Below are 115,343 nucleotides of genomic sequence, written 5' to 3' on the forward strand. Positions count from 1 at the left end.
ACTCGAATTTCATGTTTAGCCTTGAGCTTATTGCCTTGCACGCGTGATACAAAAGAGTGGAGACCAAGTGCATGGTTGATGACGTGTATCTTTTTGTCGTAGATCACTTTGCTGACAGGTGCCGATTTTTTTAGGTATTGGGATTTTATCTCCTGCACAAAGTCATATAGTGCTTTTTCTGTTTTGATATCATGGCAATGGGGATACTTTTTTAGCAAAAAAGCTTCAAGTTTCTGTGAACGGATCAATGACTGTACCTGATCGGTTAATGATGCTGGGTAACCTTGAAGGTATTTAAGCTCTTGCATGATTGGTATATTCAGTAATATCGATGGTGCAGTTAATAAGTAGTGGGATTCTATAGAGCTTATAGTGGGTTGGCAAATTATTACACTGGCTGAGTTATTATTTTTAAATATCAATATTTTAACTTTCATTTTAGTTGTATAAAAAGGATATTGGCTGGAAGGATGTTCATTTCGTTGCTATTAACTGTCTATGGCTATTATACAATGAGTAACAATAAGTTTGTTTAGCGGAGGGAAGTGCAATATGTACCTGAAATTACCACCACCTGTATTGTTGCTGTTGACACTTGGCGGTATGTATTTGTTTTCAATTCACTGGCCGGTATGGCACTTTTCATTTTGGGGCCAGCCAATGGTGGCATTGCTTTTTTGTTTGTTTGGTACGCTGGTCGGCCTTGCCGGGATAGTGTCTTTTGCCAAAGCCCGGACAACGGTTAACCCGCATAATCCACATAAAGCTTCTTGTTTGGTGACCTCAGGCGTATATCGCTTCTCGCGAAACCCAATGTATTTGGGATTAGTGATGTTGTTGATAGCGGCTTTTATCTACTTATCAGCACTCTCTAGCTTGATCATGATCCCGCTGTTTATCTTCTACATGAACAACTTCCAAATTGGCCCCGAGGAAGATGTGCTCGAAGCTCTATTCGGCGAGGAGTATCGCCAGTATTGCGATCAAGTCCGTCGTTGGTGTTAAGTTATTATTTTGAGGCGGGAATATAGCCTAGAGGCTGCTGCCAATGATTGCCAGGCCAATGGGAGAAAGGTTTTCTCCCAATGACCTGTTTTATAGCAAATTAAGTAAAAACATTCCCCTCAGACAGGTGTAAATTAACCTTATAAGCAAAAGGGAAATAATCCCAGTATCCTGCACTCCACCTGTTTTCTGAAGGTAATAACAATGAAAAAGCACCTCTGGTCTGGTTTTATTGATACGGTTAAAAAAGAAGTTGTTCCGGCATTAGGGTGTACTGAGCCCGTTTCTGTTGCGCTAGCTGCGGCAATTGCGACACGCCACCTGAAAGGCAAACCAAGTCGGATTGATGCATTTGTTTCACCTAACCTGATGAAGAACGGGATGGGGGTCGGCGTACCTGGCACTGGGATGGTTGGCTTGCCGATTGCTGCTGCAGTAGGCGCTCTGGCAGGTGTACCTGACGCAGGACTTGAAGTATTAAAAGGTATTACCCCGGCAGATGTTGAGAAAGCGAAGTTGATGTTGGATCAGCAGCAGGTGAATGTAGGTGTTGCCCAAGTGTCAAATATCCTGTTTGCTAAGGTCACAGTCAGTGATGAAACTGATGAGGTAACAGTCATTATTGCTGATGGCCATACCAATGTGGTTTCTATCGATGTTAATGGCAAGGCGGTTTTTATCATTGACCCGCAGCCGGCAACAGATGTTGTTGATAACCAGCCTGAGAATATTTTCACAGAGGCCACTGCACAGGATATTTACCAGTTTGCGTTGCATGTTCCCATTGAGGATATCGAGTTTATTGTTGAGTCACTAGAGCTTAATGATGCTCTGTCGCAAGAGGGCTTGACGGGTCAGTATGGTTTGCAAATCGGAGCGACATTCCAGCGTAATGTTGAGCGAGGTCTACTGTCCGAAGGGTTACTGACTAATATTCTTTGCCGTACGTCTGCAGCTTCAGATGCCCGAATGGACGGGGCAATGAAACCTGCGATGAGTAATTCAGGTTCTGGAAACCAAGGGATAGCTGCTACGATGCCGGTAGTGGTGGTTGCTGAACATGTAAAAGCCGATGCTGAAACAACGGCACGTGCTTTGATGATGTCCCACTTGATGGCTATTTATATTAAGAGTTACCAGAATAAACTGTCGGCACTTTGCGGAGCGACAACGGCTTCCATGGGCGCCGTGGCGGGAATGACCTGGTTGCTTGGTGGCCGTTTTGATCAGATCAGTGCGGCGATTTGCAGTATGATCGGCGATATTACCGGCATCATCTGTGATGGTGCAAAAACCAGCTGTGCGATGAAAGTCTCGTCATCGGCCAGTGCCGCGGTGAAGGCCGCTCTGATGGCGCTCGATGGTATTCGGGTAACAGGCAATGAAGGCATTGTGGCAGATGATGTCGATACATCCATTCGCAACATGTCGGCATTGGCCAATGGTGCGATGACCCAGACTGATGTACAGATCCTGGATATCATGGTTCACAAGTGATCCCTTGACTTGCTGTGAGCAAAGAGCGCCTATTGGCGCTCTTTGTGGATCAGAAACGGGATGACTCTACTGCGGCAGGAAATTATCAGGTTAGTGCGTTGCTGCCGATCAGCAGTTAATGACCGAAAAGCGTGCATCGGGTGTGAGCGCAGACATACGTTCGATAAAATCCAGGCGAATCTTCGTGTACTGATATTCCGTTTTGAATACCAGCCATTCGGATTTATCCGGGTGGGTTTCAGTGGTTATGCATTTGCCTTCGACTGAACTCTCATCACGTAAATCAAGCTTTACCTGATAGTGGTAAATACAAGCCATTTCAAAACAGTCATGAAGGGCACAGTCGATAGGTTGATAACGATGGCTCATCGTCAGATCCTCCTAGCAACGTGTTCATAATAGAATAGACAACATTAAGACTGTTGTCTTAGTAATGAGCAACGTCGCAGTATTGAGATATGAATGATAAGGCCGGAAACCGGCCTTGTCGGTGCTAGCGTGTCGCTATGTGTTAGCTTGCGAGGGCCTCTGGCTGTAGATATTGCTGCCAAGCTTCTTGGTAGAGGTTTTTAGATACGGCGCGTAGTTGGGCAATTTGAGCCTGTTCAAACTCAGAGAGGGAGCGGTTTTCTTGCAAGCCTACTCGTTCGATAGTTTGAATTTGTTCATAAATTTTATGCTCTTCACCATTTTTCACGGTAGATATCGCATCCAGATGGAGCTGGACTTCAGCAATCAGCTGGCTTTCAGGTAACCGGACAAGCATTTTTAAATCACGGTAGCCTGAGTCGGTCGGTGACTTAAATCGGTTTTTGACCGCCACTACAGTGACTTCCTTATTGAGCAGCTCAAAGGCCTGAACCAGGCTAGGTATATCAGCGGCAACCAGAGAACCTCGCGCTAAATCGGTAATTTGGCGGGTGTTGCCCTGCAGCTCTGTTTCTACTTTGGCTTTCGCACGTTGTTCTGATTTAACGCCGGGCAAAATTGCCTGCGTGCTGGTGATCAGGCTTATTTCACGAATAACGGTATCTAGTTCTTGCTGCGCAAATGATGCCGCAAGATATAGCTGATCAAAGTCTGAATAGGGCTGAGCAATACCAGTATCTTTCCAGCTATCAATGCTATAGAGGCCACTCAGGCTACGCTGGAAGGATTTTTTACTGGCTTCTGAGCGATTGGAAGGTATCTCGTAGTCTGATTCTGAATAGCTTGCAATAGGGGCAGCCATAGCAGGGCCGCGACCAAGTACAAATAGAAGAACAAAGCAGGTACGAAGTACAGATTTAAGATCCATTAAACAACTCCTGTGATGCTGATTGGTACTGCCTTTCGGCTTCAGCAATATACGTAAAACGGTAATTTTCAAACCAGTGGTTTGGTAAAAGTGACGTATCAGGTTGTTGAGAGCTTCTCTTTCAGGACTGTAGAATAACAAAGTAATCTGAACTGAAGATGAACTTACTGGGAGATGGTTTTTTTATGGTTCCAGCCCGACAATAATACTGTTCGGGCTGGGTTTATTGGTTGGATTAGCTGGCAATAGCCTCTGGCTGCAGGTATTGATGCCATGCAGACTGATACATTGCAAGAGATTGGTGTCTTAGCGATCTGAGTTGGGCGACTTCGATATCATTTAATTTACGCTGCTCAGCGCTTGCCTGACGTTCTATCGTTTGAATTTGTTCATATATATCGTGCTCAGCACCATTTTTGATATCAGAAATGACCTCTAGATGTAATTGGATCTCAGCAATGTGCTGGGTTTCAGGTAGGCGTACTAGCAGCTTGAGATCACGGTAGCCTGAAGGGGCAGGGTGTTTGAAGCGGTTTTTTACTTCTAAAATGGTGACATCTTTATTCAATAGTTCAAAGGATTGCACTAGGCTTCCGATGTCACTGGAAACGAGGGAGCCGCGTGCTAAGTCTGTGAGAAGCTCTGTTTGGCCCTCAAGTTCAGTTGATATTTTATGTTGAGCCCTGGCTTTTGATTTTAGCCCGGGTAATACCGGTCGTGCCGCTGATAGCAGGCTGACTTGGTTGATCACATCTTCAAGCTCACTTTGGGCAGAGGCTGCCTGGTTGTAGAGTGTATCGAAGTCAGCATGGGGCTGGGTCAGGGTTGGAGAACGGTAACTTGGGATTGAATAAAGGCCACTAAGAGAACGCTGGAATGTTTCTTTGGAGCCCTGGGTGGGGGAGGGGTTTTCAATATCAGAATTGTTGTATTCAGTTAACGAGGCTGAAGCAACAGGGCTTCGGCCAAGCACAAACATCAGAACAAAACATGTTCTCAATAAGGATTTTGCAACCATTAAAACTCCTTGTATCACCACTATGGGAAAGTGGTTACGGCATCTTCTTATCCGCTCAGTTAAGATATCTGTCCAGGGGGCGGGTTTTCAAGGACAGTGACCGCAAAATTGATGCTTCACTTTTTCAGGTTGTGATTGGCTTCCCAAACTGGGTTAAATTCTGGTTTGGCGTCAGGCTGAGCATGTTCGATTTGTAACAAAAGAGGGTGGCATTGGCTGATACGGTACCGGAAGTGATAGACTGATGGCGTATCACGTATTAATGAGTGGGTGTTTATTGTGCAACAAGAGTTATTAATTACATTTGCCATTGTTTGGCTGGGACTGTCCGTAGGTAGTTTTATGCTCTTTCAGCGAGGTTCTGATGTTGAACGTAAGCGTAAATTGTGGCCGGTGTATACCATTTCCAGTAATGTTGTCATTGGTGCTGTGATTGTCTATATGCAACCGCCTATGCCAATGATGCTGGGTTTGCTAGCTTTTATGGTCCCTTTGACCTGGTTTACTATCCGTTCAACTAAATTCTGCGCAGCTTGCGGTAAAGCAACCCGAGCCCCATTTTTCATGAAGCCGTCAGAAAAATGCTCACATTGCCAGAAGCCACTTTAAGATTCAGCGCTGATAGCATGAGGGGCATTAGCCCTTCATGCTATGAAGCCAGCACTACTTTTCAGATAAAACCTTGCCTGTAAACTGAATACCCTGCCATCCGTACTTCATAAAATTCCGGATATTTTTGTGATCGTCACCGTCAGGATTCTGCAACACCTCCTCTCGATAGAAGCGGCCAAAACACGCTAACGTCTCAGCTTCAGAGAGTTGGTGTAACTGAGCAAAGGCGAAGATCCGGCACGATCCCTCGTTGCTACCAGCAGTATTGGCGAGAGTTTCATTTCCCAGCCCGTTGGTGAAGGCGGTAGGTGTGTAGCGATAGTGTCGATTGATAGTGTCGATCACAGCGTCAAAGCCAACTTGTTCAGGGAACTGCTTGAGGTTGTTCAGTAGCGCTTCCATGGCGGTGCATCTCCATCTAGTGATAAAGGCTGAATAATTGAGAATAGACGACAAATGACTATGTGGCAGATCCTATTCCTATGGTAAGTGAAAGGGCCGATGCAGCCCTTCCTACTATATAGCTGGTACGAGATGAACTAGCGTTGGTTTTACTTACGAGCTTGCTGCTTAAGTTCAAAATCCAGTTCATCAGGAAAAACAACTAAACCATCTTCATCCTGATTAGGGAAAATAACCACCGCCAGCTCATCATCTTCAAGGCCATGAGTCCAACGGCTGTGCCATTTGTTCAGCGAAATAGCCTCTGCTTTACACGATTCCCATTCACCAGTAGCCCATGATTCAGCAAATTCTTTGTTGGGCCATACCGGGACACAATCCTCGTCGTCTGTGTTTAACATGACGCAGCCATGTTCATCCGTCAGAATCCAGATTTGACGGTTAGAAACAACTTCTTTAACTAAGTACTTATATCGCTTTTCAGCATCATAGCCTTGAATCGTCTCAATCTGGGATGAGTCTAATGGGTTGGACATGTATTTATTCCTGTTACTGCTTATTTTAAGCGTTATAGCATAGAGGAAAATTAGACTTTAGTCATTGAAACTGAATCCCCGTATCATATGAACCGGGGATTTAGTGTGGCAAGGGCTATTTAAGCGTGTATGGTATGCGGACTGATAGCTGAAAATCAGGTGCGTCAGCGGTAATACCTGCAGTAGCACCGACGTTAATTGTCGTATCTCTGTCAATGGCATAGTTGGCACCAAATGATAGCGAGTCGAGCTGCAACAGCTTAGCATCGTTGGCCGTTGAGCCGTTGATCTTGGACTTTAGGATTGTTTTATGGCTCAAGCCGATACTGAACGAAAACTTTGGGTTCACAGCAAAACCCATCCCGGCACTAAACCCAATGGTATCGCCTAAGTCTATCGTATCGACACGGATGTTTTCGCCCTCATCGTCATCTGGTATGGTAATGTCAACTTCAACATCATCCTTAATATTCCAAATATAGCTAAAATTCATAAATATGACGGCGGGATCGATTGGCATGATCATGGTGATACCGGGTTCGATACTGGGAAAGCCCGACCCCGTCGGTAATTCTTCAAAGTCATTCAAGCTATTGATCGGTACATCATATGGCGACTTGCCCGTGGTACTCTTAAAGCGTAGGCTACCGATCCAGTACGGTGCATCTTTCATATTTATCTGATACTTGAAAGCAGCTTCTATATCGCCGATATCATTGCCATCGACAGTACGTAGCGTCGCCTGGTTTGAGCCACTGTTTAAGTCACGTTCTGAGATAGAATCAGTCCGGTATACCCATGGAATACGCGCTTCGACTTCTAATCTGTTGGTGATCCCGTAACGGCCAGTAAGTCCAAAGGTTATAGTGGTACGATCAATATCACTAGCACGGATCAACCCTACGATGAGAGAGGGCAAAACGGTGTAGCCAACCACCGAGACCGAGTTTGATGAGTTTTGAGTATAAGAAAGAGAGGTATCCAGAACGAAGGAGCCTTTAGGTGTGAGTACACCGGGTTGTTCTAGAATATCTGCAACGGTTTGGACACGTTTCGGTTTTTCACTCTTGTTCGGTGCTGCTGACTCTTCCGCTGCGACTGTTACTGAAAATAAAGCAAGAAGCGCAATGAAGCGTTTATGATTGAAAATACTCACGATTTCCTCACTTACTTAACGTATGTATGCCCCTAAGAGTTCTTTATATAGTCGTATGTTTATCCTCATACGAGCTAATAAGAAAAGCGTAGTATAGGTGAGAATGGCGTGTCACCTGAGATTCTCAAATAAGTGTCTTAGCCATGAGATAGTAGTGAGACGTTATTATTAAAAAGAACAGTGAGAATTTATCTCAAAAATAAAAATATCACATTCTAAATATGAGATTTTATATTAACTATAAGGCAATATAATTTAAAGGGATTAAAGCTGAAATCTTATTTGTAAATAGCGTTTAATTTATCAAAAATAATACAATAGTGCTAGTGGCGAAAACTATGATTAAGTTATCTCGCGAAAGCATGCGAGTGATTATAAAAAATAACAACTCAATATATTTGGAGTAGGATCATGCGTAAAACACATATCGCACTATTAGTAGCAGTTGTTAGTTCTCCAGTAGCATTAGCAAATGACCCATATGATTATAATTATGACCCGTACTATCAAGATACCAGTCCAAGCGATGAGGCTGGTAATAGCAAGACTATTACAGATTCATTTAATAAAGATATCGATAAAACGCTAACAGTAGACGTTGATAAAAATGTTCAGATCAAAGAAACATATAACGATGATAGCGACTTCATGTTACTGCATGATGTAAATAATAAGGATATTTACAAACACACCGATAACAGCACATATAGCAACAGCGAAGAAATCACTATCGATATTGAAGAGAACTACTATATGGCAACCTCTTACTTAGATGGTTCAGTAACATATAGTGAAGTTACCTACGGTGGTGCATGCTGTGATCATGGTTACGGTTACCACAACGGCTATGGCAACCCACAGATGACATTGAATGTAACTCAAAGCAATACAATGCAAGATGCCTTTACAGGTGCTTCAGGTATCAATATCGCTGGTCAAAACGCGGGTAACAACTCGTTGGTTCAGCAAAGTGCTAGTACTAATGCAATGTTAACCGGTCAATAACACATAACTGAGGGTTGTATGACAGCCCTCAGGAGGAAGTCATGAAATATTTAACACTGATAGCAGTTGCTCTTATCTCCAGTGGAGTTGTTGCAGATGAGTTGGATATTCTAGCAAACTCTGATGCTTTAAGTGATGATATGATGACTCAGTCTCGTGGTGGTCAATATGAGCTGAAGATTGATAACATTCAAGCAAATTCAGATATGTATGGCGATGTTGCAGGTAATGGGGCTTATAATAACACAACAGGTGATAATATTATTGATGCTGGTTCATTTAGTAATGCATCTGGTGTGTTAAATGTAGTCCAAAACACTGGTAACAATGTGTTAATTCAGAATGCGACCGTGGTTAACCTGACATTGAAGTAGATTGTTAGTCTATCTATGCTGACATATGAAATATATGTCAGCGACCAATAAAATCTAAATTAGAATAACATTGGGTTTCGCAGGACACAGTAACAATACTTCTTTTGTTATATGGTTATATTATTGCAAGTAGTACTACTTTATGAGCAATAACGAATATGACATAAATGCACGGATATTAAAATAAAAACTTATATTTTTGGAGTAATATCATGCGTAAAACAAATATTATGCTGATTGCAGCACTAGTGGCTTCACCATTAGCACTTGCTGATGGTTATGACAGCGGCTATGGATACGGATACGGTCATGATGGTGATATTACCATCGAAGGTAGCGGTAATTTAGATGTTACCAAAGATAAATCATTCACCTATGAAAAAGATCTTTATGTCAACAAAGAAGTTAATAAAGACAACGATGTCTTAATACTTAAAGATGTTGGGAATGTGTATAAGAATATCGAAGAATATAATCAAGTATATGAGAATTCATATGAGAAAGAACTCGATTTTGAGCTCAATAAATACCTTGCTGAATCCAAGCTATACGGTCATGTGATGGATGCTGAGGTAACGTATGGCGGAGCGTGCTGTAAAAGGAATCCTACTGATATAACAGTGGTGCAAACCAACGATATGAACCGATCATTTGGTGGTGCTTCCGGTATTAATGTTGCAGGTCAGAACGTAGGTAATAACTCGCTAGTACAACAAACATCAAGCACAAATGCAGCGCTTGTTGGCTCAGGTGGGGGCGTTGTTAGCCCTGGTGGTGATTATTAAGCTAGATAAAAGGGCCTTCATGGCCCTTTCATTAAATTTTTTTAACAACTATTTAGTTAATATTTTTGTGTTTGGCAATGATGCTATGTTTTATTTGTCTGAGAACAGACTTATAGTCGTAATACGGCCACAAAATCAAAGCGGTATAGATTATGAAAATATCGATATTGTTTACTATCGGCCTGATAGCAAGTAGTAATATTTATGCACTTGACTACTTTCCAACTAGAGGTGCATATAATGTTGAGGTAAAAACTTACCAAGAGCAGTTATTTGGTGATGTTTATCGACAGCAATACGACTTTAGTTGTGGTTCTGCTGCGGTCGCTTCTTTGATTACTTATCATTACGGCGTTGAAACATCAGAAGATACTGTTTTTAAGTATATGTTCAAGCATGGCAATAAAGAGAAAATTGAAAAGCAGGGTTTTTCAATGTTGGATATGAAAAACTACCTAATTTCTATTGGGTTAGATGCCAACGGCTATAATCTCCCACTTGAAAAATTCAGTAAGATACGAATACCTGCGATTACTATTGTCAACTTTGATGGTTATATGCACTTCGTTGTAATAAAGGGGATAAATAGTAGTCAAGTTATTCTAGGCGATCCTTCCCGCGGTACAGTCGTGATGCCAATAGAAGACTTTAAAAGCTATTATAAGGGATCTGTTTTATTGGTTAAAAATTATGCAGGAAAAGGCCGTGAGAGCTTTATAACTGCTGAAAACTATAATGTCTATATGCCATCGCCATCATCAGAAGCGATAGCAAGAGATTCACTTGCAACGTTTAGTATCACACTTCCGGGTGCAAATGATTATTAGAGGCTAGTATGAAAACATTAACTCGTATATTCGTCGCTACGACGATAGGAGGTGTCGCTATTATAGCTAATGCTTCCATTAACTTTCCTGCTATAGATGAACTTGGTTTAACGTCATTATCTGATAGCGAGATGTCTTCCATACGAGGTGGTTTTGTCTCGATAAATGATAGTATTATTAATATTGGATTGAGCGTAAGTACAGCTATTAATGGTGAGACGGTTTTCTCTACTCAAATTGCGGATCTTACTATTAATAATGGTCAGTTGGTTAGTCAGGTTGATGGGACGACAGTAGAATATGGAGATCCTCTAAAGTTTATCTCCATAGGTGATAACAATACTAATAATTTAGTTCGGAATGGGGATAGTGTAGGCTTTGTTATCCAGAACTCAGAGGATGGTACGACGATCAACACCCTGACAACGATGGATATTGAGGCAGATGTCAAGGGATATATTCAAGAGTCTATATATCGCAATCGTTTAGATAACTCTATTCTATACAATGGGTATTAGTAGGTATTAAACTGTGTTCATAGTAAAATTTTGTCATTCCAGCAGGTACAGCATAAATGCTGTACCTTTTTTGTTGTTCATAACTTTATCTATCCTAATAAGCATACTTTTTACTGTTGTTTTTGATTCTAATAAATTATTGATTAATATTGACAATTTTTGATGTTTTTTATTAGTAATATCTTTCCAAGACTATTCTTACATCTGATACCCTGCAAATCTGCCGTTTATTGCCTATATTTTTAAGACATCAATAATAATATGTACATTGAAAGAAGGTGACTTCGATGGTGGCTCAATGTCAAAATAAATCAATTAATGGTCGACTTGTTGCAATTGGATGTAACTACGAACCTTGGATTGCGCTTCTTGAACAATCTGGTTGGAAAACCCACTGCTGCTATGACCTACGGACGGCTGACTCAATCCTGGAGGAGTTCAGCCCTTGTATCTGTATTGTTGATTTAAGCAATAATGACTTTAGCTTAAATAGCATTTCTTTAAGGGCAAATAAAACCAAGCAAGTAAAATGGATTGCGATAATTAAGAAAGAGCAGTTGAAGACGGATGCTATCTGCCAGTTTATTAATAACTTCTGTGTTGACTATTTTTCTGTTCCTATTCCAGGTAGCCATCTACTTGATACGGTTGGGCACCAGTTGGGTATGCTCGATATTGAGGCAACGTCATGGGTTGAGATCACTTCGCAGCATGATATGGGGCTATTTGGGGAATCTAAGTCAGTCAAACAGCTACGAGATATGGTTCGTCGAGTTGCTTTAACTGAAGTGAATGTTTTTTTGACTGGTGAAAATGGCACAGGTAAAGAGCTGATTGCCAAATCAATTCATAATTTATCTAAACGTAAGAATGCTCCTTTCGTTACGGTGAACTGTGGCTCTCTCGCTAGAGATGATGAAAAAATATCATTTTTAGACGGTACTTATACCCAGGAAGATGGCTCCCAGTTTAATGGAACTGTTTTATTGGATAATGTTGAAGAATTATCCAAAGAACTTCAGGATGAGCTTCTGTCTTACTTACAGATCCCTGCGGGAGATTCGCTTGATGATGATCTATCGTCAGATGTGCGTATTATCGCGTCATCAAGTGCCGATCTTGAAGTGGCTGTAGCGAATGGGGAGTTTAGCAAGGAACTGTTCTATCGGTTAAATGTGTTCCATATTAAAGTGCCAACGTTGAGAGAGCGTGGCTCGGATATCTTCTTGTTGGCTGAAACTTTTTTGACCAAGTTTGCCAGAGAGTACAGCACAATGGCTGCAACATTCTCGGAAGATTCTAAGCAATTGTTGCTACGTTATAGTTGGCCTGGAAATGTCAGGGAGTTGATTAATCAAGTTAAACGCGCAGCGTTACTTGCAGAAGGTAATGAGGTACGCGCCGAACATTTTGACCTACCAAGCAAGGCAAATCTTAAACAAAGTCTGAGGAACATTAAAGACGAGGCTGAAAAGGATGTATTGGTGGCTGTACTTGAAACACATCGAGGCCAGGTGGCATCTGCAGCTAAAGACCTTGGCGTTTCACGGGCGACCATGTACCGTTTGCTGAATAAGCACAATATAGTGCCTGATGTCAGGCATTACAATAACGGCTACATACGTGAATGAGAATAAATTGTACTAAAAAAGCCCGATAAGTCGGGCTTTTTTTTGTCAATTGAGGCTAAATCTCACGATAGTAAGTAGTACTAGCTTAGTACAATGATGTCATTAGCAAGCTCGTCGTCACAATCAACAGAGAGATAAAGCGTATCAGGCTGCTCAACCATGAGCTCATCTTCGGTTGGCGCAACAAACGTATACTGGTTTAAAGCGTCCATATTCATCCTATTTTACTGCACACTATATGTGCTCTTGGTCTTTATCTATAGTGCGAACAGTACAAACATTAAATGACATTAGTATGAAAGGGAGATCAAGATCCCATCAGCAAAACTGTGTTGGCGAATATTTCACCAATTAAGTGTGGGGGGATGTGAAGCACCAGCGGGCAGATGAGTACAGTGTATTGTCTAACATTCAGTTGCATAAGAACCGAACAAGTGACTGTTGAGTGTATTATCACTTCTAGGCTAAAGGGGATCTTGTATATCGAATTTGATGAAAAAAGATGCCGTTGATTGTTCAATTTGCAAGGAGTATTTTTCTAAAAAAGTGCTCTGGAAGACAATAAATTTGTTGACAAAAAGGCTCAGAAAAAAGCTTACATTTAATTTTTTGTACTAGCTCAAATTCATCGGTTGTTCCCTGTACTGTCCTTGATAAAAACTGATTTAGATCAATGTTTGTTTTGCGGAATTCTCGCCTAATACACCACATCTTGTATTCCCTAGATCACTAAGCACTATATTTTGTGTTTATGTGACAGTGTCATTTTCGTAGGAGCCCCGTGTGAAACCTGTTGTGATTAAGCGTGATGGATGCCGATTACCGTTTAATACTAAGCGTATTAAAGAAGCGGTACTTAGCGCTGCAGAGTCAGTTGAAGCTATGGATGAAGCGTACGCAGCATCAGTAGCTGACGGTGTGCTTTCTCAGTTTATGTCTGCAGAGGAAGTGGACATTCACGCTATTCAGGACGCGGTTGAAAATCACCTGATGGTAGGTCCGCATAAGAATGTTGCTCGTGCTTATATTGAGTATCGTCATGACCGTGATATCGAGCGTGAAAAGAAAAGCGCATTGAGTGCGGAAATTTCAGGGTTGGTTGAGCAGAGCAATGCTGATCTCCTCAATGAAAATGCGAACAAAGATTCGAAAGTGATCCCGACTCAACGTGATTTGCTGGCAGGTATTGTTTCGAAGCATTATGCGAAAAACCATATGTTGCCTCGCGATATTGTTCATGCACACGAGACGGGTCAAATTCACTACCATGACTTGGACTATTCTCCATTTTTTCCAATGTTCAATTGTATGATTGTTGATTTGGAGAATATGCTTACCAAAGGTTTTCGTATGGGCAATGCGGAAATTGACACTCCTAAATCCATTCAAACCGCGACAGCCGTAACTGCACAGATTGTTGCTCAAGTGGCTAGCCACACTTACGGCGGAACAACACTAAACCGCCTAGACGAGGTGCTGGCTCCATATGTGACTGCAAGCTTTAAGAAGCACTTGAAAACAGGCATGCTTTGGGAGGTGCCTAATGCGGAAGATTACGCGAAGAAACTGACCGAGAAAGAAGTTTTTGATGCGTTCCAGTCACTTGAATACGAGATTAATACGCTATTTTCAAGCAACGGCCATTATGTAGTAAAGAACTTTATTAAACTTCTATGTGTGTGTGCGTACTACCTCTCTCAAGAAAACTTTTCACTTGCACTACAAGCCTCTAAACTAGCGGGTTCAATGACACTACAGAATTCATTTCACCTAGCTGAACTGGCTGTTTTTTCACGAGAGCACTCTCGTGAGGTTGCGAAAAAGCAAAACCTTCAAAAACAAGCCTTTCAAATTGCAGCTTAAAAACTATAACTATAAGGAGAAATGAACATGATTATGAAGCAACACGAATCAGCAGTTGTGGTTAAACGTGACGGTGCAAAAGCAACCTTTAACGCACAACTAATTAAGAATGCTGTTCAATCAGCAGCAGAAAGCATCAACTGCCCTAAGCGCGAACTTGGCGATATTGTTGCCGCTAACGTATGCGAGAAGATGAATGGCAGAGCCGAGATTGAGATTTGTGAGATCCAGTCTCTAGTAGAAAAAGAACTAATGCATGTCGATGAAGATGTAGCTCGTGCTTACATTGAGTATCGTCATGACCGTGATATACAACGTGAAAAAGCAAGTGCATTAAGTGCTGAAATTTCTGGCTTGGTAGATCAAAGCAACGCTGACCTACTGAATGAAAATGCAAATAAGGATGGCAAGGTAATTCCTACACAGCGCGATCTTCTTGCAGGTATTATCTCTAAGCACTATGCAAAGCACCACATGCTACCGCGTGACATTGTTCAAGCACATGAGAATGGTGAGATCCATTACCATGATCTGGATTACTCTCCATTCTTCCCGATGTTCAACTGCATGATTGTAGATCTAGAGAACATGCTGAAGAACGGTTTCCGCATGGGTAATGCAGAAATCGACACACCTAAGTCAATCCAAACAGCAACAGCTGTTACTGCCCAAATAGTAGCGCAAGTAGCTAGCCATACTTATGGTGGCACTACATTGAACCGTCTAGATGAGGTACTAGCACCTTACGTTACAGTAAGTCATGAGAAGCACCTTGCTACGGCAAAAGAGTGGGATGTACCAAATCCTGAGGCTTATGCACGTAAACTTACAGAAAAGGAAGTTTACGATGCATTCCAATCTCTTGAGTACGAGATCAATACGCTTTTCAGTTCCAATGGGCAAACTCCATTTTTGAGCGTAAACCTTGGTCTAGGCACTAGCTGGGAGTCTAAACTCATTCAAAAGTCTATTTTTCAGAATAGAATCAAAGGTTTGGGTAAGAACAAGAAGACAGCTGTTTTCCCTAAGCTGCTGTTCACAATCAAAGATGGTATCAACCTTAAGAAAGAAGATCCAAACTACGATATTAAGGAACTTGCCCTTGAATGTGCTTCAAAGCGCATGTACCCAGACATTCTAAACTACGACAAAGTAGTGGAAGTTACTGGTTCATTTAAGGCTCCAATGGGCTGCCGTAGCTTCCTAGGTCGCTATGTGGATGAAAATGGTAATGAGGTACATGAAGGGCGTAACAACCTAGGCGTAGTTAGCCTTAACCTACCACGTATCGCTATCGAGGCTAATGGTGACGAGGCTAAGTTCTACGAAATCTTGGAAGAGCGTTCTGAACTTGTTCGTCGCGCACTTGAGACTCGTATTGATCGCCTTCGTGGTGTCAAAGCTCGTGTTGCACCAATCCTATATACAGAAGGTGCTCTGGGTGTTCGTCTGAACCCTGATGATGAAGTTCTAGACATCTTCAAGAATGGTCGTGCCTCAATCTCGATGGGCTACATTGGTATTCACGAGACTATCAACGCACTATATGCCAAAGATGGTGAGCATATTTTCGATAACGAAGTTCTGCGCCAGAAAGGTATCGAGATCGTTAAGTTCCTGAAGAACAAAGTTGATGGCTGGAAAGAGCATAGTGGCTGGGGCTACAGCTTATACAGCACGCCTTCTGAAAACTTGTGTACTCGATTCTGCTCACTAGATACTAAAGAGTTCGGTGTACTAGATAGCGTTACGGATAAAGGTTACTACACGAACAGTTTCCACCTTGATGTGCAGAAGAAAGTTAATCCATACGACAAGATCGACTTCGAGATGCCATACCCTGAACTAGCGAGTGGTGGCTTCATCTGTTACGGCGAGTTCCCTAACATGCAGCGCAATATCGAAGCTCTAGAGAATGTATGGGACTACAGCTACGACCGAGTTCCTTATTACGGCACAAACACTCCAATTGATGAGTGTTACGAGTGTGGCTTCTCAGGTGAGTTCGAGTGTACGAGCAAAGGCTTCACTTGTCCGAAATGTGGAAACCATGATCCTAAAAAGGTATCAGTTACACGCCGTGTTTGTGGATACTTGGGTTCTCCTGACGCTCGACCATTTAACTCTGGTAAGCAAGAAGAAGTTATTCGACGTGTTAAACACATGTAGAGACTAATGAATTACCATAAATATCAGCAAGTTGATGTTGTTAATGGTGAAGGTACACGTTGCACCCTGTTTGTCGCAGGGTGCGAACATAACTGCCGAGGCTGCTACAACAAATCAACGTTAAATCCTAATTCTGGTCACCTATTTACCCAAGAGATGGAAGACCAGATAATCAAAGACCTTAAAGATACGCGCATTAAGAGGCGCGGATTATCACTATCAGGTGGTGACCCTCTACACCCTGCAAACACCGCGAGCATATATAAACTGGTGGTTAGAGTGAAAGAGGAATGTCCTGATAAAGATATTTGGATGTGGACTGGTTATATCATCGATGAACTGTCTTCAGAGCAAAGATCCATAGTAGAGCATATAGATGTTCTAATTGATGGTAAGTTTGAGCAAGATAAGTACGATCCTGAATTACTATGGCGTGGAAGCTCTAATCAGATCATACATAGGTTCAGTATATAGAGTCCCGAGTACGTAATAGGACACAAATGTGCTTGGACTTACCGTGTAGGCAGGTCTCTGAACATTTGCGCGTTTGATATATATATAATTCCGTTCCCTAAGTTCTACAGGCAATGCTAATTTCAGTTCGTCCATAGTTCGCTGAAGGGTGTAGTGTTTTTCGTGAACGTAGGTAAGATCGTACATGGATTACATCATTGCAGAACTGACAGCAACTAATCAAAACGTTAAAAACATTGTCTGATAGTCTCGAAAATACAAAAGCGCAGCGAGACAAAGCTCAATGAATCACTTGTAGCTGCGGCAAAAAATGTTACTTCGAAAGAAGGTAAAGAAAAAGAAGAAGCACTTGATAGGTAAGAAAAATATACCTAATATTAAAGGGCTACAATAACCTTGTCACTAACCCCAAAGATGTTGCAGCATCGCTGGGGGCTGAGCTGGGAGTTTGGCGACTCCCAGCATTCGGCACTTTATTTTTTGCTCACCTGTTAACACAAGTACTCTAAACGTGTGTCAACAAGCCTTAGTAGCAATTATCTGTGATATCAGCTCATCACTGACACCTTTATCAAACTGACTCACTAGATAACGATTCGGAAATGACTTAAAGCGTTCATCGGATGCAATATCTCCGCATACAAACCACTCAGCTTCCAGTGCATTAGCGTGGGCGAACATGCGCCTGACTGGATCATGATCATCCGGCCTCACCTTCGACGTTACATCCACATATGGTGCTAATTGGAGATCAGGGAATACATTGTGCCTAACAAGCAAATCTCTAGTGTAATTATTGCCAGTTGGATATAGAAGAAGGCCAGCTTCGAATGCGGCGGCGGCTAGTTTTTGCGCACCTAACCTATCGGGTTCAACATTTAGTAGAAAGGTGTCTGTGGAGCAAAATGGCTTTTGCGACTTAAACGAATCAAACACATCCTCGTGTTTGTTCAAGTAGTCAATTGAATACAGTAGCGCATGTAGATCGAGATATAGAATTCTCAATGGTATCTCCTTAAGTCAAGGTAATAAGATAATTGCTTAAAGGATTTGATTTAAGATGTAGTGGCTCATACACGCTCTGACACTTCCGAGAAGACGACTTACAGATCGTACAATATGACATAACCTGTAATTGGACACAAACGAGCAGATTCTATTCGAGCTAGTAAAGCATTGGACATTTATGCGTTTGATATATAAATCTAATTCCATTCCCTCAATTCGACAAGTAATGCAAATCCCGATCTGAATGCTACTTTAATGCTAATTTCAGTTCATCTATGGTTCGCTGAACGGTGTAGTGCTTTTCGGGAACGTAGGAAAGATCGTACATGGATTACATCATTGATATGGACATATCGTTGTAGAGATTGACCTTTAGAGTGTTTTTTGTGAGCGTAGGTGCTAAGTGATTGTATTAAATGCTTTTATGTAACCACTAAGGCTGCCGCCAACTCAGGGATGGACATTTGCACGTCTGAAATATAACTCTAATTCCACTCCCTCAATTCGACAAGTAATGCAAATCCCGATCTGGATACTACTTTAATGCTAATTCCGATCATCAAGTGATAGTGCATGCTAATTCCGATCATCAAGTGATAGTGCATGCTAATTCCGATCATCAAGTGATAGTGATGCTAATTCCGATCATCAAGTGATAGTGCATGCTAATTTCAGTTCATCTATGGTTCGCTGAACGGTGTGGTGCTTTTCGGGAACATAGGAAAGATCGTACATGGATTACATCATTGATATGGACATATCGTTGTAGAGGTTGATCTTTAGAGTGTTTTTTGTGAACTTAGGTGCTAAGTGATTGTATTAAATGCTTTTATGTAACCACTAAGGCTGCCGCCAACTTAGAAATGGACATGAATAATTCAGAGGCTACGGTCTGTAGTCAATTTCTCAGATAACTTTAGCTATCCCAAAATACAGTAGCCACCATTTTTTTTGGTGGAGGGGGAGATTTCGATAAAAGAGATCACTTCAAATTCATCTATTTTTGAAATAGCTACGTAGACTTTCATTTTTGAGCCTAGTTACATAGACGTACTTATAACTAATGTTACATCACATCAAGTGGACATTAAGGTATTAAGAAGAATACCTTAATGTCCACTTAGTTAGTAATGACTAGCCAAATGCTTGGCCTTGTTAGCACTTCTTCTAGTAACGGATAGGGGTAGTTACGCATTTCACATAGTTACGTATTTCAGCTGTAACACGTCTCTGGACAGAAATGTGCCAGTGAGTTTGCTAATTTAGCAAATCATCAATAACTAAAGGTATGGAAAGCCGCTTAGCTTAGTGTTCAGTATTGATGGTTCAGATCATAATCTAGTTATTTATTTAGAAACGTCAGAAAGGGATCTCTTCTGGGTCAAATACTACTTCTCTCAGGATTTCAATTGTTTCTTTATAAACTTCTTCAGGACTTCTTTCGTCATCGTAGCCCGAACCAGCGTTCATAGCTGGCTTCTCTAATGATTCGACAGCTCTATTAATAGCATCCTCTAACTTTTGTCTATCTGAATCAATCTCTAGCCTTGCTGATTCTAAGGATTCCTTCATTTCTTGAGTTGAATGAAGTTGAGCCAACACCTTAGCCATACCATTTTGTACTTTCTCAACTTCATCATTTAGTTCTTTTCTTTCCTGATCCCAGCTCTCTAACTCTTTATCACGTAACTTAATCTGGTGTTCCTGTGTAGATTCAAGTTTATTCCTAGCATCTTTAACATCATGCTTCTTACGTGATTCACCAAGAGTATTAAGAACTAACCAATCTAAACCTAGTTGTAAGGCAGGTATAAGGAGTATGTAACCAAGAGATACAATTGCAGGTAGGAACAGCCCATACCACCAACCAACTTGTAGACTTTTAGCTAGTGCAACCTTATTGGGTAAGGTTTCAAATGTGAATTGAAGTACAACTGAGTGATTGACCACTAACCAAGAGAAGATGAAAGTAGCTATCAAAGGTGTTTTTAGTCGTTCAACAACTGTATCACTAATCGCTTTACCTACTGCTTTATGCACACTACTTTCCTAATCCAAACCAACAAGCAGCATACAATAGCATATCAAATCCCAAAATTCGCACACATAAACGCTACCATTATTTCATCGAGTTTAGTGAAACAACCTGAACGTCTCCCTCCTCTTTAACCATCAGCTAAACAACAGCTAAATAGTGTAGTGGCAGGCTGAATTTGGTCATTTAGATAGAGGCGTAATCTGACTTTACTTCCGTATTTTTGGAATCACTAAATGTAGGTCAAATTATACTTCAGTGAACTGAGTTGCTAATCGGTAATAGCTCATAATGGGGCAGAGGTGTGTTACATCACCCGTCAACACACCTCTGGACAAAAGTGAGTTAGCTTTTGGATGTCGATTACATCTTTAACAGCAGAAACCACTATGATTTTACAGTTACTCACATCTTTTCATATAAACATGAACTAGTAGCTTAACCAAACCTCTTGTCTAGTGTTAGTATATGATTACATTGGATTTAAGAGGTTGAATTGATGAACTCACTTGATGACTTTCCGGAGTCAACAACAGCTGATAAAAGTAGCGCTGGATTTGATTATCAGTACTACTATTTTCTCTGGAAGGTATTATCACTAAAGCATGGTCAAAGTGTAGGATTAGAGTGTAAAGATGATGTACACACAGATCTAGATAATGACATTCAAGTACTCTATCAATTGAAGCATACCGTAAAAACCTCCAATGTTACCAATAAACCAGCGAACTTAACCGACTTAGATTCAGATTTATGGAAAACACTATCTAACTGGGTTGATGTAATCAAATATGCCAAAGCAGGTCGAACTCACCCATCTATCCAATTAAAGTTTTTAAAAATCACGAATTTCGTTCTTGCCTCAAATAAATCAAATAGTGGGAGTAACAGCTTTATTAAGTTAGTTGAAAAAGCTAAAAATGGAGAATTAACACTATCTGAAGTAGCTAATGAAGTAAAAAACCTGACTAGTGAATCGAAGTCTGATGATATAAAAAATTACACCGACAACATTATTTCATTAGACTCTAGCGTATTGTTAGATTTTCTAAAGAAAATTGAGTTCGAACTAGAAGAAAACGATATAATACGTAGATGTCATGAAGCAATTTTATCATGTATGATAGATAAACGGCACGTTGAAAACGTGTTCAAACTCGTTGACTCATCAATTAGGGAAGATAATTTCATTAATATCAAAAAGGGAATTAAGTGCGTAGTTTCCTTTGATGATTTCTACCGAAAATATAGAAAACACTTTCAAAACCATCAAAATGAAGGTTTGGTATTATATGATTTTAATGAAGTAATACCTGACAGAATAGAAGATTTCACATTCATAAAACAATTGATTGATATTGGTGATATAAGCGAGTCTGATACTGACGAAATTGTAGAGTTTGCTACATATATGATATCTGCTAAGAAAAACCTTAACTCTTGGTTAGAAAATGGTGAGTTAACAAACATACAATTGAATAAAGAAAGGTCACAATCTGTATTAGAATGGAAAAACAAATGGCGGAAGACATACCGCCCACAACTCAATGAAGAAGAACATTCAAAGTTAGCTATCGAATTGGTAGATAAGTTAAGAGAGTCACCACTAAATTTCAACTCACTACCTAAAGACCTAACTTTCTCTAATGGATTTTTATACTACTTATCTGACCTACCAGAAATAGGTTGGAGAAAAGATTGGAGCAAGTATAAAAAATGAACAACCAAATAAACCTTGGGAACTGTGTATTAGCTATTCAATCGGTTCTACAAGAAACCAAAAGTGTTAGTCTAGATAAAGTGCTTTTGATATATCCTATGGTATATCAAAAATCTCTTTTGAATATTATTTCTAGGAAATCCAACACTTCTAAATCATTTGAGCAGTTAATAATTAACCATCCAGATTTATTCTCAGATTTCGATAGTATCTATTACAGCAATCTTTCACTATCAATAAATTCAATTCAGTATTTACATGAAATGGAATACATCAATATCAATGAAGGCGTAATTACAGTAAATAAGGAAATTGAATTTAACAAAAAAATGGGGTCTGTTGTCGAGAAATACTACAAGTCAGCTAACTGTATAGCTAAAATTTTAAGTATGCCATCTGAATATTTATACTTAAACCTAAGGATTAATCTATGAACTACTACATTAAAAAGCTAATCATTTGGTTTAAAAATGGCACTACTAGAGAGCTGACCTTTCAACCAAACAAAGTCAACATTATCACAGGAACCAGTAATACTGGTAAAACTGCAATTATAGATATTATTGATTATTGCTTTTTCGCATCGGAAAGCAAAATATCACAAGATATAATTAATGATAACGTATCTTGGTACGGATTAGTTCTAAGTCATAATGGTTCAGATTTTACATTTGCCAGAAAGTCACCATACTTTTCAAAAGTTTCAAATGAGTTTTACTTTACCGAACTAGACTCAAATGACATTACTCCCTACCAGAATTCAAATGAAGGTACTCTAAAGAAGTACTTTAATTCGATTTTCAACATAACAGAAAACACCAAAGTAGAATATGGAGGAAAATATCACAGTAAAGACTCAAAGATATCTATCAGGTATTTTCAGATGTTTAATACAATATCTGGTAATATCATAGAAAATGACTCAGGTGTATTCTTTGATAAACAGAACAAAGAAAGATACAGAGAAGCGCTACCTAGAATATTTGATCTGTCTGTTGGCATTGAAACAGTCGAGAATATTTTAAAAAGGGAAACTATTGATGCACTTGAGAGTAGAATCAAACGATTAGAACGAAAAAATAACCGTTTAAGTAACCAGTCTAAAGATTTTATCGAAGAGCAATCAAAATTAATTTCTCTTTCTAAAGAGTACTCTCTTATAGATCCAAGTCTTGACCCTAAAGAGTCTTGGAATCAAATAATAAACTTAGATATTAATACCATTCTTTCCGAAGGTAATGATGGGGAAAGAGACAAAATCGAGAAAGATTACTTTTCTACAATAAAAAAAATAAAAAACCTGAAAAGGTTTAGTAGTCAGTACTCACAATACAAAGAATCACTAAAAAAATTAGAAAGCAATATAAAACCAATAGAGTATCTTAAAGGTATTGATAGCGAATTAATTAAAACATCTATTTATGGTGACATAATCTCTCATTTATCGGATCAAGTAACTAAGATAAAACAAGAAAGAAAAGGTAAAACACCACTATCAATACAAGTCGACGAACAAATTTCAAAACTTGAAAAGAAAGAAAAAACTTTTAGTGAGCAACTTAATCACTACAAGAAAAATCACGACCATGAGTATACTTCATCAAAAGAGAAGTACTATTATCTTGGCCAAATAACTACTAAAGCAAAAATCTATAAAGACAAACCTCAAGATGAAAATTTAGTTGATATTTCAAATATACAAAATGAAATTGAATCTATTTCTATAGAGGATACAACAGAACGCAAGCAGCTTACATGTAAAGCTATCGAGGATATCATTTCTGACTATATGACAATTGTAGGTGACTCTCTTGTTAACTATAGCAACTATAAACCATCATTTGACTATAAAAATAAACAACTTTCATTAAGAAAACCGAAATCAACGTATATTGAGAATGTCGGGAGTAGCTCTAATCATATGTTTCTACAACTGTTCTTCTCGCTTTCGTTACATGAAACAATCATGCAGAATGAAGTAAAGTTTGTAGCACCATATTTAATAATTGATCAACCTAGCAGACCATATTATGGTGACGAAAAAGAGAAGGAAAAAAGCCTCAGTAGTAGTGATCAGTCTAAGATAAAAAGTGCATTTAAGCTACTAGATAGCTTTGTAGGCGATGCGATCGATAATGGTAAAAACTTCCAGATGATAGTATTAGAGCATACTCCTAAAGAACTGACTTCAGAATTCAAAAATACTCATATTGTGGAAGAATTCAGAAACGGGAATGCTCTAGTAAACAAGGAGAATATAATTTCCACATCTAATTAAAATTGTGTGCAAGTATCTATCTCTGGTATTCTTGTGGGATATTAGAACTTACACACGTAGATTAGGGGTACAGATATCTAGTACCCCTCTACACTAGATTTATTTCTAATTTATCGGACATACTTTATGTAGTGATAATTAAAGGTAAAGATAACCTCCCTTCTTCCTGTTTTTTGTTGCATAGTAAATGTAATGGATTAATAAATTTATCCATTTAATTAGAATTAAAGGCATTATAGAAAGTAAGGCTAAATTTCCGTTGGCGTTGTTCGTACTTTATTGCGCAAGCTCATAATGGGGCATAACTCAGTTAGAACATTCTGTCAGATCTGATTAAACCTTGATTTGCAAAGTGTCAGACTGCCCCCTGACTAATCTAGATGATGGTAGAACTGTAAGCCGCAGAGGCGCCCTTTTTGTGAAGATACGTTTTAGGGCGTAATAGCCGACTACCAATTCAGTGGGCCGTAGTAGCTAAAACGTCGCCACATAACTAGCGTATTAACAGTAGTGTGCGCTTCTAGATATGTTAGGGTCTAGCAGGAGGCGCAAGCGCGTATCACTGCCAGTTATACTCTGTAACCAGCTTCGCTGGGTCTCGGGCGGATTTCAGGGGTGCGCAACCCCGTGATTTTCTTTCCGCCCTTATCCCTGCGGGGCTGTCATCACATGTGTCTAGCTATGCGGCTGACGAAACATACTGTGATAGCTCAGCGTCAAGGTTGAACCCCGAACAAATTCTCATGTATGCGGGTTTGCTGTTGATTGCCTTTGTTAATGTTCTCATATCTCCAATAAAAATGGAGGCAGTTTTTGAGCGTGTTAGTGCAGTATAAATCATGCTGTTCTCCACAAATGATGTGGAGGTAGACCTAGGCAAGAGAACGATAGTGTAGGCAAACTCTGAGCCTTGAGTTTTATGAATTGTGATACCGTAAGAATGTACTAACCCAGTATCAAAACATGCACTTTCATCGATATAGACTGTCTTTTCAGCAAACTTGCAGACTAACTTTTTTTGTATGTCTTCACCTGCCTCTTCTTGCTCGTAGACAATATCAGTGACAGTTGCCATATCACCGTTGTACAGGTCAAGTGGTGCGAAGTTCTTTGTGACAATAACACGATCACCCTTGGTAAACCCCCATAAAGGTTCTGAAACACCACAGTCTCGTTCATTTGTTATGAAGTGGTCGTTAATGCTGATGGTAGATAGGGGGTTATCTGCATTGGAATAAGGTGTAATTACCTGAGACCTATCTAATCCCAATTTTTTGGATAGTGAATATGCATTTGAAATTATTTGAGAATCATTAACTTGTAGGTAGTACACGCCAGCTTGACCCGAAAATGAACTTAGGTCGGTTAGGGCACTCAGTGGATCGATTGAAAACCCACATGTTCTGTCATCCCACTCAGCTTTCATACTGTGGCCGATAGTTCGTACTAGCGTCGCCACATCTCTAATCGGATTGCCAGCTCCCTGTCTGTGGACACTTCTAAGTTCGCTGTACGGCACTGTATCAGGTTTTAATGCCCCTAGGCTCACAAGGTGCTGCCAAACCACGCCAAACCCCACAGGAGCGATTTGAGCAATGTCTCCTACCATTGAAATGCTGTATTTCATCGAATGGTTATCAAAAAGGGATATGAACTCTACTACCAGTGATAGATCTAGCATTGAGGATTCGTCAAATACAATCAGTGGATTGTCGTTTAGTTGTATCGCATCCTTGATATTGGGGTTTTCAATAGTTAGCTCGACTTGACGAATTAATCCTCGGACAGTGTAACAACAGACCTCGTCCTCTCCATTACCGAATAGGCTAGTGTTTGACTTTCGGATGACACACATTCGCTCCAGTTCATCATGGACGCGTTTTTTGGCTATCCCCGCAACCGCTACAAAATATGTTGGTCGGCCTAGGCGGTTACAGACGTATTTAACACATGCCATGGCCGTACTTTTACCAGTACCTCCTTCCCCTTGAGCGATTGAAAGGTCATTGGTCAAGGCGTTGAAGGCGAGCTTTTTCTGTTCTTCGGTAAGATTGAACCCGTTCATTTTTAATGAGTATTCATCAAACTCATTTATTAGGGAGATGATACGTCCACTGGGTGATTTAGCGTCCTTAGAGGAAACTATTTTTGTTGCCATTGATCTCTCGACGATACTCTCAATATTCGCTAGACCGACACCCTGATAGTCGCCTCTACTCGTTCTGCACAGGGCAACTAGCGAAAGGCCCGTATCAATTGCAATATCAACCAAATTCTCACCAATCAACGACGATAGTGCCACCCTAAACCTATCGTCATTGATAGCTGTGTGGTTTTGCCTAAGTGCACGATATACCACGCAATCAATTGCTCCAATTAACCTGACAGGAGAGTCCTCTGGAATACTAATTTCCTTCGACTTTCTGAGTCGTTCAGCCACGCCCCATGCATTGTTAAATCGGTTACCCATACGGATAGGAGCATATGGATTACTGGTTAATAAACTCTTTGTAGAGCGACCCAATAGCCTGATCAGTCTGTGTGCCGTCCGTTTGTCATAACCAGCCTTTTCGATGAACTCAATAGACTCAAATTCAGCCTGCACATTTTGATAGGCTGTTAGGAACGCCAGTCCCCGCTCAGTGCTGTTAAATGCATCTACAAGGGCGGCTAGGTTGTTGTTTTTTAGTTCATTCAGGAATTGCCTTGCTGATCCAGCTCGCTCGATAGCTTTTTTAATACGAGATTCTCCACATCCGATACCTCGGAACTCTGGATGCCTGAGGAATAGCTTCTTAGTCAGGGTTGGCAACTCATACTGACGCAATGCACGCTCGAAGAGTCTAAGGTCGTTCTCGATATCATCAAATGCGGCTAAAATTAACTTACCTGATGTAGCCGAATATTGTGGGCGATAATTAATCAGTACTTTTTGGTTTGCACATGAAAACAGCCATACTTCAGCCTCACAAGGCTGCTTGTAGGCATAATCTTTCCTAATAAAAACAGACAATCGTTTGTTGGATGCAGCGCAATTACCGTAAACAATATAGGCGTTCAGTAAGACACGTACACTTGTAACCAGTAGTCTAAACTCGATCAAATGTTCGTCCCCCGCTGAGGATAGAGTTTCTAACCTGCTCTGCATGACACCTCATATGGTCGTCAACAGATTGTTCTGAGGCAGCCAAGCTCAGTTCCAGCCTATGTATCTGGGCATCCTTGTCCCTCAACTGCTGCTCCAGTGTTTGTATGCGAGCATTTAGCGTTACGATTAGATCGCTTTGTTCGTTTATATCACTAGCCTGACTCGCAACTAAATCGTCTCTCTTTTTATCTATGATAGATCTTGGTTGAGAGTCCTCAACACCAATGTTGTGTATATCCCTAGGGAGCGCTTCCCTAATCACCGTGTTCTTGTAGAGAGTTGCGCGATCCTTGAATGCACACCACCTCGCCAATTCACTAACATTGATTCCTAGTTCATTTGTTCCACGTATGTCTCTCGGAAACTTGAGCTCCTTTTCGCGCATCTGACTAATAACCTGCTTGTAGCATTCGATGTATAACGCAGATTTGGCAGTACCTCGCAGGTTCTCCTGTTCAGGTGTCAATTTAATAGGTTCTATTTCCATGTTTATCTCTACTTCAGTGGAGCAGGTGTGGTGCGCTCTAGCCATGCTAGGTATGGCTGGCTTTGTTCAGAACTGACTAGGGTTTCACCAAAATGCTCGATGCGCCCATCTGGCATCAGTTCTAAACCCAAATCCTCGCTATCAAGGAGGCGAGCGAGCCCTCGACACAACTTCTCGACATTAATTTCAGCATCTCTGAACTCAGATGCATCATGTAGCGTCAGCTGTGAGTTAGATGCATTAGAAATAGCAAGTTCTGCCTGTTTTAGGTTAGTTTTCAGTTTATTTATCTCAGCATTGAGAAGCCCAATTCTAGACTCATACCGCGCCTTTTGATGTACCCAGTTTTTAGGTTGAGCTTGCGCTAGGGACTCTAGTTTGGTGGTGCTGGGTGCGATTTTTAGCAAGGCAGTCTCAAGGTATCCTCGGTAGTATCCACCCTTGTCCTCGCTTTTTAGTAGAGTGGAATAACCAATCCCTGTGTCTCGCTCAATTTTTTTTGCCAACTGATCCATACTAGAAATACCTGCCTTGAGGCTAGGAGTTGCGATGTATGTATCTAGAGTTTTAGTAACCAACTCGATTCGTCCCTTGAGCGATTCTGTCCTTTTATTTTTAACCATTAGATAATGCCTTCATCACATTGTTTTGTAAGGGGCTAGTGATTAGAGGTTGATAGTCTGATAAATCACCCTCAATCACCTCCAGAATTTGCTCCTTGGTAATAATCTTCGCGTCCAACATGCTCATGATTGGGGACATGATATGTCGAGGGTCTAAGGAGTTATTTACGAAACAGGCATCAACGGCTCTCATGATCTCTTCACTAGCTTTCCTAGAATCATTTACGATTTTATTCTCAATTTTGGCTACAGTTTTTTGAATCTCAGGGCTGTTCAGTGACGGTACGTCACTGATACTAGTCATGTGGTTTAGCAACAACTCAGGCACAGACATCCTGAATGTCTCGCATGAAATTGTTTCTGATAGTAGGCGTGGTGCAGGAACAACAAACTTATTAGTATTCTTTTTGCCCAATAACCTTACCCTCGTCTGTTCCACAATCCGTAGAGCTGCCTGCCAACCCAATAGTTCACTCTTCAATACAGATTGTTCGCGTTTGATTTGGGCTACCTCAATCTTATGAACAGTCTCATCACCTACCTTGTTTCGGTTTAGGTCAATTAGTGACGTTACGTTACTCTTCAAATCCAACTCTAGTCGTTGAACCATCCGTGAAATAGAAATCAGGTTATCTATATGACAGATCTTAATTCGACAAACACCACATCGTTGATAACCACCATTTTCAGCAATAATTTCTGAAGGGCATTCCATGTTGTGCACACAGATATGGGTTGATGAAAATGCGATCATAGACATAGGAGTGGAGGTAACAAGATCCATACCAGTGGGATTAATGATTTCATTACCCTCATCGTCAACAGTAACAATTGGAATCGATGTGAAACCGTAAATACACATTGTTTCGTTGGGACGCTGTTTGAACGATTCCTTAACTTGAGCCTGTGAAACATCATTGGTGTGCATAGGTGCGATTTCATCAGTATTTTTGTTACCACGTACTAACATCAGGTTAGCTCTGCGGTATTCTCCGACCTTGCGTGCTCGATCTTCCTCGGTCTCTTTTTTGTAATAGACGGTTGTGGTCACGTCCATATGACCGATATTCACACTAACCGTCTCTAGGGGTATGTAGCCAACTCTGTGGCTGACATAGGTGGTTCGAGTCGAGTGAGGAGATAGTAACGCCAATAATTTCACGCGATGCCCCTCAGCATCAAACCCCAGTTTTTGATTCTTTCCCTGAACCTTAGCTCTTAAAACGAACTCATTATCAGCCGTGATTGTTCTCTCTACCGTTTGTGATGTCATAGAGTCCTTAGCCGATAAAGGAACCATTTTTACAAATTCGCATTCTTCCATCACATCATTGAAAGAAAAATTGATGACGCGCTGTGAAATACCTAGGAATGTTTTCCAAACATTAGCCCAAACTGATTCTGTAAACGGCTGTCCTGATGCGTTGCGAAACAGAACATCGATTTCTAGACCTGTATCATTATAAGGAACAAGGTGGTTAATATCTGTTCTCAAATTTTGGAAGTCCCTTTCAGCTCGAAGCATCATTATGACGTCGATATGAGAACTCGCTTTCCAAGGTTTACGTCGACTTTTATCAGTGCTGACTAATAGTTGAACAATACCGTCCACATTTTCCGCTTCTACAAATTGATCAAAAAAGCGTTTGTCTAGGAAACGAATATGTTTGTGCCGTATTCCCTGTTCAAGGGCTACGATAATACCCCTGATTGGTCCAATCAGGGGAGCAACTAGCTGTTTCACCTTCGTGTCTATGGTTCCATGATTAGTCATCGAAAATGGGTTCTCGATAATTTTCGAGGGTTTATCCATTCGAACGTAGGAGTACTTGAGTTCATTATCGACGTACCAAACTATTGGAGAAAACCCTGCACAATCATGAGAGTAAATCGCTCGTTTAAATGCCTTGCTATGGTTCTCACCCACACGTATTACGTCATGGTAATGCTCCAACGGTACTGCCCAGTGGAATACATTAGCAATTGGTTTATCCTCTACCACATCACCGTTTAACGGAGAATTATGTAGTTGATAATTCAATATGCCAACAGGAGTAGCGATTTTTGCTCCTATTTCAATCAGTCTGTATTGGTTGTCAGGTTGGCATGAAAAGGCGGGTCTAAAACCGAGCAGTTCATAGTCATAACCTTCGAGTACCCGCTCTTGCAGGTACGCACCAAACTTCTCTAGGGCGTAGGCCACCTGCAAGGCTACTGAGTATTCGTCTCGTGTAAATACCCTTTTCACCGACTCGGTCAAAGAGCCGAGCTTGATACCTCGCTGGGATTTGTGCCATGCGTTAGTGAACTCCATTGGCAATAGGAGCTTACCTCCCGAGCCAACGTGTTCGTTATTAAAACGAAAATTAACCTCGACTGAGTCAATAGCCGCTTTTACCCATGTAGCAACTCCGACTGACTTGTGCAGTAAAAAATCACCGAGTGTACGAGGCCATTGATCAGTATCTTTGTCTTGATTGGAAAAGGAACGAATTACGAATGTCTCTCTATCCAACTCCTTAAATCTCGTAGGTGTAGTGATACCCTCGGCCTCTGCCTGTTCTGGAAACATCTCGCACCAGCAGGATACATACGCTAAATACTGGTAAATCACATTCCAACCCCATTTACCGCCGCGGAAGGAAGTTTTTAAAAGAGATTTTAGGTGATTATCCTTGTACGCGTTCCATGCAGTGTAGTCAGGCTCTTCAATTACTCCACGACTGTAAAATTCTTGAGTTGCTTGATAATCATTGTCAGCGAAGAACTGGAAAAGAGCCTCCTCATCCTGCTCATACATAACCTCGTCAAAATTAAATTGTGCTGCTGACTGGAGTTGGAGTAGCTCAGATTTATAGGCATTAGTAATGGAGCGAGTATGACCAGCTAATGCATCCTTCTTGTGACAACCCAATTTTGTTGCGGCTCTTCTGAACTCCTCGAACGAAGATTTAGCGCCTTTAAATGGCATGACGTTATCTGATAGCTCCTTCAGCAGTACAGCATCAGACGGTCGCTTGGCGTCATAGGTATCGTACAGGCAGAAAAGCCGTGTTAGTTCGTCATAGGAGCTTATATTAACGTCTTTAGGGGAATAGAGTGTGCTACAGTAGAGAATACTAGACACATTATCGTAACAACTCCCACCTTCACGCTCCAGACAGAGTACCTCTAATGCTGTAGCATTCTGAATGTCACAAATTAATTGCGTAAACTCTGCTTGAAGTTTTTCGCAGTACGACTCAGAAGCGCCGAACATCGGGGGGCGAGAGGGGTGATTCGTAGATTTAAATTTCGTAAACTCTTCAAGTCTTTTTGAACCTAGCTCCAAACTGGCAGTAATTGGCAGCACCACCAATCCCTCTCTCCACAGTTTGATTAGGATTAATCTGGAGTATAGGATCACAGATTGGTAGGCACCTTTACTGATTTGCTCGGGCATAATTCCTATTGATAGGAATAACTCTTCTGTTTGCCTAACGAACTCCACTGCTCCATGATAACCTCTATGGTCAGGTTTTCGTGCATTACTCTTTCTGGTGGCAAAGTTGGAAGCACTAGCTGCTTGAGATGCGATAGTAAGCAGTGTTTCTGTGTCCGAGATATTTTCTGCTATTTCACATATGACACATCGTACGTCAGCCCTCCCTGTACTAATGTTCGAACTACGATCTAAGACTTCCATCTCAGGAATAGAGAACTTTTTCTCTATACCTACGTTAGAGAAGAAACTAGAGATCTGCGCCTTTAGTTGTAAGGCAATTTCGGTACAACGCGTATCAGCATCGCCTTTACCAGAAGGGTAATAAAGATAGTTTGTTGTGTTGAAGATCATTATTTGTGTGCCTCTAGTCTCATTAGCATTCCTTCTATCTTTTTAGCTTGTGCTAGAAGTTTGTTTTTTTCTTTCAATAGTTTAGCTTGTTGATCATTTAGGTTTAGACGTGTGATGTCACGAGATAACTTATGCTCCTGACTCAGTTTCTCTGAGTTATCTCGTTTGTATTTTATGGTACTTGTGTAGTTGACATGGCCTATCAGACTACTGACGTCTGTCATGTCATAACCAAATAGCAACTCTCCATTCTCGGTTAGACGAGGACATTCATAGCGCAGGTAGAAAACTAATGCATGCCGAGCAAAATGTGGCCCGTGGAGTAAATCCTCTGAGATACCAACTTCCCTTAAGGCTTTTTTGAAACGTGTAACGATATTGGAGTGGCTACGTTTATCATCGGCACGTTGAGTTAGTAGGAATGGTCGTCCCTTGTTGGTGTTCTTTTCATACGTGAACAAAAAGTCATGGCTATAGTCAGTGATCATGGTCAACAGGAGTTTATCCAGTGACTTCCAAAATATCTCCTCTGCTATACCAAACAGGTTCACCTCATCGTGTAAGGTGTTGCGACCTTTCCAGCCAGAGCACAATTTAATCTCTTCCGAGGTTAGACCTCGTTTTGATATCTTTGGGGTTAGGAAAATCCTACGTTGTGTGAAATCAATATGTCCCAATTGCAACAGCAGTGCCTCGCTGATTCTTAACCCACTCGCGAATAGTAGAGCGTATAGGGTACGGTCACGATCTGACAGGGATTCCTGATTGAGGAACTGTTCAATCTGTTCCTGTGTTATGGCGACCTTATCTCGAACTGGTGAATCATCGGAAGGCAGGCGTGAAAATATTTGATTCGTTTCTCCACGTATATTGTGCGCCCCCAGAATTGCCCCTAGAGCGGTATGATTCTGCCAATATAACTTTTGTGCCTGAGTTATCTCGGTGGAATTCCAAACCTGCTCAAACAGTGGTTGATACTCGGATTCTGATGGTGAAACTCCCATAGCACGGCAGAGTCTGGTATGCGCTGCTCTGCCATGGCGCTCGGAGATCTTGATGTAGTGCTCAACTGCATTTAAATGCACATTAACTGCATTATTTCCAAGTTTGGGGCGGTAGCCCTCCATAAGCTCTCTGATCGTCTCAATCACATGAGTGGCGTTATGAGGCAATTCTTTTTGGATGTACGCTGGATAGCTCGTGACGATCTTATGTGCACGATGCAGTATTAGGGGAGTATCAGAACCCATGACTCCAGCCTCATGAAGAAAATCCAAAAATTTAATTACAGCAGGTCGATAGGTGTTGAGTGTGTTTGCACTCAAGTTTTTCTTCTTAGTGGTGGTATCTGTCAGCCGAACTATTTCTTCCTCGTAAGCTCGGAACTCCTCTATCTCAGTACCATCGTTAATCCTGTAGAGGTGATGGGATGTTGTTTCGATCACCTTTGAATTAACAGTTGTGGTCTGCCGTACGGTTTCGTATCTGATATTCTTTAACTTCATGAGAGTAGGTGCGGCCTTGTAATTTGTATGTTTTCTACAATAAGCTCTTGTTATTTAAGGGGCAAGAGCTTATGGAGAATTCATGTATTTTGTGAGAGCTGACCGTTATAATACATAACGGACAGACCCCATTTTTATCGATCGGTATTGGTCTAGGTACGTCGTGGGAATCTAAGCTGATTCAAAAAGCAATTTTTGAAAACCGTATCGCTGGCCTTGGTAAGAATAAAAAGACAGCCGTATTCCCTAAATTGTTATTTGCAATTAAGGACGGTATCAACCATAAACCAAGCGATCCTAATTACGACATCAAGCAGCTTGCTCTTGAATGCGCTTCAAAGCGTATGTACCCAGATATTCTTAACTATGACAAGGTCGTTGAAGTGACGGGCTCATTTAAAGCGCCTATGGGATGTCGTAGCTTCCTTGGCCAGTACATTGATGAGAACGGTCGAGAGATCCATGAAGGTCGTAATAACCTTGGTGTTGTTAGCTTGAACTTACCGCGCATTGCTATCGAAGCGGATGGTGATGAAGCTAAGTTTTTTGAAATTCTTGATAAACGCGTGCAGCTAGTTCGCAAAGCGCTTGATACCCGCATCGACCGCCTTCGTGGTGTAAAAGCACGCGTCGCCCCAATTCTGTATACAGAAGGTGCACTTGGTATTCGTTTAAATGCTGATGATGAAGTATTAGACATTTTCAAAAATGGCCGTGCCTCTATTTCTATGGGTTATATTGGGATCCATGAAACCATTAATGCGCTTTATGCAGACAACGATGAGCACATTTACGATAGTGAAGAGCTTCGTGAAAAAGGCATCGCAATTGTCAAACGCTTAAAAGATGCTGTTGATTCGTGGAAACTAGAAACTGGGTGGGGCTACAGTTTGTACAGTACACCTTCAGAAAACTTATGTACTCGTTTTTGTTCATTGGATACAAAAGAGTATGGGGTGATTGATAATGTTACTGATAAGGGCTACTACACTAATAGTTTCCATCTTGATGTTGAAAAAACGGTAAATCCTTACGATAAGATTGACTTTGAAATGCCATATCCTGCATTAGCAAGTGGTGGTTTTATCTGTTACGGCGAATACCCAAATATTCAGCACAATGTTGAAGCACTAGAGAATGTATGGGACTACTCATATTCACGTGTTCCATACTACGGTACTAACACTCCAATTGATGAATGTTATGAGTGTGGTTTCTCCGGTGAGTTTGACTGCACCAGTAAAGGCTTTACCTGCCCGAAGTGCGGCAATCATGATCCTAAGAAAGTATCTGTAACCCGTCGAGTGTGTGGTTATCTAGGTTCTCCTGATGCTCGACCATTTAACTCGGGTAAACAGGAAGAAGTGAAACGCCGCGTGAAACATATGTAAGTTGTTTTAACGACGCGCTGCCTGCTCGTTTTGTTATGACAAATTTAGAAGTGCCTTCATTGGCACTTCTTGTTTTTGATGAGAAAGAAGATGAACTACCTCAATTATTATCCTGTGGATGTCGTAAATGGTCCGGGAACACGTTGTACGCTCTTTGTCTCAGGCTGTGAGCATCAGTGCCGTGGGTGCTATAACCAAAATACTTGGCGATTAGATAGTGGGCACCCTTTTACCCAGGAAATGGAAGATCAGATTATCCAGGACCTGAACGACACTCGGATTAAACGACGTGGGCTGTCACTGTCTGGTGGGGATCCATTGCATCCGGCAAATCTTGGCGCGGTTTTAAAGCTGGTCCGGCGTGTGCGTGAAGAGTGCGAAGGGAAAGATATTTGGCTATGGAGCGGGTATTTACTGGGTGAACTTACGAGTGCTCAGCGTGAAGTCGTAGAAATGATCGATGTGTTAGTCGATGGAAAATTTGTGCAGGCACAGCATGATCCGTCGTTAGTTTGGCGTGGGAGTGCCAATCAGGTTATTCACTATTTTCAATCAAATGAGCTTGAATGTTAATTTTTTGTGATCGAGCTGGCGCGAAATCGGTGAGTTATCCACTGTTTCTGTGCATAACTTTGGGAAAAGGGAGTGCATTAAAATTCTGACGCTGGTCTCTCACTCGTTTCTTCTCTTAGGCTGACTTGTTGATTGTTGCCAACTACAGTGACAATTGAGGACAGTGAGGCCTTTTGACCTGAGTTTTCTCGTTCACTATATAGCTGTGTAATGAGCAAATACCGGTATGATTCCATGGTTTTTCATTGGTTAATGAAATATTGCTCCAGTGGCTTGTTTTGCATTGATGTAAGCTCTTTAACATTAATTATCACTATGGCTAATATTGCTAAGTAAAACAAGTAATCAAAGATAATGAGTATTATTGTTCGATAACACAACAACTTTAATTATTTATATCGATATTGCCTTAATTTAGTGTGAGAAGGTAATCTATTTGATATTATTCAGTGGAGGGAATTTAGCAGTTGATTTATTTGTATGGATGATAAGCTTCTATCTTTGATAGGAATATTGAATAGTGTCGCTACCTTTGCCTACTAGTGATACGTATTGATGATTATGTTTATGAATTTGACTTCTTTCTTATCCCGGCTTTCTGCTAATCAATATTTGGTTGCAGTTAGTAACGTTTTTATAATGGCATTGCCAATATCACTCATCGCTACGTTCTGCAATCTTATCTCAATGTTATGCGATACGTTTGGTTATGGCGGTGCAAGTGCGGCACTAGGTTATGTTGGTCAAATTACAGGACATATGTTTCCTATTTTGCTCAATATATTCTTGGCAACATATATCTCCTCAGTAAAACGCATACCTAAAGCTGCATCGATTTCGAGTTCATTGGTCGCATTTTTTATTATTTCTCATCAGTGGAATTTAATTTCACCTGTAATACCGATGCCTAATAACTTTGCGTTGTCCCTCATTTCTGCCTATGCAACTTGCCTGGTTTTAGCGCGACTCAAGCGGTTTCGGTCATTTAATATCGAAAAATTCAATAGTATCGTTGACAATTCAGCGAACATGATTGTGACTTGCGCGTTGGCGATAGGCAGTGTTGTTAGTGTGTGCTATCTCATTAAACTAACGCTCAGAGCCACTGTTTTTGAATTACCATTTGTTCTTGAGCTCGATCTAACATCATTTGGCGATGGCTTGGTTTATGAGTTTATACGAGGCTTGCTTTGGTCTATCGGTATCAATGGGCATAATATTTTACATATGTTCAAAACAGAATTGTACGATATTACCGTTGCCAATATGGCGGATTGGCAAAATTTTGGAGCTGATCTAAATATTATCAGTACTAATTTCTATGATTTCTTTACGGGGATGGGGGGAAGCGGCAATACCATTAGCTTAGTATTGTGTATGTTGTTCTTCTCTCGAAACCGAGGGTATAAGCTATTAGCGAAAGCAGTACTGGTTCTGAGCTTATTCAATATCAACGAACCTGTTCTATATGGTGTGCCGGTGATTTTTAATCCGGTGATGGTTATCCCTTTCTTGCTGGTTCCACTGATTTGCTTTGTCATTTCATATTGTACAATTTCATTGGGGATCATTCCTCCACTGAGTGAAATTCAGAGCTGGATAACACCACCTTTGGTGAGTGGGTACCTAGCAACCGGCGGAGAGGTGTCTGGAGCGATCCTACAGTTGGTATTGATCATTATAGGTATGGCTGTCTACTATCCATTTTTTAAGTTCATGGATAAGCGAAGTCTGGGTGTCGACCTGTCAGTGATGTTCAACAACAGTTTTTTCACCGCTGATGAAATTGAGACAAGAACGAAGTTAACAAGCTTTATACCTTCGATTCAAAGCAACCTGGAAGCACAGAAAGAGGTTGAGTATCTGCAGTCCAATGGTGAATTTGTACTTTATTATCAGCCCCAGGTCGATATAACTAACCATAAGGTTGTTGCGCTTGAAGTCTTGTTGCGGCATAAAACACGCCAGGGCAGCATTCAGCCGCCAACATTCTTACATTCGTTTAATCAACTGGGGCTAATGCCTGAACTTGACTTCTGGGTTTTTGAGCGAGCAATAAAGACGGCTGAAGCTTTTGCAAGCAGCCGAGACTTTCGCGTTTCGATCAATATATCGCCAGATACTGTTCTAACAAAGGGGTTTGTTAAATCGGTCAGCCGTATCATTGATGAGAGTGCATTGAGTTTTCATCAAGTTGAAATAGAAATTACCGAGCATTTGTTGGTTCAGGATGAGGTAAAAACCGCGAGCATTATTACTGAATTACAAGCTTTGGGGATCTCGATTGCACTGGATGATTTTGGTACCGGGTATTCTTCTTTGGCTTACCTTTCGCATTTTGACTTCGATAAGATCAAGATTGATCGAACGCTGGTGGTGAATTTAGACAGTGAGCGTGGCAGGAGCTTATTTGGCATTGTTATCCAGCTTGGGCGAATTACCAATGCCCAGATAGTCGTAGAAGGTGTGGAGTCGGAGGACGAGCTACAGTTTATCGCAGGGCAGGGAGTACGTTATGTACAGGGTTATTATATTTATCGCCCTATGCCAATTGAGGATGTGCTTTCTGAGGGGTTACTCCAGCCTCAAGCTCAGCCGTCGATGTAGTATATTCTGCGCGAAGTGTCACAGGGTGAGGGCAGGATTGATTCTTCGCTTTGGTGTTGATTGCAGCAGCCCTCTTCCATCATCAAGCGAGTTAGGGTAAATTCCCATCCTGTTTATTTGCTGTTGGAGGCGTTATGTCACGCACCATTATCTATACCTACAAGAAACAAGAGAAGCAATTGGTGTTCTCTTATGATCAATACCGTTCGATTCATGAAGCTGTAGCTGCAGCTGAAGGTATTGACCTGACTGCGTTTTTGAAAATGGAACAGCAAGTTGAAGCTGTCTCTTCAGGCTCTAAAGCGGTTAGAGACTATCGCGATAACCATTTTAAAAAGCTAGGCTTTGGTAAAATCACCTTGGCCAAGAAAGAACACCGCGGCATCGGTGAAAAGTAGTACCGCTTAATTTCTCCCTGCGGCGCTATGTATGGGTGCTGGATTGAGCCTCAGCACCCAGAATTATCCTGCCTTGAACGTCTACGCCATCCTACATAGATTAAGTACCCACTTAACCCTGCTAGCAGGTGCTTGATACTGTGGCCACTGATCACGCCTAATACAGAATAGAGCTGTTCGTCATTGGATTCCGCCCATTTGGCTAGGACGTAGGCAAGCAGTGCATATAAGTAGTAGCCGCCATGGCTGAACCGCGGCTTGAACAGCCATATGATGATAGGTAAATGAATGACAGGGATGAGCTGCACCAGCACGTAGGCGGATAAGTCACCTCGGCCGCTGATAGTATCACTGGTATACCAGTAAATGACCGAGAGTATGCCGTATACTGCAGCTGGGTAAAAGAGGTGTTGACCTAGACGGATCGAGACATATTCGCTTAGAACGATACTGTAAAGGGCAATGAATGTCACCGTGATGGGAATGCGATCCAGCATCAGGGTAAAGGCATTTGGGGCAAGGTGGTAATAGCTGGAGCAGAGAAATGCGGCAATGAGACCACTAAAGAAAATGAAATAAATCTTGCTGATTTTGGGCTCAAGAGCGAGAGTAGGAAAGGATGTAAGTCGTTTCAACCCTAAGATACCAACCAGTAAAAAAGGTAAGTTAGAAATAACATTGCAGAAGTTTGGGATCCCCAACCAAACACGTTGATCGGCATAATCATAAAAATTACGGCTTTGTCTGATGGGAGAGAAATAAAAGGCAAGTGCTGCCAGAATGATGGCAATGAGAATAAGTAGCCAGATCCGATCCCCCCTCTCTGTTCTTGCCATGGTGTACGCCTCAATTGCAAGCTCGTAGAGATCAGGAACAGACCTCCCCATCATTTAGCTTGTTACAATAACCAAAGCGTAAACGGAAGATTTGTCAAATAGCTATTGGTCGACGTTGAATTCTGAATTGGGGCTTGTGCATTCTTCTTTCATTATCTCGAGACCTAACCGAAAGCACTCTCGCCAGGCTTGTTCGACATCAGGTGAATAATAGGGATCGCATTGGCTGACGGTTTCCAATAAGCAGTTAAGCCAAGTTTCATAATCAAGCGGGCTGACGCCAACGCCTTCTGGGCCATGCCGCTTTCCGAAGAACCGAACAGAGTCTCGTGCTCCAGCTGACGTTGGCGCCAGCAATATAATTACGATGGACGCTTTCAGCATTTTTATTTGCTTTTGCATGTCGACACTGGCAAACATCTGGCGGAACTTAGCCTCTTTCAGGCAAAATCGTTCATAGAATATCTCGAAGAAACGAGGGTGTTGATTGCATCTCGCGTAGCTGTCGTTAAAGACTTCATGGACACCCATCTCTACCCCTTTGAAATTGATAATACTTTTAAGTATTCATTCCCCTATATAATACGAGTATGCAGCCAAATGTCACATAAGCAACTAAATTTATATTAAGTGTGAAAGTCGTTGGGTTGGGGCTTAGATAGCGAGAGCCCTTATTATTGAACGATAGTAGGCAAAACCAGTATTGTCCTAGAGCTCATTGTATTTCTTTGCGCTTCCAAAACACTTATCAATAGGATATTTTTGTTCATTCTTAGCCAGCTTCTTCTGACATGCTGCCATAATGTCTATATCACATTTGTCTGCCAGCCTTAGCAAATACATCAGTACATCTGCGATCTCTTCCTCAAGGTGTTCTTTTTTGGCTGCTGGTAAGTGTTCACTCTGCTCTGGCGTTAACCATTGGAATATTTCAGTGAGCTCACCCACTTCACCACTCAATGCCATCGCAAGGTTTTTGGGTGAGTGAAATTGCTCCCAATTTCGTTTTATGGCGAACTGCGCCAGTTGGTGTTGGAGTTGTTTAATTTCCGAAGTCATATCAGTCTCTTTCTTGGCACTGTTTGGGCTGATCAATCATAGCATTGTGCTAGCACTGTATTGCTATGATTATTTCAGCTTCTTATACGCCGGTATGTTCAGCGTGGAAGAACTTCTTTCGATACACACCCTGTAATGCTTCCAGGGTACACAGAAACAGGCCCAGCCAGATCAAGCCGAAGCTGACTGCTTTGATTTCATCGAAGATCTCTCCGAATAGGAATATGGCGAGCAGAAATTGTAGAGTAGGTTCAATGTATTGCATTAATCCAACCATTGTCAGGCTAGTCCGGCTAATGGCTAATGCAAAGAAAATAAGCGGAGCAAGTGTAACAGGCGCCGAACCGATATATAACAGTAGCGTGGTTAAGTCGGATGATAGGGCGATACTATTTCCAGACAGGCCTTGTACCGTCATAAAAGCTAATGCCAGGGGGGCAAGGATAGCCGCTTCTAGGGTCACTGATGTCATAGCATCATAGCGGGTATATTTTTTACACAGGCCGTAGAGCGCAAAAAAGCTACCCATGACCAGTGAAATCCAGGGCAACTCACCATAGTGCCAAACTTGATATCCAATGCCTGCGATGGCAAGTATTACAGCGGCTGACTGCGCGTGTGACAGCCGCTCTTTGAGAAAGATGACACCGAGCGCAATGGCAAACAACGGGTTAATGAAAAAACCCAGGCTGGCGGCGAGCACCTGGTCATGGGTGAGAGCCCAGGTGAAGGCATACCAGGAAATGCACATAATTAAGCTGGCGATAGCTGTTGCTACGAGTGAGCGCTTATCTGCCCATAGTGTTTGCATCGAAGGGAAAGGCCGACGTAGAAGCCCTATGGCGATCAGCATTACGGGTACCGAGAAGATAATCCGCAGAGCAAGTAGCTCGTTTATATCTGCTTCAGGTAGGAATTGGTAATAAAGTGGCAAAATGCCCCATAGTACAAATGAAAAAGCGGCCAACGCATTTCCGGCACGGTGAGATTGCATACAGGCGTTCCAACAGTATAAAGGTAATGGGCGAGTATTTCTGGCGCTATTTTGTCACTTAACCTGAGTGGGATAAAGGAATTTATATGACAAATAAATACGATGAATATGAGAGGTGAAAACTAACACTACTTAGAATCATTGCTGCAGGAATTATTTTTTCATCGCAATAACGGTATGGACTAACCAGGCTCTTTTTTCGCCGGTGAGCTGGGCGGAGTATTCGTATTTTTCTTTCCAGGAGACAATATAAAATGAATCAAACAGCTGCTCTAGATCGCTTTTTGAGTGAATGAGAACCGGCAGGTTTTCGTCGTTGCTGGATTCGTCAATGCCAAGAAAGTGACCGCAGAACACGCCACCGCTGCATAAGCTTTCCACAATTTTTGGCCACAGCTGATAAAACTCATTGCTGGAGCAAAAAAACAAGCAGGCACTGGCGTTGATCAGATGGGCTCGGGGAAATGAATAGTCAGCAAAACTGCTAAGTTGTACATCTAAGCTAGGGTTTGAAGCAGCGAGAGGGTGCTCAGACAGTGTTTCAAGGCTCTTCATATCGATATCAAATGCATAGACTCGATAATCTTGTTCGAGAAGATATAGCGTATCTCTACCTGTACCGCAGCCACAGTCAACGGCAACACGGCCCTTTGTTATGTTACCCAGAAACTGATGGGCTTCAATAAGGTGAGCGCGTGGAGGTAACAACTTTTGGTTACTAAGGTAATCCAGCCAATCAACAGTTGCCATGCATGTACCCTCTCTGACCTCAGATCGCACAAACTAACAAAGTATAACGATAGTAAAGTGTCATAATTACTCAATTATTAGAATATAGATTAATGGATTTGATCTGGCCGCCTGTATTTACCGTGTTGATAAGAATTTAATGACGCCAACAGTCAGAAATTTGGTATTATTAACAGGCATCAGGAGCTTAACACTATGTTGAGTCCGTCACCTGTTGCGACTGTAAGCCAGCAGGCCAACGATAAGAGAGAATAGAATGACTAAGCTAACCGCAGATGTTCAAGCGAACTGTGATCTGTTTGTTACCGAAACAAAAGAAACCCAAGTGATTTGGGGGCTATGTAACGAAGAGGGTGACTGGTTATCTGTTGCATCTAGTGAGTTTGAAGACTCTGAAGTAATGCCTTTTTGGTCGAATGAGCAGGATGCGAAATTGCATTGTGCTGATGAGTGGGAAGAGTTTACCGCAACAATGATTCCTTTGGACGTCTTTGTTGAAGACTGGATGATCACCCTGGCAGAAGATGGCGTGCTGGTTGGTTTGAACTGGAATGAGCAGCTTGAAGGTTTAGAGCATGAGCCTTCAGATGTAGCAAAGTTATACCTGTAACGATCTAGCGACGTAGCATCAGGTTACACTAAGCGAAAGCGATAAGCCGTATCTTATTGATACGGCTTTATTGTATCTGGCCCGCACCACTTGTTTTGGCATTGAATTCTTATTAACAGAGATATCGGCTATATTTACAGAGAGTCGTCAAACATGAGGGTATGGTTATGGTACTTTCTGAATGTCGCCAAATGATGGCAGAACATACGATTGTAGAGGCGCGGCTAGTGCATGATTTTTTAAGTGCTGGCTGGGGTATTAACTTTAGAGATGCAGAGGGGAATGATTACCCTATGACCGATACTTACGGCATTCCATGCAGCTATGACTCTTTGAAACAGGCTGAAGACATGGTGCATCAAGTCGGTGATTGCCCTATTACAATTGATAGCTTGTTCCGGTTTGCCGAGCGCTAGCGATTAAGGTTAACTGGAAGGTTAATAGGCGCGTCAAGGAGGAGATTAACGAAGAAAAAAACATTGCACTAAAAAGTACGATCGTGCTAAAAATAATAAGTCGTAGAATATTGAGATGAAAAATGAGCAAAGGCCGCATTACCCGCGAACATATTTTAAAGACAGCCTTTGATTTGGCCAGTCAAGACGGCTTGGATAGCTTGACTATCGGCCAGCTGGCAAAGGCATCAGGGATGTCAAAAAGCGGCCTATTTTCTCATTTCAATTCAAAAGAAAATTTGCAGGTTGCGGTACTGGAATATACCGGTGAGTATTTTGCGCATCGTGTCATCCAACCAGCACGGATTGCAGAACCCGAAAGTATTGAGAAGAAACTTCGGTTATTGCTGAAAAACTGGTTAGATTGGAACCAGTCTTTCCAAGGTAGCTGTATGTTTCTGGATGCCTGGAAGGACGGCAGCGAAACCGATGATCCTGTGCAGCTGGCACTGATGGCAATGACACGCCGTTGGCTGGACTATTTATGTCGTCAGGTAGAAAAGGCAAAGCAAAACGGTGAGTTAAAACCGGAATTGGACACTTGGCAATTTGTTTATCGATTGTACGGTGTGTATCTGAGTTCGCATTTATTTCGTTCCTTGTCACTGGAAACCGCAGAACACCAGCGTTTTTGGTTAGGTATCGAAGATCTTATGAATGAGTCGCGCGTTCAGTAACAGCAATTGTTGGGTTTTCTTATACATTAAAAAAGCACGATCGTTCTTTTTGGAGGTTCAATGAGTAGCAAGATATATTTTAAGCAGGGTAAAGGGGTTAATTTGCGTCGGGGGATGATTAATTTGACCACACGCCTGCATCATATCGTTGCCCCTCGCCATGCAAGGAAAGTGGCGAAGAATCTGCTTCTGACCCCTGAGCGTAGTAAGCGTAAGGTCGCTGAGCCGATTGGATTGATCCGGCGTCAGGTTGATACAACCGAAGGCAAACTGATGACTTACCAGTTAGGTGAAGGGCCGACCTGGATCCTTGGTCATGGCTGGTCGGGGTCATCAAGCCAGTTTTATTCGCTGATGGAGCATATCGCCGCTGCAGGTTATACCGCACTGGCGTTTGACAACCCGGCCCATGGGGAGAGTGAGGGGCGGTATGGCCACTTGCCTGGCTTTGTTAAGGCCTTTGACGAAATGATGGACCAGCAAGATTGTGTTGCCGGTGTTGTCGCGCACAGTATGGGAGGGGCGATGGTGCTGGAAAGCAGGCACTCACATCTGGAAAATAAGCCGATCTTGTTGGTGGCACCGGTGTTGAATTACACTGAGAACTTGGTCAACACTGTAAAGCGGTCTGGCTACTCAATGAAACTGTTTGATGAAGTCGTTGGTGAGATTGCTGAAACCTATCATTATTCTCTGGATTCGATTGATCCGTTGGCACGGCTGAAAGCGCATGCTAGAGCGACAGTGATTGTGCATGACAAGGACGATCGTTTTGCCTCATTTGAGCATTCTGAACAGGCGGGTGAGCTTGAACATGTCAGGCTGCTCGCGACAGAAGGCCTCGGGCATGGACGAATTTTGAATAGTGATCCCCTGAGGCGGGCGTTTGACTCACTGATCTGCCAATAAAAAAAGAGCATCTATGATGCTCTTTTTTATACTTGCGCAACCACCTGATTAGTTTGAATTAACCTGCAGCTGCTCTCGCTCGAGCTCCAGGCGTTCAACCTCTGCATCTAGTTCGGTTATTTTGTCTTGCATCAGTTTATGGCAATAGTCAGCCAATTTTCGGGCGTCCTGTTTGTCATACTGAGAAATATCAATAGGCTCTAACATTTCACAGATGACAATACCGTTATCGCGGCGATTAAGTGAAATTTTATTGTGGGTTGAACTGACACACATCGGAACAATCGGTACCCCGGCTTCAATGGCCATGCGGAAAGCCCCTGTCTTGAAAGGTAGCAGGCCTCGTCCTTTGCTTCGTGTACCTTCCGGGTACATCCAGACCGACAGGTTGCGTCGGTGAATCGCTTCTGCAACCTGCTGAATGGTCCCCCGAGCTTTTGATTTATTCTCGCGGTCAATCAGTATGTTACCTGTGATCCAGTATAGCTGGCCAAAGAAAGGGACCCACAGTAGGCTTTTTTTGCCGATTGAGACCGTGCGCGGCTCAAGCATACCTGGGGAGGTGACAAAATCGAATATATTTTGATGGTTGGAAATATAGACACTGTTTCCGGTATTCGCTACGTTTTCTTTGCCTCGATGAATCAGTTCCAGCCCAACCAGCTTATGTAGCTGGTTAAACCAGCGGCAGAAAAAGCGCACGTGTTTCGGATCACGAGGGCTAAAAAGGCAGTAGGCCAAGGCAAAAAGCGTGGTAAAAATAATGAATATCGCCGCTAGTATTAGGCGGATAAGAGAAAGCACAGTCACTCCTTGTATTACTAGTACTCTGTCTGACGTCATTGGTTTACCTTACTGAAGAGGTCAGAGGAGCGGTAAGAACAGTTTCACAAAAATACAACAAATAGGCCTAAAGATAAATAAATCTGACAGGCAATCAGGACATTTTACATCAATCAGCATAATAATAATCTAATCAAGTCAATTAATTATGATGGCTTGTTGCCACATGAACTATTTGGTTTAACTTCAATTAGCTCAATCGTCATTACCAGCCAACACATTGAGGTGAAGTGATCTTGTTGATCGCTAGAAGTGCCATTGTCCATTTCTTTACCCATAAAATTATGGCTTAGCATGTAAACATACAACGTCAGTGTGAAGTCAATCGCATGCGTTTACATTCATCCAGATAAAGCTGGAAACCATTGATAATTAAAGAGATAAATAAGCATGATTTTAGTGCCGCTTGACCGAAACTGACCTGAAAGTATGCGATCAGCGGTGTGAAATCTCTTCTGTTGTGTGGAGTTTTAGAGGCGAGTGTATGCTCCGCCTCTTTTTTTTGCCTGTCGCTGGTGATTAAAGAACCTTAACCATGTTATAGCGCTCGAACGGTATATTGTTTCTAAGTGATATTTCCTTTTCTATCAGCTCAAACCCTAATTGCTCGAATAGGCCTTTTGATACTTTGCTGGCGGTCACACTCAGGCTTGTTTGTTTTTTTGCCAAGGCAATAGCTTCAAGTGCTGTATAGATCTGTTTTCCCAGCCCACGGCGGGAATACTCAGGTAAAACATACAGCAGTGTTAGATGGTTAGCCGGGTGAAGTTGCCCAAAAGCGATAGGTTGGTTTTTCTCATCAACGGCAACCAGCGTATGGCCTTGGCTAACGAGTGCTTCAAACTCATCAAAATGTGAGCGGGGGTAATCAGCCCAGATTGAGACTTGCTCAGGGGAGTAAGCATGCTGGCCGAGCTTGGATGCGGCTTGATGATAGATGTCAGCAATGGCGTTAATATCATCGCTGATAAATACCCTGAGTGGATAGATATTCATTGGGCTAAACCTTCCTTGATTTGGGTTGATAGACAATTTGGTTGTTTTTATAGCAAGTAATGTCAGGATTCGATAGCGCCTCTGTTCAAAACTGTGGATTGGTATAATCTATAGTGAAACTAAGAAAGAACAGATTGCAAAGGCAAAGCTGACGATAATTTTGCCAGTGAGTTCATTGGATTCTGTTGAAAACTAAGAATATTTGCGCTGTGAATCATATTTCTATTTTTTTGCCTGTGAGTTTATTGATAGTAGCTCTTTCAGGTTGTTCGTCCACACCTGTTGTGGATGAGGCGGCCCCTGAGCCTAAAAGTGTTGATTTGGCCAATCGCCACCAGGCAAAACAACTGCCGGTTAAACTCCCGCCGCCGCCATCATTTAACATGGTCTATAAGTCTTGGAAAGGAACCCCATACCGGCTTGGGGGAAGTAGCAAACGCGGAATAGACTGTTCGGCTTTTGTACAAGTTGGTTATTCCAGCGTGCTCAATCAATGGTTGCCAAGAACAACGGGCGAGCAGGCTAGAATGGGCAAGTGGATCCCCCTCGCTCAAGCGAAAGAAGGTGATTTGGTGTTTTTTAAAACGGGACGAAGCCTGAGGCATGTCGGGATCTATCTCGGTAATTCCGAGTTTCTGCACGCATCAACATCTCAGGGTGTCACTATTTCAAGGCTGAATAATCCATATTGGCGGCGAGTCTTCTGGCAGGTGCGAAGAATACAAATCTAATAACGGATATTTTTCCGTCTTTACACTCTAAATTGCGCCCACGATCTCGCAAAAATGGCCAACCCCTCCCATACTTTTGCTGTAGGAATAATTTCCTGGAGGTGAACATGGCCATGGCACTTAAAGTAGGGCAATTCCTCAATAGTCACAATGTGGATTTCAGCCTTACCCAACACCGTCATACCGACACATCTTTCAGTTCTGCTATCTCTGCGCATGTACCAACTTCGCAGGTGGCGAAAGCCGTTATGCTCAAAGATCAGAATGGTGAATACCTAATGGCTGTTGTTCCATCGAACCGGCGGGTTATGATTGACAAAATTGGCCGAATGATGGGCAAACAGTACTTCTTGATCGGTGAGCATGAACTGCCACAGATTTTTCAGGATTGCGATCCTGGGGCAGTTCCTTCGCTAGGACAAGCTTATAAGGTTAGTATGTTGGTAGACGATCTTTTGCTTGAGCAAGATGAACTCTATATAGAATCAGGGGATCATGAAAACCTGATCCATTTGGACAACAAGCAGTTCCACAAAGTGATGCATGATATTCCGCATCAAAATATTAGTGGTTATCGCATGATGTTTTCTCAGGAGCATGAAGGTAGGCACTGGGACTGGGAATGAGGGTTAGAATAGGGTAGATGAAACACCCGGCGTAAAATAAAAACACCCGCATGATCATCAAATCATGCGGGTGTTTGGTTTTATCGGGAAGGTGACTGGCCTAGGCGAATAGTATTCTTAGCCATAATCCAGGTGGTGTACTGACACCGATAGTAATAGAGGTGATTTCTCCATCCTTTACAATCATGATGGTGGGGGTAGCACTGATCCCCCACTCTCGGCCGAGTCTACCTTGATTGTCATTAAGTACCCTAAATGAATAATCATGGTTTGCCATATAGGCATTGAGTCGCCTGTTATCCCCGGAGGAGAGGGCTACGGTGACCACTTCATACTGGTCACTGGTACTCATCCAATTGACTGTCGGGGAAACAAATTTACAGGCAGGACACCAAGTGGCCCAAAAATAAATCATCACGGGCTTTTTATGGCTAAGTGCGATCAAATCGATGTCTTCGCCCTCAATGGTTTGGGTTATGAGCGCGGGAATCTTGCCTTCAGGCATATCCTGGCTGCGCCAATAGTCCATCATCGTGCTGAAGATGACTAATACGATGGCGATCACCATACCTTCTTTAAGCCAGTATTTGGCCCCCCGCCGCTTCTTGGCAGGTTTTTCGGTATCTGTTGTCGGAGTTTGCTTCTTCATCTCTTACTCCTGGCCGCCAGCTGCCTTGATAGCCTGTATCACCTCACTGCTACTTAGAATAACAGGTAGGGGGATCCCTTGTGGTGCATTCGGGCCATAGACAATATTGAACGGGACGCCAAAACGCCCGTTGGACTGAAGGTAGCCAGTCACGTAGTCTGAAGGTTTGGTCCAGTCACCTCGCATCAATACAGTACTTTTTTCTGCAAGCTTTGAATAAATGGGCTCTTGTAGCAATACGCCGATTTTGTTGGCTTTACAGGTTATACACCAATCCGCTGTTACATCGACAAATACGGTTTTTCCCTCGCTGACGGCCTGCGTGATCTGATCGGTATCTAACGGTTGCCAACTGTGATCTGCTGGTAGAGGTGTTGCCCATTGCTCGGCAGTAACACTGCCTATGATCAATCCTCCAGCGCTGCCAAATACCAGTAATGCAGCAGCCATAATGACAGGCTTATGGCCTTTGATTTTGCCTAGCCGCCACAGTAGGGCAATAGCGAGGATACTTCCGGTGACGATCACCAGCAAAGTGCTGAAAAAGTTAGTCATCAGGCTAAGTAGCCACAGACTCGTTGCCAACATCATAAAGCCAAATACAGTCTTTAGCTTGTTCATCCACAGGCCTGGTTTTGGCATGAGTCTGGCTAGTGAAGGGAAGGCGGCTATGACCAGCCAAGGGGCAGCCATACCAACGGCCAAGGCAGTAAAGATAGCAACAAGAGTGACGAAGTCGGCACCCAAGGCGAACGCGACAGCGGTACCGAGGAAAGGGGCGCTGCAGGGCGTGGCCAATAAGGTGGCAAACATTCCCTGGACAAAGTGGCCCAGATAGGAATCATCCCCACGAGTGGCGAGCCAGGTGTTTGTATTGCTGGAAAGACGGAACTCGAACAGGCCAAACATGTTGGCAGCAAACAGGCCAGTGATCAGCACCATTGTACCGATGAAGTAAGGGCTTTGAAATTGTACTCCCCAACCGAGTGCCTGACCAGACAGCTTAAGTGCAATCAAAAAGCCGGCTAAGAGCCAGAAAGAGGTGAGAATGCCAGCCGCTGAAGCAAGGAACTGGGTCCGGATTTGGCGTTTTTGTAATTTTTCAGCAGCAATCACACTACTGAGTTTCATCCCCAGTACCGGAAGTACACAAGGCATGATGTTGAGTATTAGCCCGCCAAGCAGGGCAATGGCAATAATCTCCAGTAGGTTAGAATCAGTCGCTGCTGGGATTGGCAAGTCAGTTACAACTCCTGTTAGCTCGACCGCGATATCGCTGTCACTGATCGTGGCATTTAGGGTTTGGTTGAGTAAATCAGGTGTACCAAACCAGCTACTGACTTTCATTTGTGCGATGAACTGGTTGCCTTCAACATGGATTGTCGGCGTGTTAAAAGATGAGTCTTTGGCTTGCTGCGAATCACCGTCGATAAAGATATCTGGTTGTTTCCAGCCCTGCGGGTTTGTGGCAACGATAGAAAGGGTTTGGTTGCTTCTATCCCAGGATATTTGATCAACAGAGATGGCTGAGGATTGTTTAGGCACATGGCTCATGCCCTGGTTGTACAGGTGCATGGCTTCTTCAGAAGCACTCAGGGTTGCTGGGTTGAAATCCAGGGTGAGCTCATAATCTGTCAACACACAGATATTGGTGCATGATGACATTGTTAACTTGCCCGACAAAAAGACAGGCTTGTTGATGTTTTCGACATGCAGGGTCATCGGGAATACGATGCGCTTCTTGTACCCCAGAGTTTCAACACCGAGAAATTCATAACGCTTCGGCATTGGCCAGTGCCAGTCGACACCTGTTAGGTTATTCGACAGGGACCAATCGATACTGGGTGCTACGCCACTTTCACCAGGGCTGCGCCAGTAGGTTTTCCAGCCAGTATCAAGCTTGACTTCAAGTAGTGCTTCAACCGTGTTCGCCTGCGGGTCGTGTTGCCCTGTTAGCATATATCTTACTTCAACTGGCGGGTGCTGTGGGTTCAAGATCCAGCCGGTACTGTATTCGGTTGCAAGTGCCGATAATGGTACTAAAGAAGCGGCAAGCGCGGCGATTAGGGCCAAGCTTGCAAGCAATGAGGAAAGTTGTTTTTTCAATGTATGTACTCCAATAAACCTTAGACAAATTAGTGCCGGTAGGATCCGGCCGAGAGAGCCACAGGTTTTATTCTCGGAATACACATAACGTCAGGTGGCGCCGCCGGGTTGGGGGAATGGGTTCTGTCAGTATTGGAACCAGGAATGGAGTCCCGATATAAAGAGCAATCAGCAGGAACAGAATGCTAAAACTGAGCAGAGCATGCTCCAGGGATTGCTGGTGAAGCTGCAGCAGATGATCTGTTAAGTCACATTTTTTCTCTGCGATAGGGAAAGAAGTCGATAAATCATCAGGTGATTCAATGCTGATCGGCGAATTTAGCGGGCACGACGAAACGATGCCTGTGTTTTGTCCAGCGCAGACAAAAATCACTAGCATGACCAACCATAATGACCACTTAGCACTTTGGTGACGGTTCACCCTGCGATCCATCTTGCTCTCCTACATTGCAGTGAAAGCTATGACCGTTGAAGGCGGTAATAGTTTCAACCCAGGCACATTTTCTTCGTTTTACTATCTAACTTCAAGTTGGTGCTGCGCTTATTGCTAGTGATATTTTTATCTCCAGGCCTGTATGTTTTAGCATTATTGTCATAAACGACTATTATTATTCGGTTAATGTAGGCAATGATGTCTGATTGATATGCAGTATTGTTGCCGGTGTTTAATTAATCAGTAGCATTTATATACTCTGGATATGTTTCAGGAAACGAGCATGGCAAAGTTAGATCAAAAATTTAGCAAAGAGTCTAAGTTCAAAAACAAATTCGATCTGGAAGATGACTTTCGAGACTACAACCAGCAGCCCAAGAAGAAAAAACGCCGAAATGTCAGACAGCGTGATGAGTACTCAGCGTATGATAATAACCTTTGATTCTAAAGAATAGACGGTTGGTATTGGTTTGATATTACCTGCAAAGGGCATTCAATGAGAATGCTCTTTTGAAATTAAGCACCCCAAACTCGGAGGAGATTGAACTGTTTGTTACCCACAAGAGTGGGCATGAGTATGGAATTATGGTTGATGGCAAAAAGGCTATGAGGGTTATATAGTCGCTTGGGTGTGTATGGGGTAGTCGCTAGCTTGGATCAATATTTTCTGTCAAGTTTGATGTATACTGCCACCAGTTAACTAAGAGTAATGTAAGAGTTGTAACATGCTAGATAACCTAAACATCCCTGAAGGTATTGAGAAAGAGCCTGAACTTCCTATCCCATCAATCGAAGACCAAAAGCGTATTGTTGAAGAGCTGAAGCGGTTGGAAGAAGCTGGTGAACTGACGCCAGAGCTACTGGAAGAATATATGACAGGTAAGCGGTCATTAGAAAAAGATAGTTAAATTAACTGTTTAGCGACCGAGAACCTATGAGCGGCACATTTGCAAAAATGTGTCGTTTTTATTTTTCTTTTATAAAGTAGGGCAATATAACTGATATATACATCCCATTTCTTCTATTGGTATAAATAAAAGCCGTCAAATCCACCTACACTCACCGCCATAAAAATGACGAAACCCGCGATTGTTAGTTACAGTAATGTCAAATTTGGTGATTTAGGCAAGGAATGGTGATGAAAATACTGTTTGATCTTAAAGGGATAAATAACCGCTTTAAAATTGTCAAAAAAAATCAGCGCTATTACATCTTTTCAAGAAAATATTTCCTTTTTTGGATTAGCGACGGTCATGTTTACGTTTCCAGACAGGAAGCGAAGCATTCACTGCCTTTAGTAACATGAAGCTTGCAGTCGCGGTGGCATTCAATGGGTTGATATGTCCCCGGCGATGAGAGAGCCGGGGAAGGTTGTTGTATATCTGGAGTAGGGATTTTAGCTTAAAGCGGGCTGGTGGTTTTTAATTGCCCTGGTTGTGAATGCTAGATATAGAACTACCAAGCTACAAGGAGCTAACCAACTCAGGTGACTGTTGTAGAGAGGAAGCCATTGTAAGAGCATTCGATCAAGCGAGTTGTTCATTGCCCCCAATACCGAGATAGTATCAACGCAACCAAAGGTAAATGCAGTCAGTACCAGGTACTTCAATTTTGCATTATGTGTGAGTGACAGTGAAGCCGCAAAGACTAGGGCAATGGCGATTGGGCATAACACAAGGATCAGTGGCAAACTGAATGCAATGAGCTGCTCAAGCCCGAAGTTAGCCACGATAGCGGTTAAGCCTGTAACAATTGTTGCTCCTTTGGTAAAAGAGAGCTGATACGTGCTTTCAAAATATTTGGCATTGGCATTGGTTAGGCCGATGACTGTTGTTAGGCAAGCCGTAAGGGTAATGGCAGCAAGTAAAAGCTGACCAACAGGGCCTAATATCGCAGCAGCATAAAGTGTAAGAATTGTCCCGCCATTACTTGCGGCTGCAGCAATTGCAGATGAGCTGGCCCCAAGGTAACCCATTGCAAGATAACAGGTAGACATCAATAGAACATAGATACTGGCAACGATATAGCTGTAGTACTTTATATCAGCCTTGCTTGTTATTCCTTTCGCTTTGATTGCCTGAATGATCACCCAGCCGAATGCGACGGCTGCTATGGCATCTAAAGTCATATAACCTTCCAGTAGTCCACTGACTAGAGGCGATTGTTGGTAATTCATTGTTGCTTGGGTGGTTGAACCCTGCGGGTTGAAAATCGCCGTGATGACGAGGACACCTAGCATGATTATTAAGGTTGGAGTCATGAATTTACCGATAATGTCTACAAGCTTCCCCGGTTTGATTGCTAACAGCAGACTGAGGGCGCAGAAGCCGATAGAGAAGGCAAATAGATGGCTCTCGCCAACAAAAGGCTTGAGGCCCATTTCATAGGCAACTGTGACGGCTCTCGGTAAAACAAAAGCGGGACCTAACGTGATAAAGACTGTTAACCAAAACGTTTTTTCAAGCCACGAAGGGAGTGATTGGGTTAGTTTATTTACGGCGGAAAGGCGCCCTAGTATAACAATCGTCAATGCCGGAAGCCCGACGGCTGAGATCAGAAAACCTGCCATTGCGGTTAACCAGTTTTCACCAGCTTGCTGGGCCATCATCGGGGGGAAAATAAGATTACCTGCACCTAAAAATAGTGCAAAGGTTGTAAAACCAATCGCTGTAATATCTCTTTTTCTCAAGGGAACCACCTTCATCTAATGAGTCAGCAGGGTGGTTAGAAAAGAGAGGAAAGGTGCTCTGTTTTCGCCAGCCATACTGACGAAAAGCAAAGCCGTCAGCGTCAGGAAATGACGACGACGACAGAGACAAGCGTGTAAGCAGCTACGCAAGTCGTTACTTGCGGGCAATCTGTCATATCTTCAGCGACTTGGTTGCGCATACTTCACACCGGGAGTTAATTTAATTGCCATTAACTTAATAGCAGCATGATCGACTGTAAAGCGTTATTTTTCTCTATCATTGATAAAATAGTACATCGAAGGTTGTATTGTTTAGTTGGTCTTTGGCTAACACAATGATTTTAAATATTATTGCAGATATGGAAGTGTTAAAGGCAGTACAATGTTCGGTGCTGCCTATTGAACTGAGTGAGCGTAATTTATCCGTTTAACAGTATATTTAGCTCATTGAGCGTGGTGACTTCATAGTTAGGCTCGATCCCTTCTGGGGCTTGCACGCCATGGCTATTCAGCCAGCATGTATGGATCCCGGCATTCATTCCACCAAGAATATCTGAGTGAGGGTTATCCCCAACCATCAGTACGTCGTCTTTCTCCGGGTGCCCCATTTGCGAAAAAGCAAAGTCAAAGATGCCACAATCTGGTTTAGCGACACCGACTTGTTCAGAGATGATCAGTGTCGAGAAATAATCTTGGAAACCGGTACGTTCAAGTCGAACTTGTTGAAGCTCGGTAAAGCCATTGGTGATGATACCAAGCTTTGCTCGGTCTTGAAGATTATGCAATAACTCTTTTGCTCCCGGTAATGGCGCGCAGATATCGGCCATCGCTGTCAGGAAGGCACTGTTGATAAACTGAGTGGTGACTTTTAGCTTTTCCGCCCAAGGTTGAAAACGAATGTTCTGCAGTTGCTCTGCAGTGATAACTCCATCTTGGTAATCAACCCAAAGTGGCTTGTTCACTTTTTGATATTCCGCGTAGTCACACTGAGTAAATTCAATACCAAGGCGAGAAAACATTAAATTCAGCCCTTGATAGGCATCAAAGTGAAACAGGGTTTCATCAGCATCAAAGAGAATCCATTTATACTTCATTCATTATCGTCCGGGGTTAAGTCTATTCACGTGAGGTGATAGCCTGAAAAATCTTTAATAACATATACATTCTATCTCTCTTAGCTGCATTAATGCTAGTTGGATATGCAGTTGAAGGCTCAGATTAGTGTTGGAGAGTAAGCTTGAGGGAGCTTTCAACCTCTATAGCCTAGCTACCCATGAATAGGTAAATATGCTTATTTGGCATATCTGGCTTGTTATTCTGTTTAATTAACTATACTTGGTGGTAGAGAAAGAAAGACATGGAGAACACCGTAAATCTGCAGTTGTTTCTTTTATTTGATGCTAAGGAGTGTAATGAATGGTTGATGAAATACAGTTCTACGAGCCAGACGAAAGCCACGGATTCTTATCAAACTTCGCACCTAGTCCAATTTTATTAAGTGATATTGTGTGGCCAACAAGTGAGCATTATTATCAAGCTCAGAAGTTTGTTGAACCTGAAATTCAACAGCAGATTTTAAATTCAGCAACGCCAGACGAAGCGTTTAGTTTAAGTCGTCAATATGCAGATAGAGTCAAAGATGATTGGATGGAAGTACGTAGTGCTGTCATGCGTTTTATTGTGTTCGAAAAGTTTCGTCAAAACCCTCGATTAGCGCATTTGCTTGTTAGTACTGGTGATAGGGTGTTAAAGGAGCACTCCCATAAGGATAATTACTGGGGGGACGGTGGTGATGGTAGTGGAAAGAATGAGTTAGGTAAGATCCTGATGGATGTACGGGATTACTTTGCTAATAAAGAGCCCTTCAATCTTGTCCACTTTGTTGACAGTGCAAAGCTTCCAACCCAGTGGGGTACATTTCAGATGTACGGCTTTATTGAGCAGGCCACAGGCAAAGAGCACTTAGCTCTGGTTTATGGTGAACTGGATCCGGATTCACCGCCTTTGATCCGCTTGCACTCAGAGTGCCTGACAGGTGATGCGTTATTTAGTGCACGTTGTGACTGTGGTTTTCAGTTATCCAGAGCGATGGAAAATATCGTTAATGCAGGGAGTGGTGTATTATTCTATTTGCGTCAAGAAGGACGCGGAATAGGTTTAATTAATAAGATTAGAGCCTATCACCTGCAAGATGACGGTGCCGACACAGTAGAAGCGAATGAACGGCTTGGCTTTGCCGCGGATATGCGCGATTATTCTTTTTGCCGGGGAATGTTAAGTTTTTTAAATATTAAGTCGGTCAGGCTAATGACTAATAATCCACGTAAAGTAAAAGCCTTAACTAATGCCGGGATTAATATTGTTAAGAGAGAGCCTTTGCAAGAAGGGAATAATCCGCACAATGAAAACTATCTAAAAACAAAAGCCTCAAAGCTTGGTCACATGTTTGATTCTGAGTTTATTAAGTAATACTGTTTTCCCCATTAATAAAAATGCAGCTTTAGCTGCATTTTTTAGGGTTTTCAGCTATCACAGTAGTGATAGCTGGTTCATTAACATTCAAAGTATGATATTAAAAATAATTGCTTACTATGTTATCAATAACGCCAGATGTTTTTAATTCCTTAAGTTTTGTGTTGATAAAACCTTGTACTTTAGTATCCATGTTTGGATCAAACGCCAAGTAAATAGGGTAGTCAGGAATAACGGAACTGAACGATTTAATATCATACTGGGAGAGCTCTTGATTTTGCTGCGACAGATTATACTTTACTCGAGACTCCATCTCTACAAATGCAGTATCACCCGGTAATTTCTTAATAACACGAAATGCCGCACTATAATCCTTAACCCTAAGCTCCTCGACACTTCCTTCTTTGAAGTATGGCGTTAGTTGAGGATAGTCAAAACCATGAAGCAGTACTACGACCCTGTCATTCATGTCTTGCATTGAATTGAAATCAAACGAATTCTTATGGCTGCTTACTAACACATGCTTCACGTTGTAAATGGGAGTGTCGGATAAGTTTTCTGCTTGCACTCCTCCCCAGTTGGGGCTGCCGTATGTGATCCAATTGGATTTTCCACCCGCTTCAAGCAGTGAGATCATCCTATTGAAAGGATAGGTATGATAGTCAATTTCATACTGGCTGCCTTTAAATATCGCTCGTACGATGTCAGTGACAATACCACTATGTTTATCATTGCCATTTTCAATTTGAAACGGACTCGCTTGTTTGGCGATGACGTAATAGTTTACGGTATCTGCATTGATTGAAAAGCTTGAGCAAGCTAACGTTACTGCGGTTGAAAGAGAAAAAAGTTTATTCATTTTGTGTCCTTACCTTAACTATCCAGTTGAAGAGGCTATTATTATGTTAGTAGAAGAAGGATAAGATGCGAGTTTAAGGATGAATAAAACGTATCAGGAAATAAAGCCTAAACGAAGAATGGGTATAGCGAGGCAAATACTATTTTCAATTTTGTTAATTAGCTCACTTTTTACCTTGCTGTCGACTTGCCTGAACCTTTACCTTGACTATAAGGAAGATTTGGCAAGCATAGAAGAAAGATTTGTCCAAATAGAAGAAAGTTACTTATCCAGCCTAGTTTCCAGCTTGTGGGTTGAGGACCGTGAACAGCTGGCAACCCAAGCTGAAGGCATTATGCACTTACCCGGGCTTCATTACCTGGAGATTAAAGACAGTGATGGCATTATTATAAGAATCGGCTCTGAGTTGCCTAAACACATGTACCAGAAAACATGGGACATGGTGTATAAGCTGGGTCATAAAGAGTTTAACCTGGCTACGTTAACGGTTCAGTCAGATTTATATGTCGTCTATCAGGGATTAATAGATAAGTTTGTTATTTTGTTGCTGAGCCAGGCCATTCAAACCTTTATTATCGCTATTTTTATCATACTCATTATGTATCGATTGGTTGTTCAACCACTGACACAGATGTCTAAGACGGTCAATGAGTTTGATTCGGATAAGGTGCCAAGAGCAATTCACCTTCAAGAACGCTGGTATGACGATGAAATCTCGATACTGTCACAAAGCTATAATCACTCTGTCGATCAAATTCGGGATCACTACTGTCAGCTTGAAGAGGCTAGAGAATATGCAGAAGAAGCTAACCGCAAAAAGAGTGAATTTTTGGCGAATATGAGCCATGAAATTCGTACTCCGATGAATGGCATCATCGGCTTGTCTAGCTTGATGAGAGAGATGGATATGCCTGAAGATCAAAAAGAGTATGTGAATATGCTCAACACATCATCGCTATCTCTTTTGGATCTAATCAACGATATTTTAGATTTTTCAAAGATTGAAGCCGGACGATTAGAGCTTGAACATAACCTGTTGAATTTGTTTGAGTTGAATAAAGAGGTTGAATCGGTTTTTTTAGTGAAGGCGGCAGAAAAAAGCTTATCCTTTCAATGCTCTATCGATAGGAGTATCAGCCCTATGTTGCTTGGTGATGCAACTAAACTTCGTCAAGTACTGAATAATCTGGTAAGCAATGCCATCAAATTCACAGAAAGCGGTTACGTCCACCTCCATGTACAGCGAGAAGATGAGGATCATCAGTCGATAAGAGTACAGTTTGAGGTTTCTGATAGTGGTATCGGAGTGCCAAAGGAGATGCATGACGCCATTTTTGACAAGTTCCAGCAAGCCGACGGCAGTACCACACGAAAATATGGTGGTACCGGACTCGGATTAGCTATTTGCCGAGAGATTATTCTCCTTATGGGCGGAGAATTACAATTAAGTAGTGAACCCGGAAAAGGTAGTACGTTCTCCTTCGTTCTTTCCTTGGAAAAAAATATTCTCCCTGCTGCTTCTAGCAGTGACAATAAGTTATTATCTGAGCTTTCTGTACTGCTCGTTGATGACAGTATGCTCAACATGAGGATCACTTCGGCACAGCTGAGTAATTTCGGCGCAAAGTCGACGTGCTGTGAAAATGCTACCCATGCTGCAGACTTTGTCCTTCAAGCTATTCATCGAAAAGAGCCGTATGATCTAATCGTTATAGATAAAATCATGCCGGAAGTGAATGGGTTTGAGTTGGCTAAACAACTCAAAATTCAGTTTGCGGAACGCTGCCCTAGGATGATGATGATCTCTGCTGGTCCGGAAGTTGGTGATGAAGATAAGGCGAAAAAATCCGGAATCCGGTCTTATTTGGCAAGGCCGTATAAAGAAAGTAATTTGAAATGGACTGTTCAACAAGTCGTTCGTACAAGCGACATTGGTATTGCAGAAGTGGATGATGACTTGATTGCAATGCCTGGCGGGCAACAACTGATCCAGCCTAAGCAGACAATGCCTGAGGCGTACTTTCATTTAGTGAAGCAGACATCCCGTTTTAAGGCTTCAAACAACGAAAATGTGGCATCAAAAGGCCAACCATCGTCGGAATTGATAGCTTCGCAACAGACAAATTGTAGCAGAGATCAAGCTAAAGTTTTGGTGGTTGAGGACACAGTCGTAAATCAGAAAGTAGCCCAAATGATGTTAGAGAAACTGGGAGTTACAGTTGTTATCGCTGATAATGGCCAAACGGCAATATCAAAATTTCGAGAAGCGAGTTTTGATCTTATTTTTATGGATTGCCAAATGCCGGTGCTTGATGGTTTTAAAGCAACAGAAGCGATTCGTAATTTAGAGTCTGAGGGCCAGCACACACCAATAATTGCGCTGACGGCGAATGTCGTCAAAGAAGAAAAGGATAAATGCTTTGCCTCAGGTATGGATGATTTTGTATCTAAGCCAGTTAGTCAGAAAATGCTGGCACAAATGTTAGAGAGATATTTGCCGTCATCTTGACCTTGTACCGCTGTGATGAAGGTAATTTCAATCCAATATGGGAACGATATTTAACTCGCTCCCATCTGCTGTTGTCAGGCAGGTTTCTGAGATAAGGTGTAGCTAGCATTCTGGTTGTACAGGTTGACGATGACAGTCAGGGTATCTTTGCGGGTATCCTCGGAAATATCTTGAATGACGTAGAAGTCTGAGTCTTTGTTCTTTAAATTCATATCAACGAGTCGCAGTAAGCTATCATCTATGTCACCTTGAATTTCTACCGTCTCAATGAGCTTAAATTGCCCGTATTCTATCTCCGTAGGAGATATCAGTTCAGGTGAAGCCAGTGAGCAAGTTGAGGCTCCGGCCAAGAACAGGGTAAAGATAGCGCGCTTAATCATAGGTCATCATTTTATATTATCAGGCAGTGGCTTTACTCTGCCATGATTGGAACTTTTATTGTCAGGAATACGTCAAATTAGAGTGTGCAGATGCTATCTGTTAGCGATGATTTTCATAAAGTTTTTCCAAAGCGACGGATAGTCCGTTTTCAGTGACGATCCTGATGTGCTCTTTGCTCAATTGCCTAACATTTGTGGCACCGCAGGAGTGGGCAATAAGGCCAATACCATAATGAATATATTTGTTGTAGTTAGCCACCCTCAGGGTTTTGTCTGCTACATTTAGTCCCTGCTGTAGCCTTTTATTATGCGTAGTAATGCCAGTCGGACAAGTATCCTTGTTGCATTGTAGCGCTTGAATACAGCCCAAAGCGAACATGTGCCCCCGTGCGGAAACTACAAAATCAGCACCGAGGGCAATAGCCCAGGCCACTTTAGACGGGGTAATGAGCTTGCCCGAAGCAATGATCTTAATACGGCCCTTTAACTGTCTTTCTTCTAGCAAGGCAACCACGAGGGGCAAGCTTTCTTTTAATGGTAACCCGACGTAGTCCATCAAGGGTTGAGGTGCCGCTCCCGTCCCACCATCTGCGCTGTCAATCGTGATAAAGTCAGGTGCACTTTCTGCTCCTCGGTGCTCGATTTCATCGAGTAGCTGGTTAAACCAGCGCAGAGAACCCATCACGGCTTTAAAGCCTACAGGTTTGCCTGTCACTTCTCGTATCAGGTCGATTTTGTCGAGCAGATCACCGACAGAACGAATATCTCTGTGTCCATTGGGGCTAATTGAATCTTCACCTTCCGGAATACCGCGAATTCGGGCGATCTCTGCCGTGACTTTTTTCCCGGGTAACATTCCGCCTTTGCCTGGCTTTGCACCTTGGCTAATTTTGATCTCAAACATTTTTACTTCTGGGTGGGAAGCGACTTCACGTAACTTGTCTTCGCTTAGCTCACCGTGTTCATCACGTACCCCATATTTTGCAGTGCCAATCTGGAATACCAAATCTGCCTTCCCTTCCAGGTGATATGGGCTTAGGCCCCCCTCACCGGTATTCATCCAGCAACCGGCAATACGCGCACCGTTAGAAAGCGCTCTGACCGCAGGCTTTGAAATTGCACCAAAGCTCATTCCCGAAATATTGAAAATAGAGCTGGTGGTATAGGGGTGGCGACAGTTTTCACCAATGGTGATGGCGGCAGGAGTCACGGCATCCTCCGCTAACGTGGGAAAAGCACAATTCATGAACATAATCGTGCCAGCTGGATCCAAGCTGCGGGTGGAGCCAAACGCGATAGTACGGTCGACATTTTTAGCCGCCTTATATACCCAACTGCGCTCTGCACGGTTGAAGGGCATTTCTTCGCGATCCATGGCAAAGAAATATTGCCTGAAGAACTCGCCTTGTTTTTCAAACAGGTAACGGAATCGACCAATGACAGGGTAGTTATGGCGAATGGCTTGCTTATGTTGCCTGATATCGACGATATACATGTAGATAACAAGAAGAACCCCAAGCCCGATAATAAAAATGAACAGGCCGGACAAAAAGTCGATACTCAGTAGAATAAAATCACCCATACCTCACCTCATTGCGAGTTACCGTCACTATTCAGCAGATTCACAACAAAACCGCAGGTTTTTACCGTAGCCCTGTTACTGACAATAATAAACGTAGCTGAATTATGGCTGTTGGTATAAAGAACGAGCTAGTGAGAGATAATTTCAACCCAAGGTGGGGGAGCGGGCACTCAGGGTGCCCTAACGATTAGAAAATTTCTGAGTGAATGTCAAAATTAAGCGACGGGACTGCTCCTCTCGGCGCCACGCAGCATGGCATGAATCAGCTCATTGGCTTCAAATTTAGTGAGCGCTTCATGAGCGCCAACTTGATGAGCCTGGGAGACGCTGATTTCACTGGAAAGCGACGTATGAAGAATAATATAGGCATGGTTTAAGTTCTGGCTATTTTGAACTTCAAAAGCCAGTTCATAACCGTCGAGACCTGGCATCTCAATATCACTGACCAGAATATCAAAAGGGCTGCCTACATCCGCAGCATGTTGAAGCATGCTTAGTGCATCATGGCCGTTCGTCGCAATGAAATAAGGGATGCTTATGCTTTCGAGAGCTTGAGATAGCTGGCGGCGGGCAACCGCAGAATCATCAACCAGTAAAATTTTTAGCGGTCGAAGGGTTTCACGTTGAACATCAGTCAGAACCGGATGCAAACTATCTGGGCTATCAGGAAAAACTTTTGATAGTAGTAGTTCAACATCGAGCAGCTGAATGAGCTTGTCGTCGACTTTCATTACACCTGTGACAAAGACGTTATCACCTAATGCACTTGGTGGCGCATCAATGTTGTGCCAATTGCATTCCGTGATTTTATTGATGCCCCGCACTAAAAAACCCACGAGCATACGTCGGCAATCGGTAATGATGATGTAACAGTCTTTCAACTCATCTTTGCTAAGTGGCGGATAGCCCACCGCTTTCGCCATATCTATCACAGGTAGTGTATCCCCACGAAGATTGGCAGCCCCTAAAACAGTCGGGTGTGAATGTGGAATAGCCGTCAAAGGCGTATAAGGAACAATTTCTTTTACCTTCAGCGTTCCAATGGCAAATGATTGGAGCGATGTTAGTTGAAAAAGCAGCATCCCTTGAGATTGATTAGTCGCAGTTTTGATCATTCTTCAATCCCTGTTTGCGCGAATAGAAAAGACTCAAGATATATCCCACATAGTAGCTTTTTATTGAGATAAGAGGAATTGATGTTACTGGCTTAGCTGTAAATTCTTGAATTTTGTGAACTCTGGTGAGAGTTGACCATAGTAAATGGAGACTTCAAAGGATTTCATTCTATAAAAAATTGGGTATCTGGCCAACGTACACTATTTCAACTTATTTCTTGCCGTGAATGTTGGGGAGCTGTGTAGCTATAACATTGGTGATGATACGACCTAATTGGAATGAAAGTTCGGTGAAAGGCATAGGTGTTGCATCTTTTTCACTTATTTCCTTGAACTGCCATTAAAAAAAAATAAACTTTTTCGCGAAACAAAAAAACTTCACTAAGAATTATTACGCACTTGATGTGACAACGTTTCAGAGACTGAGAAACGGGTACCTAAATGATTTTAATAACAATGACGTGGAGTAAAATATGAAAAAGGGATTTCACCTGGGCAAAATAGCCGGCACTGTTGCCGCTATGCTGGTAACAGGGATAGTAACTACGGCTCAGGCGGCTCCGACACATAATAAAAATGTGATCGGTTACATCACTCAATGGGAAGCCTGGAAAGGGACGAACGAAGGCTTTAGCATAAAAGGCGAAGCAACCCACCTGAATGTTAATATGGATATCTATTCTATCCTGAACTTTTCTTTTTTCGGGGTCGCTAAAGATGGATCGCTGCATAGTGGCGATCTACGGAACAAGAGTATATATCAACCAACCGCTGTTCAGGAGCCTGGTCCGCTACTACACCCAGATGTCTATTCTAGTTGGGATCTTCACATTCTTTGGGGAGAGCTGGAATATATCCATCAATACCCAGTGGATGAGCCATGGAATGCTGAGAATCTACGTAAAGTACGGGAGCAGGGCTTTGTTAAAAGTGGCAGCGGTTGGTTACATGAGCCAACAGGAATAACGGGTCAGTTCCCGATCCCGCTTAAAAAAGCGGGTGGAGCCCCAGGCCTAATCGATCTAGCTAATCAGAAAGGTGTCAAGGTGATGGCCTCACTTGGCGGCTGGAGCATGTCGAAACACTTTCCTGAAATGGCGGCTGACCCGGTTAAAAAAGCCCGTTTTCTGGCTGATGTTGATAAGCTGATGGCGCTGGGCTTTGACGGTATTGATATTGATTGGGAGTATCCGGGAACTGGTGGTATGAACTTTGACGGAACCCCTGCAGATTACGGTAATTTTGAGCTGTTGATGGAAGATATCCGTAAGCGTATTGGACCAAACAAGCTCTTAACTGCTGCATTCTCGGCATCGACGGCAAAACTGGAAGGTTATAATTGGCCACGCCTTGTTGCGTCAATGGACTACTTTAACATGATGACCTATGACCTCAACGGAGGATGGTCGAATGTTGCCGGTCACAATGCACCACTTTATCCATATCCTGAAGAAGAGTTTACTGGGTTGAACTTGGATTTCCTGCGTACTTGGATGGCAGCCAAGGGTATTCCATCAGAAAAAATCAACTTCGGCGCAGCATTTTATGGCCGGGGAGTACAGACGATAGAAGCAACTGCGTATGTTGGAGCCCCCACAGACAAACGTACTGTGAATTTTAGTGTCGATGGGCCGACAAACTCAGCCGTCGATATGGATAACTGGAAAATTTTCGAAGGCCAGCCGAACTATAACTACATTGTTAAGACGCCGGGCTGGGAACATAAGTGGGATGCATCGGCAGAAGTACCGTATGCCGTGAAAGGGAAGTACTTCCTTAGTTATGACGATGTACCTTCTATCAAGAAAAAAGCGCAATACATTGTTGATAATAACCTTGGTGGTGTAATTGTTTGGCAAGTACATGGTGATATCAAATGTGAAGGTACCTTTATCAGCCATGGCACCAAGCTAAAAGAGTGTACCAAACTAAGCTCGCCTTTGGCCGAAGCCATTGACAGTGTCTTCAGTGCTGGCACAGTGCCAAATAATGCACCGGTACTGACGGTGCCAGCAACGCAGGCAGCCAACGCCGGGCAGGTAATTAGCTTTGTTGTTTCTGCGACGGATGCCGATGCCGGTGACAAGCTGATCTTTAGCGCCACAAATGCAACCGTTGTCGATAATGGCGACGGCAGTGCAACAGTAACCTATCAGGCACCAAACACGGCGACCAACCTGCAAGAAGTAGTAACTGTTAAGGTGACAGATGGTCGTAAGAGCGTGGTAAAAGACGTGGTTGTGAATGTCAAAGGAAGCGGAAATGCTGGTAATACAGCTCCAGTTCTGACAGCACCAGCAACCGCAACGGTAGCCAGTAGCCAGCAAGTGGTGATTGCTGTCTCGGCTGACGACGCTGATGGAGATTCGCTAACTTATACCGTATCCAGCGGAACCGTGGCCAGCACAGCGACGGGAGCTAATATTACGTTTACAGCACCTGCGGTATCCGCTGATACCGTTGTCAATCTTGTTGTTACCGTATCAGATGGCCAAGCGGAAGCGAGTGCAACAGTTGCTGTGACTGTAACAGCTGAAGGAAGTACAACTTGGGATCCTAGTGCGGTTTACGTTGGTGGTGACATTGTTACCTACAACGGTGTGAAGTATAAAGCTAAGTGGTGGACAAGAGGTGAACAGCCAGATCAAAGCGATGTTTGGCAACAGATCTGATTTACGGTCTAGCAGCCATTAGACGCTTACAGCCCTGCCATGAGCAGGGCTGTTTTCTCTGGAGAGCAGGAGCAAGACAAATGTCAAAGGCGGCACTATATTTATAATGTCACTTGGGTGTTTGGGCATTTGATGAAGGTGGGCGGTTATGGAATTACGTAATAAGTCAGGAGAGATTGCCAAACTTGCTGATAATCTGACATTGAAAGAAATTGTTGATATGGGATTTTCATTAGATATTTGTGATGAGAGCTATGATCCTAATGAGCACTGGACGGTGAGTAATAAGGCTAAGAAGGGCAGGGAAGGAGAGTATCCTTCTGATAAGTAGTCACGAATATGGTTATCTAGATAAAAGCTGACTGTAAGTCAGCTTTTATTCATTTTGTTCCTTTAAGCATGAAAGAACTGCGACTATGTGGTTGTTAATTAAACGATTGATCGTGCTTGTTGTGATGCGTGTCACGCTTCAGAATTCAGTGCTTTCTTTCGTCGTCCAATCTGACATTATAACCCCAGTTCGATGCAAAACCTCTTGGTAGCATTACCAGAGACCAAAAAAAAGCGGGCATCGTATAATGGCTATTACCTCAGCCTTCCAAGCTGATGATGCGGGTTCGATTCCCGCTGCCCGCTCCAAGTTTCCTTTCTAGCAATAACTAATCTATCTACTTGAAAATAATGCGCTTAATGGCGTTTTTGTTGTTTCTATCGTTTAGAAAATTCAGGTATGAAGCAAAAGAATTATCCATTATTGTCTAATGGATATTTTGCTCACCTGCTGGCAAGGTAGCTTCGGAATTTACGGCTAGTCTCATCCCTGAAGCACCTCATTTGTATCCCTCCGTATAGCTTTATACATGTCAGGGGGGAGTATATGAAAGTAGTTGTTGTTTGTTGGGTATTTACCTCAAGTTTGCTGCTACTAGGTTGTGCAAACAATTCATTTTATTACCCTTCGGTAGCGAGAGGATTCAACCCTGATGTACGCTGGATGCAATCCGAGTCTGGAAATGAGATAGCCTATCTATGGGTACCTTCGGCAAGCGCACTGAGCAAAGGCATTATCATTCATTTTCATGGTAATAATGGCCACATGGAAACAACACGGGAGAAGGTCGATTGGCTTGCGGAGTACGGCTATCATGTATTTGTGTTTGATTATTCTGGTTTTGGGTACTCTTCCGGAGAGGCCAATGATAAATCAATTTATCGAGATGCGATTTCAGTGCTCGACTATAGCGATAAATTAAAGGCGAATACGGGCCTACCGGTATTTATTGTAGCGACATCTACCGGGGGCAATATTTTCTTGCGAGCATGGGCCGATCACCCGGTTGCCATCGAAGGGATGATTATTGACTCCTCGTTCATGAGTTATGTTGAAGAAGCAGAGTTCATATTGGAAAAAGGCTTTTTGGGCGGGTTGTACTCTTGGTTTGCCAATGTTGTAATACGTGATGACTATGCTGCTAAGTCGGTGATGAGTCGTTTACCCAGTACGAAAGCATTAGTGATCCATTGTGTCAGTGATAGCGTGGTGCCAATTGAGTCGGGAAAGGCGATTTATAGCCAGCTTGATGGTGATAAACGTTTTTGGCCGATTGATGGTTGTTCCCATGCCAGATCAATGACTCGAGAATCTCCCGATACTCAACGCCGAATTGTAAATTGGCTGGAAGATGCCACTCCAAAAATTGAAGTGGCACGATCAAGACTAGATTTCAGCTTGCCTGAATAGAATGGTTTACTTAGCTGCCTTGAGTTCTAGCAGAGTATGGCCAAGGCCAATGTCATCCGTACGAGTTATAACCTCTAGGCCAGCTTCAGCAACGAGTTCCAGGAAGTCATCACTACGATAAAAACGACTGTTGCCGTTAGCTAGGCAGGTAAAATAGAGAGAAGTTGCATTTAAACTATATGTCGCAGCATCGTAACGCTGGGCATCCCAAAACAGTTCAAGGATATAGACCGTTGCATCTTCAGACATAGATTCACGCACGCGACGTAGAATGTTAAGGATCTCCATCGGTGAAAAGCAATCCAAGAACTGGCTCATCCACCACACATCAGCTCCTTCAGGCAGTGTTTGCTCTGGATCAAGCATGTTGGCAGGAAAACCGTTAATACGATCGGCAAAACCTTGTTGCTCGGCATGGGTCATGGCCATATCGATCTGCTGAGGAAGGTCAATAATTGTGACTTCAACGTCAGGATCGTGGTTACAACATTGTAGTGCCCACTTTCCTGTATTTCCGCCGATATCAAATAGCTTTTTGGGCTTGTTAGCAAAAATACGCTCTAGCAAGAAAGGAAACGAGCGGTCAGAATAAAAGTGGTCAAAATTAAACCAGCTTTCTTTTGCTTTTTCAGGTAATCGAGAGAGGCCTTCATAGATAGTTGGCCAGTCACCTAACTCTTTTAAGCCAGCAGGTGTGCCTTCTTTAATAGCTTCTGTCAAATGCATCATGGCGGCATAACAGACATCAGCTGTGAAGTCTAAATTAGCACGAGTCATTCCGTCATTGACAAGGAAGTAGCCCAAGTTAGCAAGGATGTAGTTAGGTTTGTTCCAGGTGACAATATGGGCACTTAAGGCCATATCAAGCAAGACTTTGACACCATATTCAGATACGCCAGTTTCTACTGATATTTGCTTGGCGTTCAAGCCGTCTTTTCCAGCATTGTCCAGTGCAGATAATATGCCTAAGTCACGTAATGTGCGCGCTGTATGAAATACCACAGGTGCAAAGGCTAATTTTTGAGCTTCCGTTTTTGCTTCCAGAGCATTAAGTGGATCATTTTGATATGAAGTCACAAGAAATTCCAACTACTGTAATGATGATGAGTATAATCCATTATTGATCCAAGTCCGTTAGATCTGATTTGACTGTATTTTGTATTAAAATAACTGACCGTTTCAAGCATTGTTCACATAAATAGCGATAAAATACAGATAATTTATAAAGACACTTGAAGAAAAAGAAAGAAAGGCTCAGTTAGAGGGGACGTAGCGAAAGGCCATTCAAATTTTAGAAGGGTATTTCATTGAGTGCTTCCACGAGTAATTCTTATGATCTCTGACTGCAAAGATAAGTGCTTATAGATGATTATTTGGCTTTTCTTATTATTATCCCCCATTTGTTTTGATTTGTTAACACCTGTCATTTTTTTGACTGATCTCATGGAGAATACAGGATGAACTTCATATGCGGCAATTCTCTGTGAATCGAGTAAGGTGTTTATATCTTTATGTTTTATAAGACCATTGGCGATGCCGTAAACATGGAAGGCTTGTAAATTAAATGTGATTTTGTTTATTGCTTGGTTGGGTTTGTGTAGGTTGTATTGTAGGTGTTTTATTTCTTTTATTAATGGTGTGCGGGTATTAATAATCTCTATCCCGTATAAATATCCTTAAATTGTTTACATAATTTTATATTAATATAAACGACATTATAAGACTTGATTTCTCTTCCGTTGGTTGCTTTTCATACAGGTAGAGGGGGGCCTTCTCAGAAAATCTGATTGTTTTCTAAAAATCGTCAAATAACTTATATCCAAATGTTCAAATAAATATTATCCTAGGCTAGTACAGGGAAATGAGTTATCAGGAACAAATCTAACAACTATAAGTTAGGCTCTAGACAACATGAACAAGATACACTTTGATATTGAATGCTGGCAGGCTCTTTCTCCTGGCTTGATTAGTTTTGATGAATGGAAAACTTGGTTAGCAAAGGGGCTGCAATGGCCAGAAACATTACCGCCAGTGCCTGTAACTGAAATTCCTGCAATGCAACGCCGACGACTGAGTTCATTGAGTAAGCTTGCAATGCAAACCGCGATATCATTAGCCAAGCATCATGAGATTGATTTTATCATTTTCTCAAGCCGACATGGTGAGCTGCATCGTACCGCGAAATTACTGACGGAAATTCTACACGGTGAAGATGCTTCTCCTATCGCATTCTCTCAATCCGTACATAATACGGCAGCTGGCCTTTTTACCATTGCAACGAAAAAAGCAATTCCGGTGACTTCATTAGCTGCTGGTGAACATTCGTTGCATTCGGCATTAATCGAAGCATCTGCTTATCTCTCCGAAAATCCGCAGCACCGCATTCTGATTGTTGACTTTGATGAGCCCTTACCTGACCCCTATGAAGAATTTGAACTTAGGAAGCATCATCCCTTTGCTTTGGGAATGATTGTAACCAACGGCAAGCAATATCAGCTCAGTTGGCACGCCGAGAAAACAACAGAGAAGCTGGCACCAAAGTTGCCACAAACATTAGATGTGATTGCTAACTTGGTTAGTGACCACCAATCATGGACGGTCGCAGGACAGCGAATAAATTGGCACTGGAAGTGTTAACGAATGGAACAAAAGTCAACTTTTTCGGCTATAAAGCAACGTATCAATAAAGCCTGGCGAATAGCAGCGACAGGTTTATGTTTCTCAATCTTTGGAATTGGTGCATTGTGCCTGACATTCATTGTCTTTCCACTTATCACGAGAGCTGTGAAAGATCCTAGCCAGCGTGAGAGGCGGGTACAGTTAATTATTCAGCGCTCTTTTGCTGTTTTTTGTCGCACCATGCGCTTTTGGGGAGCGATTGACTATGAATTTGTCGGTGCAAGCATCTTGCAGCAGGATCGAAACTGTTTAATTGTCGCGAATCATCCGAGCCTGATTGATTATGTACTGATTGGCTCTTGCTTGCCACAGTGTGACTGCCTGGTTAAAGCGGCAATATGGCATAACCCATTTATGAAAGGTATCGTAAAAGCGGCTGGCTATATCCCCAACCGCGATCCAGAAAGCTTGTTGGATGCCTGTAGTCAGCGGCTTGATAATGGCAATGTCTTGTTGGTCTTTCCTGAAGGAACGCGAACCACGCCAGGTATTGAATCAAAGCTGCAGCGTGGCGCAGCCCAGATTGCTGTCCGTACTCAAACCGATTTACGCATGATCCATATAACAGTTGAGCCTAGTTTTCTGACGAAACAGGCTAAGTGGTATCAAGTCCCTGATACAAAACCAATTTTTCGGGTTGAGGTGAAAGAAAAAATCGAGATACAAGAATTTCTTCGCGATGACAACTCACCCACCTCTGCCGCAAGGCAGCTTAACCGCCATTTGGCAGACGTTATTTTTCCAGCTCAGGAAAAGTATGAAAACTCAATATAAATAAGTAGGTTATAAGTGGAATCATTACATAACGAACTAAAAGCGTTAATTATTGAAGCGCTGAATCTTGAAGATATCACAATCGACGATATTGAAACACAAGCCCCACTTTTTGGCGATGGCTTGGGGCTGGACTCAATTGATGCGTTAGAGCTGGGTTTGGCGATCAAGAAAAACTACAACATTGTGATTGATGCTGACGATACAAATACCCGTGAGTACTTCGCCTCAGTGGCTAACTTAGCCAACTTTATTTCTCTTAACAAAGCCTAAGATACGGGACATGTGAGCTTATGACTGAAGTTAATCGTAACGAAGTATTTGAACAAGTACGCGATGCGTTGGTGGAACTGTTTGAACTTGACGCAGGGGATATTACTCCGGAAGCCAATCTGTATCAGGAGCTTGACCTAGATAGTATCGACGCTGTTGATCTGGTTGTACATTTGCAGAATGTAACCGGTAAGAAAATTAAGCCTGAAGAATTCAAAGCTGTTCGTACTGTTGATGATGTTGTTGATGCGGTAGCTGCTCTGTTGCAGGAAGCTTAATGCGGTTACTTACCGCTATATCGGCGATTGGCTTGTTAGCTTACCCATTTGCGGTCTTTTTTGGGATCAGCCAATGGGGGCTAGGAACAGTCGCTGGTTTTCTAGCTGTATTGTTCCTGCTCCGGCTGGTTAGCGGTGGGCAAGCGCGTTTACGTGAGTTGAAGTACATTGCCTGGATCAGTGGGGGAGCAGGGATCACGCTGATTTTGCTAGGTAGTGTTTTTCGTGAACACGGCTGGCTGACCTTTTATCCGGTGATTGTGAATGCTCTGATGTTTGGCTTGTTTATGTCTAGCTTGTGGCAGAAACAGACAATCATCGAGCGGTTTGCCCGTCTTCAGGATCCTGAATTGGCTCCGAGTGGCGTGGTTTATACGCGCAAGGTCACCAAGATCTGGTGTGGTTTTTTCATTCTTAATGGAACAATTGCCCTGGTTACCTGCTTTATGCCGTTATCGGTATGGACGCTATATAACGGTTTGATTAGCTATATGCTTGCAGGCCTGTTGTTTGCTGGCGAATGGTTGATACGTCAATGGTTGTTGAGAAAGGAAATGGATGTCACTCGCTGAGTAAGGCGGTGATGAAAGGCAGATATGAATACCCCGGTTGAAGAAAGAACAATTTATCCAGAAATGCCATTTAGTTCACTGTCTGAGTTGATGATTTCTCTTCGTCAGGAGGAACTGGTTGTCGCTCGCCATGCTGATTCGTTGACTTATTGGGTAAAGTTCAGGGCTGATGTTCTGGCTTTGGCTCAAACGCTGCAAACGAGTCCTTTTTCAAAGTGGGCGCTGTGTTTCGATGACAGTTACTACTTTGCTGTTGCCTTTATGGCCGCAGCACATGCAGGCAAGCAAATTATCCTTCCGGGTAACCATCAGCCGGCAGCCTTGGCGGAGTTGGTATGTCATTTCGATGCTGTTCTTCATGACCGCAGCGCACTGAGTGAATTTGACAGCCCGCAGCTGCTGTTACCACAGGAACCTGATTCTGCCCCAGCTACTGGGTCGGCCGTTAGTTTTGCAAAAACGCCAGTGACATATGAACTTACAGAGTTAGGGCTGAGTGATGTAACAATTACCTTGTTTACCTCGGGTTCGAGCGGCCAACCGAAAGCGATCATAAAAACGCTGGACCGGATTGATGCTGAAATTGCTCAGCTCGAGCATACATGGGGCAAGCAACTGCGAGACTCACTCGTGGTCAGTTCCGTCTCTCATCAGCATATCTATGGCTTGTTGTTTCGCGTGTTGTGGCCGCTCTGCGCTGGGCGTGCTTTTGACCGGATAGATCTGAGCTACCCCGAGCAGGTTATGGCGCAGGCGGATCCAAATACGACCTTGATCACAAGCCCCGCTTTGCTCAAACGTCTTAGTCATGAGCCAGTGACCCAGCCCTACCGTGCCGTATTTTCTTCTGGCGGTCCTTTGACAGAAGCCGCGGCTCGCAAAAGCCTCGAGTTATTTGAGCAGTTGCCTATCGAAGTGTTTGGCAGCACGGAAACGGGGGGAGTTGGCTTCCGGCAGCAGCACCAAGCGAGTACCCCATGGCAGCTATTTGACGTAATCGATATGGCGCTTAATGCCGAAGGGTGTTTGCGTTTGTGTTCGCCTTTTATCGATTCCGATAGTTGGTATCAGACGAGTGATCAGTGCCAGATCCTCGGTAGCCGCCAGTTTATGCTGCTGGGGCGTACCGACCGGGTGGTGAAAGTTGAAGAAAAACGAATTTCACTGACGGAAGTCGAACAGCGCCTCTGCCAGTTGAGCTGGGTTGATGAGGCTGCAGTGCTTACTTTAGATAGTACCAATCGATTGATTATTGCCGCCGTGATCACCTTAACAGGCGAAGGACAGCAGCATATGGAAGCCATTGGCAAAGGTCAGTTCTGGCTGGCATTGCGACAGCAGCTACGGCAGTGGTTGGAGCCTGTCGGTATTCCTCGCCGCTTTCGTATAGTGGATGAGATACCGCTGAACAGCCAAGGAAAGCGACTTGTTAGGGATTTGGAACAGTTTTTCAAATAACGTCTGACAGCGTAACAATAACAACTAACTTAATGGCAGAATGACAGTGAATAAACGCAAGCCGACCATTATTGCTCAACAACTCAATGACAGTAGTGCAGTGCTCACGCTGAAAGTAGATGCCGACATTATCGATTTTCAGGGGCACTTTCCTTCCTACCCGCTGTTGCCGGGCGTAACGCAAATCGACTGGGCGGTTTACTACGGTAAAACGCTTTTGGATGCCCATAGCGAATTTGGCGGAATGGAAGTGATTAAATTCCAGGAGCCGATCCTACCAGGCAGTGTCATCGAGCTGTCCCTGACCTGGTTTGCAGAAAAAGCCAAGCTGCACTTTAGCTATTCCTCTGTCAACGAGGGGGAGTCAGAACCCGTCACTCACTCTTCGGGACGGATAAAACTGGGCGTGGCACGATGACAACATTTCACCCCTGTTTTCTTATTCCCTGTTACAACCACGGTCGAACCGTGCCGGCTGTACTTGATTCGCTGGCAAGCTATGGGTATCCCGTGATTATTGTGGATGACGGCAGTGATCCGGCAACAAAGGAAATACTGGCTGAGCAAGCTCAGCGTACCAATGTAACCATTGTCACCTTACCTGAAAATCAGGGTAAAGGTGGTGCAGTGATTGCCGGGATATATGAAGCTTTCAAGCAGAGCTATACCCATGCTATTCAGATTGATGCTGACGGACAGCATGATCTTAATGCGCTGCCAAAGCTCATTGCCGAGTCATCGACTCACTTGACCTCATTGGTATCCGGTCAGCCGGTATATGATGAGTCAGTACCGAAATCACGACTTTATGGCCGCTACGCTACTCATATTTGGGTCTGGATTGAAACGTTGTCGTTTGCAATCAAAGATAGTATGTGCGGTTTTCGCTCGTACCCGATTGGCCGCATGATAAAAGTGCTGGAGCGCAATAAGCTCGGTACACGAATGGATTTTGATACTGAAATCATGGTTCGCATGTACTGGGATGGTTGTGACATTCGTTTCGTTGATACCAAAGTTATCTATCCTGATGGTGGAATTTCCCATTTTGATGCCCTGTGGGACAACATCAAAATCAGCGGCATGCATACCCGTCTGTTCTTTGGCATGCTGCCGCGTATTCCATCTTTGCTAAAGCGCGGACCCGGCCAAGAACATCATTGGTCATCCCATGCCGAGCGTGGAACAATTATTGGCATCAAAACCCTTCTCTATGTGTATACCCTTTTGGGGCGCAGGGCTTTTAACCAGATCTTGAAGCTTGTTATTGCCTACTATCACAAGACCGGGAAGTTATCCCGCTTGGCATCAGAAGATTTTCTTGAACGCCTGAGCCGATATGCTGGTGAGCAAGGGGTATCTCTGCCAACTAATCTGAGTAGTTACCGGCATTTATTGTCGTTTGGCCATACCATGCTGGATAAGCTAGCGGCATGGAAGGGCGATTTTTCATTCGATAACCTGACTGTTCATGGTCAGGAACATTTTGATGGGATCACTGCCGAAAAACGCGGCATCATCATTCTGGGTTCGCATTTAGGGAACCTTGAGCTTTGCCGTGCGTTAAGTCGTAACTATGACAACGTGAAGATCAACGCTTTGGTCTTTACTGAGCATGCCGAACGGTTTAATGCCGTGATGAAAGCGGTAAACCCAGACTCGGAGCTTAACTTGATCCAAGTTAGCAAGCTCGGACCTGACACCGCGATCTTGCTGCAGCAGAAGATCGAGCTGGGAGAGTGGGTCGTCATCGTCGGTGACCGTACCTCCGTAACGCAAGAGCAGCGTGTGGTATGGACAGATTTCTTGGGCCAACCAGCCCCATTCCCTCTGGGACCATTCATGCTTTGCTCGGTATTGAAAGCACCAGTATATCTGCTGTTTGGCTTGCGAGATGATAGCCAGTCAACACCGCATTTCGATGTGTATTTCGAACCATTCAGTGAACAAATCAAATTACCTCGCGGGCAAAGGGAAGAAGCCCTTAAAGCCGTCGTAAGCCAATATGCCAGACGCCTTGAAAATTACACCCTCCAGGCTCCCCTACAGTGGTTTAACTTCTTTAACTTCTGGCAGCTAAGTGGAAATAAAGATGCAAAAGAATATGCAACAAACCGTTAAATTTGGTGCCGACAGGCTGACCATTGAAGATGTAATGGCCGTGGCAAACGGCGCCTCGGCAGCGATGAATGATAGCCCTGAGTATCAGGCTAAGATCGACCGCGGTGTCGCTTTTCTTGAACGCCTGTTGAAAGAAGAAGGCGTTATCTATGGTGTAACAACGGGGTATGGCGATTCCTGTACGGTGGCAATTCCGCCGGAGCTGGTTGATGAACTGCCCCTTCACCTGACTCGTTTTCATGGTTGCGGCTTAGGTGAAAACCTCAATCACCAGCAGGCTCGTGCCGTACTGGCGACGCGTTTGTGTTCGTTATCGCAAGGGGTTTCGGGTGTCTCTCATGATTTGCTCAATCAGATTGTTACGCTGATCAACCATGATATTTCGCCACGAATTCCTCAGGAAGGTTCGGTAGGCGCAAGTGGTGACTTGACGCCGTTATCTTATCTGGCGGCGGCATTGATTGGCGAGCGTGAAGTTATTTATAACGATGAAATCCGCGCCACAAAAGACGTATTCGCCGAATTGAATATCTCGCCGATCAAGCTGAAGCCGAAAGAAGGTTTGGCGCTGATGAACGGAACGTCGGTGATGACGGCACTGGCTTGTATTGCCTATAAGCGTGCAGAGTACCTTGCGCAGCTGGCCACAAGAATTACCGCGATGGTATCGGTTGGTATGCAGGGCAATGATTTCCACTTCGATGAAGCCTTGTTTGCCGTGAAGCCACATCCGGGGCAGCAGCAGATCGCCAGTTGGCTGCGTTCAGATCTTCAGGCTGAACGTCCGCCTCGCAACAGTGACCGTCTGCAAGACCGATACTCGCTGCGTTGTGCACCTCATGTGATTGGGGCATTGCAAGACAGTCTGCCGTGGCTGCGCCAGTTGATTGAGAACGAGCTTAACAGTGCCAATGATAACCCTATTATTGATGGCGATAACGAACGCGTATTGCACGGCGGCCATTTCTACGGCGGTCACATCGCGATGGCAATGGATACATTGAAAACAGCCATTGCCAATATTGCAGATTTGCTGGATCGACAAATGGCCCAGTTGATGGATTACAAGTTCAACAATGGCCTGCCGTTTAACCTGACGGGTGCTGAGGGTGAACGCAAACCAATTAATCACGGCTTCAAGGCGGTACAGATTGGTATTTCGGCCTGGACCGCGGAAGCGCTGAAACACACCATGCCAGCGAGTGTGTTCTCTCGTTCTACTGAGTGCCATAACCAAGATAAAGTCAGTATGGGGACTATTGCTGCCCGTGATTGCTTGCGTGTTCTTGAGCTGACGGAGCAGGTGACGGCAGCTTCGCTGCTGGCGGCAACTCAGGCGCTCGAGATCCGCAAGAACCACAATGAGCTTGATGAGCAGCACATGAGCTTGGCATTGAAAACGATGAACGAGCTGATACTCAGCGAGTTCCGTTTTGTTGAAGAAGATCGTCCGTTGGAGCAAGACCTGCGTCACTTTATGAAGCGGATCCAGCAACAACACTGGACACTGTATTAAAGGGCAGATGATGACAGACAAGATGCCGGCGCTGAGTTCAGAAGTCACCTTGGTGACTTCTTTTCAGGACGCGGATCCGATGGGGGTTGTTTACCACGGCAATTACTTTCGATTCTTTGAGGAAGCACGTCGTGTGCTGATGGAAAAGATCCAGTATAGCTACCGTGAGATGCAGGCTTCTGGCTATATGTGGCCAATTATCGATACCCGGGTCAAGTACGTGAAGCCGATCCCTTATAACCATGAAATCCGGGTGGTCGCAACACTGACCGAGTGGGAAAATCGCCTGCGTGTCGATTACGTGATCTACGATGCCCAAAGCGGTGAGCGAATGACCAAAGCCCATACCATGCAAGTGGCTGTGGGGGTTGATGACGGTGAAATGTGTTTTGTTTCGCCGACAGTATTTACCGACAAAATCGAGACGTGGTATGCCATCACACACTAATCATCGTTTTGCCCGGTTAAGGGCTTTAATCAGTAAGGTCTCCTGTGGTTGTGGCCTAGTGCTGGCGGGGGCTTTTTCCGCTGCCGTCAGTGCAATGACCTTGCCGGAACTGCAGCAGCAACTGTCTACACAGTCTCTGGTTCGTGGTGACTTTGAGCAGGTGCGTAAGATGGAAATGTTCAGTGCGCCCCTTCAGTCAGCCGGTCATTTCTTATTGGCCCAGAAGCAAGGGTTACAGTGGCAGCAAACCAACCCTTTTCCAGTGTCTCTCATTCTGACCAAGAATAAACTGAGCCAGCAATTTGGTGATAATGCTCCCCAGGTTGTGGCAGCCGATGAAAACCCGATGGTGTTTTATTTCAGCCATGTGTTTCTGTCTCTTTTTAAAGGAGATACAAGCCAGTTGACTGAGCAGTTTGATATTGCCTTGGTAGATACCGATCAGGAAAGCCGGTGGAAGTTAGTACTGACACCGAAATCGGCACCATTAAATGCCGTGTTTCAAACAATCCGCCTGTCTGGTGATGAGTTCATTGAACAGCTGACGCTGACAGAGATCCGTGGCGACGTTACTGATATCACTTTTACTAATCAACGTACAGCACCAGTAGAGCTAACCATAGAAGAACAACGTGCCTTCCAACTCTAAACTTGCAACATTCTGGCTGCTTATCATGCTGACTGTCGTTGGTGTGCTGGGCGGGCAGTTGTTAACGCGTCAGCAAGCGACAATAGAAACCAATATTCTCGCCTTGCTACCTGAGAGCCAGCAGGATCCTGCGGCGGAGGCCGCATTTGCCCAGGTTGCTGCCAGCATGAGCGACAAAGTCCTGTTTGTGATTGGCAGCCAGAACAAGTCCGAGCTTTTTTCGGCCGCCGAACAGTTTTCCCAAGAGCTTACCTCCGTTGGGATGTTCAATGAAATAACGGCTAAATTTAGTCAGTCTCAGCAGCGGGCTTGGGGGCAGCTGTATTTTCCGAAACGGGCACAGTTATTGACACAAGAGCAAAAATTAAGATTACAGAATGAACCACAGCAGCAAACACAACGGGTACTGCAGGCATTATATAACCCATTCTCGGGGGTAACAGGGCAGGAGTTGCAAGCTGATCCTTTTTTGTTGTTCAGGGATTATTTATCTCAGCTGAGTAACCACTCAGGAAATGTGACATTGCAAAATGGCTATTTAACGACAAGTTACCAGGGGAAAGACTATGTGTTGATCACCGCTGATCTGGCAGGATCCGCCTATAGTTTATCCTTGCAAGATAAAATTCCGTTATTAGCTGAACTTGAAGCTTCTATCCGTGATAGCTACGGAGTAGAAGTGCTGCATACCGGGGTCATTTTCTATGCTGCGCATGGGACTGACAGTGCGAAAGGGGAGATCAGCACAATTGGTTTAGGATCATTAGTTGGTGTGATCACTTTGCTGCTGGTGGTTTATCGCAGTCCATTACCGCTTGCCCTGGCCCTTTTGTCTATTTGCTGTGGTTTGTTGACCGCATTTGTGGTGACGGCTACTGTTTTTGGCAAGGTCCACCTATTTAGTTTGGTGTTTGGAGCGAGTTTAGTTGGGGTATCGATTGATTATGCTTTTCATTTTTTGACTGAGCGCCTTGCAGCTGGCAAGAATTGGGATGCCCGTCAGGGTCTGAAGCATATCTTTGCTGCCATTTCACTTGGGTTGGCGATGAGCCTGATTGGTTACTTGTGCATGATGATTGCGCCGTTTCCCGGCCTGCAGCAGTTATCTCTGTTTTCGGCTGCCGGTCTGACTGCGGCATATGCGACGGTAGTCTGTTGGTATCCTGTTCTAGCCGCCCGGCCGGGTAAGTCGGTGGTGATACCGATGACGGGGATCATGACTGTTTGGCTGCGCGGATGGATGAAACCTTCTGTGCGAATGGGGGTGCCAGCGCTATGCTTGGTTATCGCAGCTGTCGGTCTATGCCGAGCCAGCTATAACGATGATATTCGCCAGCTGCAGGCACTCCCTGCCAATTTGAAGCAGCAGGAAGATACGATCAAAGCGATCACCGGTGTCAGTGGTAGCCAGCAAATGCTGTTGGTAAAGGCTGCCAATGAACAGGCATTGCTAGTGCAGCTAGAGCAGGTTGGCGGCAAGTTGGAGCAGCTTGCTCAACAGGGCGTTCTGGATGGGTACCAGAGTATTCATCAGTATGTGCCATCTGAGCAGGCGCAGGCACAGAACTATCAACTGATAGAGCAACTCTATCGGCAGCAGGGCCATGCGTTGGCTCAGCAGCTAACGTTGAACGGCGATATTGTGCTTGAACAAAAATTTTCCCCGCTGGCAGTCGATGATTTTGTTCGTTCACCTGTATCTGCACCATTACGTTTCCTTTGGCTAGGCAGCCTTAATGGGCAGCAATCATCTGTAATTTTACTTAAAGGTGTTAGAGAAGCAGAAATAATTCAGATGTTTGCCGCAGAAAGTAACGCCGTGAGTTATCTTGATAAAGCAGAAGAGGTATCTTCAATTTTTGCTGAGTATCGACAACGTATTACTGAATTATTACTCGCAGCGGTAGGGGGTATTCTTACGATACTAAGTTGGCGTTACGGGCTGGGGAAAGCCTTTCGGGTGATTGCACCACCGGCCATTGCCTGCTGTGTTGGCATTGCCGTTACAGGCTTCTTAGGTACTCCATTGAATTTATTTAATCTACTCGGGTTGTTTTTAATTCTGGGTATTGGGATTGATTACACCTTGTTCTTTGCTGAGCAGTCGAAGGCCCATAGTACCTTGTTGGCAATTAGCTTATCGGCGGTGACAACTATTTTGTCATTTGGGCTACTGGCATTGAGCGAAACCCAAGCCATTCATAGCTTCGGTATCACAGTATTAACCGGGATATTAACAGCCTGGCTGCTTGCTCCTCTCTCATTGTGTGGTAAGACGGCAGATTCAATAAGGTTCGCAGATGAAATACGTCGTTAATATGATTGAACAGTTGAAATTATCGCTATGCGTAGGGTGCCTGCTGGTAGCCATTACGGGGTGCGTCACGACTTCTTTACCTCAACAGCCATTGCTGAACCAGGTCGAGATCACCCCCGGGGTGCGAGTCGTGCTGCCTGAGCCTGCCGGATTAGGCAGCTCATTGATAGCCAGCCAGTTGATTTCTGCGCAGTGGCAAGATCAAACCAGTCAACTGCCAGTTCAGTTAGAAGTGAGCCCTGATAAAGTTGTGCTAGCAGGGTTTTCGTCTTGGGGCGCGCGAATTTTGAGCCTGACTTACCAAAATCAGGCAATTGAAACACAGGTGTTGCCTGGGCTGGGTGAAACCTTGCCCAAGCCTGAGCAGGTGCTGTTCAACCTAATGTTGACGTTATGGCCAGTAGAGTCATGGGAACCGTTGTTAATGGCCTCAGGTTGGCAGATAAAAGAATCGTCACAGTATCGACAGCTTATTGATGGCAAAGGGAATGTTGTGATTGAAATTCATTATAAGGCCATGCCTCATCTTGACGGGGAAATCCTGTTCTCTAATAAAAAGTTGGGATACGTTATCTCAATCAGAACCTTAAATTACAGCCGATAAAGAAAAGTGCGAAGAATCGCGATGACTATAAAAATATCGAAATATACTTCTACCCCGGTTTATATCCACGGGTGTGGTTTTAACTCAGCACTGGGTATTATTCATAGGGATATTCATACTCGGCTGCAGCAGGGCAAGTCTCCTGACATGCTGCCTGTTTCCGGTTGGCTAAACAATGGTGCCGATACGGTGGTGGGTAAAGTCACTGCTGAGTTGCCTAATCTTCCTGAAAGTCTTATCCGCCATAACACATTCAATAACCGTTTAGCCCTTTCTGCTTTAAGGCAAATTGAAGAGTCTGTTCAGCGTGCAATCGCAAAATATGGTCGTGATCGTGTTGCGGTGATTGTGGGTACCAGTACTTCAGGTATTGCTGACGGTGAAACAGCATTAGCGAACCGCCTAGAAACCGGCAATTTTCCAGATAATTACCACTACAGAGTTCAGGAAGTGGGTAATATTGGTGAGTTCGTCGCAGACTATTTTTCGATTGAAGGGCCGGTATATACCTTGTCGACAGCCTGTTCATCAAGCGGCCGGGTTTTTTTGTCCGCCCGTCGATTGCTTAAGGCTGGAATCGTTGATGCTGTTGTGGTTGGCGGCTCAGATTCATTATGTCGCCTGACGCTCAATGGCTTTAACGGGCTGGATGCACTTTCTGACAGCTTATGTAACCCTTTCAGTGAAAACCGCAAGGGGATCAACATCGGAGAAGCCGCAGCGTTCATGCTATTGTCGCTGACATCTGATGATTCAGACTCACCATTGGACATCCCTTCTATTGCTTTGCTCGGTGCGGGTGACAGTTCTGATGCGCACCATATCTCGGCACCGCATCCAGAAGGCAAAGGTGCCGAGGAGGCGATGTGTAAAGCATTGAATGACGCCGGATTAACGCCTGAGTGCATTGGTTATATCAATGCGCACGGTACTGCAACACCTCTTAATGATGAAATGGAAGCAAAGGCCATCCATCGGGTATTTGGTGAACAGACGCCAGTTAGCTCGACTAAGCCATTCACAGGACATACGCTAGGTGCTGCCAGTGCGGTGGAAGCGGCTATTTGTTGGCATGTCTTGCGTTACCAGCTTGATCTACCAGCACAGATTAATGACGGTCACATTGCCGAATCACTGGCTCCAGTGAAATTGGTCGAGCCGGGTACCCAGCTGAGCAAACCCACTATTTTGAGTAACTCTTTTGCTTTTGGCGGCAACAACATCAGTCTTATTTTTGGATACGCGCATGACTAATATTCCTCATTTACATCAGCTGTTGCCACATGATATGCCGATGGCGTTGGTCGATGAATTGGTTGAAGTTGGCGAGACACACATTCATTGCCGTGTGACGCCGGGTGAGAATAGCTTATTTTTTGATGCCGAGGCTCGGACGACTCCGGGTTATGTTGGCGTTGAGTTTATGGCGCAATCTGTTGCCGGTTGGTCAGGCTATCATGCCTGGACGCGGGGAGAGTTATCACCCATTGGCTTTTTACTCGGCTGCCGACGATATCAGGCAGACTGCAGTGCATTCAAAGAAAACGAGGTGCTCGATATTCATGCCGAGCAAGTGATGGAAAATAACGGTATGGCCGTTTTTTCCTGCCGTATTGAACATCATGGGCTGGTACTCGCAACCAGTCAGCTTAATGTTTACGTACCTTCACAACAAAAATTAGATCAAATGCTTAATAGGAACCCTTCATGAGTCGACAAGTTTTAGTTACCGGGGCAAGCAAAGGCATAGGACGTGCTGTCGCCACGCAACTTGCCAAAGATGGGTTTACCATCGTCGTCCATTATATGAGTGATCACGCGGGTGCTGAATTAACGTTGGCAGATATCAAAAGTGCCGGTGGAAACGGGCGCCTTATCCAGTTTGATATTAGTGACCGTCAGCAATGCCGTGAACGATTGGAAGCCGATATCGCAGAACATGGCGCCTATTATGGTGTTGTTAGCAATGCAGGTATTACTCGTGATACGGCATTTCCGGCAATGACGGAAGAAGAGTGGGACGGGGTAATACACACCAACCTAGATAGTTTCTATAACGTATTACACCCGTGTGTGATGCCGATGGTGAAGCTTCGCAAAGGTGGCCGGATAGTTACCCTTGCTTCAGTCTCAGGGATTATGGGCAATCGGGGCCAGACCAATTATAGCGCTGCGAAAGCCGGAGTGATCGGGGCGACAAAATCCCTGGCCTTGGAGTTGGCTAAGCGCAAAATTACGGTTAATTGTGTGGCTCCGGGGCTAATAGATACCGGCATGGTTGACGAACATGTTAAGGAACATGCGCTGCCACAGGTACCACTTCGCCGAATGGGGGAGCCGCCAGAGGTTGCTGGTTTGGTAAGTTATTTGATGTCAGACATTGCGGGTTACGTGACTCGCCAAGTAATTTCAGTGAATGGGGGATTGGTATGAGTCGTCGTGTAGTTGTCACTGGAATGTCGGGGGTTACTGCCTTTGGTAATGATTGGCAGAGCATTGAACCCAGGCTGCGTGCTTGCGAGAATGCATCATTGTACATGCCGAGCTATGAGCAATATAACGGTTTGAATACCAAGCTGGCAGCACCAATAGAAGATTTTACCTTACCGAAACATTATACCCGCAAGAAAATACGTGGCATGGGGCGGGTTTCTCAGCTGTCGACATTGGCCAGTGAGAACGCACTGAATCAAAGTGGGCTGATTGGCAGCGATGTGCTGACTAATGGCCAGACAGGTATCGCCTACGGCTCTTCTACGGGGAGTACGCCGGCGATTGGTGCGTTTGGCGTGATGCTGAATGAGAAAGACACCAAGGCCATTACTGCCACCACTTATGTCCAGATGATGCCACATACAACTGCAGTGAATGTTGGTTTATTCTTTGGTTTGCGTGGTCGTGTTATCCCAACCAGCAGTGCGTGTACATCGGGCAGCCAGGCGATCGGCTATGCCTATGAGGCGATTAAGCATGGTTATCAAACTGCCATGGTCGCGGGTGGGGCGGAAGAGCTGTGTCCGACTGAATCGGCGGTATTTGATACACTGTTTGCCACTAGTCTGAAAAATGATGCACCGAAATCAACACCGCGCCCTTATGATACTGAACGTGATGGTCTGGTCATCGGTGAAGGGGCCGGCACTTTAGTACTGGAAGAGTATGAGCATGCCGTAGCCCGAGGGGCGACAATTTATGCCGAGCTTGTTGGCTTTGCCAGCAATTGTGATGCCGCCCATGTTACACAGCCGCAAATGGAAACGATGCAGCTGTGTATGGAAATGGCACTGAAGGATGCTAATCTGCCTCCACAGGCGATTGATTATATTTCTGCCCATGGCACTGCAACGGAAAAAGGGGATATTGCCGAGAGTAACGCTACAGCGAATATTTTTGGTGACAATGCCCCAATCAGCTCGCTGAAAAGCTACCTTGGTCATACTCTAGGTGCGTGCGGGGCGATTGAAGCCTGGCTCAGCCTTGAGATGATGCATTCTGGTTGGTTCAACCCGACACTGAACCTCGACAATATTGATATTCGCTGTGGGAATTTGGACTATATTCGAGGTGAAGGCCGAGAAATAGACTGCCAGTACTTAATGAGCAATAACTTCGCTTTTGGCGGTATTAATACGTCATTAATCTTCAAGCGCTGGCAGGATTAAACGCTGCGGTGTGAGTAGATGAAAAAGCACCCCGCAATTATTTGCGGGGCATTTTTTCGTGAGTTGCCAGTCCGAAATTACCTTCTCTGCTGGGATGTGGCAATGATGCAATTGACTTTGCTCTATAGGGTTACTCAGAGAGTAGTTCGCGTTGAATATCCTTATTTAGATTTGCCACCCATCCGTTGTATTTTCTGTGGATAGTCCCGTCTTCTTCATCGTATTTCATGTTCTTGCTATCACGGTAGGTAATATCATAGCCGCTATTGTGCAGCGAAATATTCACCGCAACATAATGTGACCGGACGTGGATATCGGCAATAAGCTGGCTCTTGGAGTCTTTTGTTATATTCCAACCACGTTTGATGGCAGCTTTGGTGATGCTTTTAATAAGCTGTTCGGTCGTCATCGATGTATGGGTAGGTTGATCCAATACGGGGTCGGCTTTTGCAGCATAGGTCGCTGCTGAAAAACTCAGAAACAATGTCAGTATAAAATAAACAAGCGCTTTCATTTTCATAGTATTACCTTAATAAGAAAAAGGTGTTGTAGTGATATTGTTGTCGCTAAAACTATAGTAATAGGGCGAGCAAATCGAGATACCTAGCATGTATACTTATTTACAATAGTGTCAACAATGTGCACTCCGTCTACTAATGTTATTCTTTAAGCTGTTGACAAAGCAATATTATATTAATGACGGCTAATGAAATTTCAATCATAGTCACGTATTTACAACCAGCCTATGGCCATTACAGAAACTGGAGTACTGGTTTGCTATTGTCATTAACGTGTAGCATCAATAATAGGTAGAAACATCAGTACGATCCTATGGGGATGATAAAGAATAATATGTGCCGATTTATTAGGTTTGTTATTGCATTAATGATTAGTGTCGGAAGCTGTGCCAGTGGAGCTGTTGAGATTGCTATTTCCGCGGGTAAGGCACCACAGCCAGGAGAAAGTTATAACAATTCTTTGTTGGCACTAGATGCCATAATTATTGATTGGGAACGTAGCTCGGTACAAACTTTGAGCTTTGGTACGAGTGCAACCTATTTGAAGTCTGATATTGAGAATAATGCTGATGATTTGATTGCCTTGAGTGTATTTCCTGAACTCAAGTTGTTTGCAGAACATTTTGACCGACGCTGGTTTTTTCAAGTTAGAGCTTTAGGACCAACATGGCTGAGTGAAAAGCAGTTTGGTGAACGAGAACAGGCTATGCATTTTGCTTTTCTTGCACAAGTCGGTGGTGGGGTGTACTTAGGGGCTCAGAATCAAGGCTATATCAATGTGTATTACCGACATTTTAGTAATGCAAACTTGAAAAAACCAAATAATGGTTTTGATGTGCCATTTAACCTTTCTCTAGGGTATCGTTTTTAACGTTTGGATTTGATTTACCTCTTAACAGCATTGTTTCTACGGTTGTGATAAGTGCCTCGCAATTCGATATTACACTCAGGCGTTAAGTGTACTGATTATGTATAAAAGACTAATTCTGTTTCTATAAGAGTATTGATGTGCCTCAAATGCAATCTAGCTGGTTAAGTATTTTCAAACCAAACCCTCAAGCAAAATTACGTATTATATGCATTCCTTATGCGGGTGGAAGTAGCCGAATTTTTGGGAACTGGCCCGAAGGGCTAAACGGTGATGTCGAGCTTGTTGCATTACAAGCCCCTGGGCGGTTGTCTCGCCTGCAAGAAGAACCTTTTCGTGACATGGAATTGCTTGTTGATGATTTAATGCAAGTGTTACCTTCTATCTTAGACAAACCCTATATTATTTTGGGGCATAGCCTTGGAAGCCGGATAGGTTTTGAAGTTATGTTACGCTGCCACTCCCAAGGACTCCGTCTGCCCGAGCATTTTATTGCATCTGGTAGCCGAGGCCCGCATATGCCTTGCTTGGAAGAGCAAAGCTATCACCTACCTGACGATGAATTTATCGTTAAATTGCGGGAGATGGAAGGTACACCGGAAGAGTTGCTAAATTCTACAGAGCTAATGGCACTGCTTCTACCGATGATAAAATCGGATTTTCAGATCGCTGAAACGTACTTATTTAATGGCAATGTCTCTTTCGATATTCCTTTGTCTGTTTTTGGTGGCCGTGATGACGATAAGGCCGATTTAGAAGCTCTGGAAAGTTGGCAACAGCATTTTGCTCAACCTGTCGATATTAGCCTGTTTCCTGGGGGACACTTTTTTATAGATTCTCACCAGGGAGTGGTTGTTGAAAAGGTCAATCAGATTGCGCTTGATGTTGTTGGTAATTTATTCCAACAAAGAGCTGTAATCGGATAGAGAAGGGCAGCCATATGGCCTGTCTCTTATACACAAGTCCCCCGCCTCATGGCGGGGGACTTTTTTTGAACTCTTTTTCTTTATTGCGATCCGATCTTACACAATATGAGTAAAGGTCATCATCATGATAGAGAATTCTACTTTAGAATGGGCTCAACAAACCTTTTCGCATGCCAAGCTTGGCGATTCTAGACGTACACAACGACTAGTCCAATTAGCCAGTGATATGGCATCTAATGTTGGAGTGTCTATTGTGCAAGCCTGCCCTAATCCTGCTTCTGTTGAAGGGGCTTATCGCCTCATTCGTAACCCTGATGTTGAAGCCAATGCGATAGCTGAAGCCGGTTTTGCGGCAACAGCTAACGAGGCTGAAGCGCATGACTTACTACTTGCCCTTGAAGACTCCACGGCCCTAACCTACACGCATAAAAGCCTCTCTAATGAACTTGGTCACGTGAACTCGGGAAATCGAACTCGGGGGATGCTGGCTCACTCTGTTCTGCTGTTTGCACCACGAGAGCAAAAGGTTGTGGGACTGATCGAACAACAGCGGTGGACGAGGGATATTGCAACTAGAGGCCGGAGGCATAAATTCGCCAAGCGACCGTATGAAGAGAAAGAGACCTTCAAGTGGCAACAGGCATCAACCGCAATGTCTGAACGTTTAAGTAACCTCCAAGCCCGGGTCATCTCAGTGTGTGATAGAGAGTCAGACGTTTACGAATACTTGCATTACAAGCTTAATAGCCAGCAGCGTTTTGTTGTGCGCTCGACCTATAGTCGCTGCATTGAAGAGAGTGGTTATAAGCTCCATGAGTATGCAAAGGAACTATCCTCATCGGGGCTGCGAACTATCCAAATTGCTCAACGAGGTGGCCGCAAAGCGCGTAAAGCGACATTAGATGTACGCTTTGCCCCTATTACGATTAAGGTTCCAGCCAATAAATGTGGCAAGTCGCTTTCTCTGTATTACGTTGGTTGTAAAGAGCAAGGTGATAGCAACGAGAAACTGGAGTGGCACTTACTGACCTCAGAGCCAGTGACAACCACAGCGCAAGCCCAAGAGATAATCAGTTACTACGAACAGCGCTGGTTGGTTGAAGAATTCCACAAGGCGTGGAAAAGCGATGGAACCGATGTCGAAGCACTACAACTTCAGTCAAAGGATAATCTGGAAAGAGTCGCAGTCATTCAAGCGTTTATCGCTATCCGCTTGTTACAACTTAGAGCTGATAGCCGCAAGCAAGAAAACAGTAGCTGCGAGTCTGTCCTGCCCGGAATATGCTGGAAATTATTGTGGGTCAAACAAGAAAATAAGCCCTTACCATCGACAGCCCCAGACCTAAAGTGGGCTCGAATTACACTAGCAAAGCTCGGCGGATGGTATGACAGCAAACGAACAGGGCGGCCCGGTTGGGCCGCCCTGTGGCGAGGCTGGTATAAATTAGCAGCCATTCAAGAAGGATACCTTATGGCCCAATCTTTTATCTCTGGTGAGATGTGATCAAGAGACAGGCCATATGGCTGCCCTTGTTCGAATAGTTAACAGTGATTCTAAACGTCTTCGTCACCAAAACCGAAGTCATCACCACCACCGAAGAAACTATCATCACCGCCCAAGCTGCCTTCATCCGAAGGGGCATTGGCAAAGCTATCATCGAATCCGGCGTCACCAAACCCAGCATCTCCAAAGCCTGAGTCACCGAATCCGGCATCACCAAAACCGCCGCTGTTTTCGGTGTATTCCGACGCAAAGCCCGTTGAGTCATCTAGGAAGCCGCCAGCACTTTCTTCTGCAGAGGCCAAACCTTCATCCATTGCCGCTTCAGGGGCGGCGTCTGTTGCTGCCATCGCGTCAGCAGCAGGTTCATCATTGTTGAATAGGGCGTTGCTGATCATGTTACCAGCTACCATACCAACGGCAACGCTTGCTGCTGTTTGCATAAAGCTACCAAACGCACTTGGTTGGTGGGTCGGCTGCGGCGGCTGAGGGGCTGGTCGGTTGCCACCCATCATCTTGCTGAGCGCGCCGCGATTTGACTCTGACTTATGGTGTTCGACGCATTTCTCAAGGTATTCGTTTTTCTGCTTCATTTCCTTGAGTGCCATTTCCTGTACCAGAACGGCCTGGGTGAGTTTGTAGATAGCATCTTGTTGGGAACCGATTTCATCACCAATCAGTTGCTCGGCTTCAGAGTCCTTGGTTTTCTTCGGGCTCTGTTTTAGTTTGTTGGCGACATTTTGAATCAGTTCTTTTTCTTGTGGTGTCATTTTCTTTACCTTCTCTTCAACGTGATAACGCTGTTGTTATGACTATCATCCTAGCTCAGAGGGCATATTTCAATCTGTTACTATACGTAACTATCTTTGCACTCCGTATTTGCAGTATGTAGAAGCAAAAAAAATCCGGCAAGAGCCGGATTTTAAGAAAAGGTCAGTCTTGTTGCTGTTACAGTCGAACACCTTCGACATGCAGCTCAAGATCGGCGTAGCTCGACTCGCCCATTACCTGAATACCGAAGTCTTTCAGCTCAATGCGGGTCGTACCAGAAAAACCTGCGCGGTAGCCGCCCCACGGGTCTTCTCCCTCGCCAACAAACTGGGCATCAATGGCAATAGGTTTGGTTTGGCCATGAAGGGTAAGGTCGCCGCTGATGGTCATTTCACCATTGCCTTTAGGTTCGACTTTGGTACTGGTAAAGGTGGCTGTTGAGTATTTTTTCACATCAAGGAAATCATCGCTGCGTACGTGCTTGTCACGCTCGGCATGGTTGGTGTCAAAACTGCTGGTGTCAACATTCACGGTAACCTTTGATGCTGAAATATTCATTGGATCGTAGCTAAAGTTACCGTCAAAGGTATTAAAGCGCCCCTGAATCCAGCTATAGCCGAGGTGTTTGATTTTCAGGTTAATTGACGCATGAGCGCCTTTTGTGTCAATGGCATAGTCTGCTGCTGAAGCAATAGACGGGATAGAGAATGCCGTTAGCAGACCTAGAGCCAGTAGCTGTTTTTTCATGTTTACTTTACTCCCAACATTTTTTTTAACGTATTGTCTTTGTTTATATAGTGATGCTTTAAAGCAGCAAGTGCATGTAGCGCAGCCAGCCCGATCAGGCCGAATGCAAGGTAATAGTGGATCTCTCCGGCAATATCTGCCTGGTTTAAGAACAGTTCGCCAGCTGCCGGTATCGAGAACCAGTTGAAGACATCAATTGCCCGGCCATCGGCAGTCGAGATCAGGTAACCTGAGAAAAAGAGCCCAAATAGCATGAGATAGATAGCCCAATGAGCGAGTTTTGCCCCCAATATTTCCCAGCCGGCACCTTCAATGGCAGGATGACCCTTGAGGTGTTTCCAAGTCAGGCGGAATAGGGTCACAAAGGCCAAGCAGAGGCCCACTGATTTGTGCCAGTGGGGAGCAGGCTTGTACCATTGTGAATAGTAGTTCAGATCAACCATCCATAACCCAATAGCAAACAAGCCGATGATCACGACTGCAGATAGCCAGTGAATAGTGATAGAGAGCCAATCATATTTTTTCGGTGCATTGTTCATTGCGGCAAATCAATCTGTTCCAATGTTGAATAGCTTTATTCTAGTTTTTATTCCGCGAAACATAAGTCGCGGCAGTTGAACAACAACATCAAATAATTTGAATGAACTAATTTAAGAGAGGCTTAAAGGCTGAGATTATTGCGGGGGGCGAGCAGCTCCAGCAGGGGGAAATGCATAGGAGCCGCTCTGTATATGTTGTCTAACTAACTGTTTATTTTGTAATTATAGGCTAACAGTTAGGTGGTGAGGCGTTGTGAGTACCGAAACGGATGTCATGTCTTTTGTAGCATGGGCAATACCAGGCTGAATATCACTATGGCCGGAAAATAATATTTGGATGACTTGCATGCCAGCATTTTTTGCACTCTTTATTCCTGATATGGCATCTTCGAAGACTAAACATTGCGAAGGTTCGACTTCCAATTGTTTGGCGCCTAAAAGATAAGACTCTGGGGCAGGTTTGCCATCGATGACATCATCGGCTGTGACAAGCACATCAGGAACGGGAAGGCCAGTGGCTGCTAGCTTGGCAAGTGCTAGCTCTTTCGTGCTCATGGTGACGATCCCCCATGGCAACCCTTCTAACGAATTAAGCAAGGGCTCAGCACCAGGTATGATTGTTACCCCACTGGCATGTTGGATTTCCAGTTTCAGTAATTTTTCATTTTCCTCTCGTGCATCGAGTTCAGGTTTGAATTTGGGAATGATTTCGATGCCTCGACAGCCGTGTACTTCTGCTAGCAGTTTTTCCCGATTGATACCATGTTGTTCTGCCCAGGTTGTCCAAACGGCTTCGACACAAGATGTTGAGTCGACAAGGGTGCCATCTAAATCAAAGAGAATTGCTTGAACATCAATCATAATACCTCCAAAACCAGCACAAGCATGCATCTCATCATTCCTTCTACGCATGTTAGCGCATTGAAGTGCCGATTTACAACTGGAGTTTTGGTTTTAAATCAGTAAAATCATGTAAAAACATGCAGAGGCCAGCAAAATGTTACTAGAAGAACGGCAAAACAGGATTCTAGAGATGCTACGCTCGCAGGGCAGAGTGTATGCGGCCGAGTTAAGTCAGCAGCTAGGTGTCTCTGAAGATACCGTCAGGCGTGATTTGAACAGCCTATCCCAGCAAGGGTTGCTTCGTCGGGTACATGGTGGCGCATTGCCTTGTCAGCATGATTTGATCGATTATCGTGATCGTAAAGATGATATTGACCCAACGAAACAAGCGATTGCCCATGAAGCGCTGTCTTTTATTAAGCCAGGGCAAACTGTGTTGATTGATTCTGGCTCTACTTGCTTGCATATAGCCCAGAATTTGCCGACCCATTTTCCATTTACGGTGGTGACACCAAGCCCGCTGATTGCTACCCAGCTTATCTCACATGAGAATATCGAGCTGATCCTGGTAGGTGGGCGAGTGTTTAAGCCTGCGGTTATGTCAGTCGGGGCAGCAACCAATGCGATGTTGCAGGAGATACACTTTGACCTTTGTTTCCTTGGTATATTTGCCTTGCATACCAGTGCCGGGTTAATGATCAATAACCTGGAAGAAGCACAGACATTGAAAGTGATGATTGCACAGTCTGAGCAGGTTGTGGGACTTGCTGAAGCCAGCAAGTTGGATAAAGTGGGCACTCACTTTATCGCGTCGTGCGATAAACTGTCGGCACTTGTGACCAGTGCTGACGCAAGTGACGCTGTCCTGGCAGAGTTGGCAGAAGCCGGTGTCGAAATCATTAAGGCGAAATGATGGATATTTTCAGGGGGAATAGGTAAGCCCTAACCTAGAGCTTACCTTAGTAAGTTGCGTCATGGTTTAGATGTTTAGCGCAAAATATTATTCTCATGGCGCCAGTCCATGATAGTCCAATCCTGCATCTGGGCATGGAGAGCCAGTGCTGGGTCGGGATTGACAGCGAACGGACGGTCTACGGCATCGAGCATAGGCAAATCATTGATTGAGTCGCTATAGCCGTAACTGCCTTTGAACTGGATATCCTGATCGGCGAGCCATGCTTTCATTCTAACCACCTTTCCTTGTTGATAGCTGAGTGTACCTGTTGTGTTTCCGGTGAATATGCCATTAATCTGCTCTAGGTTAATGGCAATGGCATCATCAGCCCCGAGCATATCGGCAATAGGCTTTACTAGGTGTTCGCCTGTCGCTGAAATCAGTACAATCTTGTCACCACGCTGTTTATGCCATTCTATTCGGGCAATGGCGTCAGTATATAAAGCGGGTTTAATTTTTTGTTCAATGAACTCAGCAACCAGCTGAGCCAGCGTATTGCTATCCATGCCAACGATAGGCTTCAACGTCGCCTGCATATAGGCATTCATGTCCAGCGTGCCTTTTGCATAGGCTTTCATTAACGCTTGTTCTTCTGCAAGCAGCGATTGAGATGCAAGACCCTTCGCAACAATAAACTCGCTCCAGAGGCTAGCAGAGTCAGCGGCAATAAGGGTTTCATCAAGATCGAATATCGCCAGAAATGGCTTGCTGTTCATAGCCTGATTCATGTGTGCCAAACTACTTTCCTTCAGTCGTTTCATTAGTTATTTGTCTATAAAGCGTGAGCATAGATAAGGAATATGACAGTTACCTTTCATTCTGGTGTATTTTTAAAGGCAGGAGATACATGGCCTATTGCATCGGCTATCATAACTAGCTGAAGTTCAAGTGTTGTCTCAATTATGAGACGCATTAAGTTCAGAGAAATCTGTATAGTCCAGAGAAAAATATGTGAGCTGCTTTCTAACTTCTCGAACAGTTGCTGTGAAAGCAGGCAGGAATAATTATGTTTACCTTTATAACCTCGGCAAGTACGGATAGTCAGTGGCTAAAATATTAAGAACAAGGGATGAGCTTGAACGGTACCTGATTCAATCCGGTGCTGGGAGCTATAGCGCCATCTATGAGGGCTATATCATGAAGAGCGCTTTCCAGCCGATTGTCTGTTCTTCAGGGGAGCTGTTTGGTTATGAAGCCTTGCTGCGCATTTATAACAGCGATGGCCAGTTGTTAAAAACCGGTCCTTTTTTTAGTACTGACTACATGGATACCAATGACCGAATCAATCTTGATCGTTTAGCTCGGGTCATACATCTACGCAATTTTGCGCATTTTGTATCCAAAGGATCATTGTTTTTGAATATTACCCCAATCGCTGCGTTAGATACCGCAGGCCAACAGCTTGGTTATCACTCGCTTATCGCAAGGGTCAAGGAGCTTGGTTTATCGATTGGTCGGATTTATTTTGAAATCCTGGAGCACGCTTGTGCCAACGACAAAATGCTGGTGGACTCGCTGCAGAGTATGCAGCGCCATGGGTTCCGTATTGCTATCGATGATTATGGTGTTGACGCGTCATCAGAAAGCCGCGTGAGGAATGTTAACCCGGATATTATTAAAGTTGATCGTAGCTTGCTGGCTGATTTCATGGCGGGTAAACCTGAGGAATTGCAAGCTGTTATCCGGCTGGCTCATGAGATGAATGCCAAGGTGTTGATTGAAGGGATTGAAAACTATCGCGATTTTGTGACAGTAAAAGAGCTGGGGGTCGACTACATGCAAGGTTACTACATTGGTCGACCAGAGCTCGTTCACAACCTTCCTCGTCAGTTTGAGCCTGTTTGAGGGACATCGTGAATGGTTAACAGCGTTGCTGAACTTCTCATTTTCTGCTCAGCCAGCAGAAAATGAGAAAAATGAAACAGGGGTTAATGGGCAACGCCACCCTGGGTTAATTTTTCTGGGTTGAGAAGCGATTCTAGCTCAGAGCGGCTTAGCTCTGTCTCTTCTTCCGCGACATCGATAATTGGCCTTTGCTCTTTATAGGCTTTCTTGGCAATCTCAGCCGCTTTCAAATAACCAATAACAGGGTTAAGTGCAGTCACCAAGATTGGGTTTTTAGCCAATGCGAGCTGCAAATTATCTTCACGAACAGTAAAGCTGCCAATAGCTTTATCCGCCAGTAGTGTTGATGCATTGGCTAGCAGTTCGATACTTTGGATGAGGTTGAGAGCTATCACCGGCAACATGACATTGAGCTGGAAATTGCCAGATTGTCCTCCCAAGGTAATTGTCGCATCATTGCCAATGACTTGTGCTGCCACCATTGCCGCGGCCTCTGGCACAACGGGGTTAACTTTGCCTGGCATGATAGAAGATCCGGGTTGCAGTGCTTCTAGTTCTATTTCCCCTAACCCGGCAAGCGGGCCGGAATTCATCCAGCGCAAATCATTGGATATTTTCATCATGGCGACAGCGGTTGTTTTGAGTTGTCCCGATAGGGAGACAATGGCATCCTGGCTGCTTAGGTTGTAGAAGAAATTGTCGCTCGAAGAGAAGCTGATTTCGGTAGATACGGAGATATTGTTAGCAAACATCGCCGCAAACTCTGGCTCTGCATTGATCCCTGTTCCAACCGCCGTTCCGCCTTGCGCTAGCGCTGTTACATTTTCTAGCGCATGGGTTATACCAAGTTGTGCTTTTTCCAGTTGAGTTTTCCAGCCCTGAAGTTCCTGGCCGAGTGTAACTGGCATCGCATCCATCAAATGGGTACGGCCTGTTTTCACTACATGGCCAACTAACTCTGTTTTCTTTTCTATGGTGTCGATAAGGTGGTTTAGTGCGGGAAACAGCTGGAAATGACAGGCAAGGGCAGCGCTGACCTGGATGGCGGTTGGAATGACGTCATTACTGCTTTGACCCATGTTGACATGGTCATTGGGGCTGACTGTTTTTCCGCACTTTTGAGTGGCCAGGGTTGCGATCACTTCGTTGGCATTCATGTTCGAGCTGGTCCCAGAACCCGTTTGGAACACATCAATGGGGAACTGGGTTAAATGTTTACCGTCAATGATTTCCTGGCAGCTATCGATAATGGCATGTGCGATATCATGTTCCAGTAGCTTGAGATCCAGGTTACTGCGGGCGGCTGCCTGTTTGACAAAAGCAAGTGCCTGAATGAACTGTTTAGGCATGGTGATACCACTGATCGGAAAATTGTCGACAGCACGTTGGGTTTGGGCTTGATAGAGAGCATCTTGTGGGACGTGAACATCTCCCATACTATCTTTTTCTATACGATAACGAGAATTCATGATGATAATCCTTAGAGTCCGGAGTTATTGTGTATGTGCAAGAGATCTCGCTGTAGAGACTGGAGCTGCTTTTCGCCCTCGGCCGATTGGCCGTAGTATTTTTTTAATGCCAATAAGGGACAGTGCAGGTGATCGATGCATATGCGTCGAAAAATGCGTGAATGTCCTTTATGGTTAACCGCGTCAATAAGGTGGAAAAACACTCGACGCAAGAAAAGCTCTTGTAATAACGGATTATGATTTGGTGAGTGGCGGCAATAGAATGAGGCGAGATTAAGCCCTGACTGGATAAAATCGATAATAATATCAGGCTCAAAACCGGGCACGACAGGGTGAGTTAGAAATCGCTCTTCTGCTTTGAAGTACATACTGTAGAGCAATGCTTGTTTTTCCATCTGACGTTCCTAACCCTTTCTCAATATCTGTATTGATAATTATTATCATTTACGTGATTGGTATGCAAGGTCAGCGTACAGTGCATGTTTAAGTTTATACTATTTTGCTTTTTTCTTTACTCGGCGTCTCAGGGATGTCCAGCATGTTAATCGTCAGGGTTCTCACTATTTGCCCATGCTATTAACTTCTCCGTTGTTATGCTGTGAAGAAGAGGTATTCAGCTAGCAAGAGCATTTTACGTGACCTGATTCACAATCATCTTCTGTTGGCGGTGATGGATATTTTGCTTGCTCTGGTATGATGACGCTATTACGTACTTTTTGTGGGAAGTTGTATGAAAGTATTAAGAGGTATTTCGCCATGGATGTTTCTAGGAGGCTTGCTGGCTGTTACGCCGGTTTTGGCAGATCCCGTTGAAGCGACAACTTCTAGTGCGTTGACAGTGCCTAAGGCAATGAGGCTGTTACAAAGCCAGGGCTATCATGATTTCAGAAAGATCAAAGTTGAGCGGGATGAAAATGAAATTGAAGTAGAAGCTCGTGATAAAAGTGGCCGCCAGGTTGAACTTGAGATCGATCTCTATACAGGAAAGGTTATCGATATTGATAATGATTAGGTTGATAGCGCCAGACTACCAACCTATTAACTCTCCCTTTTTGCTAGGTCCTGACTAACATTGCACAGGACTTAGCAGGAAGCTCCAGCTGGTAATAACCCGCCTCTTTGTTTTCAGTGCTATTCTTGCTTTTTGCCGTCAACCTTAATTGGACGCCTTCCATTTCAAGCAAATCAACATATTGCCCTTGTGGCAGTTGTACTTCCTTTGTCGTTGTCCCTTTGTTGATAACAACAATACCGGTATCACCACGGCTAAACATTAGATGATCGTCACTATGTTCAAAACTGTGCATTGACTGACAATGTGCCAGGTTATGGAACTGGATCATTTTGGCCAGCAGCGGGTCATGCCAGCTATCAAGCCATCGGGGCTGCCCATCGTCATTGACGATCCCGCTGGTATCCAAGTCCGAATAAATCAGCGGAACCCCACCGTCGCGACCTAGCAGGTAACAGTATGCGAGCCGCTCATTGTACTCAGACATGACTTGATCGAGAAAAACATCGTTGTTTGGGATGTCATGGGTTGTGGCAAAGGTAATAGCCCTATCGAAAGCAAGTGCCTGACCAACAGAATAGGGGTTGATGAGCTCCGACATAGAATGGTCTTTTTCAAACACATTGAACAGTGAGTGGAACAAAGGAAAATCATATGCACCTAGCTTTGTATCTTCGAGGTAAGGTTTAAGAAATAGCTCATATTCTTTTTTAGAAGCACCGCCATTAGTAATAATCTCACCGAAAATGTGGGTTCCTTCACTGATATCCTTATCCCAAACCTGTTGAATGTGTTCAAGGGTCATGTGTTTTGCTGCATCTATCCGAAAACCGCTTATACCTAAGAGCTTTAGTGCTTTGAGGTAGTGTTGTTGTATTTTTACAACATTTTCACTGCATTTGAGTGTCGGCAAGCCCGGATCTTCACGTCCGCTGCTGATTCGACCATGTTGAACTTGCCATGGATCTGTCCAATCTTGGATCGGAAACGCTTTAACAAAGTCATGTTCGGTAAAAACGGGGCGAGACAAATCACCAAATAATTTCATTGATTCGAAATATTCTTCTTTGTCTTCATATTCCTGCAAAATGCTGGTGTTAGGGTAATCAAGATCACTACGCAGATCGGACTCATTGGCCATGTGATTGAACACGATATCGGCATAAACCAGTATGTCATGTTGTCTTAATGTTTCTGTCATCCGTTTGAAATCAGCGGTATCACCGAGTTGATTGTCAATAACCCGGTAGTCTTGTGGCTGGTATCTTTGCCACCATGGGGTGCCTGTTTCCGATTTTTCTGACTTCATTGGCGGCGAAACTAATACAGCCCTGAAGCCAGTCTTGGCAATGGCTTCTGCATGTTCAGTGATACGGCTGTAAGGCCAGTCAAAGGCATGAAGTATTACATTGGTTGCCTTTGACGATCGATTAATTGAAACGTTCGTCGTCATCGTTTTTTCATCCATAAATGAAACTATGGAAAGTCTACTGGCTGAGGATGAAAAAGTATTCAGCTTTTCAAAGCCTAAGGTGGTATGAGGTTGGGGGAGTAGGGGCGTTTAGCCAGTAAACTCGGGCGGTTTGGAAAATATGACAATTATATAAAATGTTGCATTTGATAATTTGCCTCAATAAATAAAGCGGGCGATGAGCTGTCAGTGATGTGAAAGGCGTAGTTGTCATACCAATAATTGTGAACAATGTAATAAATTTTTATATTTGTAACTTATTAATCAACTTTCAGTGCAAAAGCATTCTCAACAAGCATGGAAGTATGATATATATGTGCTTAATTGCTTACTAACAAGGAGGTACACCATGGCTGGTGTTTTAGGAATGATTTTGGCAGGTGGAGAAGGCTCGCGTCTGCGCCCTCTAACAGATACACGTACTAAGCCTGCTGTGCCATTTGGTGGTAGTTACCGCCTTATTGATTTCGCATTAAATAACTTTCTTAATGCCGATCTCATGAAGATTTATGTGCTGACGCAGTTCAAATCTCAGTCACTGTATGTACATATGAAAAAGGGCTGGAATGTTTCTGGTATTACGGGGCGTTTTATCGACCCTATTCCGGCTCAGATGCGGATGGGTAAGCGCTGGTATGATGGCACAGCAGATGCTATCTATCAGAATCTGCGTTTCATTGAGCTTGAAGAGCCTGATCAGGTTTGTATTTTCGGCAGTGACCATATTTACAAAATGGATGTTAAGCAGATGCTTGATTTCCACTTAGAGAAAAAAGCCGATCTCACCGTGTCTGCATTGCGTATGCCATTGGGTGAAGCGAGTGCCTTTGGGGTTATTGAAGTTGATGAAAGCGGCTGCATGGTCGGTTTTGAAGAAAAGCCTGCAAACCCGAAAGCTATACCGGGTGATCCGGAGCATGCGCTGGTTTCAATGGGGAACTATATCTTTGAGACTGGTGTACTGAGCAAAGAGCTCGAGGAAGATGCAACCAACGAGCAGTCGAGCCATGACTTCGGTAAAGATATTATTCCTAAGCTATTCCCGCTGGGTAAGGTGTTTGTGTATGACTTCACCACCAATGTTATTCCAGGAGAGAAGAGCACAGGCTACTGGCGCGATGTAGGTACGATTGAGTCTTACTGGCAGGCACATATGGATTTGCTGTCTGAAGACGCGCCGTTCTCGCTGTATAACCGTCAATGGCAGCTACACACCTTTTATCCGCCATTGCCGCCAGCGACTGTGCTTGATAGCGAGGATTGCAAAGTTGATATCAATAACTGCATGATTTCGGCCGGTAGTTATATCCGTGGCGCGAAAGTGTATAAGTCGGTATTAGGCTTCCGTACGAATGTTGACCATTGCACCACGATCAGTGAGTCTGTGATTTTAGGTGACGTGAAGATAGGTGCGGGCTGTTCAATACGCCGTGCTATTATCGATAAAAATGTTCAAATCGCACCTGGTACGATCATCGGTGAAAACATCGAAGAAGATAAGCAGAAATACCATGTGTCAGACGAAGGAATTGTCGTGATACCAAAAGGAGCAAAAATTGGTTACTAGTAAAAAACCGACGTCAGGAAAGCAACTTAAGATTTTATTTGTTGCCTCTGAAGTAGAAGGTTTGGTCAAAACCGGAGGGTTGGCGGATGTTGCTAAATCGCTCCCTTCGGCGTTGAAAGAAATGGGCCATGATGTGCGTATTGTGATGCCACTTTACCAGAAAGTAGCTGGTGCTGAGCAGGCTCAATCACTGCTTGAAACCGAGCTTTATGTCGCATCGCAACCAGCGCCTGTGAACTACCAGGTGAAACAGCTGGAAAGTGGCAGTGTCACCGTCTATGCGGTTGATGCGCCTCAGTATTTTGCGCGCCCTGAGCTGTACGCAGAGAATAATCAGGCCTATACCGACAACGGTGAAAGGTTTGCGTTTTTCAGTGCGGCATCGTTGGATTTGTGTGAAAAGCTGGGTTTTCAGCCCGATATTGTTCATTGCAATGATTGGCATACTGGGCTGGTTCCCTTCCTGCTTCGTACGCGTTATGTCGACGATACGTTTTTTGCCCAGACAAAAAGTGTGCTCACGATTCACAATGCCGTGTTTAAGGGCGTATTTAATTACGACCAGTACAGCTTGATCCCAGAGTTGATCCAGCGTCGCTATATCAATGCGGAGATTGATCCGTCGCACGTTAGTATGCTGAAAGCAGGTGTGGCGTATGCCGATAAGGTGAATGCAGTCAGTCCGAACTATGCGTCAGAGCTGTTAACACATTTAGGGTCGCATGGTATGGAAGCTGATTTTCAGTCTCGCGCCAGCGATCTGTACGGTATTGTCAACGGCTGTGATTATCAAGATTGGAACCCTGAAACGGATCCGTTTATCAAACAGAGCTTTAAAGCCAATAAAATCAGCCTTGCCCGTGGTAAGAAAGCTTGCAAGCGTGATCTGCAACAGCAAGTTGGTTTGCCTGTTGAAGATGTGCCCCTCTATGGCATGGTGTGTCGCTTAACGGAACAGAAAGGTATTCATTACCTGATCCCGGTTCTGAAAGACTTTCTGATGAATGATGTTCAGGTTGCGATTGTTGGTACGGGCGATCCTAAGCTGGCAGCAGCGCTTCGGGAAATTAGTGACACTCATAAAGAGAAGTTTGCTTTTGTCGAAGCATATAGCAATCCGCTTGCTCATTGCATTGAGGCGGGTGCCGACTTCTTTATGATGCCGTCTGAGTTTGAGCCATGCGGCCTGAACCAGATGTATAGCCTTGCATACGGTACATTGCCAATTGTCCGTGGTGTTGGTGGCCTTAAAGATACCGTGATTGATTATGATCAGACGCCTCAAGTTGCGACGGGCTTTATTTTTGATGCTCCGACCCCGGAAGCATTCCTGATCAAACTTCAGCGCAGCTTGCTGCTTTATTGTCAGAAGCCGCAAGAATTTAAGCGCCTGCAACAAAATGCGATGGCCTGTAAGTTTGAGTGGAAAGAGTCGGCTGAGCAGTATGTCAGTATGTACCTTGGGCAGGAGCAAGGCTTGGTAGCCACTGTATCGAGTTCAGAATCGTCGCTGGAATCGTAGGTCTGTTTTATAGCCCCTTTACGATGATGGTATAAGTATCAGCTAGTATTTCTTTCTTATTTAAAGCCCTCACCTTGAGGGCTTTTTTAATGCCGCTATAAAAGCACGTCATCTTTAACTCATTCATATTAAAACTAAAAATAAGAAACTAAGAGTATAAAAATTGTCGCACAAATGCGATAATTCGCATCGAAAATAAAGTATCACTGTGTTCAATAACTCTCTGTAAAAACTAACGAAAGGTTATCGATGTTTAATTTGACACTCAGGCAGAAACTGGCCAGCTCAGCCAGTATCGCCATCATCCTTGGCGGCATGCTTGTTACTGCACTCTCTTTTATGTCTTCATTAGGCCGGTTGGATGACGATCTCAACGATCGGCTACGTGGTGTTGCATCGGCTTATAATAATTATGTCTCAGACTGGGTCGATGGAAAGGCCGCCGCTTTGTCGGCTCTGCCGACCAATATTACGGCTGAATCACTCCCTGAACACCTCAGCCAGGTTCGAGATTCTGCCAGTTTCGATAACGTATTTCTGGCATTTACTGATGGCACGCAGGTGAATGCCAATCATGTTCAGCTTCCCGTTGGCAATAATGATCCACGCCAATGGCATTGGTATCAAAATGCCATAGGGCAAAATGGCCGGGTAACAGTTGAAAACCCAACCACCGCAGCTGCCACTGGAGCCAGCGTTGTCTCTATGGGCAAAGCGCTGACTATCTTCGGCCAGCAGGCAGTATTGGGTGCCGATGTTGAAATTGCCGATATTATCAAGCAGCTTGATGAAGTTGTTTTGCCTGGCCAGGGCTATATGTTTATAGCTAATGCCGAAGGTAACATTTTTGCTCATGCCGATACGTCTTTGCTGAACAAGCCGGTGAATGCTAAAGATCGTGATCTGACTAATTCGCTCCTTAACAAACTGGCTCGTGGAGGGCATATTGAAAAAGAGGTGATTAATGGTCATGAAAGCTATGTGTTCGTTGCACCAATTGCCGGTAAAAACCTCAATACGGTGGTTGTTATTGATTATGAGTCAGTAGTTTCGCCTCTATACAGCGCGCTATATGAGCAAATGCTGACAACATTGCTGGTGGTGGTTGTGTGTGTATTCATGTTCAACCTGCTATGCAGCTATTTATTCAGGCCGCTGCAGCTGGTGTCGAATGCCTTGGCAATGATTGCCCAGGGCGGGGGCGATTTAACTCAGCGAATTGAACTTGATAGCAATGATGAAGTCGGAGAGCTAGCAACCAATTTCAACCAGTTTGTGGCAAGCCTGCAGAGGCTGATTGGGCACATTCGTACCCAAGGGATGGATCTTAGTGAGGCATCGATTGCGAGCGAGCAACGTGCAGATAAGTCGGCTCATGATCTACAGCGTCAGCAAGATGAAATAACCATGGTTGCGACGGCGGTAACTGAGATGGCCTCGGCCACTCAAGAAATCGCATCTCATGCAGAGCAGACTGCACAAGCAGCCCAAGACTCAACATCGCATACCAATAGTGGACGTGAATTGGTGGTTCAGAGCAAAGTGTCTATTAATAACCTGGCAACAGAGGTGAACGAAGCAACTGGCGTGATCAGTGAGCTTAATGACCATGCGCAGGGTATTAACAGTATTCTGTCAACTATTCAGGGTATTGCAGAACAAACAAACCTACTAGCATTGAATGCGGCAATTGAAGCTGCCCGCGCGGGTGAACAGGGGCGAGGCTTTGCGGTTGTCGCAGACGAAGTCCGCGTATTATCTCAGCGAACCCATACATCGACGGAAGAAATCCAGAGCATGATTGCTACTTTGCAGCAAACGACAGCCAAAGCGGTAAATCTGATGGAAACAAGCTCGCAGTTGGCACAGTGTTCGGTGGAAGATGCCGATCAGGCAACAGTGGCTTTAGAGCAAATTAATGATTCTGTGGCTCTGATCAGCGATATGGCGACACAAATTGCAACTGCTGCCGAAGAGCAAACCCATGTTACTGATGAAATTACTCAAAATACGACCACGATTAAAGACGTGACCGATCAGCTGGCTGATGATGCTAGAAGTGCTCGTCAGCAGGCTGAACACCTCAGTACTCAGGCAGCAAGTTTGAACGATAAAGTGGCGACGTTTGTTGTGTAAAACAGCGTTGTTTTACCGCCGCTGATCAACTTAGTTCAGAAAGCCCATGGTGCCGTCATTCAGTGCCGTGGGCTTTTGGTATGTGTGTGGTAGGTCGAACTGGCATAACACAGTTTGAAGTTATACCTAAGCCTGCTGTGCACTGATGATCAACTGGTGTTTGATATCACTAACGTGTTCGACAAGCACCTCATTTAGGTGGTAGATCCCGACAGTACCGGTTTGCCCCGATTGATCTAACGGCAGTGGAACAATATTAGATCGTGAAAAGTAATCTGCCATACTCATCGGATAGGGCATGATTGCCGTTGTTGAGCTAAGGAGATCAATACTGGCAGTCAGTGAGTTAATTTCATAAACAATCCGTTCTGATACCTTTTTCCGTTCCCTTTCTAACTGCTTAGGTTGTGGGTTTTCAATAAGGTGCTGGTAGGTTTCTGAATCCGGTGTCACCTGCAGCAAAGGATATAGTTCCGTATCTGCATCCTGTTTTTTATTGACCAGCAGGGGGTGCGATTGATGCACAAACATGGCTTCTTTATCCTGAAGAAGCGGAATGAAAGTGACATTGCAGCGACGTGATAAGCCAACAATCTCATGACCGACGAATAGGTCAATCTGACCATGAACCAGCATATCCATTAGTTTAAGGTGGTTGCCAAATTCAAGCTGGACTGAGATAGAAGGGTTATTGGTACTGTAGTGCTGTAGTGCTTGTTTAACAAACACTTCCCACCAGGCATCGCCGGTACCCATTTTGATCTTTTCGGTCTTCCTTTCTTTTAGATCAGCCATTTTGTGAAGTAATGCATCATGGCGGCGTTGTAGCTCAAGTGCTTGCTCTTGCAGTAGTTGCCCGTACTCAGTCAATTCAACCCCTTTGGACTTGCGAATAAATAAAGGGACATCGAAATTCGCTTCCAGCTTCTTCATGGTATTAGTTAGGGTTGGTTGGCTCAGGCCCAGTTGGTTGGCCGCAAGGCTGATATTCTTAAGTTCGGCGACGACAAGAAACTGTTTGTAGCTTTTATCCATATGACGATGACTTTTCAGGCTGAGAAGATTGGCGACAAGTCTCACATTTATTGATCTTGGTGGGAATCCTGATCCGCTGAAAAATGTGATCCTTTTCTCTTAAAATGGTCATGATATAGAAAATACCTATATCATGAGTGGTTCAAGTTATTTTTAAGTGGAGAAACTTAGGAATATGATATCGGTATTAAAGATATCACTGTTCAACTGAAGCTTGTTTAAGGAGCCTCTGTCCATGAAAGTAACGCCAAAGTGGTGGCACGATGCTGTTGTCTACCAGGTATATCCACGCAGTTTTTGTGATTCCAATAATGATGGCATGGGTGATCTGCAAGGTATCATCAGTAAGCTAGACTACCTCAAAACCTTAGGGGTTAATGTGGTTTGGCTATCCCCTGTGTACCGTTCGCCAATGGATGACAACGGCTATGATATTTCTGACTATCAAGATATTGCCGCGGAATTTGGCTCGATGGAAGATATGCAGCAGTTACTTGCAGAGGCCAAGCAACGCGATATCCGCATCATTATGGATTTGGTTGTAAACCATACATCCGATGAACATCCTTGGTTTACCGAAGCCCGGAAGTCGAAAGATAACCCATACCGGGACTACTATATCTGGCGTCAGCCTAAAGATGATGGTTCGGCTCCGGATGAACAAGGGTCAATCTTTGGTGGCAGTGCCTGGCAGTTTGATGAACTGACTGGTGAATATTACTTCCATTTGTTTTCAAAAAGGCAGCCTGATCTGAACTGGGAAAACCCGAAAGTTCAGCAGGAAGTGCATAAAATGATGAACTGGTGGATCGATCAGGGCATTGGTGGTTTCCGTCTGGATGTCATTGACCTGATTGGCAAGGAAATAGATAAGGGCATTACCGGTAACGGTCCAAGGCTACATCCGCTGCTGCAGGAGATGAACCGAGCAACCTACGGGAGTAAAGATCTGCTTACCGTCGGTGAAACGTGGGGGGCTACCCCTGAAATCGCCAAGTTATTTAGCGATCCGGCGCGTGATGAATTCTCGATGGTGTTCCAGTTTGAGCATATTACCCTGACTTGGGAAAATGGTGACAAGTGGAATCCAATTGATCTTAATCTGCCCGAGTTCAAGAAAGTGCTGACCAAATGGCAGGTTGAACTGGCAGAAGAAGGATGGAACTCACTGTTTTGGAATAACCATGATTTGCCGCGTGTTGTCTCTAAGTACGGTGACGAAGGCCAATTCCGGGTTGAATCGGCCAAAATGCTGGCAACCACCCTGCACATGATGAAGGGCACACCGTATATTTATCAGGGCGAAGAGATTGGCATGACCAATGTCGCGTTTGATAGCATTGATGATTACCGTGATATTGAAACGCTGAACTTCTATAAAGAGCGGACGGAAAATGGCGTATCTCCAGAATCAATGTTGGCAGCCGTTCATGAAAATAGCCGGGATAATGCCCGGACACCAATGCAATGGAGTACTGCACTAAATGCAGGCTTCTCGCAGGCCCAGCCTTGGCTACAGGTAAACCCTAATTATCCTGAGATCAATGTTGAGTCAGCACTGGAAGATCAAGGTTCAATTTTCTACCACTACCAGAAACTGATCCAGTTGCGTAAGTCTTTGCCAGTGATTGTACACGGAGCTTTTGAACCGGTATTTGAAGACCATGAGCAGGTATTTGGATATATTCGCTCAGATGAACAGCAGCGCCTGTTTGTGCTGAGTAACTTTACCGGTGAAGTGGTTACTGTCTCCGTTCCGGAATCATTACAGACCGATCAAGCCGAATGTATTATTTACAACTATGAACCACATCAACAGCTGAATGATACAGTAACACTTAAGCCTTATGAGTCTTTCACGCTATTGCTTTAAGCGCCCGCCTATAGTGATTGTTATTCACGGTTAACGTTATTCGCTGTTTTGGCTCTGTTCAATAGTTGTTTGGACAGAGCCTTTTTTATGAGTAAAGGAAACATGATGCATTATAGGTATGAAGGCAATGATGTTATCTTTGATATCCCAGTACAAGGAAGCCATATTTATTTAATAGGGACATTTAGCAATTGGGAAAAACGTCAAAAGTTTAAGTTCTCAAAATCTGAGGGTAGGTTACATCTAAGAATTACTCGTCAGGTAGTGAATAAAATTGGTAATTCTGGTTATATAGAATATTATTTTTGGGATGAGGGAAAACAACAACCGATCCCCTACGACAATACTCACCCAGCGGGGTATCGCTTCAATAATCAATATAATGGCAGCTACAATTATTTATTGCTTCCGGAAGATATCGCTGAGCTAGAGCTGCATAACATTATTCGACAGAGCGAGAGTTCGTTCCGAATTAAAACGGCATTAGATGAATTTCAATCAGATTGGGAACTTGCTAACTTCAGAGAGGTGCAGGGTGGCAAGTTGGCGAAACATAGCTTATATCGTTCTTATCATCCGGTAGTTCCCTCTAGGTACAACCACCCGCAACTCAAAGATATTGAAACTGAGCGTCAGTACACGGCTATGCAGCTGATTGAGCAGAACAATATCCGTACTGTCATCAACCTTTCAGAAACGGCCCAAGAGTTGGCTGACTTCCTTGAGTACGCCTCGTCGAGTTATTACAAAACGCTATGGCGGCAAGGGCAGGTTATAAATGTCCCTGTTGCTTATGAAACGGTGTATTTCATGTCTGACAGGAATGTGAGTTTCAACCCTGAGGAGCTGGGTTTTCAAGCCGCTATCCGGACGGTGATAAAGCATATTGCCACTAATCCAGCACCATACCATGTGCACTGCCGATTAGGCTCTGATCGAACGGGAGTGATTATCGCGTTTCTGCAGTTGTTTATGGGGGCTGATAAGGCCCAGATTGAGCGCAATTATCTGCAAACGAATGAGATGGCTATCGGAGAGTTCCGAAGTTTTCGTTTGCTTGAGCATGCGATAATCCGGGCGTTGGGGCAGGGCTGTTTTGAAAATAGCCACCAGATTGTTACAGAGTACCTCCTTTCATTGGGCTTGGCTCCGGCTGTTATTAAACAGGCTTACCGACACCTGGCGGATAGTTAGGACCTGTAAAAACAAGCCCGGCAATGCGTTTGCCGGGCTTGTTTAGTTATGAGTGAATCGGGGGCTGGCTACTCTCGGCAGAGAATGGTAATTGACTTGGCGCTCTGCATATACGTCGCCTGGGTTTGCCGGCTACCAATAACAGATTCTGATGTGTCACAGACAATGCTCCACTTGCTGCCCGCTGGTAATCGGTAGCGGGTAGGGATGTTTGAGCTATTGATTAGGAACATCAGTTCTTTGCCGTTTTTATAGAGCCCGAGATACAGGGCAAAGGCTTCAAGACCCTGCCAGTCTTCAGCTGTCATTATCTGGCCGTTTGAACGCTGCCAATAGATACGATGGTGGCCGCGATCAGGGCCACTAAAAGCACGTATAAATGGGCTCATGATACGCTTTCTGGCTTCAATCATATCGGCCAGCCAGGTTTTGAAGTTGCTGTCAGCGTTTGATAGTTCCCAGTTGGCCCAACTGATCTCATTATCTTGGCAGTAGGCATTGTTATTACCGCCTTGTGTATGAGACAAGAGGTCGACAGCAAGTAAGTGAGGAATACCAAAACTGAATAGCAGGGTTGTCATTAGGTTACGTTTTTGGCGCTCTCGCTTATACCGTACTGACAGGTTGTCTGTCTCACCTTCTACACCGTGGTTAAACGAGCGGTTATCGCCGTGACCGTCACGGTTGTTTTCGCCGTTGGCATGGTTGTGCTTATGGTTGTAAGACACTAAATCCCGCAGGGTAAAGCCATCATGGTAGGAAACAAAATTGACTGGAAGCTTATCTGGCCAGCCACCTGCACTGAACAGATCACGAGAGCCCATCAGCCGGGTTGCAAATTCCTTGACGTTATTTTTGTCACTTAACCAATAACTTTTGACGGTATCGCGGAATTTATCATTGCACTCGTTCCATCCACGAGGAAAATGCCCAAGTTGGTAACCGTCAGGGCCGACATCCCAAGGCTCTGCGATTAGCTTCACTTTTTGTAAAACCGGATCTTGGGCGATGGCCTTGAAGAAGGCACTTTGGGGATCAAACCTGTGTCCATCACGTCCTAGTGTGGCGGCCAAATCGAAGCGGAAGCCATCAATTTGATAATGGCTTACCCAGTGTCGAAGCGTATCCAATACTAAATTCAGGCTTGGCTGATAGGTAAGGTCAACCGTATTGCCACAACCTGTGTAGTTAAGGTAGTCCTTATTGCTATCGAGGAGGTAGTATTTTTTATCCAGACATTTTAAATGGAATTGTGGGCCGCCTTCTCCACCTTCTGCGGTATGGTTAAACACGATATCCATAATGACTTCAATGCCGTGTTTGTGTAGCTCTCTCACCATGGCTTTCATTTCTGAAACGGCATCATTTATCGCATAACGCGGCTCAGGAGCCATAAAGCATAGGCTGTTGTAGCCCCAGAAATTGACTTTATCCATTTTGAGCAAGTGCGGTTCAGACATACAGGAAGTGACTGGCAGCAACTGAAGGCTGGTGATCCCTTGCTCTTTATAGAATTCAATGGCTTTGGGGTGGCAGAGCCCGAGGTAGGTACCCCTATGTTGTTCTTCTATATGAGGGTGAAGCTGGGTAAAGCCTTTAACATGGGTTTCACACAATATTGTTTCTTCGTAAGGGACTTGCGGGGGAAGAGTGTCTTGCCAGTCAAACTGATGGTCGGTAACGACAGATTTGGCAAACTCCCAGCTTTGTTCAGCACTGAATGGCTCTACATAAAAAGGTGTCTTACTGAGCGCTTGTGCGTATGGGTCGAGAACGAGCCTTTCTTTACCTTTGTCATTTAACTGGTAGCCGTACAGTTGTCCGGCTTTAATGCCAGGAACAAACGTGTAACGCATCCCCATGTATTGTTGGTCGAGCTCAATGGTTGTTTTTTTATTTTCATCATTGAACAAGACTAATTTTATTTCTTTGTTCTCTGGGCAGTAAATAGAAAAATTACAACCTTGATCACATAATGTAGCCCCTAAAGGAAATGGTTGAGCTAATTTAGCGAACATTTTGTACATCTCTTTGCTTATTTCACATATTTATATGCCCTATTAAATCGGGAAAATTCCACCAGTCAAGAAATGATTTTTTTGATAAAAGTAAAAATTAAATTCAGTAACTAAATATTTCACCATTATTTGTATTAAGTGACTGGCATCTTACTTTTCTTTTGTGTTTCGTATTTTTATTACAGCTTTACGCCTGATCTTCGTGAGGCGCATCACGAAACACCTCTACACCCTAATTACTACGCCCCTCTACTCCTCCCTACTACCCCCGGTATTAGGATGATGTGAAAGACTGAATGAAAGCTGAATATGAGTCCCGAAAAGGTTGCTTGATGACAGCCAGCACAATAATTAAAAGGGACATTCCTATGAAACACAAGTTAGTACCTGTAGCAGCGGCTTTACTAACCGCACTAGCTTCCGCCAACGTAGCAGCTGAATCAGCAACAGATGTGATTACTGATGGCTGGGAAGTACACGGCTACGGCTCTATGAACTACCGCCTAATCGACGGTAACACTGATGCTACAACTTTTAGTAAAGGTGACTACCACGTAGCAGGTTCTTCTGCGACAAGTGAAAGTACGAACCAAGTTGAATTTGTGATTAAGAAGCACACGGAATACGGTAACGGCACTTGGTCTAACTTCAATGTTCGTTCTGAATTCGGTAATGGTAACTCTTACGCTTACTCATCGTCTGGTAACCAGAAAAACAACACTGATTCTCAGTTTGAAATTAAAGAAGCTTTTGTTGAAATCGGTGCTCTGCCATACCTTGGCGATGACTCTGTAGTTTGGGCTGGTCAACGTTTTCTAAACCGTTCTGCGGGTATCCTTTCTGGCGAATTCTGGAAGCAGTCATCTGGTGTTGGTGCTGGTTTCGAAACTAAGCTAGCTGGTCACAAATTTGGTATCGCAGCAGTCTCTGCAGACCCTAAAAATACTGTAAATGACACAAGTCTTGAGCGTAAGACTCGTACATCTGTAGATTTCTACTACTACGGTGTAGATGTTGGTATCGGTAGTCTAGATTTCGATGCGAAATTGATGACGCAAGACAAAAATGACTCAAGTGCTGCAGACGAAGCTGAATCAGGTGTTGGCCTTTCTGTAACGCTTAACACTAGCTACTACGGCTTAGACGGTTGGTCGCAAACGGGGATCGCTTACGGTACAGGTATGGCTACAAACCGTGGTGTTAACTTCGGTGAGTGGAACGACACATTCCTAGAAGATGACAAGTCTCTATTCATCACATCTTACGGTGTATGGAATGTATCTGACAATCTTCAGCTAGGTACAGAATTCACGCATTGGGAAATGATTGAAATTGGTGCTTGGGGCCTAGACGATGGTGGTTCGCGTACCATGTTTGCAGCTCGTCCATCATACAAGATTAACGACAACTTCCGCTTTGAAGTAACTGCATCTTACTCTATGGAGAAAGCAGAGCAATGGCACGATGAAGATGGTTCTTGGGTATTCGTAGAAGCGGCACCAATCTTCACTGTTAACGCTGACTACTTCGGTCGTCCACAAATCAAGCCATACGTTGCTTACATGACTGCGTTAGAAGATAACGTGGGTAACAAGGGCATTGACGGCGAGAAAGATGAAACCGTGTTCGGTGTTCACGCTGAAATCTGGTTCTAAGCTAATCAGTGTTAAAGGCAGCCCAAGGGCTGCCTTTTTGAGTATATATCTATTGGTTTCTGCTGTAGATTGAATCGGATGTGAATAGATATATGCCCGAAAAGTGTTGTAAAGGGATGGGAGATCAAAAATGAAAATAATTAAAACCACACTTGCTGCTTTGCTTGCTGCAAGTTTGATTGGCTGTGTTTCGACTCCTTCTACAGAGGCAGTGAAAGACGTAACGGTAACAGCCCCGGCTTGTTGCAATGCTTTCAGTGAGTTCTCCTGGGTTCCGATGCAAGGAAATGAAATTGATGTTGTAATTGATGGCTACTCACAGGTGGGTCAGTTTGCTGAAGGGAAAAGCTACTTTGCGGCGTTTGCTTTACCTAATAATGTTGAGCGCATGCGCATTGATTTAAAAAGCTGGATGAAATCAACGGGGGTGTTTGCACCCAAGGTTGTTTTGTTAGATCCACAATTTGAAGTAGTGAAAACCATCGAGCTTGATGAGTTTGACGTTAAATTGTCTGATATGTTTAGGCTTTCGAGCTATCAGCATCGTTTTGAGATGGAAAGGGAAACAACACCTTATATGGTGGTATATTCACCTTTGGACTATCGAGAAGGTGAGATTGAAATCCCTCACCCAGAGCGTATTCGAGCAGAGGAGCTTGGCCTAGCTCGCCCGATGGTGATTGATCCGGTGATCCAGCATCAGAAGTTTGGTTCGCTAGAGTTAGACCTGAAGCCACTAAACCTGCGTTCATACCGCGCGGATGAAGCCGTTGCCTCTGTGCCCGTTTCTCAAGCCACAGCGGCTGTTGTGGCACCAGTACCTGTTGCTGCTGCGGTGTCGACACAAGCACCTACCGTAGAAAAGGCAGCTACTGCCACAACTGCACCAATGCTGCCTGAAACCGAGGCTTTCTATAATGCCCAAATCAAGGCTGCTGTTGAAAAGAATGATATGCACAAAGCACTTCAGTTGCTAGAAGAAGCGAAACGTGCGGGCTCAAGCTCCGCTGAAGCTACCTTTGTTCAATTAATCAAAAAGTAAACACTATACGGGCAGATACTCATCTGCCCGTTCTTATCTCTTTCAATTTCTTGTTATAAAGCCTTCTGAGTTCACTATTTATGACTGAATTAACTAAATCAAATGTACCTGGAAAGTATGTTGTCTATCAGGTATTCACCCGTTTGTTCGGCAATACCAAGACCACCAATAAGCCATGGGGTACGTTGGAAGAAAATGGTGTCGGTAAGTTTAACGATTTTACTGACAAAGCATTAAGTGAGATCAAGCAACTGGGTGTGAGCCATATTTGGTACACCGGCGTGCCGCATCATGCTTTGGTAAGAGACTATCGTGAGTTCGGGATCGAGGCGGATCACCCCAGTGTAGTAAAAGGGCGGGCAGGATCGCCCTATGCGGTGAAAGATTACTATAACGTTAACCCTGATCTGGCCGTTGATCCTGCAAACCGTTTAGAAGAGTTTAAAGCGCTTATCGAACGCAGTCACCGCCATGGGCTGAAGGTCATTATTGACATTGTGCCAAATCATGTTGCCCGGCGTTACCAGGGGCTGACAAACCCTGCCGGTGTCGAGGACTTTGGTGCGTCCGATGATCTGACGGTTGAATACCACCGTGACAATAACTTTTACTATATCCCAGGAGAAGCATTTAAAGTACCGGAAGCCGAAAATGATTACCTGCCGCTCGGCGGGGAGCGACATTCCGATCTAGATACTCCCTATCAGGAGTTTCCGGCGAAATGGACGGGCAATGGTTCGCGCCTGGCTCAGCCACAGTTTGATGACTGGTATGAAACAGTTAAAGTGAACTATGGCATTAAGCCGGACGGCAGCAAAGATTTTGATGAACTTCCGCAAGGTTTTGATAGGCAAGATCACATGGCTCACTTTGAGTTTTGGCAAGGCAAATCAGTGCCGGATTCTTGGGTGAAGTTCCGCGACATTGCCTTGTACTGGCTTGATCTAGGGGTTGATGGGTTCCGTTATGACATGGCTGAAATGGTACCGGTCGAGTTCTGGAGCTATATGAACTCATCGATCAAGCAGGCAAATCCAGATGCATTTTTGATGGCAGAGGTTTATCAACCTGATTTGTATAGAGACTATATCCATTTGGGAAAAATGGACTACTTATACGATAAGGTAGACTTGTATGACACACTGAAACTGGTGATGCAGGGGCGTGGTTCTACCAATGCTATTGTTGAAGTTCAGCAGCAATTGACGGACATTGAACACCATATGCTGCACTTTTTGGATAACCATGACGAGCAGCGAGTTGCGAGTCCAGAGTTTGCGGGTGATGCCAAGAAAGGTAAACCTGCCATGTTGGTATCTACGACCCTCAGTACCTCACCAACTATGGTTTACTTTGGTCAGGAGGTGGGCGAGGCAGGTGCCGATGATGCTGGCTTTGGCCTGAGCTCTCGAACGACCATTTTTGATTATTATGGTGTGCCTAACCATCAACGTTGGATGAACGACGGTGAGTTTGATGGCGGATCACTGACCGATGAGGAGCGTGATCTTCGTGATTTCTACCAGCGCTTGCTGACTTTTTCATTAAGCAGTCCTGCCGTGGTGGGGGAATATCAAGAAATCCACAGCTATAACCGTGAACACAGTGCTAGCTATAATGATCAGCTGTTTTGCTTTAGCCGTTTTGACCAAAAGCAGAAGCTACTGATTGTGGCCAATTTTGCCGATAAAGATCAGGGTAGGGTTCAGATTAAACTCCCTGCCTCGTTGGTTGATTGTTGGCAGTTGGTGGATGGGGAATATTGGCTTGCTGAGCAGTTATACGGCCAACAAGTTGTAAAACTGTCTGTTACCAACGGGGAAGGTGAATTGCATCTGATGCTTTCGCCACTGGCATCACTGGTTCTTCAGTTGGATTAAAACCGCAAGACAAGCATATATGCAGAATAAAGCCGCTAACTTTAGCGGCTTTATTGCATTCTCAGACTGTTCTGTACCGAGATTATTTTTTGGATGGATAAGGGTCACTAGTCGGAAAATACGGTGTGCACCATCCACGGTCTTCGATGTACCAAGTGCAGTGTCCCGAAGCCATCGCCACGTTGGCAAAGAATAAGCTGATGGCAATAAGTAGAGCTTTCAACTTCATCATTCTTCTCCTGATCAAAGTGAGCATTGCATACATATAGAACACATTCTTTTGTGATTTATTGCACAAAAGCCTTCCGATTGGATTTAATTTTAGTCGTAAAATATTTTTTCTGATGTCATTTTTCTGATTTTCTATAATCAGGAAAAGTCACGGTTTGTGTTTGTTTGCTGGCTTATATTATGTGAATGTTTGTTTTTATCGGCGTTTGATATGTTTTTTGCTTATGTGAGGTTTTTATTAACAAATTATTTCAATAAGCCATGTATCATTTGACCTGATAGCCTAAGAAATATTACTGTTAAATGGTAAATGAAAGCTATTTTGGTTGGTTTGTGCTGTTTTTTTTGTGCTTAGAAGTGCAAGCGCACTAATTTCACCATTTCTAATGGTTAACTATATTTTGTCTCGACTATTCATCAGCTCAGCATTTCTAGCTTGAGCTCAACGGGAAGGTTAGGAGTTGTGTATTGAGTAGTGAACTAATAATGCTTGGTATGGCTATCTTGGTTGCGATTGGCATCTTGCTTCATCAGCCGTCGAAAACAATAGGTGTGCCTTCGTTGCTGATTTTTATGGGTGTCGGCCTAATGTTCGGTAATGGTGAGTTTGATTTTGTCTACGATGATCTTGAGCTGACGTCTTTCATTGGTTCTATGGCATTGAATGTCATTGTGTTTGTCGGCGGTCTAAATACCTCAAAATCGAGTATTGCCATTGCATATAAAGAAGGCGGGATGCTATCTACCGCAGGAGTGCTGCTAACAACAGCTATCTTGGGAGGGCTCCTATACTTCATTCTTGATTTTGATCTTCTGACTTGTATGTTGTTTGCAGCGGTAGTGTCGTCAACTGATGCCGCAGCCGTCTTTTCGATTTTGGAATCCAAAAAACTCAAGCTAAAAG

General features: G+C 43.9%; 105 protein-coding genes, 1 tRNA gene and 2 pseudogenes (2 of these 108 only partly in view). 65 read left to right on the forward strand and 43 right to left on the reverse strand.

The genetic code is table 11. The features are described 5' to 3' along the window. Window positions 1-311 carry the 5' portion of a M48 family metallopeptidase gene (locus AC51G0_RS25975; protein WP_496304207.1) on the reverse strand. 199 nt of this gene lie to the left of the window's left edge, so 311 of the gene's 510 nt are visible here — the first part of the coding sequence; it begins with the start codon at window positions 309-311; the stop codon falls past the left edge of the window. A 241-nt stretch (window positions 312-552) separates the two neighbouring features. Between AC51G0_RS25975 and AC51G0_RS25980 the strand changes: the two genes are divergently transcribed. Together AC51G0_RS25980 and AC51G0_RS25985 are read left to right on the forward strand one after the other, a co-directional pair. Beyond that, complete coding sequence (locus AC51G0_RS25980) at window positions 553-1,005, forward strand: methyltransferase family protein (RefSeq protein WP_496302461.1); 453 nt, start codon at window positions 553-555, stop codon at window positions 1,003-1,005. Window positions 1,006-1,209: 204 nt separating this feature from the next. After that, window positions 1,210-2,502, forward strand: coding sequence for an L-cysteine desulfidase family protein (locus AC51G0_RS25985; RefSeq protein WP_496302462.1), 1,293 nt, complete (start codon window positions 1,210-1,212; stop codon window positions 2,500-2,502). Between the two features lie 108 nt (window positions 2,503-2,610). Here the strand turns inward: AC51G0_RS25985 and AC51G0_RS25990 are convergent, their stop codons facing one another. The 3 genes from AC51G0_RS25990 to AC51G0_RS26000 form a co-directional block, all read right to left on the reverse strand. Beyond that, a complete protein-coding gene (locus AC51G0_RS25990; RefSeq protein WP_496302463.1) occupies window positions 2,611-2,871 on the reverse strand; it encodes a Rho-binding antiterminator in 261 nt (86 codons plus the stop codon). A 142-nt stretch (window positions 2,872-3,013) separates the two neighbouring features. Continuing rightward, window positions 3,014-3,799, reverse strand: coding sequence for a nucleotidyltransferase family protein (locus tag AC51G0_RS25995; RefSeq protein WP_496302464.1), 786 nt, complete (start codon window positions 3,797-3,799; stop codon window positions 3,014-3,016). Between the two features lie 235 nt (window positions 3,800-4,034). Beyond that, a complete protein-coding gene (locus tag AC51G0_RS26000; protein ID WP_496302465.1) occupies window positions 4,035-4,817 on the reverse strand; it encodes a nucleotidyltransferase family protein in 783 nt (260 codons plus the stop codon). Window positions 4,818-5,096: 279 nt separating this feature from the next. Here AC51G0_RS26000 and AC51G0_RS26005 point away from each other — a divergent pair, with 279 nt between their 5' ends. Further along, window positions 5,097-5,426, forward strand: coding sequence for a hypothetical protein (locus AC51G0_RS26005; RefSeq protein WP_496302466.1), 330 nt, complete (start codon window positions 5,097-5,099; stop codon window positions 5,424-5,426). 54 nt (window positions 5,427-5,480) lie between these two features. Here AC51G0_RS26005 and AC51G0_RS26010 read toward each other — a convergent pair whose 3' ends face one another. From AC51G0_RS26010 to AC51G0_RS26020, 3 genes are all read right to left on the reverse strand, one after another. Then, window positions 5,481-5,831 (reverse strand): HopJ type III effector protein, encoded by a 351-nt coding sequence (locus tag AC51G0_RS26010; protein ID WP_496302467.1) that lies wholly within the window; start codon window positions 5,829-5,831, stop codon window positions 5,481-5,483. 149 nt (window positions 5,832-5,980) lie between these two features. After that, on the reverse strand, window positions 5,981-6,367 hold the full coding sequence (locus tag AC51G0_RS26015; RefSeq protein ID WP_496302468.1) for a DUF2750 domain-containing protein: 387 nt from the start codon (window positions 6,365-6,367) through the stop codon (window positions 5,981-5,983). 115 nt (window positions 6,368-6,482) lie between these two features. Further along, entirely contained in the window at window positions 6,483-7,523 is a 1,041-nt protein-coding gene (locus tag AC51G0_RS26020) for a transporter (protein ID WP_496302469.1), read from the reverse strand. A 411-nt stretch (window positions 7,524-7,934) separates the two neighbouring features. Between AC51G0_RS26020 and AC51G0_RS26025 the strand changes: the two genes are divergently transcribed. From AC51G0_RS26025 to AC51G0_RS26050, 6 genes are all read left to right on the forward strand, one after another. Next, window positions 7,935-8,528: a hypothetical protein gene (locus AC51G0_RS26025; RefSeq protein WP_496302470.1), complete on the forward strand. Its 594-nt coding sequence runs from the start codon at window positions 7,935-7,937 to the stop codon at window positions 8,526-8,528. Window positions 8,529-8,569: 41 nt separating this feature from the next. Then, window positions 8,570-8,902 (forward strand): carbon storage regulator, encoded by a 333-nt coding sequence (locus AC51G0_RS26030; RefSeq protein ID WP_496302472.1) that lies wholly within the window; start codon window positions 8,570-8,572, stop codon window positions 8,900-8,902. A 212-nt stretch (window positions 8,903-9,114) separates the two neighbouring features. Further along, the gene (locus AC51G0_RS26035) at window positions 9,115-9,687 is read left to right on the forward strand and encodes a hypothetical protein (RefSeq protein WP_496302473.1); all 573 of its coding nucleotides are present in this window, start codon (window positions 9,115-9,117) and stop codon (window positions 9,685-9,687) included. A 152-nt stretch (window positions 9,688-9,839) separates the two neighbouring features. After that, window positions 9,840-10,514 (forward strand): C39 family peptidase, encoded by a 675-nt coding sequence (locus AC51G0_RS26040; RefSeq protein WP_496302474.1) that lies wholly within the window; start codon window positions 9,840-9,842, stop codon window positions 10,512-10,514. Between the two features lie 8 nt (window positions 10,515-10,522). Next, window positions 10,523-11,032, forward strand: a complete 510-nt coding sequence (locus AC51G0_RS26045; RefSeq protein WP_496302476.1) for a hypothetical protein — start codon at window positions 10,523-10,525, stop codon at window positions 11,030-11,032. A gap of 287 nt (window positions 11,033-11,319) precedes the next feature. Continuing rightward, window positions 11,320-12,663, forward strand: a complete 1,344-nt coding sequence (locus AC51G0_RS26050) for a sigma-54-dependent transcriptional regulator (protein ID WP_496302477.1) — start codon at window positions 11,320-11,322, stop codon at window positions 12,661-12,663. 80 nt (window positions 12,664-12,743) lie between these two features. Here the strand turns inward: AC51G0_RS26050 and AC51G0_RS26055 are convergent, their stop codons facing one another. Beyond that, the gene (locus tag AC51G0_RS26055) at window positions 12,744-12,875 is read right to left on the reverse strand and encodes a hypothetical protein (RefSeq protein ID WP_496302478.1); all 132 of its coding nucleotides are present in this window, start codon (window positions 12,873-12,875) and stop codon (window positions 12,744-12,746) included. Window positions 12,876-13,446: 571 nt separating this feature from the next. On the opposite strand from AC51G0_RS26055, the pseudogene nrdD (AC51G0_RS26060) reads away from it, so the two are divergent. From nrdD (AC51G0_RS26060) to nrdG (AC51G0_RS26070), 3 genes and pseudogenes are all read left to right on the forward strand, one after another. Beyond that, window positions 13,447-14,304 (forward strand): annotated as a pseudogene (gene nrdD, locus AC51G0_RS26060) (anaerobic ribonucleoside-triphosphate reductase); the annotation flags it as partial. Window positions 14,305-14,553: 249 nt separating this feature from the next. Then, window positions 14,554-16,695, forward strand: coding sequence for an anaerobic ribonucleoside-triphosphate reductase (gene nrdD, locus AC51G0_RS26065; RefSeq protein WP_496302479.1), 2,142 nt, complete (start codon window positions 14,554-14,556; stop codon window positions 16,693-16,695). Between the two features lie 6 nt (window positions 16,696-16,701). Next, on the forward strand, window positions 16,702-17,169 hold the full coding sequence (gene nrdG, locus AC51G0_RS26070) for an anaerobic ribonucleoside-triphosphate reductase-activating protein (protein WP_496302480.1): 468 nt from the start codon (window positions 16,702-16,704) through the stop codon (window positions 17,167-17,169). Window positions 17,170-17,685: 516 nt separating this feature from the next. Here nrdG (AC51G0_RS26070) and AC51G0_RS26075 read toward each other — a convergent pair. Together AC51G0_RS26075 and AC51G0_RS26080 are read right to left on the reverse strand one after the other, a co-directional pair. Next, window positions 17,686-18,174, reverse strand: a complete 489-nt coding sequence (locus AC51G0_RS26075; RefSeq protein WP_496302481.1) for a hypothetical protein — start codon at window positions 18,172-18,174, stop codon at window positions 17,686-17,688. Between the two features lie 1,362 nt (window positions 18,175-19,536). After that, window positions 19,537-20,217, reverse strand: a complete 681-nt coding sequence (locus AC51G0_RS26080; protein ID WP_496302482.1) for a hypothetical protein — start codon at window positions 20,215-20,217, stop codon at window positions 19,537-19,539. Window positions 20,218-20,711: 494 nt separating this feature from the next. On the opposite strand from AC51G0_RS26080, the gene AC51G0_RS26085 reads away from it, so the two are divergent. From AC51G0_RS26085 to AC51G0_RS26095, 3 genes are all read left to right on the forward strand, one after another. Next, window positions 20,712-21,932 carry a hypothetical protein gene (locus tag AC51G0_RS26085; protein ID WP_496302483.1) on the forward strand — a complete coding sequence of 407 codons (1,221 nt, stop codon included), beginning with the start codon at window positions 20,712-20,714 and terminating at the stop codon, window positions 21,930-21,932. A gap of 98 nt (window positions 21,933-22,030) precedes the next feature. Next, on the forward strand, window positions 22,031-22,366 hold the full coding sequence (locus AC51G0_RS26090; RefSeq protein ID WP_496304208.1) for a three component ABC system middle component: 336 nt from the start codon (window positions 22,031-22,033) through the stop codon (window positions 22,364-22,366). After that, a complete protein-coding gene (locus tag AC51G0_RS26095; protein ID WP_496302484.1) occupies window positions 22,363-24,210 on the forward strand; it encodes a DUF3732 domain-containing protein in 1,848 nt (615 codons plus the stop codon). Before AC51G0_RS26090 ends, AC51G0_RS26095 begins: the two co-directional genes overlap by 4 nt. A gap of 679 nt (window positions 24,211-24,889) precedes the next feature. Here AC51G0_RS26095 and AC51G0_RS26100 read toward each other — a convergent pair. Genes AC51G0_RS26100 through AC51G0_RS26120 form a run of 5 tightly spaced genes read right to left on the reverse strand, consistent with a single transcriptional unit; the run spans window position 24,890 to window position 33,808 of the window. Further along, entirely contained in the window at window positions 24,890-27,313 is a 2,424-nt protein-coding gene (locus AC51G0_RS26100; RefSeq protein ID WP_496302485.1) for an AAA family ATPase, read from the reverse strand. Further along, window positions 27,300-27,845 (reverse strand): hypothetical protein, encoded by a 546-nt coding sequence (locus AC51G0_RS26105; RefSeq protein ID WP_496302486.1) that lies wholly within the window; start codon window positions 27,843-27,845, stop codon window positions 27,300-27,302. The genes AC51G0_RS26100 and AC51G0_RS26105 overlap by 14 nt, the downstream gene beginning before the upstream one ends. 8 nt (window positions 27,846-27,853) lie before the next feature. Beyond that, window positions 27,854-28,468: a hypothetical protein gene (locus tag AC51G0_RS26110; RefSeq protein ID WP_496302487.1), complete on the reverse strand. Its 615-nt coding sequence runs from the start codon at window positions 28,466-28,468 to the stop codon at window positions 27,854-27,856. Continuing rightward, window positions 28,461-32,303, reverse strand: a complete 3,843-nt coding sequence (locus tag AC51G0_RS26115) for a hypothetical protein (RefSeq protein WP_496302488.1) — start codon at window positions 32,301-32,303, stop codon at window positions 28,461-28,463. The genes AC51G0_RS26110 and AC51G0_RS26115 overlap by 8 nt, the downstream gene beginning before the upstream one ends. After that, on the reverse strand, window positions 32,303-33,808 hold the full coding sequence (locus AC51G0_RS26120; protein ID WP_496302489.1) for a tyrosine-type recombinase/integrase: 1,506 nt from the start codon (window positions 33,806-33,808) through the stop codon (window positions 32,303-32,305). Before AC51G0_RS26120 ends, AC51G0_RS26115 begins: the two co-directional genes overlap by 1 nt. Window positions 33,809-33,924: 116 nt before the next feature. On the opposite strand from AC51G0_RS26120, the pseudogene nrdD (AC51G0_RS26125) reads away from it, so the two are divergent. The 4 genes and pseudogenes from nrdD (AC51G0_RS26125) to AC51G0_RS26140 form a co-directional block, all read left to right on the forward strand. Next, a pseudogene (gene nrdD / locus AC51G0_RS26125) lies at window positions 33,925-35,199 on the forward strand (anaerobic ribonucleoside-triphosphate reductase); the annotation flags it as partial. A 90-nt stretch (window positions 35,200-35,289) separates the two neighbouring features. Then, a complete protein-coding gene (gene nrdG, locus AC51G0_RS26130) occupies window positions 35,290-35,772 on the forward strand; it encodes an anaerobic ribonucleoside-triphosphate reductase-activating protein (RefSeq protein ID WP_496302490.1) in 483 nt (160 codons plus the stop codon). Between the two features lie 639 nt (window positions 35,773-36,411). Then, window positions 36,412-38,379, forward strand: coding sequence for an EAL domain-containing protein (locus AC51G0_RS26135; RefSeq protein WP_496302491.1), 1,968 nt, complete (start codon window positions 36,412-36,414; stop codon window positions 38,377-38,379). 134 nt (window positions 38,380-38,513) lie between these two features. After that, entirely contained in the window at window positions 38,514-38,777 is a 264-nt protein-coding gene (locus tag AC51G0_RS26140; RefSeq protein ID WP_128783740.1) for a DUF2960 domain-containing protein, read from the forward strand. Between the two features lie 50 nt (window positions 38,778-38,827). On the opposite strand, the gene AC51G0_RS26145 is transcribed toward AC51G0_RS26140, so the two are convergent. The 5 genes from AC51G0_RS26145 to AC51G0_RS26165 all read right to left on the reverse strand — a co-directional run bounded on the left by AC51G0_RS26145 (window position 38,828) and on the right by AC51G0_RS26165 (window position 42,416). After that, window positions 38,828-39,613 (reverse strand): ceramidase domain-containing protein, encoded by a 786-nt coding sequence (locus tag AC51G0_RS26145; RefSeq protein WP_496302492.1) that lies wholly within the window; start codon window positions 39,611-39,613, stop codon window positions 38,828-38,830. Window positions 39,614-39,715: 102 nt separating this feature from the next. After that, window positions 39,716-40,144, reverse strand: coding sequence for a globin family protein (locus AC51G0_RS26150; protein WP_496302493.1), 429 nt, complete (start codon window positions 40,142-40,144; stop codon window positions 39,716-39,718). 177 nt (window positions 40,145-40,321) lie between these two features. Next, on the reverse strand, window positions 40,322-40,672 hold the full coding sequence (locus AC51G0_RS26155; RefSeq protein ID WP_496302494.1) for a nucleotide pyrophosphohydrolase: 351 nt from the start codon (window positions 40,670-40,672) through the stop codon (window positions 40,322-40,324). Window positions 40,673-40,754: 82 nt separating this feature from the next. Next, entirely contained in the window at window positions 40,755-41,666 is a 912-nt protein-coding gene (rarD, locus tag AC51G0_RS26160) for an EamA family transporter RarD (RefSeq protein WP_496302495.1), read from the reverse strand. 153 nt (window positions 41,667-41,819) lie between these two features. After that, window positions 41,820-42,416: a class I SAM-dependent methyltransferase gene (locus AC51G0_RS26165; RefSeq protein WP_496302496.1), complete on the reverse strand. Its 597-nt coding sequence runs from the start codon at window positions 42,414-42,416 to the stop codon at window positions 41,820-41,822. Window positions 42,417-42,672: 256 nt separating this feature from the next. Between AC51G0_RS26165 and AC51G0_RS26170 the strand changes: the two genes are divergently transcribed. The 4 genes from AC51G0_RS26170 (at window position 42,673) to AC51G0_RS26185 (ending at window position 45,067) form a co-directional block, all read left to right on the forward strand. Further along, a complete protein-coding gene (locus AC51G0_RS26170) occupies window positions 42,673-43,026 on the forward strand; it encodes a DUF2750 domain-containing protein (RefSeq protein WP_496302497.1) in 354 nt (117 codons plus the stop codon). Window positions 43,027-43,193: 167 nt separating this feature from the next. Then, window positions 43,194-43,442: a hypothetical protein gene (locus AC51G0_RS26175; protein WP_496302498.1), complete on the forward strand. Its 249-nt coding sequence runs from the start codon at window positions 43,194-43,196 to the stop codon at window positions 43,440-43,442. Between the two features lie 122 nt (window positions 43,443-43,564). After that, a complete protein-coding gene (locus AC51G0_RS26180) occupies window positions 43,565-44,158 on the forward strand; it encodes a TetR/AcrR family transcriptional regulator (RefSeq protein ID WP_496302499.1) in 594 nt (197 codons plus the stop codon). Window positions 44,159-44,218: 60 nt separating this feature from the next. Further along, window positions 44,219-45,067, forward strand: coding sequence for an alpha/beta hydrolase (locus AC51G0_RS26185; RefSeq protein ID WP_496302500.1), 849 nt, complete (start codon window positions 44,219-44,221; stop codon window positions 45,065-45,067). A gap of 48 nt (window positions 45,068-45,115) precedes the next feature. Here AC51G0_RS26185 and AC51G0_RS26190 read toward each other — a convergent pair whose 3' ends face one another. Then, window positions 45,116-45,871 carry a 1-acylglycerol-3-phosphate O-acyltransferase gene (locus AC51G0_RS26190; protein ID WP_496304209.1) on the reverse strand — a complete coding sequence of 252 codons (756 nt, stop codon included), beginning with the start codon at window positions 45,869-45,871 and terminating at the stop codon, window positions 45,116-45,118. A 558-nt stretch (window positions 45,872-46,429) separates the two neighbouring features. Beyond that, a complete protein-coding gene (locus AC51G0_RS26195) occupies window positions 46,430-46,906 on the reverse strand; it encodes a GNAT family N-acetyltransferase (RefSeq protein ID WP_496302501.1) in 477 nt (158 codons plus the stop codon). Window positions 46,907-47,088: 182 nt separating this feature from the next. Between AC51G0_RS26195 and AC51G0_RS26200 the strand changes: the two genes are divergently transcribed. Then, the gene (locus tag AC51G0_RS26200) at window positions 47,089-47,637 is read left to right on the forward strand and encodes an NlpC/P60 family protein (protein ID WP_496304210.1); all 549 of its coding nucleotides are present in this window, start codon (window positions 47,089-47,091) and stop codon (window positions 47,635-47,637) included. 113 nt (window positions 47,638-47,750) lie between these two features. Next, window positions 47,751-48,263, forward strand: coding sequence for an aminoacyl-tRNA deacylase (locus tag AC51G0_RS26205; protein WP_496302502.1), 513 nt, complete (start codon window positions 47,751-47,753; stop codon window positions 48,261-48,263). 100 nt (window positions 48,264-48,363) lie between these two features. Here the strand turns inward: AC51G0_RS26205 and AC51G0_RS26210 are convergent, their stop codons facing one another. From AC51G0_RS26210 to AC51G0_RS26220, 3 genes are all read right to left on the reverse strand, one after another. Further along, a complete protein-coding gene (locus tag AC51G0_RS26210; RefSeq protein WP_496302503.1) occupies window positions 48,364-48,912 on the reverse strand; it encodes a protein disulfide oxidoreductase in 549 nt (182 codons plus the stop codon). Window positions 48,913-48,915: 3 nt separating this feature from the next. Beyond that, window positions 48,916-51,018: a protein-disulfide reductase DsbD family protein gene (locus AC51G0_RS26215; RefSeq protein ID WP_496302504.1), complete on the reverse strand. Its 2,103-nt coding sequence runs from the start codon at window positions 51,016-51,018 to the stop codon at window positions 48,916-48,918. Window positions 51,019-51,085: 67 nt separating this feature from the next. Beyond that, window positions 51,086-51,451 (reverse strand): hypothetical protein, encoded by a 366-nt coding sequence (locus tag AC51G0_RS26220; RefSeq protein ID WP_496302505.1) that lies wholly within the window; start codon window positions 51,449-51,451, stop codon window positions 51,086-51,088. A gap of 283 nt (window positions 51,452-51,734) precedes the next feature. Here AC51G0_RS26220 and AC51G0_RS26225 point away from each other — a divergent pair, with 283 nt between their 5' ends. Beyond that, a complete protein-coding gene (locus AC51G0_RS26225; protein ID WP_496302506.1) occupies window positions 51,735-51,893 on the forward strand; it encodes a hypothetical protein in 159 nt (52 codons plus the stop codon). A gap of 283 nt (window positions 51,894-52,176) precedes the next feature. Further along, the gene (locus AC51G0_RS26230; RefSeq protein ID WP_496302507.1) at window positions 52,177-52,359 is read left to right on the forward strand and encodes an ATPase; all 183 of its coding nucleotides are present in this window, start codon (window positions 52,177-52,179) and stop codon (window positions 52,357-52,359) included. 488 nt (window positions 52,360-52,847) lie between these two features. Here the strand turns inward: AC51G0_RS26230 and brnQ are convergent, their stop codons facing one another. Then, the gene (gene brnQ, locus AC51G0_RS26235; RefSeq protein ID WP_496302508.1) at window positions 52,848-54,140 is read right to left on the reverse strand and encodes a branched-chain amino acid transport system II carrier protein; all 1,293 of its coding nucleotides are present in this window, start codon (window positions 54,138-54,140) and stop codon (window positions 52,848-52,850) included. A gap of 419 nt (window positions 54,141-54,559) precedes the next feature. Beyond that, window positions 54,560-55,234, reverse strand: a complete 675-nt coding sequence (gene yjjG / locus AC51G0_RS26240) for a pyrimidine 5'-nucleotidase (RefSeq protein ID WP_496302509.1) — start codon at window positions 55,232-55,234, stop codon at window positions 54,560-54,562. A 322-nt stretch (window positions 55,235-55,556) separates the two neighbouring features. Here yjjG and ribA point away from each other — a divergent pair, with 322 nt between their 5' ends. Next, window positions 55,557-56,609 carry a GTP cyclohydrolase II gene (gene ribA / locus AC51G0_RS26245; protein ID WP_496302510.1) on the forward strand — a complete coding sequence of 351 codons (1,053 nt, stop codon included), beginning with the start codon at window positions 55,557-55,559 and terminating at the stop codon, window positions 56,607-56,609. A gap of 103 nt (window positions 56,610-56,712) precedes the next feature. Here ribA and AC51G0_RS26250 read toward each other — a convergent pair whose 3' ends face one another. Continuing rightward, complete coding sequence (locus tag AC51G0_RS26250; RefSeq protein ID WP_496302511.1) at window positions 56,713-57,471, reverse strand: substrate-binding periplasmic protein; 759 nt, start codon at window positions 57,469-57,471, stop codon at window positions 56,713-56,715. A 79-nt stretch (window positions 57,472-57,550) separates the two neighbouring features. Between AC51G0_RS26250 and AC51G0_RS26255 the strand changes: the two genes are divergently transcribed. Continuing rightward, window positions 57,551-59,980: a hybrid sensor histidine kinase/response regulator gene (locus AC51G0_RS26255; protein ID WP_496302512.1), complete on the forward strand. Its 2,430-nt coding sequence runs from the start codon at window positions 57,551-57,553 to the stop codon at window positions 59,978-59,980. 74 nt (window positions 59,981-60,054) lie between these two features. Here the strand turns inward: AC51G0_RS26255 and AC51G0_RS26260 are convergent, their stop codons facing one another. From AC51G0_RS26260 to AC51G0_RS26270, 3 genes are all read right to left on the reverse strand, one after another. Then, window positions 60,055-60,360, reverse strand: coding sequence for a hypothetical protein (locus AC51G0_RS26260; RefSeq protein ID WP_496302513.1), 306 nt, complete (start codon window positions 60,358-60,360; stop codon window positions 60,055-60,057). A 100-nt stretch (window positions 60,361-60,460) separates the two neighbouring features. Then, on the reverse strand, window positions 60,461-61,942 hold the full coding sequence (locus AC51G0_RS26265; RefSeq protein WP_496302514.1) for an FMN-binding glutamate synthase family protein: 1,482 nt from the start codon (window positions 61,940-61,942) through the stop codon (window positions 60,461-60,463). 215 nt (window positions 61,943-62,157) lie between these two features. After that, window positions 62,158-63,057, reverse strand: a complete 900-nt coding sequence (locus AC51G0_RS26270) for a chemotaxis protein (protein ID WP_496302515.1) — start codon at window positions 63,055-63,057, stop codon at window positions 62,158-62,160. 473 nt (window positions 63,058-63,530) lie between these two features. Between AC51G0_RS26270 and AC51G0_RS26275 the strand changes: the two genes are divergently transcribed. The 4 genes from AC51G0_RS26275 to AC51G0_RS26290 all read left to right on the forward strand — a co-directional run bounded on the left by AC51G0_RS26275 (window position 63,531) and on the right by AC51G0_RS26290 (window position 67,470). After that, window positions 63,531-65,729, forward strand: coding sequence for a glycosyl hydrolase family 18 protein (locus AC51G0_RS26275; RefSeq protein ID WP_496302516.1), 2,199 nt, complete (start codon window positions 63,531-63,533; stop codon window positions 65,727-65,729). A gap of 148 nt (window positions 65,730-65,877) precedes the next feature. After that, a complete protein-coding gene (locus AC51G0_RS26280) occupies window positions 65,878-66,060 on the forward strand; it encodes a hypothetical protein (RefSeq protein ID WP_496302517.1) in 183 nt (60 codons plus the stop codon). Between the two features lie 233 nt (window positions 66,061-66,293). Further along, window positions 66,294-66,368, forward strand: a tRNA-Gly gene (locus tag AC51G0_RS26285). A gap of 238 nt (window positions 66,369-66,606) precedes the next feature. Then, window positions 66,607-67,470, forward strand: coding sequence for an alpha/beta hydrolase (locus AC51G0_RS26290; RefSeq protein ID WP_496302518.1), 864 nt, complete (start codon window positions 66,607-66,609; stop codon window positions 67,468-67,470). Window positions 67,471-67,476: 6 nt separating this feature from the next. On the opposite strand, the gene AC51G0_RS26295 is transcribed toward AC51G0_RS26290, so the two are convergent. After that, window positions 67,477-68,547, reverse strand: coding sequence for a methyltransferase (locus AC51G0_RS26295; RefSeq protein ID WP_496302519.1), 1,071 nt, complete (start codon window positions 68,545-68,547; stop codon window positions 67,477-67,479). An 834-nt stretch (window positions 68,548-69,381) separates the two neighbouring features. Between AC51G0_RS26295 and AC51G0_RS26300 the strand changes: the two genes are divergently transcribed. The 17 genes from AC51G0_RS26300 to AC51G0_RS26380 are packed head-to-tail and all read left to right on the forward strand — an operon-like array spanning window position 69,382 to window position 84,821. Beyond that, a complete protein-coding gene (locus tag AC51G0_RS26300; protein WP_496302520.1) occupies window positions 69,382-70,107 on the forward strand; it encodes a beta-ketoacyl synthase chain length factor in 726 nt (241 codons plus the stop codon). Between the two features lie 3 nt (window positions 70,108-70,110). Beyond that, window positions 70,111-70,923: a lysophospholipid acyltransferase family protein gene (locus tag AC51G0_RS26305; protein WP_496302521.1), complete on the forward strand. Its 813-nt coding sequence runs from the start codon at window positions 70,111-70,113 to the stop codon at window positions 70,921-70,923. 15 nt (window positions 70,924-70,938) lie between these two features. Next, window positions 70,939-71,196, forward strand: coding sequence for a phosphopantetheine-binding protein (locus AC51G0_RS26310; protein ID WP_496302522.1), 258 nt, complete (start codon window positions 70,939-70,941; stop codon window positions 71,194-71,196). 20 nt (window positions 71,197-71,216) lie between these two features. Continuing rightward, the gene (locus AC51G0_RS26315) at window positions 71,217-71,474 is read left to right on the forward strand and encodes an acyl carrier protein (RefSeq protein WP_496302523.1); all 258 of its coding nucleotides are present in this window, start codon (window positions 71,217-71,219) and stop codon (window positions 71,472-71,474) included. Then, window positions 71,474-72,046, forward strand: coding sequence for a COG4648 family protein (locus AC51G0_RS26320; RefSeq protein WP_496302524.1), 573 nt, complete (start codon window positions 71,474-71,476; stop codon window positions 72,044-72,046). The genes AC51G0_RS26315 and AC51G0_RS26320 overlap by 1 nt, the downstream gene beginning before the upstream one ends. A 51-nt stretch (window positions 72,047-72,097) precedes the next feature. Then, on the forward strand, window positions 72,098-73,504 hold the full coding sequence (locus AC51G0_RS26325) for an AMP-binding protein (protein ID WP_496304211.1): 1,407 nt from the start codon (window positions 72,098-72,100) through the stop codon (window positions 73,502-73,504). 40 nt (window positions 73,505-73,544) lie between these two features. Beyond that, a complete protein-coding gene (locus tag AC51G0_RS26330; RefSeq protein ID WP_496302525.1) occupies window positions 73,545-73,922 on the forward strand; it encodes an ApeI family dehydratase in 378 nt (125 codons plus the stop codon). Then, window positions 73,919-75,625: a glycosyltransferase family 2 protein gene (locus tag AC51G0_RS26335; RefSeq protein ID WP_496302526.1), complete on the forward strand. Its 1,707-nt coding sequence runs from the start codon at window positions 73,919-73,921 to the stop codon at window positions 75,623-75,625. The genes AC51G0_RS26330 and AC51G0_RS26335 overlap by 4 nt, the downstream gene beginning before the upstream one ends. Further along, a complete protein-coding gene (locus tag AC51G0_RS26340) occupies window positions 75,597-77,141 on the forward strand; it encodes an HAL/PAL/TAL family ammonia-lyase (RefSeq protein WP_496302527.1) in 1,545 nt (514 codons plus the stop codon). The genes AC51G0_RS26335 and AC51G0_RS26340 overlap by 29 nt, the downstream gene beginning before the upstream one ends. 10 nt (window positions 77,142-77,151) lie before the next feature. Next, complete coding sequence (locus AC51G0_RS26345) at window positions 77,152-77,589, forward strand: acyl-CoA thioesterase (RefSeq protein ID WP_496304212.1); 438 nt, start codon at window positions 77,152-77,154, stop codon at window positions 77,587-77,589. Further along, window positions 77,573-78,238, forward strand: a complete 666-nt coding sequence (locus AC51G0_RS26350) for a LolA family protein (RefSeq protein WP_496302528.1) — start codon at window positions 77,573-77,575, stop codon at window positions 78,236-78,238. Before AC51G0_RS26345 ends, AC51G0_RS26350 begins: the two co-directional genes overlap by 17 nt. Beyond that, on the forward strand, window positions 78,222-80,555 hold the full coding sequence (locus AC51G0_RS26355) for an MMPL family transporter (protein WP_496302529.1): 2,334 nt from the start codon (window positions 78,222-78,224) through the stop codon (window positions 80,553-80,555). Before AC51G0_RS26350 ends, AC51G0_RS26355 begins: the two co-directional genes overlap by 17 nt. Further along, on the forward strand, window positions 80,539-81,159 hold the full coding sequence (locus tag AC51G0_RS26360; RefSeq protein WP_496302530.1) for a DUF3261 domain-containing protein: 621 nt from the start codon (window positions 80,539-80,541) through the stop codon (window positions 81,157-81,159). Before AC51G0_RS26355 ends, AC51G0_RS26360 begins: the two co-directional genes overlap by 17 nt. Before the next feature lie 21 nt (window positions 81,160-81,180). Beyond that, window positions 81,181-82,413 (forward strand): beta-ketoacyl-[acyl-carrier-protein] synthase family protein, encoded by a 1,233-nt coding sequence (locus tag AC51G0_RS26365; protein ID WP_496302531.1) that lies wholly within the window; start codon window positions 81,181-81,183, stop codon window positions 82,411-82,413. Next, window positions 82,406-82,870 (forward strand): hotdog family protein, encoded by a 465-nt coding sequence (locus AC51G0_RS26370; protein WP_496302532.1) that lies wholly within the window; start codon window positions 82,406-82,408, stop codon window positions 82,868-82,870. Before AC51G0_RS26365 ends, AC51G0_RS26370 begins: the two co-directional genes overlap by 8 nt. Next, on the forward strand, window positions 82,867-83,592 hold the full coding sequence (locus tag AC51G0_RS26375) for a 3-ketoacyl-ACP reductase FabG2 (protein ID WP_496302533.1): 726 nt from the start codon (window positions 82,867-82,869) through the stop codon (window positions 83,590-83,592). Before AC51G0_RS26370 ends, AC51G0_RS26375 begins: the two co-directional genes overlap by 4 nt. Continuing rightward, window positions 83,589-84,821, forward strand: a complete 1,233-nt coding sequence (locus AC51G0_RS26380; protein ID WP_496302534.1) for a beta-ketoacyl-ACP synthase — start codon at window positions 83,589-83,591, stop codon at window positions 84,819-84,821. The genes AC51G0_RS26375 and AC51G0_RS26380 overlap by 4 nt, the downstream gene beginning before the upstream one ends. Before the next feature lie 130 nt (window positions 84,822-84,951). On the opposite strand, the gene AC51G0_RS26385 is transcribed toward AC51G0_RS26380, so the two are convergent. Further along, window positions 84,952-85,341: a hypothetical protein gene (locus AC51G0_RS26385; RefSeq protein WP_496302535.1), complete on the reverse strand. Its 390-nt coding sequence runs from the start codon at window positions 85,339-85,341 to the stop codon at window positions 84,952-84,954. 317 nt (window positions 85,342-85,658) lie between these two features. Between AC51G0_RS26385 and AC51G0_RS26390 the strand changes: the two genes are divergently transcribed. From AC51G0_RS26390 to AC51G0_RS26400, 3 genes are all read left to right on the forward strand, one after another. After that, window positions 85,659-86,210, forward strand: coding sequence for an acyloxyacyl hydrolase (locus AC51G0_RS26390; RefSeq protein WP_496302536.1), 552 nt, complete (start codon window positions 85,659-85,661; stop codon window positions 86,208-86,210). Between the two features lie 146 nt (window positions 86,211-86,356). Continuing rightward, window positions 86,357-87,133, forward strand: coding sequence for a thioesterase II family protein (locus AC51G0_RS26395; RefSeq protein ID WP_496302537.1), 777 nt, complete (start codon window positions 86,357-86,359; stop codon window positions 87,131-87,133). A 124-nt stretch (window positions 87,134-87,257) separates the two neighbouring features. After that, window positions 87,258-88,637: an IS4 family transposase gene (locus AC51G0_RS26400; protein ID WP_496302538.1), complete on the forward strand. Its 1,380-nt coding sequence runs from the start codon at window positions 87,258-87,260 to the stop codon at window positions 88,635-88,637. 50 nt (window positions 88,638-88,687) lie between these two features. On the opposite strand, the gene AC51G0_RS26405 is transcribed toward AC51G0_RS26400, so the two are convergent. The 4 genes from AC51G0_RS26405 to AC51G0_RS26420 form a co-directional block, all read right to left on the reverse strand. Then, window positions 88,688-89,404, reverse strand: coding sequence for a DUF2076 domain-containing protein (locus AC51G0_RS26405; RefSeq protein WP_496302539.1), 717 nt, complete (start codon window positions 89,402-89,404; stop codon window positions 88,688-88,690). 178 nt (window positions 89,405-89,582) lie between these two features. Continuing rightward, on the reverse strand, window positions 89,583-90,152 hold the full coding sequence (locus AC51G0_RS26410; protein ID WP_496302540.1) for a YceI family protein: 570 nt from the start codon (window positions 90,150-90,152) through the stop codon (window positions 89,583-89,585). A gap of 2 nt (window positions 90,153-90,154) precedes the next feature. Then, window positions 90,155-90,691 carry a cytochrome b gene (locus AC51G0_RS26415; RefSeq protein WP_496302541.1) on the reverse strand — a complete coding sequence of 179 codons (537 nt, stop codon included), beginning with the start codon at window positions 90,689-90,691 and terminating at the stop codon, window positions 90,155-90,157. A 222-nt stretch (window positions 90,692-90,913) separates the two neighbouring features. After that, window positions 90,914-91,552 (reverse strand): HAD-IA family hydrolase, encoded by a 639-nt coding sequence (locus tag AC51G0_RS26420; RefSeq protein WP_496302542.1) that lies wholly within the window; start codon window positions 91,550-91,552, stop codon window positions 90,914-90,916. Window positions 91,553-91,724: 172 nt separating this feature from the next. On the opposite strand from AC51G0_RS26420, the gene AC51G0_RS26425 reads away from it, so the two are divergent. After that, complete coding sequence (locus tag AC51G0_RS26425; protein ID WP_496302543.1) at window positions 91,725-92,447, forward strand: DeoR/GlpR family DNA-binding transcription regulator; 723 nt, start codon at window positions 91,725-91,727, stop codon at window positions 92,445-92,447. A 74-nt stretch (window positions 92,448-92,521) separates the two neighbouring features. Here the strand turns inward: AC51G0_RS26425 and AC51G0_RS26430 are convergent, their stop codons facing one another. Further along, entirely contained in the window at window positions 92,522-93,217 is a 696-nt protein-coding gene (locus tag AC51G0_RS26430; RefSeq protein WP_496304214.1) for an HAD family hydrolase, read from the reverse strand. A 409-nt stretch (window positions 93,218-93,626) separates the two neighbouring features. On the opposite strand from AC51G0_RS26430, the gene AC51G0_RS26435 reads away from it, so the two are divergent. Beyond that, entirely contained in the window at window positions 93,627-94,334 is a 708-nt protein-coding gene (locus AC51G0_RS26435; RefSeq protein ID WP_496302544.1) for an EAL domain-containing protein, read from the forward strand. A gap of 83 nt (window positions 94,335-94,417) precedes the next feature. On the opposite strand, the gene AC51G0_RS26440 is transcribed toward AC51G0_RS26435, so the two are convergent. Next, on the reverse strand, window positions 94,418-95,803 hold the full coding sequence (locus AC51G0_RS26440) for a class II fumarate hydratase (RefSeq protein ID WP_496302545.1): 1,386 nt from the start codon (window positions 95,801-95,803) through the stop codon (window positions 94,418-94,420). An 11-nt stretch (window positions 95,804-95,814) separates the two neighbouring features. After that, window positions 95,815-96,198 carry a hypothetical protein gene (locus AC51G0_RS26445; RefSeq protein WP_496302546.1) on the reverse strand — a complete coding sequence of 128 codons (384 nt, stop codon included), beginning with the start codon at window positions 96,196-96,198 and terminating at the stop codon, window positions 95,815-95,817. A 335-nt stretch (window positions 96,199-96,533) separates the two neighbouring features. Between AC51G0_RS26445 and AC51G0_RS26450 the strand changes: the two genes are divergently transcribed. Continuing rightward, window positions 96,534-96,815: a PepSY domain-containing protein gene (locus tag AC51G0_RS26450; protein WP_496302547.1), complete on the forward strand. Its 282-nt coding sequence runs from the start codon at window positions 96,534-96,536 to the stop codon at window positions 96,813-96,815. 43 nt (window positions 96,816-96,858) lie between these two features. On the opposite strand, the gene AC51G0_RS26455 is transcribed toward AC51G0_RS26450, so the two are convergent. Next, window positions 96,859-98,268 (reverse strand): alpha-amylase family glycosyl hydrolase, encoded by a 1,410-nt coding sequence (locus AC51G0_RS26455; RefSeq protein WP_496302548.1) that lies wholly within the window; start codon window positions 98,266-98,268, stop codon window positions 96,859-96,861. 367 nt (window positions 98,269-98,635) lie between these two features. On the opposite strand from AC51G0_RS26455, the gene glgC reads away from it, so the two are divergent. The 3 genes from glgC (at window position 98,636) to AC51G0_RS26470 (ending at window position 103,511) form a co-directional block, all read left to right on the forward strand. Further along, a complete protein-coding gene (gene glgC, locus AC51G0_RS26460) occupies window positions 98,636-99,853 on the forward strand; it encodes a glucose-1-phosphate adenylyltransferase (protein ID WP_496302549.1) in 1,218 nt (405 codons plus the stop codon). Further along, window positions 99,843-101,375 carry a glycogen synthase GlgA gene (glgA, locus tag AC51G0_RS26465; RefSeq protein WP_496302550.1) on the forward strand — a complete coding sequence of 511 codons (1,533 nt, stop codon included), beginning with the start codon at window positions 99,843-99,845 and terminating at the stop codon, window positions 101,373-101,375. Before glgC ends, glgA begins: the two co-directional genes overlap by 11 nt. 249 nt (window positions 101,376-101,624) lie before the next feature. Next, window positions 101,625-103,511: a methyl-accepting chemotaxis protein gene (locus tag AC51G0_RS26470; protein ID WP_496302551.1), complete on the forward strand. Its 1,887-nt coding sequence runs from the start codon at window positions 101,625-101,627 to the stop codon at window positions 103,509-103,511. A 126-nt stretch (window positions 103,512-103,637) separates the two neighbouring features. Here the strand turns inward: AC51G0_RS26470 and AC51G0_RS26475 are convergent, their stop codons facing one another. Beyond that, a complete protein-coding gene (locus AC51G0_RS26475; protein WP_496302552.1) occupies window positions 103,638-104,546 on the reverse strand; it encodes a LysR family transcriptional regulator in 909 nt (302 codons plus the stop codon). A gap of 235 nt (window positions 104,547-104,781) precedes the next feature. Here AC51G0_RS26475 and AC51G0_RS26480 point away from each other — a divergent pair, with 235 nt between their 5' ends. Beyond that, entirely contained in the window at window positions 104,782-106,419 is a 1,638-nt protein-coding gene (locus AC51G0_RS26480; protein WP_496302553.1) for a glycoside hydrolase family 13 protein, read from the forward strand. Between the two features lie 87 nt (window positions 106,420-106,506). Next, entirely contained in the window at window positions 106,507-107,613 is a 1,107-nt protein-coding gene (locus tag AC51G0_RS26485) for a tyrosine-protein phosphatase (RefSeq protein ID WP_496302554.1), read from the forward strand. A 68-nt stretch (window positions 107,614-107,681) separates the two neighbouring features. Here AC51G0_RS26485 and glgX read toward each other — a convergent pair whose 3' ends face one another. Beyond that, the gene (gene glgX, locus AC51G0_RS26490; RefSeq protein ID WP_496302555.1) at window positions 107,682-109,631 is read right to left on the reverse strand and encodes a glycogen debranching protein GlgX; all 1,950 of its coding nucleotides are present in this window, start codon (window positions 109,629-109,631) and stop codon (window positions 107,682-107,684) included. A 368-nt stretch (window positions 109,632-109,999) separates the two neighbouring features. Here glgX and AC51G0_RS26495 point away from each other — a divergent pair, with 368 nt between their 5' ends. The 4 genes from AC51G0_RS26495 to AC51G0_RS26510 form a co-directional block, all read left to right on the forward strand. Next, window positions 110,000-111,286, forward strand: coding sequence for a carbohydrate porin (locus tag AC51G0_RS26495; RefSeq protein ID WP_496302556.1), 1,287 nt, complete (start codon window positions 110,000-110,002; stop codon window positions 111,284-111,286). 130 nt (window positions 111,287-111,416) lie between these two features. Next, complete coding sequence (locus AC51G0_RS26500; RefSeq protein ID WP_496302557.1) at window positions 111,417-112,328, forward strand: MalM family protein; 912 nt, start codon at window positions 111,417-111,419, stop codon at window positions 112,326-112,328. A gap of 80 nt (window positions 112,329-112,408) precedes the next feature. Then, window positions 112,409-114,208 carry an alpha-amylase family protein gene (locus AC51G0_RS26505; protein WP_496302558.1) on the forward strand — a complete coding sequence of 600 codons (1,800 nt, stop codon included), beginning with the start codon at window positions 112,409-112,411 and terminating at the stop codon, window positions 114,206-114,208. 699 nt (window positions 114,209-114,907) lie between these two features. Beyond that, window positions 114,908-115,343, forward strand: the beginning of a protein-coding gene (locus AC51G0_RS26510; protein WP_496302559.1) for a potassium/proton antiporter. Its footprint extends 755 nt past the window's final position; the window shows 436 of its 1,191 coding nt (coding positions 1-436); it begins with the start codon at window positions 114,908-114,910; its stop codon lies beyond the right edge, outside the window.

Source organism: Photobacterium sp. HL06 (assembly GCF_059552575.1).

Excerpts from the sequence above, each read along its gene's own strand:
- AC51G0_RS26250 (WP_496302511.1), bottom strand. The coding sequence starts at position 57,471 with ATGAATAAACTTTTTTCTCTTTCAACCGCAGTAACGTTAGCTTGCTCA.
- AC51G0_RS26305 (WP_496302521.1), top strand. The coding sequence starts at position 70,111 with ATGGAACAAAAGTCAACTTTTTCGGCTATAAAGCAACGTATCAATAAA.
- AC51G0_RS26135 (WP_496302491.1), top strand. The coding sequence starts at position 36,412 with ATGGCATTGCCAATATCACTCATCGCTACGTTCTGCAATCTTATCTCA.
- rarD (WP_496302495.1), bottom strand. The coding sequence starts at position 41,666 with ATGCAATCTCACCGTGCCGGAAATGCGTTGGCCGCTTTTTCATTTGTA.
- AC51G0_RS26445 (WP_496302546.1), bottom strand. The coding sequence starts at position 96,198 with ATGGAAAAACAAGCATTGCTCTACAGTATGTACTTCAAAGCAGAAGAG.
- AC51G0_RS26105 (WP_496302486.1), bottom strand. The coding sequence starts at position 27,845 with ATGGAAATAGAACCTATTAAATTGACACCTGAACAGGAGAACCTGCGA.
- AC51G0_RS26340 (WP_496302527.1), top strand. The coding sequence starts at position 75,597 with ATGCAAAAGAATATGCAACAAACCGTTAAATTTGGTGCCGACAGGCTG.
- AC51G0_RS26180 (WP_496302499.1), top strand. The coding sequence starts at position 43,565 with ATGAGCAAAGGCCGCATTACCCGCGAACATATTTTAAAGACAGCCTTT.
- AC51G0_RS26470 (WP_496302551.1), top strand. The coding sequence starts at position 101,625 with ATGTTTAATTTGACACTCAGGCAGAAACTGGCCAGCTCAGCCAGTATC.
- AC51G0_RS26275 (WP_496302516.1), top strand. The coding sequence starts at position 63,531 with ATGAAAAAGGGATTTCACCTGGGCAAAATAGCCGGCACTGTTGCCGCT.
- AC51G0_RS26140 (WP_128783740.1), top strand. The coding sequence starts at position 38,514 with ATGTCACGCACCATTATCTATACCTACAAGAAACAAGAGAAGCAATTG.
- AC51G0_RS26155 (WP_496302494.1), bottom strand. The coding sequence starts at position 40,672 with ATGACTTCGGAAATTAAACAACTCCAACACCAACTGGCGCAGTTCGCC.
- glgX (WP_496302555.1), bottom strand. The coding sequence starts at position 109,631 with ATGTTCGCTAAATTAGCTCAACCATTTCCTTTAGGGGCTACATTATGT.
- nrdD (WP_496302479.1), top strand. The coding sequence starts at position 14,554 with ATGATTATGAAGCAACACGAATCAGCAGTTGTGGTTAAACGTGACGGT.
- AC51G0_RS26365 (WP_496302531.1), top strand. The coding sequence starts at position 81,181 with ATGACTATAAAAATATCGAAATATACTTCTACCCCGGTTTATATCCAC.
- glgC (WP_496302549.1), top strand. The coding sequence starts at position 98,636 with ATGGCTGGTGTTTTAGGAATGATTTTGGCAGGTGGAGAAGGCTCGCGT.
- AC51G0_RS26410 (WP_496302540.1), bottom strand. The coding sequence starts at position 90,152 with ATGAAAAAACAGCTACTGGCTCTAGGTCTGCTAACGGCATTCTCTATC.
- AC51G0_RS26225 (WP_496302506.1), top strand. The coding sequence starts at position 51,735 with ATGGCAAAGTTAGATCAAAAATTTAGCAAAGAGTCTAAGTTCAAAAAC.
- AC51G0_RS26050 (WP_496302477.1), top strand. The coding sequence starts at position 11,320 with ATGGTGGCTCAATGTCAAAATAAATCAATTAATGGTCGACTTGTTGCA.
- AC51G0_RS26025 (WP_496302470.1), top strand. The coding sequence starts at position 7,935 with ATGCGTAAAACACATATCGCACTATTAGTAGCAGTTGTTAGTTCTCCA.
- AC51G0_RS25980 (WP_496302461.1), top strand. The coding sequence starts at position 553 with ATGTACCTGAAATTACCACCACCTGTATTGTTGCTGTTGACACTTGGC.
- AC51G0_RS26475 (WP_496302552.1), bottom strand. The coding sequence starts at position 104,546 with ATGGATAAAAGCTACAAACAGTTTCTTGTCGTCGCCGAACTTAAGAAT.
- AC51G0_RS26440 (WP_496302545.1), bottom strand. The coding sequence starts at position 95,803 with ATGAATTCTCGTTATCGTATAGAAAAAGATAGTATGGGAGATGTTCAC.
- nrdG (WP_496302490.1), top strand. The coding sequence starts at position 35,290 with ATGAACTACCTCAATTATTATCCTGTGGATGTCGTAAATGGTCCGGGA.
- AC51G0_RS26330 (WP_496302525.1), top strand. The coding sequence starts at position 73,545 with ATGACAGTGAATAAACGCAAGCCGACCATTATTGCTCAACAACTCAAT.
- AC51G0_RS26405 (WP_496302539.1), bottom strand. The coding sequence starts at position 89,404 with ATGACACCACAAGAAAAAGAACTGATTCAAAATGTCGCCAACAAACTA.
- AC51G0_RS26455 (WP_496302548.1), bottom strand. The coding sequence starts at position 98,268 with ATGACGACGAACGTTTCAATTAATCGATCGTCAAAGGCAACCAATGTA.
- AC51G0_RS26420 (WP_496302542.1), bottom strand. The coding sequence starts at position 91,552 with ATGATTGATGTTCAAGCAATTCTCTTTGATTTAGATGGCACCCTTGTC.
- AC51G0_RS26230 (WP_496302507.1), top strand. The coding sequence starts at position 52,177 with ATGCTAGATAACCTAAACATCCCTGAAGGTATTGAGAAAGAGCCTGAA.
- AC51G0_RS26385 (WP_496302535.1), bottom strand. The coding sequence starts at position 85,341 with ATGAAAATGAAAGCGCTTGTTTATTTTATACTGACATTGTTTCTGAGT.
- AC51G0_RS26505 (WP_496302558.1), top strand. The coding sequence starts at position 112,409 with ATGACTGAATTAACTAAATCAAATGTACCTGGAAAGTATGTTGTCTAT.
- AC51G0_RS26090 (WP_496304208.1), top strand. The coding sequence starts at position 22,031 with ATGGTATATCAAAAATCTCTTTTGAATATTATTTCTAGGAAATCCAAC.
- AC51G0_RS26055 (WP_496302478.1), bottom strand. The coding sequence starts at position 12,875 with ATGGACGCTTTAAACCAGTATACGTTTGTTGCGCCAACCGAAGATGAG.
- AC51G0_RS26375 (WP_496302533.1), top strand. The coding sequence starts at position 82,867 with ATGAGTCGACAAGTTTTAGTTACCGGGGCAAGCAAAGGCATAGGACGT.
- AC51G0_RS26485 (WP_496302554.1), top strand. The coding sequence starts at position 106,507 with ATGAGTAAAGGAAACATGATGCATTATAGGTATGAAGGCAATGATGTT.
- AC51G0_RS26370 (WP_496302532.1), top strand. The coding sequence starts at position 82,406 with ATGACTAATATTCCTCATTTACATCAGCTGTTGCCACATGATATGCCG.
- AC51G0_RS26150 (WP_496302493.1), bottom strand. The coding sequence starts at position 40,144 with ATGGGTGTCCATGAAGTCTTTAACGACAGCTACGCGAGATGCAATCAA.
- AC51G0_RS26015 (WP_496302468.1), bottom strand. The coding sequence starts at position 6,367 with ATGTCCAACCCATTAGACTCATCCCAGATTGAGACGATTCAAGGCTAT.
- AC51G0_RS26395 (WP_496302537.1), top strand. The coding sequence starts at position 86,357 with ATGCAATCTAGCTGGTTAAGTATTTTCAAACCAAACCCTCAAGCAAAA.
- AC51G0_RS26425 (WP_496302543.1), top strand. The coding sequence starts at position 91,725 with ATGCTACGCTCGCAGGGCAGAGTGTATGCGGCCGAGTTAAGTCAGCAG.
- AC51G0_RS26500 (WP_496302557.1), top strand. The coding sequence starts at position 111,417 with ATGAAAATAATTAAAACCACACTTGCTGCTTTGCTTGCTGCAAGTTTG.
- ribA (WP_496302510.1), top strand. The coding sequence starts at position 55,557 with ATGGTTGATGAAATACAGTTCTACGAGCCAGACGAAAGCCACGGATTC.
- AC51G0_RS26030 (WP_496302472.1), top strand. The coding sequence starts at position 8,570 with ATGAAATATTTAACACTGATAGCAGTTGCTCTTATCTCCAGTGGAGTT.
- AC51G0_RS26270 (WP_496302515.1), bottom strand. The coding sequence starts at position 63,057 with ATGATCAAAACTGCGACTAATCAATCTCAAGGGATGCTGCTTTTTCAA.
- AC51G0_RS26205 (WP_496302502.1), top strand. The coding sequence starts at position 47,751 with ATGGCACTTAAAGTAGGGCAATTCCTCAATAGTCACAATGTGGATTTC.
- AC51G0_RS26260 (WP_496302513.1), bottom strand. The coding sequence starts at position 60,360 with ATGATTAAGCGCGCTATCTTTACCCTGTTCTTGGCCGGAGCCTCAACT.
- AC51G0_RS26480 (WP_496302553.1), top strand. The coding sequence starts at position 104,782 with ATGAAAGTAACGCCAAAGTGGTGGCACGATGCTGTTGTCTACCAGGTA.
- nrdG (WP_496302480.1), top strand. The coding sequence starts at position 16,702 with ATGAATTACCATAAATATCAGCAAGTTGATGTTGTTAATGGTGAAGGT.
- AC51G0_RS25985 (WP_496302462.1), top strand. The coding sequence starts at position 1,210 with ATGAAAAAGCACCTCTGGTCTGGTTTTATTGATACGGTTAAAAAAGAA.
- AC51G0_RS26450 (WP_496302547.1), top strand. The coding sequence starts at position 96,534 with ATGAAAGTATTAAGAGGTATTTCGCCATGGATGTTTCTAGGAGGCTTG.
- AC51G0_RS26035 (WP_496302473.1), top strand. The coding sequence starts at position 9,115 with ATGCGTAAAACAAATATTATGCTGATTGCAGCACTAGTGGCTTCACCA.
- AC51G0_RS26345 (WP_496304212.1), top strand. The coding sequence starts at position 77,152 with ATGACAGACAAGATGCCGGCGCTGAGTTCAGAAGTCACCTTGGTGACT.
- AC51G0_RS26120 (WP_496302489.1), bottom strand. The coding sequence starts at position 33,808 with ATGAAGTTAAAGAATATCAGATACGAAACCGTACGGCAGACCACAACT.
- AC51G0_RS25990 (WP_496302463.1), bottom strand. The coding sequence starts at position 2,871 with ATGAGCCATCGTTATCAACCTATCGACTGTGCCCTTCATGACTGTTTT.
- AC51G0_RS26495 (WP_496302556.1), top strand. The coding sequence starts at position 110,000 with ATGAAACACAAGTTAGTACCTGTAGCAGCGGCTTTACTAACCGCACTA.
- AC51G0_RS26185 (WP_496302500.1), top strand. The coding sequence starts at position 44,219 with ATGAGTAGCAAGATATATTTTAAGCAGGGTAAAGGGGTTAATTTGCGT.
- AC51G0_RS26145 (WP_496302492.1), bottom strand. The coding sequence starts at position 39,613 with ATGGCAAGAACAGAGAGGGGGGATCGGATCTGGCTACTTATTCTCATT.
- AC51G0_RS26010 (WP_496302467.1), bottom strand. The coding sequence starts at position 5,831 with ATGGAAGCGCTACTGAACAACCTCAAGCAGTTCCCTGAACAAGTTGGC.
- AC51G0_RS26300 (WP_496302520.1), top strand. The coding sequence starts at position 69,382 with ATGAACAAGATACACTTTGATATTGAATGCTGGCAGGCTCTTTCTCCT.
- AC51G0_RS26350 (WP_496302528.1), top strand. The coding sequence starts at position 77,573 with ATGCCATCACACACTAATCATCGTTTTGCCCGGTTAAGGGCTTTAATC.
- AC51G0_RS26435 (WP_496302544.1), top strand. The coding sequence starts at position 93,627 with ATGAAGAGCGCTTTCCAGCCGATTGTCTGTTCTTCAGGGGAGCTGTTT.
- AC51G0_RS26315 (WP_496302523.1), top strand. The coding sequence starts at position 71,217 with ATGACTGAAGTTAATCGTAACGAAGTATTTGAACAAGTACGCGATGCG.
- AC51G0_RS26360 (WP_496302530.1), top strand. The coding sequence starts at position 80,539 with ATGAAATACGTCGTTAATATGATTGAACAGTTGAAATTATCGCTATGC.
- AC51G0_RS26390 (WP_496302536.1), top strand. The coding sequence starts at position 85,659 with ATGATAAAGAATAATATGTGCCGATTTATTAGGTTTGTTATTGCATTA.
- AC51G0_RS26265 (WP_496302514.1), bottom strand. The coding sequence starts at position 61,942 with ATGGGTGATTTTATTCTACTGAGTATCGACTTTTTGTCCGGCCTGTTC.
- AC51G0_RS26255 (WP_496302512.1), top strand. The coding sequence starts at position 57,551 with ATGAATAAAACGTATCAGGAAATAAAGCCTAAACGAAGAATGGGTATA.
- AC51G0_RS26195 (WP_496302501.1), bottom strand. The coding sequence starts at position 46,906 with ATGAATATCTATCCACTCAGGGTATTTATCAGCGATGATATTAACGCC.
- AC51G0_RS26085 (WP_496302483.1), top strand. The coding sequence starts at position 20,712 with ATGAACTCACTTGATGACTTTCCGGAGTCAACAACAGCTGATAAAAGT.
- AC51G0_RS26000 (WP_496302465.1), bottom strand. The coding sequence starts at position 4,817 with ATGGTTGCAAAATCCTTATTGAGAACATGTTTTGTTCTGATGTTTGTG.
- AC51G0_RS26290 (WP_496302518.1), top strand. The coding sequence starts at position 66,607 with ATGAAAGTAGTTGTTGTTTGTTGGGTATTTACCTCAAGTTTGCTGCTA.
- AC51G0_RS26335 (WP_496302526.1), top strand. The coding sequence starts at position 73,919 with ATGACAACATTTCACCCCTGTTTTCTTATTCCCTGTTACAACCACGGT.
- AC51G0_RS26095 (WP_496302484.1), top strand. The coding sequence starts at position 22,363 with ATGAACTACTACATTAAAAAGCTAATCATTTGGTTTAAAAATGGCACT.
- AC51G0_RS26115 (WP_496302488.1), bottom strand. The coding sequence starts at position 32,303 with ATGATCTTCAACACAACAAACTATCTTTATTACCCTTCTGGTAAAGGC.
- AC51G0_RS26165 (WP_496302496.1), bottom strand. The coding sequence starts at position 42,416 with ATGGCAACTGTTGATTGGCTGGATTACCTTAGTAACCAAAAGTTGTTA.
- AC51G0_RS26320 (WP_496302524.1), top strand. The coding sequence starts at position 71,474 with ATGCGGTTACTTACCGCTATATCGGCGATTGGCTTGTTAGCTTACCCA.
- AC51G0_RS26400 (WP_496302538.1), top strand. The coding sequence starts at position 87,258 with ATGATAGAGAATTCTACTTTAGAATGGGCTCAACAAACCTTTTCGCAT.
- AC51G0_RS26210 (WP_496302503.1), bottom strand. The coding sequence starts at position 48,912 with ATGAAGAAGCAAACTCCGACAACAGATACCGAAAAACCTGCCAAGAAG.
- AC51G0_RS26040 (WP_496302474.1), top strand. The coding sequence starts at position 9,840 with ATGAAAATATCGATATTGTTTACTATCGGCCTGATAGCAAGTAGTAAT.
- AC51G0_RS26175 (WP_496302498.1), top strand. The coding sequence starts at position 43,194 with ATGGTACTTTCTGAATGTCGCCAAATGATGGCAGAACATACGATTGTA.
- AC51G0_RS26280 (WP_496302517.1), top strand. The coding sequence starts at position 65,878 with ATGGAATTACGTAATAAGTCAGGAGAGATTGCCAAACTTGCTGATAAT.
- yjjG (WP_496302509.1), bottom strand. The coding sequence starts at position 55,234 with ATGAAGTATAAATGGATTCTCTTTGATGCTGATGAAACCCTGTTTCAC.
- AC51G0_RS26170 (WP_496302497.1), top strand. The coding sequence starts at position 42,673 with ATGACTAAGCTAACCGCAGATGTTCAAGCGAACTGTGATCTGTTTGTT.
- AC51G0_RS26110 (WP_496302487.1), bottom strand. The coding sequence starts at position 28,468 with ATGGTTAAAAATAAAAGGACAGAATCGCTCAAGGGACGAATCGAGTTG.
- AC51G0_RS26045 (WP_496302476.1), top strand. The coding sequence starts at position 10,523 with ATGAAAACATTAACTCGTATATTCGTCGCTACGACGATAGGAGGTGTC.
- AC51G0_RS26430 (WP_496304214.1), bottom strand. The coding sequence starts at position 93,217 with ATGAATCAGGCTATGAACAGCAAGCCATTTCTGGCGATATTCGATCTT.
- AC51G0_RS26415 (WP_496302541.1), bottom strand. The coding sequence starts at position 90,691 with ATGAACAATGCACCGAAAAAATATGATTGGCTCTCTATCACTATTCAC.
- AC51G0_RS26380 (WP_496302534.1), top strand. The coding sequence starts at position 83,589 with ATGAGTCGTCGTGTAGTTGTCACTGGAATGTCGGGGGTTACTGCCTTT.
- AC51G0_RS26220 (WP_496302505.1), bottom strand. The coding sequence starts at position 51,451 with ATGGATCGCAGGGTGAACCGTCACCAAAGTGCTAAGTGGTCATTATGG.
- AC51G0_RS25995 (WP_496302464.1), bottom strand. The coding sequence starts at position 3,799 with ATGGATCTTAAATCTGTACTTCGTACCTGCTTTGTTCTTCTATTTGTA.